The 82314-nt window shown below is 36.2% G+C and carries 66 protein-coding genes, 1 tRNA gene and 1 riboswitch (1 of these 68 cut by a window edge); of the genes, 34 read left to right on the plus strand and 33 right to left on the minus strand.

Features of this window, described 5'->3' with window-relative positions; genetic code table 11:
• On the plus strand, window positions 1-2162 hold the 3' portion of the coding sequence (locus OMO38_RS08390; protein ID WP_264749752.1) for an aminopeptidase. Its footprint begins 658 nt before the window's first position; 2162 of the gene's 2820 nt are visible here — the last part of the coding sequence; the start codon falls outside the window, past its left edge; it ends in the stop codon at window positions 2160-2162.
• A gap of 56 nt (window positions 2163-2218) precedes the next feature.
• Here OMO38_RS08390 and OMO38_RS08395 read toward each other — a convergent pair whose 3' ends face one another.
• Window positions 2219-3079 (minus strand): lamin tail domain-containing protein, encoded by an 861-nt coding sequence (locus tag OMO38_RS08395; RefSeq protein ID WP_264749753.1) that lies wholly within the window; start codon window positions 3077-3079, stop codon window positions 2219-2221.
• Between the two features lie 482 nt (window positions 3080-3561).
• On the opposite strand from OMO38_RS08395, the gene OMO38_RS08400 reads away from it, so the two are divergent.
• From OMO38_RS08400 to dusB, 6 genes are all read left to right on the plus strand, one after another.
• The gene (locus OMO38_RS08400; RefSeq protein ID WP_264749754.1) at window positions 3562-6759 is read left to right on the plus strand and encodes a hypothetical protein; all 3198 of its coding nucleotides are present in this window, start codon (window positions 3562-3564) and stop codon (window positions 6757-6759) included.
• 562 nt (window positions 6760-7321) lie between these two features.
• Window positions 7322-7410: riboswitch (TPP riboswitch) on the plus strand.
• Window positions 7411-7479: 69 nt separating this feature from the next.
• A complete protein-coding gene (locus OMO38_RS08405; RefSeq protein WP_264749755.1) occupies window positions 7480-8202 on the plus strand; it encodes a class I SAM-dependent methyltransferase in 723 nt (240 codons plus the stop codon).
• On the plus strand, window positions 8199-9248 hold the full coding sequence (locus tag OMO38_RS08410; protein ID WP_264749756.1) for an AIR synthase family protein: 1050 nt from the start codon (window positions 8199-8201) through the stop codon (window positions 9246-9248). Before OMO38_RS08405 ends, OMO38_RS08410 begins: the two co-directional genes overlap by 4 nt.
• Window positions 9248-9877, plus strand: a complete 630-nt coding sequence (locus OMO38_RS08415) for a thiamine phosphate synthase (protein WP_264749757.1) — start codon at window positions 9248-9250, stop codon at window positions 9875-9877. The genes OMO38_RS08410 and OMO38_RS08415 overlap by 1 nt, the downstream gene beginning before the upstream one ends.
• Window positions 9878-9880: 3 nt before the next feature.
• Window positions 9881-10147, plus strand: a complete 267-nt coding sequence (locus OMO38_RS08420; RefSeq protein WP_264749758.1) for a Trm112 family protein — start codon at window positions 9881-9883, stop codon at window positions 10145-10147.
• Window positions 10148-10207: 60 nt separating this feature from the next.
• On the plus strand, window positions 10208-11215 hold the full coding sequence (gene dusB, locus OMO38_RS08425; protein ID WP_264749759.1) for a tRNA dihydrouridine synthase DusB: 1008 nt from the start codon (window positions 10208-10210) through the stop codon (window positions 11213-11215).
• 213 nt (window positions 11216-11428) lie between these two features.
• Here dusB and OMO38_RS08430 read toward each other — a convergent pair whose 3' ends face one another.
• The 6 genes from OMO38_RS08430 to OMO38_RS08455 form a co-directional block, all read right to left on the minus strand.
• Window positions 11429-11743: a hypothetical protein gene (locus OMO38_RS08430; protein ID WP_264749760.1), complete on the minus strand. Its 315-nt coding sequence runs from the start codon at window positions 11741-11743 to the stop codon at window positions 11429-11431.
• A 207-nt stretch (window positions 11744-11950) separates the two neighbouring features.
• Window positions 11951-12697 carry a deoxyribose-phosphate aldolase gene (gene deoC, locus OMO38_RS08435; RefSeq protein WP_264749955.1) on the minus strand — a complete coding sequence of 249 codons (747 nt, stop codon included), beginning with the start codon at window positions 12695-12697 and terminating at the stop codon, window positions 11951-11953.
• Between the two features lie 2 nt (window positions 12698-12699).
• The gene (locus OMO38_RS08440; RefSeq protein ID WP_229983671.1) at window positions 12700-13170 is read right to left on the minus strand and encodes an Lrp/AsnC ligand binding domain-containing protein; all 471 of its coding nucleotides are present in this window, start codon (window positions 13168-13170) and stop codon (window positions 12700-12702) included.
• Window positions 13171-13198: 28 nt separating this feature from the next.
• The gene (locus OMO38_RS08445; protein ID WP_264749761.1) at window positions 13199-14131 is read right to left on the minus strand and encodes an endonuclease/exonuclease/phosphatase family protein; all 933 of its coding nucleotides are present in this window, start codon (window positions 14129-14131) and stop codon (window positions 13199-13201) included.
• A gap of 285 nt (window positions 14132-14416) precedes the next feature.
• Window positions 14417-15091, minus strand: a complete 675-nt coding sequence (gene trmD / locus OMO38_RS08450; protein WP_264749762.1) for a tRNA (guanosine(37)-N1)-methyltransferase TrmD — start codon at window positions 15089-15091, stop codon at window positions 14417-14419.
• Window positions 15088-16350 (minus strand): NAD(P)/FAD-dependent oxidoreductase, encoded by a 1263-nt coding sequence (locus OMO38_RS08455; protein WP_264749763.1) that lies wholly within the window; start codon window positions 16348-16350, stop codon window positions 15088-15090. The genes trmD and OMO38_RS08455 overlap by 4 nt, the downstream gene beginning before the upstream one ends.
• Window positions 16351-16414: 64 nt before the next feature.
• Between OMO38_RS08455 and OMO38_RS08460 the strand changes: the two genes are divergently transcribed.
• The gene (locus tag OMO38_RS08460; protein ID WP_264749764.1) at window positions 16415-17278 is read left to right on the plus strand and encodes a GH25 family lysozyme; all 864 of its coding nucleotides are present in this window, start codon (window positions 16415-16417) and stop codon (window positions 17276-17278) included.
• Here OMO38_RS08460 and OMO38_RS08465 read toward each other — a convergent pair whose 3' ends face one another.
• From OMO38_RS08465 to OMO38_RS08485, 5 genes are all read right to left on the minus strand, one after another.
• Window positions 17279-18922 (minus strand): alpha/beta fold hydrolase, encoded by a 1644-nt coding sequence (locus OMO38_RS08465; RefSeq protein WP_264749765.1) that lies wholly within the window; start codon window positions 18920-18922, stop codon window positions 17279-17281.
• Window positions 18923-19048: 126 nt separating this feature from the next.
• A complete protein-coding gene (locus OMO38_RS08470; RefSeq protein ID WP_264749766.1) occupies window positions 19049-20149 on the minus strand; it encodes a peptidogalycan biosysnthesis protein in 1101 nt (366 codons plus the stop codon).
• Between the two features lie 73 nt (window positions 20150-20222).
• Window positions 20223-20741, minus strand: coding sequence for a DUF1761 domain-containing protein (locus OMO38_RS08475; RefSeq protein WP_319804226.1), 519 nt, complete (start codon window positions 20739-20741; stop codon window positions 20223-20225).
• An 81-nt stretch (window positions 20742-20822) separates the two neighbouring features.
• Window positions 20823-21131 (minus strand): hypothetical protein, encoded by a 309-nt coding sequence (locus OMO38_RS08480; protein ID WP_264749767.1) that lies wholly within the window; start codon window positions 21129-21131, stop codon window positions 20823-20825.
• Window positions 21132-21189: 58 nt separating this feature from the next.
• Window positions 21190-21456 (minus strand): hypothetical protein, encoded by a 267-nt coding sequence (locus tag OMO38_RS08485; RefSeq protein ID WP_264749768.1) that lies wholly within the window; start codon window positions 21454-21456, stop codon window positions 21190-21192.
• Window positions 21457-21523: 67 nt separating this feature from the next.
• Here OMO38_RS08485 and OMO38_RS08490 point away from each other — a divergent pair, with 67 nt between their 5' ends.
• A complete protein-coding gene (locus OMO38_RS08490; RefSeq protein ID WP_264749769.1) occupies window positions 21524-23422 on the plus strand; it encodes an ABC-F family ATP-binding cassette domain-containing protein in 1899 nt (632 codons plus the stop codon).
• A gap of 70 nt (window positions 23423-23492) precedes the next feature.
• Here OMO38_RS08490 and OMO38_RS08495 read toward each other — a convergent pair whose 3' ends face one another.
• A complete protein-coding gene (locus OMO38_RS08495; protein ID WP_264749770.1) occupies window positions 23493-23651 on the minus strand; it encodes a hypothetical protein in 159 nt (52 codons plus the stop codon).
• A gap of 4 nt (window positions 23652-23655) precedes the next feature.
• Window positions 23656-24714, minus strand: a complete 1059-nt coding sequence (locus tag OMO38_RS08500) for a Gfo/Idh/MocA family oxidoreductase (RefSeq protein ID WP_264749771.1) — start codon at window positions 24712-24714, stop codon at window positions 23656-23658.
• Window positions 24715-24899: 185 nt separating this feature from the next.
• Here OMO38_RS08500 and OMO38_RS08505 point away from each other — a divergent pair, with 185 nt between their 5' ends.
• From OMO38_RS08505 to OMO38_RS08515, 3 genes are all read left to right on the plus strand, one after another.
• Window positions 24900-27176, plus strand: coding sequence for a TonB-dependent siderophore receptor (locus tag OMO38_RS08505; protein WP_264749772.1), 2277 nt, complete (start codon window positions 24900-24902; stop codon window positions 27174-27176).
• A 99-nt stretch (window positions 27177-27275) separates the two neighbouring features.
• Entirely contained in the window at window positions 27276-27791 is a 516-nt protein-coding gene (locus OMO38_RS08510; protein ID WP_264749773.1) for a hypothetical protein, read from the plus strand.
• 161 nt (window positions 27792-27952) lie between these two features.
• Window positions 27953-28543 carry a hypothetical protein gene (locus tag OMO38_RS08515; protein ID WP_264749774.1) on the plus strand — a complete coding sequence of 197 codons (591 nt, stop codon included), beginning with the start codon at window positions 27953-27955 and terminating at the stop codon, window positions 28541-28543.
• A gap of 105 nt (window positions 28544-28648) precedes the next feature.
• Here the strand turns inward: OMO38_RS08515 and OMO38_RS08520 are convergent, their stop codons facing one another.
• Window positions 28649-29284: a peroxiredoxin gene (locus OMO38_RS08520; protein WP_264749775.1), complete on the minus strand. Its 636-nt coding sequence runs from the start codon at window positions 29282-29284 to the stop codon at window positions 28649-28651.
• Window positions 29285-29381: 97 nt separating this feature from the next.
• Between OMO38_RS08520 and OMO38_RS08525 the strand changes: the two genes are divergently transcribed.
• Window positions 29382-30266 carry a mechanosensitive ion channel family protein gene (locus OMO38_RS08525; protein WP_264749776.1) on the plus strand — a complete coding sequence of 295 codons (885 nt, stop codon included), beginning with the start codon at window positions 29382-29384 and terminating at the stop codon, window positions 30264-30266.
• A 251-nt stretch (window positions 30267-30517) separates the two neighbouring features.
• On the opposite strand, the gene gap is transcribed toward OMO38_RS08525, so the two are convergent.
• The 5 genes from gap to OMO38_RS08550 form a co-directional block, all read right to left on the minus strand.
• Entirely contained in the window at window positions 30518-31528 is a 1011-nt protein-coding gene (gene gap / locus OMO38_RS08530; protein WP_264749777.1) for a type I glyceraldehyde-3-phosphate dehydrogenase, read from the minus strand.
• Between the two features lie 32 nt (window positions 31529-31560).
• Window positions 31561-32547, minus strand: a complete 987-nt coding sequence (gene pfkA / locus OMO38_RS08535; RefSeq protein WP_264749778.1) for a 6-phosphofructokinase — start codon at window positions 32545-32547, stop codon at window positions 31561-31563.
• A gap of 296 nt (window positions 32548-32843) precedes the next feature.
• Window positions 32844-33602, minus strand: a complete 759-nt coding sequence (locus tag OMO38_RS08540; RefSeq protein ID WP_264749779.1) for a TIGR03915 family putative DNA repair protein — start codon at window positions 33600-33602, stop codon at window positions 32844-32846.
• A gap of 205 nt (window positions 33603-33807) precedes the next feature.
• Complete coding sequence (locus tag OMO38_RS08545; RefSeq protein ID WP_264749780.1) at window positions 33808-34245, minus strand: hypothetical protein; 438 nt, start codon at window positions 34243-34245, stop codon at window positions 33808-33810.
• A 2-nt stretch (window positions 34246-34247) separates the two neighbouring features.
• Window positions 34248-35507 carry a putative DNA modification/repair radical SAM protein gene (locus OMO38_RS08550; RefSeq protein ID WP_264749781.1) on the minus strand — a complete coding sequence of 420 codons (1260 nt, stop codon included), beginning with the start codon at window positions 35505-35507 and terminating at the stop codon, window positions 34248-34250.
• A 338-nt stretch (window positions 35508-35845) separates the two neighbouring features.
• Between OMO38_RS08550 and OMO38_RS08555 the strand changes: the two genes are divergently transcribed.
• From OMO38_RS08555 to OMO38_RS08570, 4 genes are all read left to right on the plus strand, one after another.
• Window positions 35846-37174 carry a hydroxymethylglutaryl-CoA reductase, degradative gene (locus OMO38_RS08555; protein WP_264749782.1) on the plus strand — a complete coding sequence of 443 codons (1329 nt, stop codon included), beginning with the start codon at window positions 35846-35848 and terminating at the stop codon, window positions 37172-37174.
• Between the two features lie 169 nt (window positions 37175-37343).
• Entirely contained in the window at window positions 37344-38426 is a 1083-nt protein-coding gene (locus tag OMO38_RS08560) for a hypothetical protein (protein ID WP_264749783.1), read from the plus strand.
• 1 nt (window position 38427) lies between these two features.
• The gene (locus OMO38_RS08565; protein ID WP_264749784.1) at window positions 38428-38814 is read left to right on the plus strand and encodes a DUF423 domain-containing protein; all 387 of its coding nucleotides are present in this window, start codon (window positions 38428-38430) and stop codon (window positions 38812-38814) included.
• Between the two features lie 319 nt (window positions 38815-39133).
• A complete protein-coding gene (locus tag OMO38_RS08570) occupies window positions 39134-40411 on the plus strand; it encodes a chloride channel protein (RefSeq protein WP_264749785.1) in 1278 nt (425 codons plus the stop codon).
• Between the two features lie 249 nt (window positions 40412-40660).
• On the opposite strand, the gene OMO38_RS08575 is transcribed toward OMO38_RS08570, so the two are convergent.
• From OMO38_RS08575 to OMO38_RS08585, 3 genes are read right to left on the minus strand one after another with little or no spacing between them, the layout of a single operon-like run.
• Complete coding sequence (locus tag OMO38_RS08575; protein ID WP_264749786.1) at window positions 40661-42064, minus strand: TolC family protein; 1404 nt, start codon at window positions 42062-42064, stop codon at window positions 40661-40663.
• Window positions 42048-43361 carry an HlyD family secretion protein gene (locus OMO38_RS08580; RefSeq protein ID WP_264749787.1) on the minus strand — a complete coding sequence of 438 codons (1314 nt, stop codon included), beginning with the start codon at window positions 43359-43361 and terminating at the stop codon, window positions 42048-42050. Before OMO38_RS08580 ends, OMO38_RS08575 begins: the two co-directional genes overlap by 17 nt.
• Window positions 43362-43377: 16 nt before the next feature.
• Window positions 43378-45042 carry a peptidase domain-containing ABC transporter gene (locus OMO38_RS08585; protein WP_264749788.1) on the minus strand — a complete coding sequence of 555 codons (1665 nt, stop codon included), beginning with the start codon at window positions 45040-45042 and terminating at the stop codon, window positions 43378-43380.
• Window positions 45043-45418: 376 nt separating this feature from the next.
• Between OMO38_RS08585 and sucC the strand changes: the two genes are divergently transcribed.
• From sucC to recA, 5 genes are all read left to right on the plus strand, one after another.
• A complete protein-coding gene (gene sucC, locus OMO38_RS08590) occupies window positions 45419-46609 on the plus strand; it encodes an ADP-forming succinate--CoA ligase subunit beta (protein WP_264749789.1) in 1191 nt (396 codons plus the stop codon).
• A gap of 193 nt (window positions 46610-46802) precedes the next feature.
• Window positions 46803-47252 carry a hypothetical protein gene (locus OMO38_RS08595; protein WP_264749790.1) on the plus strand — a complete coding sequence of 150 codons (450 nt, stop codon included), beginning with the start codon at window positions 46803-46805 and terminating at the stop codon, window positions 47250-47252.
• Between the two features lie 18 nt (window positions 47253-47270).
• Window positions 47271-49451, plus strand: coding sequence for a reprolysin-like metallopeptidase (locus tag OMO38_RS08600; RefSeq protein WP_264749791.1), 2181 nt, complete (start codon window positions 47271-47273; stop codon window positions 49449-49451).
• 127 nt (window positions 49452-49578) lie between these two features.
• Window positions 49579-50778, plus strand: coding sequence for an oxygenase MpaB family protein (locus OMO38_RS08605; protein ID WP_264749792.1), 1200 nt, complete (start codon window positions 49579-49581; stop codon window positions 50776-50778).
• Between the two features lie 339 nt (window positions 50779-51117).
• The gene (recA, locus tag OMO38_RS08610) at window positions 51118-52125 is read left to right on the plus strand and encodes a recombinase RecA (protein WP_056034424.1); all 1008 of its coding nucleotides are present in this window, start codon (window positions 51118-51120) and stop codon (window positions 52123-52125) included.
• 69 nt (window positions 52126-52194) lie between these two features.
• On the opposite strand, the gene OMO38_RS08615 is transcribed toward recA, so the two are convergent.
• Window positions 52195-53616: a tetratricopeptide repeat protein gene (locus tag OMO38_RS08615; RefSeq protein ID WP_264749793.1), complete on the minus strand. Its 1422-nt coding sequence runs from the start codon at window positions 53614-53616 to the stop codon at window positions 52195-52197.
• A 916-nt stretch (window positions 53617-54532) separates the two neighbouring features.
• Here OMO38_RS08615 and htpG point away from each other — a divergent pair.
• A complete protein-coding gene (gene htpG, locus OMO38_RS08620) occupies window positions 54533-56425 on the plus strand; it encodes a molecular chaperone HtpG (protein WP_264749794.1) in 1893 nt (630 codons plus the stop codon).
• A 115-nt stretch (window positions 56426-56540) separates the two neighbouring features.
• Here htpG and OMO38_RS08625 read toward each other — a convergent pair whose 3' ends face one another.
• Entirely contained in the window at window positions 56541-57338 is a 798-nt protein-coding gene (locus OMO38_RS08625) for an alpha/beta hydrolase (RefSeq protein WP_264749795.1), read from the minus strand.
• A gap of 226 nt (window positions 57339-57564) precedes the next feature.
• Between OMO38_RS08625 and OMO38_RS08630 the strand changes: the two genes are divergently transcribed.
• From OMO38_RS08630 to OMO38_RS08645, 4 genes are read left to right on the plus strand one after another with little or no spacing between them, the layout of a single operon-like run.
• On the plus strand, window positions 57565-58644 hold the full coding sequence (locus OMO38_RS08630) for a hypothetical protein (RefSeq protein WP_264749796.1): 1080 nt from the start codon (window positions 57565-57567) through the stop codon (window positions 58642-58644).
• An 11-nt stretch (window positions 58645-58655) separates the two neighbouring features.
• Window positions 58656-59210, plus strand: a complete 555-nt coding sequence (locus OMO38_RS08635) for a LemA family protein (RefSeq protein WP_264749797.1) — start codon at window positions 58656-58658, stop codon at window positions 59208-59210.
• Between the two features lie 12 nt (window positions 59211-59222).
• Entirely contained in the window at window positions 59223-59585 is a 363-nt protein-coding gene (locus OMO38_RS08640; protein ID WP_264749798.1) for a hypothetical protein, read from the plus strand.
• A gap of 2 nt (window positions 59586-59587) precedes the next feature.
• Window positions 59588-60376, plus strand: coding sequence for a hypothetical protein (locus tag OMO38_RS08645; RefSeq protein WP_264749799.1), 789 nt, complete (start codon window positions 59588-59590; stop codon window positions 60374-60376).
• On the opposite strand, the gene OMO38_RS08650 is transcribed toward OMO38_RS08645, so the two are convergent.
• Window positions 60347-60643 (minus strand): MGMT family protein, encoded by a 297-nt coding sequence (locus tag OMO38_RS08650; RefSeq protein WP_264749800.1) that lies wholly within the window; start codon window positions 60641-60643, stop codon window positions 60347-60349. The two genes, OMO38_RS08645 and OMO38_RS08650, sit on opposite strands and share 30 nt — an antisense overlap.
• Before the next feature lie 389 nt (window positions 60644-61032).
• Here OMO38_RS08650 and OMO38_RS08655 point away from each other — a divergent pair, with 389 nt between their 5' ends.
• Together OMO38_RS08655 and OMO38_RS08660 are read left to right on the plus strand one after the other, a co-directional pair.
• Window positions 61033-61824: a glucose 1-dehydrogenase gene (locus OMO38_RS08655; protein WP_264749801.1), complete on the plus strand. Its 792-nt coding sequence runs from the start codon at window positions 61033-61035 to the stop codon at window positions 61822-61824.
• Window positions 61825-61998: 174 nt separating this feature from the next.
• The gene (locus OMO38_RS08660; RefSeq protein ID WP_164998542.1) at window positions 61999-62145 is read left to right on the plus strand and encodes a hypothetical protein; all 147 of its coding nucleotides are present in this window, start codon (window positions 61999-62001) and stop codon (window positions 62143-62145) included.
• A 259-nt stretch (window positions 62146-62404) separates the two neighbouring features.
• On the opposite strand, the gene OMO38_RS08665 is transcribed toward OMO38_RS08660, so the two are convergent.
• The 4 genes from OMO38_RS08665 to OMO38_RS08680 all read right to left on the minus strand — a co-directional run bounded on the left by OMO38_RS08665 (window position 62405) and on the right by OMO38_RS08680 (window position 65640).
• On the minus strand, window positions 62405-63376 hold the full coding sequence (locus OMO38_RS08665) for a deoxyhypusine synthase family protein (RefSeq protein ID WP_047444737.1): 972 nt from the start codon (window positions 63374-63376) through the stop codon (window positions 62405-62407).
• Between the two features lie 27 nt (window positions 63377-63403).
• Complete coding sequence (locus OMO38_RS08670; RefSeq protein ID WP_264749802.1) at window positions 63404-64072, minus strand: hypothetical protein; 669 nt, start codon at window positions 64070-64072, stop codon at window positions 63404-63406.
• Between the two features lie 46 nt (window positions 64073-64118).
• Window positions 64119-64511, minus strand: a complete 393-nt coding sequence (arfB, locus tag OMO38_RS08675; RefSeq protein ID WP_264749803.1) for an alternative ribosome rescue aminoacyl-tRNA hydrolase ArfB — start codon at window positions 64509-64511, stop codon at window positions 64119-64121.
• An 85-nt stretch (window positions 64512-64596) separates the two neighbouring features.
• On the minus strand, window positions 64597-65640 hold the full coding sequence (locus OMO38_RS08680; protein WP_264749804.1) for an AMP-binding protein: 1044 nt from the start codon (window positions 65638-65640) through the stop codon (window positions 64597-64599).
• 98 nt (window positions 65641-65738) lie between these two features.
• On the opposite strand from OMO38_RS08680, the gene OMO38_RS08685 reads away from it, so the two are divergent.
• The 4 genes from OMO38_RS08685 (at window position 65739) to OMO38_RS08700 (ending at window position 74914) form a co-directional block, all read left to right on the plus strand.
• Window positions 65739-65809 (plus strand) — tRNA-Gln (locus tag OMO38_RS08685).
• Between the two features lie 377 nt (window positions 65810-66186).
• Complete coding sequence (locus OMO38_RS08690) at window positions 66187-71226, plus strand: translocation/assembly module TamB domain-containing protein (RefSeq protein ID WP_454706812.1); 5040 nt, start codon at window positions 66187-66189, stop codon at window positions 71224-71226.
• Between the two features lie 95 nt (window positions 71227-71321).
• Window positions 71322-73670 (plus strand): translocation and assembly module lipoprotein TamL, encoded by a 2349-nt coding sequence (gene tamL / locus OMO38_RS08695; protein ID WP_264749806.1) that lies wholly within the window; start codon window positions 71322-71324, stop codon window positions 73668-73670.
• A gap of 311 nt (window positions 73671-73981) precedes the next feature.
• Complete coding sequence (locus OMO38_RS08700; protein WP_264749807.1) at window positions 73982-74914, plus strand: YihY/virulence factor BrkB family protein; 933 nt, start codon at window positions 73982-73984, stop codon at window positions 74912-74914.
• A 40-nt stretch (window positions 74915-74954) separates the two neighbouring features.
• Here OMO38_RS08700 and argS read toward each other — a convergent pair whose 3' ends face one another.
• The 3 genes from argS to OMO38_RS08715 form a co-directional block, all read right to left on the minus strand.
• Window positions 74955-76715 (minus strand): arginine--tRNA ligase, encoded by a 1761-nt coding sequence (gene argS / locus OMO38_RS08705; protein WP_264749808.1) that lies wholly within the window; start codon window positions 76713-76715, stop codon window positions 74955-74957.
• Between the two features lie 84 nt (window positions 76716-76799).
• Window positions 76800-78458 carry a SusD/RagB family nutrient-binding outer membrane lipoprotein gene (locus tag OMO38_RS08710; protein ID WP_264749809.1) on the minus strand — a complete coding sequence of 553 codons (1659 nt, stop codon included), beginning with the start codon at window positions 78456-78458 and terminating at the stop codon, window positions 76800-76802.
• Window positions 78459-78468: 10 nt separating this feature from the next.
• Entirely contained in the window at window positions 78469-81546 is a 3078-nt protein-coding gene (locus tag OMO38_RS08715) for a SusC/RagA family TonB-linked outer membrane protein (protein ID WP_264749810.1), read from the minus strand.
• 4 nt (window positions 81547-81550) lie between these two features.
• Here OMO38_RS08715 and OMO38_RS08720 point away from each other — a divergent pair, with 4 nt between their 5' ends.
• Window positions 81551-82135, plus strand: coding sequence for a ribonuclease HII (locus tag OMO38_RS08720; RefSeq protein WP_264749811.1), 585 nt, complete (start codon window positions 81551-81553; stop codon window positions 82133-82135).
• Window positions 82136-82314: the final 179 nt, after the last annotated feature.

An 82314-nucleotide genomic window follows, 5' to 3' on the forward strand; every position in this document is an offset into this window, starting at 1 on the left:
TAGATGCAGATCCGGAATTTGTTATTTCTCAAACTCAGTTTCCGACTATAAATGTTCATTCTGACGACATCAATACCGAGATAAAATTCGGCTATGCGATCAGTCCACAGGAAATTCAGAATTTAGAATTTTTTCTTCCACTTCATTTGAAGTTTATTAAAGATAAAATTGGTTTTGTTCCGGAAAGACTTTTTATTTCTGATAAATTCAGGGCTAAAGAAGATTTTTTCGGGAATAACGACATCAGTTTCTGGAAATTTAAGTTTAAAATTTTCACCGATGCAGAAAAAGTAGACCTCGATTATTTCGGAATCATTGCGAAGAAAATATTAGATGAAAGCATTATCACCGATAAACAGGATCATCACTGGTTCAAAAACGGACTGAAATCTTACCTCGAAATACAATACCTGAAAAAATTCTACGGAGAAACCAAACTTCTGGGAAATCTTCCTGAGACAAGCGTTTTGGGAATCAAACCTTTAAAATGGTTCCACGCATCGGATGTAAAATTGCTGGACCGTTACGGTTTGGCGTACCAATATATCATGTCCCAAAATCTTGATCAGAAAATCGATGAACCTTTCGGTGCGCTGAGCAATTTCAACGACATGGCGATCAGCAGTTTTGAAACGGGAAGTCTTTTCAGTTTTTCTGCCAATAAGATGGGTGAAGAGAATTTTAACAGTTTAATTAAAAAATATATTGCAGAAAACAGAGATCAGCAGGTTAATCCTGAAGAATTTCTAAAGCAGCTTTCAGAAAAGGAGCCAACAACAGATTATTTAGCTGAGTTTTTAAAACACAAAAACAGAGTCAATTTTAAACTCAAAAAATTTAAGGCTAAAGATGATTCTTTAGAGATCAGAATTGCTAAAAACACTGATGATTCTATTCCTGTAAAACTTGAAACTCAGACCAGAGATGGCGAGAGAAAATCTTACTGGATAGAAACTGAGAAAAACCAAAGGCTGCAAACCGTCAGTCTTCCCGGAGAAAATGTATACAAAATTACACTGAATGATGATTACATCTTCCCGGAAGCAAACTACCGAGACAACTTTTTGTACACTAAAGGTCTGTTTTCAAACTCAAAAAAGATTAAATTTAAGCTGATTAAAGACATTCCCAATCCGGAATTCAATGAGATTTATCTGAATCCGAGAATTCGTTTTACAAATACATATGATAAGTTTCTGATCGGGATGAACTTTAAAAACCAGTCGTTGTTTGATCAGAAGTTTTTATACTCCATCACTCCGTCATTCAGTACAGGTACAGGAAAACTTACAGGTTCGGGAGCTGTTGCCTACTCTTTTCTGCCAGCTGAAAGCATTATACAGAGCCTAACTTTTGGAGTTTCGGGATCTTATTTTCATTATGACTATGATTTGGCTTACAGAAAAGCGTCTTTATATTCAAATATAAGTTTCAGAAAAAACCCCAGAAGTACGGTAAGCAGAGGCGCAAGTTTTTCTTATAATTATTTCCAGAGAGATCTGAATCCGAGGATGATTGCCAACCGGGATTATGATAAATATAATCTTTGGGCTTTGGGCTACGGTTATTCCGACAACCAGATGATTCATGAAAAAAGCTTCAGCATCAGCACTCAGGCGATGCATGATTTTAATAAAATTACCGGAGAAGCTTTTTACAGATGGGAATTTGCACCAAGACAGAAATTAAGCCTGAGACTCTTTGCCGGATATTTCATGAGAAACGAAACCAGAAACAATACATTTGATTACGGAATCTCAAGAGTATCTGACTATTCTTTTTCTTACAACCTTCTTGGCCAGAGTGCAACGGGTGGTATTTTATCTCAGCAATTTATTTTGGCTGATGGTGGTTTTAAATCATTCATTCCTGGAACCGTTAACCAGTTTATTACTTCAGTAAACGTTGACACCAGCGTATGGAAAATTTTTCATGTATATGCCGATGCGGGAATATTTAAAAATAAAAACAATCCTACCCAGTTTATTTGGGATAGTGGAGTGAAAGTGCGTGTAATTCCTGATTTTCTTGAAATTTATTTCCCGGTACAGTCTTCCTTAGGATTTGAACCTGGCTTTAAAGATTATGGAAAAAGGATCAGATATACTTTAGTTCTTAATCTAAGCACAATCATCAACGCGGCAAGACGGGGCTGGTACTAAAAAGAAACAGCTGTCGGCTGACAACTGTTTCCATCTTACTAAAACTATAAACTAAATTAATTTTTTAATATTTTCTGAGACACCGGCTGATTGTTTACCGTTCCTGTAACGATGTAGTTGCCTTTTTGTAACTCAGAAATATTCAAAGCAGCCCCTTCTTTCACCGTAGCTGTTTTCACAACCTGACCAGAAAGACTGTAAATTTTCACATCTTTAACTTCAACTCCAAAAATTATTTCCTCATCACGGACGAACGAATTTTTGATAAAATTTGATTTTGCAGAATTATTATACAAGTCATTAACTGCAAGCGTTGCCGCCTGTGGTGTAGGTATTGTCGCCGTAAAGTCTACAAAATTATTGTTTGTATCTCCCGATGTTCTTGTAATTGAATTTAAGATCGTTGGAGACGGAGCCGGTGCTGAACCCTCATATTGATTTACAGTTCCATAACCTACAAAATCTAAAACATTGGCTGCTGTTGGCCCTGTAACCTGTGTAGTATTACTTGCAAGAGCAACTTTTCCTGAAGTGAGACCGATAGACAAACCTACGCCTACCAAAGGACTTGATCCGTCAAAATTGAGTACAAGAGCTACGATGAGATTCGGATTGACAAGATTGATTAGTCCCAGAAGACCATCGGAGCCTTCCTGTATTAAGTAAGTTTGCCCAGGGCTTAAAGTGATATTTGGCAATGTATGATATTGCGTAAATCCACCAGTTGCCCCGCCATATTGAATAGTTGCGCCATTCAGAGAGGCTGAAGAAGAGCCAATATTTTTTAATTCTATGAAATCGTTCGCCAGTGTTGCGCCTAAAAGTCCTCCACCAGTGTACACTTCATTAATCACAATCTGTGCATTAGCAAATGCAGTCATCGAAACCAGTCCGATAATAGTAAATATCCTTTTCATAACATAATATTTAATTGGTATGTTAAATAAATTAACAAATACGGTACCAAAATCATAACATAATGTTAATATTATTAAATTATTTTAAATGAATAAATTATGCCTGGCATAGAAAAATTTACTGCTTGACAAGTTTTAAAGACAAGTCCTTACCTGAAAAATTTCAAAAGACGAATCGACGATTACCATTGAGATTTAAAGAGTTTATTCTGCTATCTGGGAATCAGAGGAAAATTCTTAAAAAGAATTTTATTTGCAATTGCCGTTGTAATAGATTTCATCACAGCGATTATATGATTCTTTTGACGTTTACTAATCATCGTACGACAATTAAAATTCAGAAAACATTATGCTGTATACAATATTTCAGTTATATAATTGTTAATCATGTTAAAACCCTAACCGTTCACATTTTTTAGTTATTTTTACCAATTATTTTCACAATCTTGCGGAATTCGGTTCTGATTTTCTTTCTTTTAATAATGGGCATTTCACTGAATAATGCACAAATTTTCTCGTGGAAAAATCCCAATATTCCCCAGGACAGTATTAAAAAAGACAGTGTTCTTGCAGCCAGACTGGAACAGGACATTTTTGCAAAAGACACCATGGATTTTGTGAAGACAAGCAACAGGATAATCGTTGACGAAGCTGTTCTTGCAAAAAATGATAAAAAACGTTTTTTAGGCGAATTAAATTCTAAAGGATCCATCATTCGTGGGATTACTTTTGGTAATAATCAGGGACAGTCTGTACAGAGCTCCATGGACTTACAAATCTCAGGACGGCTTTCGAAGGACGTGACTGTTTTAGCCAGTATTTCAGACCATAATTTACCGATTCAGGCAGATGGATATACGCAGACGCTTGAAGAATTTGACAAGATTTATATGCAGCTCAATATTAAGGATAAATCTATTCTTAGAGCAGGACATCTCGACCTCGTTGACGATAAAAATTATTTTGCCAAATACCAAAGACGAAGTATGGGACTTCAGTTTCAGACCCAGTTTGGAACCGAAAACAAAACATTTGTTGACGTCTCATTAGGTGTCGCACGAAGTGAATTTCACAGAATTCGTTTTCAGGGTGTGGAAGGTAACCAGGGACCTTACCGTCTGACAGGGAAAAACGGCGAACAGTTTATCACATTGATTTCAGGATCAGAACAGGTTTTTATTGACGGGATCTTGATGAAACGTGGAGAAAATCAGGATTATGTGATTAATTACAATACAGGCGAAGTTACTTTTACCAGTTTCCGTCCTATTTTTCAACAGAATTTCATCACGATTTCATTTAATTACACCAACAGAAATTATTCACGATATTTATTTACTGGAAAACTGCAGCATCAGCGTGAAAAATTCAGAATCGGGCTGAACTGGTTTATGGAAAACGACAACAAGAATGCACCGTTAGCTTTAAATTTATCTAAAGAAGACGAGCAGATCTTAGCAGATGCCGGAAACGATCCTAACCAAATGTATGCCCCTTCTGGTGTGGTTGCAGAATATGATGTCAATAAAATACTGTACAGTCTTGTTCAGGATACTAACGGTAATCATTATCAGTTTTCAACTGATGCGACCCAGACGTTATACCAAGTCTCATTTACTTATTTCGGTGCAAATTTAGGTGACTACAAATTGACGCAGACAACCAACAACGGTCGTGTTTTCGAATATGTAGGTCCCAATGCAGGTGATTACAGAGCCGTAAGAAAACTGCCTTCTCCTCAGAAAGCTCAGGTTTACACCATGAATACTGAATATTTATTGAAGGATGGGAAAATTGGTGCAGATATTTCTTTAAGCAATTACGACCTTAATTTGTTTTCATCTAAAGATTCTGATCAGAATTTAGGATATGCCGCAAGAATTTTCGGGAACAAAACATTTACAAAAAACAACTGGAAAGGAACTCCAAGCTTTGAATATCAGTACATTGACAAGCAGTTCCACATTCTCGACCGTATCAACGATGTAGAATTCTCGAGAGATTTTAACTTAGCTCAGGAATTCAGCGGTAAAACTCAGAACAGATTTATCTTTAACTTTCTGAATAGATGGAACAACAAATCAGCTTTAAATTACCGTGTCAACTATCTTGACGAGCAGGATTCTTATAAAGGAATTAAAAATGATTTAGACTTCAGCTGGATTAAGGGAAAATTTCTAACCAAAGGGAGTCTATCATATCTGGATACCAATGCTACTCTGCAAAACACAAAATTCATACGTGGCGGAGCTTCTTCCGAATACACCGGTGAAAAAGGAAGCTGGGCACTCGGCGGAAGCATGGAGCATAACGAAAAGAAATTTAATGAAACTCAGCTGATGGATGTGACCAGTTTCAGCTGGAAAGAACTGTTCGTTCAAAAGAAAATCGGTGACAGTACGAGAACCAAACTTTTGGCTAAAATGTACATCAGAGATAATGACTCTGTGCGCGACAACCGACTGCAGAACATGAACAGGATTCTAGGTTTTATGGCAGAAAGTCAGTTGATTAAAACCGAAAAAACTACATTAAATGCTTTAATTCATTACCGAAAATTTTTCTACAAAAATGAAGATGTAGATATGAATCAGAATAAAGATTTTGTCGTTGGAAACATTCTTTACAATCAGCAGCTCTTTAAAAACGGGATGCGTCTTCAGGCATTCTATGAATTAGGAAACGGACAGGAAGCGCAACGTGAATTTCAATATATAAAAGTTACCGACGGCCAGGGAATTTACAAATGGACCGATTACAATGGTGACGGCATTCAGCAGCTGGATGAATTTGAAATTGCAGAATATTCAGATTTGGCTCAGTATATTAGGATCTACACAAATTCGGTCCGATACATTCCGTCCAACAAAAATAAGTTGCAGTTGTCATTATTCGTTAATCCGGCAATAGTTTTTAACTCTGAAAATAAATTTTTAAAACGCTGGAATTTTAATGTTTCATTAAATTCTCAAAACTCATATTTCAAAAGAGATAAAGTTTTGGTTCTAAATCCTTTTGAGAAAAGTGACGATCAGATTCTCAAGAATCAGAACATTTTAGCTTCCGTCCAATTTAATCCGACCGAAAAATCAGGCTGGAATGGAAACTACCGATTTATCGCCAACGACAACCTTATCAATGCGAATTTCAGTAACGAAGAGAGAAATCAGACCTCGCATTTCGTGAACCTTGGATATTGGTTTAATAAAGAATTCAGAGTCGACTGGGAAAACTCCGTTCACGACTTACAAAACTCTTCCCAGCTTTTTGCCACAAGAGATTACCGCTTGAATAATTTTGAGACGAAACCGAAAGCCACCTATAAATTTACTGACGCTATACAGGCTGAATTTTCGTCTGCATACCGTGAAAAGAAAAGAGTGGACGGAGAAGAACTCCTGAAGGCTTTTGACATTACCGGAACGCTTCAGTGGGAGCGCAAGAAAACTTCCATTCGTGGAAATTTCTCTTTCATCAATAATGATTTCACCGGAAACAATTTCAGCATCGTAGGAAACCAAATGCTTGACGGTTTAAAGCCAGGGAAAAACCAGGTTTGGAGCGTATTTGTACAGCAGGCAATTAATTCTTTCCTGCAGTTAAATCTAAATTACGAAGGCCGTAACTCGGGTGACCGTACGATTCATATTGGAAGTATGCAGGTGAAGGCGAGTTTTTAAATGATTAAGGTTATAAAAGAAAACAAGGTGAAATTTTCATTTCATGTGTTTTAAATTGAACCATTTCGTGGTTCTTTAAAATTCCGACAAACATATATCATCTTCTTATTGTCCATGGGTTTCACCCACGGCTATTGTTGTTGAACCACTTCGTGGTTCTTCAAAAATTAGATTGATGTACATTATCTTCTTATTGTCCATGGGTTTCACCCACGGCTATTTATATTGAACCACTTCGTGGTTCTGTGGAATTCTTACATAATTTCTTTGCTGCTTGTCTATGGGTTTCCACCTACAGATATTTATATTGAACCACTTCGTGGTTCTTCAAAAATTTGATTGACGTACATTATCTTCTTATTGTCCATGGGTTTCACCCACGGCTATTTATATTGAACCACTTCGTGGTTCTTCAAAATCTTTAATCTAACATCTATCACCCAAATTTTAAATTTGGGTCCTTTCACTTTTCACTTGGCTCTTTTTACTTTTTACCTTTTACTTTTTACTTTTTACTTTTTACTTTCCTCTTAAACCTCCTTTTCCCTATATTTGTTCAGTAATAAAATACACGGGGTGCCGAAAGGCTGAGATCATACCCGATGACCTGATTTGGATAATGCCAACGTAGGGATGTCTGCTTAAAATATTTTCATTTTATGCTTTAGTCGTTCGCATGCTTATCTGTGGTCTGAACTGAATAAATCAACATAAAATAAAATGGAAGTAACAAAGTATTCCGGAGAACTTATCCCCCAACAAGACAAAGACTGGCAAGGAAGACCCGAGTGGTTTTTCAACCGTGAACATACCGATACTTACGAATTGTGGTATGAAGGCCGGTACAAACGTGCCGAAATCTGGCAGAAAAAAGTCATGGAACAGCTCGTTTCCAAAGATCAGAGAGTAAAAACTTTATTAGAATTCGGTTGTGGCACTACCCGATTTACCCGCTGGTGGAAAAACATCGGGATTGAAGCAACGGGCGGAGATATTTCTCCTTTAATGTTGTCTCAGGCCGTTCATCTTTTTGAAGGCGATCTGGTGATGGCAGATTCTCATTTTATGCCTTTTAAAGATCACACTTTCGACTCACTGGCATTCATCACCACATTTGAATATTACAAAGATCCTGTAAAAGTTATTCGCGAGGCGGCACGTGTTGCCAGGTACGGAATTGCGATGGGAATGATGAACAGAAATTCGCCGAAAGTTGCAAGGAGGCGCGTGCAGCAGTTATTTGGGAAAAACCCTTTCTATGTAACCGCAACTTTTTACACACCAAAAATGCTGACCGAAATTATCGAAAGAGCTCTGGTCGGAAGAAAATATACGATCGAATGGACTTGTACAGGGCTTCCGAAATGGTTTCCAGTTCAACAATGGAATGTTCCCATCGGTGATTTCTTTGGACTTTACATTCAACTAAATGATGTGGAATGAGTGATACTTTAGGCAAAATAAATCATTCTCAATTTGAAGATTTTCTGAAGCAACGATGCGGTAAGGAACGTGATGAAGTGCTCGTAGGTCCCGAGTTTGGCGTCGATGTTTCCGTAGTAGATCTGCATGACGGAAAAGCAATGGCTATGACGAGTGATCCGCTGTCTTTAATTCCATCTTTGGGTTTGGAAGAATCGTCGTGGCTGTCGGTACATCTGATGGCTAATGATATGGCAACAACAGGTTTTGCACCGATGTTTGGGCAGGTTGTTTTAAATCTTCCTGCTCAGCTTTCAAAAAATGATTTTGAAATTTATTGGAATTACATTCATCAGTTCTGTAAAGATATTGGTGTAAGCATTACCGGCGGACATACTGGTTTCATCGAAGGACAGAATTCTACTATTGCAGGCGGTGGAACTTTTATAACCATTGCTCCGAAAGAAGAAATTCTGGTTTCAAAATATTCAAATGTTGGCGATGTAATTTTAGTGACTAAAACAAGTGCGCTTTCATCAACAGCCATTTTAGCGATGAGTTTCCCAGAAACGGTTAAAAATAAAATCGGGAAAGAGTTTTTCTATTCTGCCTCCGCTTCTTTTTATGAAACCTCATCTTTGAAAGACGCTTTGACCGCGGTGCAGACTGAAAACTCAGGCGTAACAGCCATGCACGATGTGACAGAAGGTGGAGTTTTGGGAGCGATTTACGAATTAGTAATCGCATCAGGAAACGGCGCTGAAATTTTTAATGAAAAACTTCCAGTTGGTGAAGTTCAAAATGCAGTGTGTAATCTATTTTCGTTAGATCCTAGATATTGTATCGGCGCCGGTTCGATGATTATCACCTGTAAAAAGGAGAAAGCTTCGGAAATTATATCGAGACTGGAAGCGAATCATATTCCCTGTACAGAAGTTGGAGTGGTGACCGAAAAAAATCTTGGAATTAGATTAATTGAAAACGAAAAAGCAAGTGACTTAATCTACTGCGAGGAAGATCCTTACTGGAATGCTTTTTTTAATGCTTACAAAAACGGGTGGAAATAATGAGAAAATTAACCATACAATCCCGAATTTATTTAATCATTGATCCCTCGATGGATCAGGAAATTCTCTTTTCTAAATTCAATCTAATTGTACAGGAAAAAATAGCAGCCATTCAGATCTGGGACCATTTTAAAGACAATCAGAATCTTGAAGAACTGCTTTTAAAAATTTATGCAAAAACTTCTTTACATAAAATTCCTTTACTCATTAATAACCGCTGGGAAATTCTAAAACAAATTCCGCTGGATGGAATTCACTTCGATGAAATTCCTGAAAACTTTAATCAAATCAAAAAAGAAATCAACCGTGATTTTATTACTGGAATTACCTGCAACAATGACCTTGCAACGATTGAATATGCTGAAGAACATCATTTCGATTATATTTCTTTCTGCTCGATGTTTCCATCTCAAACAGCAAACAGCTGTGAGCTGGTCAGTTTTGAAACTGTTCAGAAAGCGAAAAGTATTTTTAGCGGGAAAATTTTTCTTGCGGGAGGAATTGATTTAAATACAATTGAAAATTTAGACAAATTAGATTATGACGGAATCGCTGTGGTCTCAGGAATTATGAGTGCAGATAATCCGTCAGAAACTATTAAAGAGTATCAACAAAAAATTAAAAAGTAAAAAATGAGAATAAAAACCATTGAAAAATTATGCTGTCCCTTTGACAGATCAGATTTAGATTTAACCATTATTTCGCAGGATGAAACTGAAAATATTATGGAAGGCTTACTGATCTGCGACAACTGCAAAAGAGTCTACCCAATCATCAGTGGAATCCCGATTATGTCACCTGACGAATACCGTGAATTTAAGCTGGAACAGCCCGTTTTAGAACGCTGGGAAAAACATCTGGAAGGAAAAAAAGTCGAGAATTTCAGGCTGATTTCGTAACGATAACAGCAATAGATAATTTCAAAATGCTGAAAGTTTAGAATTTCGTAAATTTGCAGCATGATAAAAATAGGCAACATAGAACTGCCGGAATTTCCGCTTTTGCTTGCACCAATGGAAGATGTGAGCGATCCGCCGTACAGAAGACTGTGCAAATTGCATGGTGCAGATATGATGTATTCAGAATTTATCTCTTCTGAAGGCTTGATTCGTGATGCGATGAAGAGCAGAAAGAAGCTGGATATTTTCGATTATGAGAGACCTGTAGGAATCCAGATTTTTGGTGGCGACGAGGAAGCAATGGCGATGTCTGCAAGAATTGTAGAGACCGTAAACCCTGATTTGGTGGACATCAATTTTGGCTGTCCGGTAAAAAAAGTGGTTTGTAAAGGTGCCGGAGCCGGAGTTTTGAAAGATGTTGATATGATGGTGCGTCTGACGAAAGCTGTGGTAAGTTCAACAAGTCTTCCCGTTACGGTAAAAACCCGTTTGGGATGGGACAGCAATTCAATTAATATTGATGAGGTTGCAGAACGTCTTCAGGAAACTGGCATCAAAGCGCTGACTATTCATGCGAGAACGCGTGGGCAGATGTACAAAGGTGAAGCCGACTGGGAACACATCTCAAGAATTAAGCAAAACCCGAATATCGAAATTCCAATTTTTGGAAACGGTGACATCGATTCGCCTGAAAAAGCTTTGGAATATAAAAATAAATACGCCTGCGACGGAATTATGATTGGCCGTGCTGCTATCGGTTATCCTTGGATTTTTAATGAAATCAAACATTTCTTTGCAACCGGAGAACATTTGGATGCACCAACCATTTCAGACCGACTTTTAGCGGTTCGTCAACACGCAGAATGGAGTGCAGAATGGAAAGGTGAAAAATTGGGATTAATTGAAATGAGACAGCATTACAGCAATTATTTCAGAGGAATTCCACATTTTAAAGATTTCAGAAGAAAGTTTCTTGAAGTTTATTCTTTAGAGGAAATGGATGAAGTGATCAAGGAGACACAGGAGTTTTATGAGGAGTTTCAGGTGAATGCTGAGGCTAAGGTTTAGGTTAATTTTTAACCATTAGGGTCTGTTCAGAATTTTGTGATTGCTCAGACGAACTTCGCATTTAGGTACGAGAAATATATCTGTATTTCTCTCTTAATATAACTAAATATCAACGCTGCCAGCGTTTTGAACGCTGGCAGGGTTATGAGATAAAAGCAAACCTATCAAAAATTTGATGGGTTTGCTTTTTTTAATTATTACTGGAATAATTTTTTATTTCTTAATATCAGTTTTTACATCCTGATACGTTTTTTCTACAGCATTAGCTCCTTTCTTCGCTGTTTTTTCTGTCCACTGTGCGCCCTGTTTTACACCTTTTTTAGTGGCATCAGCACCTTTTTTGGCTGTTTCACCTGTCCATTTTGCTCCTTTCTGAACTCCTTTTTTGGTCGCCTGAGCTCCTTTCTTGGCGGTGTTTCCTACAGCCTTTGCGTCTTGTTTTACTGCTTCTTTTACCGTCTGTTTCTCCTGTGCACTGGCAGTAAATGAGATCATTAAAACAGCCAGTATTGAAATTACTTTTTTCATTGTATTTAAAAATTTAATTATTACTTTATCTTATTCAAAACAAATTATTCACATCCGTTTTCCGATCAAATCTGATTGCTTAGAAATTGTTTCAGATAATAGTAACACTAAAACCCTGCCAGCATTTAAAACGCTGGCAGAGTTGAATATAGGTAATTGAAATATAGTAAATAACAAACCCATCAGATGGTGATGGGTTTGTTTATTTTAGTATCCTTCTGAAGAAGATTCATCTTTAATTAAAGCTAAGGCAGAGGAAGTTCCTATCCTTTTGACACCGAGATTGATCATCTTTTCGGCATCTTCGGGAGTTCGCACACCACCTGCCGCTTTTACAGGAAGTTTCCCTGCATTGTCCAGCATAATTCTTACGCCTTCAAATGTGGCTCCATTTGGCTTTCCGTTTTCTGTTTCATAGAAACCTGTTGATGATTTAACGAAAATTTCAGATAAATCATTTTGAGAAAAATTCTCTTCTGCCCAATTGGAGATATTCTTGGTTAAATCAGCAATTTGCTCATCCGTTAAAGCCGCGATCTCAATGATCCATTTGGCAACCTTTCGGTTCTGAATACATAATTGAGTACAGGTTAGAAATTCTTCTTTTACATATTCTAAATTTCCTTTCAGATATTCTAAATAATTGATGACAAAATCTAGTTCATCTGCCCCATCTTCAATGGCTTTCTTAGCTTCAGCCAGTTTTTCATTTAAAGAATAAGTACCTTCATGAAAACCAATGACAGTTCCTAAAATCACATGAGAATCTCTTTCGTCGAGGTATTTTCTGATTTCTGCAACATAATCTGGCCGAATCATTACTGCAAAAATTCCATTCTCAATAGCTACCTGCGCAAGTTCTCTTACAGTAGCCAAAGTTTCTTCTTCGGAAATACCTGACTGTAAATGTGTTTTTAAATAAGTTGAATCTAAATACTGAGCAATATTCATTATAGTTATACTTTGAGTTGTCGGTTGATTCCTTGCTCCAAAGATATAAAAGTTTCGGTTCTTGTCACTCCTTTCATTTTCTGAAGTTTATTTAAAATCTCCATTAGATGATCGTTGTCTATGCATAAAACTTTTAGGAAGATGGTATAATTCCCAGTTGTATAATGTGCTTCCACCACTTCATTAACATCTTTCAGGGCTTTTACCACATCTGGATAGTGGCTTGGCTGATCAAGAAACATTCCGATATATGATACCACTTTGTATCCTATTTTTCTGGGATTTAGAAATGATATAGAATTCTCTATCACTCCTGCATGTTCAAGTTTTTTGATTCTTTGGTGTACAGCTGTAGTTGAGATGCCTACCTGTTTGGAGATATAGGCTAAAGAACTTTTGGCATTATCCATCAACATATAGATAATTTCTTTATCTAAAGGGTCTAAGTGATAGCTTGTACTGGTTGAGTTTTTCATCATTGATTATTACTTTTTATATTATCATTTATTTTTTCAATACTACAAAAACAGGAAAATGGTCACTGTAACCGCCCAGATATCGGGTTCCAGCATAAGTTCTGAAAGGTCTTTCGTTAAACATTTTATTTCGGCTCCTCAGTTTTTCAGGCTTAAAAATTTTGGCGTCATAAAACGATAGCGATTGGTTATTATCAAAAAAAGATCTGGAAAGCAGAATCTGGTCGAAAAGAAGACCCGATTTATAATGAAATGCTGAATAATTGTGAGTAGAATAAAGCTCCTGGAAAGGATTTTCTAAAATTTTCTGATGCGTATCATCAAAAAGAATTTTCACTAAATTTTCATCATCCGGATTTTCATTAAAGTCACCACACAAAATGACATTTTCCTTTTCTATATTGACGATCTGAAGAATCCTGTTTCTGATTTCGCCAAGAATATATTCACGCTTGGGCTGATTAATATCTTTTTCGCGTTTTGAAGGAAGATGCGCAACAAAAATATTGATGATCTCTTCCTTATATTTTACCTTTGAAAACAACACATCTCTGGTTGTATCATAATTTTCAGGATTTTTATCTAAAATTTCGAAAAAGAATGTAATTGCCTCAGAATCGATGATTTCGATTTTCGATTTATCGTAAAGCAAGGCAACATCCACCTTTCTTTCATCCATCGAATTGTAATGTACTATTCCGTATTGTGAATTGAAGGGACTCATCTCCACAAGATCTTCCAATACTTTCCTTCCGGAGATCTCAGAGAGACCAATCATGCATGGCAGAATGCCTGTTTCTTCTTTCATCAGCTGAAAGACGTGTGAAATTTTGAATAGCTTGTCTCTGTACTTTCTTTCGTCCCAGTTTCTTAAACCCGATTTTGTAGGATCTAGCCTATGGTTAGGCGGTGGGTCTGGCAAAAATAAATTTTCTACATTATAAAAAGCAAACAATTCCATCTACACGTTTTTCTATTGACACTCTGAAATTTTAAATTTTAATTTCAGAATGTAAATTTATTCTTTTTTTCAGTACCATACCACTAAACATAATTAAATTTTCACAGAAAAGGCGAAAAATTTAACATAATCGTAAGGTTGTCAATTTATTTCAGTGAAAATTTTAATGAAAATGAATTTATATTCATAAATACAAGCCATTCACACACTTTATTAGGATAATATTATTTTTTTGTAATCGATTACACGAAATTTTTTTTAACTGAAATATCCCGGAAAAAGAATTTATTCAAGCAAATCCGGTCTTTTCTCCTGAGTTATTCTTACGGCTTCTTCATGTCTCCACTCTTCAATTTTAGCAAAATTTCCACTCAAAAGAATTTTCGGAACATCTAAACCTTTGTAAGATTCCGGTCTGGTATAAATGGGAGGTGATAACAGATCATCCTGAAAACTATCCGTCAAAGCGCTCTGTTCATCATTCAAAACCCCTGGAACCAGGCGGATAATAGAATCTGCCAAAACACAGGCAGCCAGTTCACCACCAGTCAGTACAAAATCACCAATTGAGATTTCTTTAGTGATATGAAGATCGCGAACTCTCTGATCAATACCTTTATAATGACCGCAGAGGAAAATCAGATTATTCTTAATTGAAAGCGTGTTCGATATTTTTTGATTTAATGTTTCTCCGTCGGGAGTTAAATAGATGATTTCATCATAATCTCTCTGAGATTTCAGTTCAGAAATACATTTATCTAAAGGCTCAATCATCATTACCATTCCGGCGCCACCGCCGTAAGGCTCATCATCAATCTGTCTGTGTTTATTGATCGACCAGTCTCTCAACTGATGGAAATGCACTTCTACCAAACCTTTATCAACTGCTCTCTTCAAAATAGAAGTTCTGAACGGACTTTCCATCAATTCTGGAAGTACGCTTATTATATCAATTCTCATTGCTGCGTATTATTTTTCTTACTTGGCGAAATGATCAGACGTAGGGAAGAATCTTTGTTAAAATAACTCCACATCCAGTTAAAAAATATCGCCAATTTATTTCGAACGCTCAAAATAAGCATTAAATGTAAAAACATCCAAAAATACCAGGCTAAAAATCCCTGAAATTTAACAAAAGGCAAATCTACAACAGCTCTGTGCTTTCCGATTGTTGCTAATGAGCCTTGATCTTTATACTCATATTCTACCCAGTCGGCTGCATTTTTTCTGAGAAAGTTCTTCCCTAAATTTTTTGCCTGATTGATCGCTACATTGGCTACCTGTGGATGTCCCTGCGGATATTTAGGAGTTTCCATGTATGAAATATCACCTAATGCGTAGATATTTTCATACCCCTTAATTTTATTAAAACGGTCTACGATGTATCGGTTTCTGACCAGTTTTTCTGTAGGGAAACCATCGATCACATTTCCTACAACTCCGGCTGCCCAGATGACATTATTGGAAGGAATCTGTTTTCCGCTTTTCAGGATTACTCGGTCTCCGTCGTACTCAGTAACAACTTCACCGCTCATAAAATTAACACCAAGTTCTTTCAGATATTTTTCAGACTGCTGCTGTGCTTCAGTGCTCATCACTGCTAACGGCTTTTCTGTAGAACTTACCAGAATAATTTTAAGATTATTGAAATTCATGTATGGATAATCGCGGGGAAGAATATCTTTTTTCATTTCAGAAAAAGCTCCTGCCAGCTCCACTCCTGTCGGTCCGCTACCTACAATTACAATATTCCAGTTTCCGTCGTCGCTGCGGCTTTTTTCAAGAATTAATTTTTCAAAAGTCATCAGAACATGATTTCGGATTCCGATGGCTTCCTGAGTGTTTTTCATCCCAAAAGCTTTGCCCTCCATTTCCTTATTACCAAAGAAATTGGTTTTGCAGCCTGTGGCGATAATCAGTTTATCGTAAGTGAATTCGGCACCATCAGTTATCACTTTATTTTGAGAGGGAATAATCTCTTTTACCTCAGTCAGACGAAACTGCGTATTTCTGGATTCCTGAAAGATCTTACGGAAAGGAAATGAAATATTGGAAGGCTCTATCCTACCACATGCCACCTGATAAAACAGCGGCTGGAACATGTGATGATTCACCTTGTCGAGAACAATTACTTTTTTATTTTTATTATTTAATGTTTTCGCAAGCTGTAGCCCCGCAAAACCTCCTCCGATGATGATGATCTTTTCGCGTGTTTCCATAGTAACAAATTTACTTATTTTATTTAGTATTTTATGGCTTAAAAAGTTAGTTTTGCAAAACTTTATGAGCCCTAAAAAGTATACCAAAAAAACTGCCAAAAGAGTGCATAAAAACCGTCGGAAGAGCTATTTCTTCCGTCGTAAAATTCTTTTGTTCATCATGATTATTGCATTGTTCGGAACAGGATTATACCTCAAGCAGTCAATAAGTTACTATTATGCTCTTTACTTTAATAAATTCACTCACAAAAAGCTTCACAACAGCGAAAAAGAAAGTGTAAGAATACAGAAAATTCTCAGCGATAATCTTGATAAAACGTATGGTTTCGACATCTCTCATTACCAAAACCGCGAAGATATAAAATGGGACAGTTTGAGTATCGGCAACAAAACTATTCCGTTAGAGTTTGTGGTAATGCGGGCAACAATGGGGAATCGCAGTGCCGATAAACATTTTGATGAGTTTTGGCAACAGGCGCAGAAGCACAAGCTTATCCGTGGAGCTTATCACTTTTACAGAGCTGATGAAGATCCTGTGATTCAGGCAAACAATTTTCTTGAAAATGTAAAACTCGAAAGTGGTGACCTTCCGCCAATTTTAGATATTGAAAAAATCCCGAGAAGGAAATCAAATAAAAAACTTGTAGAAGATCTGAAAGTCTGGTGCAAAATTGTAGAAGAAACCTACGGTGAGAAACCCATTATCTACACCTATTATCACTACTACAAAGATTTTCTGAAAGGAGAGTTTGATGATTACCCGTTGTGGTTAGCCAATTATAATGACGTGCCTACTCCATCACCTGATGACCACTGGGATTTCTGGCAGTTCAGCGAAAACGGAATCGTTCATGGCATCAACACAAAAGTTGATTTGGATGTTTATAATGGCGGCGTCTGGTCTTTGAAGCGGTTGACTATAGACTGATTACTTCTTCAGAAATTCAATCAAATCTTTATTAAGCTCATCTGCATTTTCAAAAGGAATCATATGGGTGGCATCTTTGTAAATTTTCAGCTTTGCATTAGGAATTTGCGTTGCCAATATTTTAGAATGTTCAGGTTTGATCACATCTTTTTCTCCGGCGATTACCAAAACTTCAGACTCAATTTTGTTTAAATCTTTATTGGAAATATTCGGCTCCTTAAGCATCAATTGAAGCAGTCTCAATTCATTGAATTTTTCCGGTTTATTTTCAAACTGCATTGCTTTCAGACTTAATTTGAATTTACTTACCAATTCGTCATCTACCCCGTCTACAGAAGCGTTGGCTCCAATAGTGATTAATTTATTTAAATTTTCCGGATATTTCAGTGCAAACTCCAATCCGGTATTTCCACCGTCGCTCCAGCCCGCGATATTTACTTTTTTCAGTCCCAAATTATCCAACAAAGCTTTCATATCATCCGCGAAAATTTTATAATTAAATTCCTTCTGAGTCTTATCAATGCTTTTCCCCTGCGCTCTGGTGTCGACGACAATTACTTTAAAATACTTCGAAAGCTCAGGAATCTGCTGGTAAAAATCTCTGATACTGCCAGAATTGCCATGGAGTAAAAGTAAAGGCTCACCTTCTCCATAAATTTCATAATATAAATCGGCATCTTTCAGTTTTAAAACTTTACCTGAAGATTCGTTTTTCCCATAAACAGACTGTTCGGCTTCCATATGATATTTGCTTACATCGTAAAAAAGATCTGACAGATTATTATCCGTCCCGTTCTCGTCCTGAATTTCATTTTTCCCATTTTTATCGACTTTCACATCAATATTAATGGCCGGCGCTGCAATCTTCATTTTCTCCCAGTCACCATAGAATTTCCTCAGATAACCAGTTCTGAAAAGTGCAGCACTGATATTCAGCTTCCCCTCAAATTCCTTCAAAAACTGAATTCCGACAAAAAATCTACCCTGAACCCAAATATTTTTATCATTCACATCTAAAGTAAATGTATCATCTACAATTTTATCTTTTGTCAGCTCGACGGTTATTTCTTCATCAAGGATACTTTCTCCAGGCAGGCCGTTCTTCTCTTTATAAATTGTATAACGCATGATAACCGGGCGGTCTGCGGTGATGTTTGCGATATTCAGGTGAATATTTTTGATCTTTGATTTTTTACTGGCTTTAAATTCTAAAGCAGTTTCACCAAGGAAATCTTTGCTGAACATAGGATTTACTGAATACATAACACTTTTCGTTTTCGTATTCACTCCCCAGTTTTTATCAACTAATTTTTTAGGTGTAATCTTTACCTCCTGAATATTTTTGAATTTCTCTTTTAAAAAGATGTTTGTGTCACTCTTTTTCAGGAAGTTCTGAACGGATTCCGTGTATGACTCGTAACCTGCAACATCTATTTTCAGCTTCGCTGTCGGATTCACATTGGAAAGATCTATTGAAAATTTTCCTTTATCGTCACTGATGATTCCGATATTTTCTTTTTCAACACCCACTTTCACATAAGGAATTGGCGTGTTTTCTTCTCTGGACAGAACAGTTCCGGAAATTACCTGCGCATACGGGAAAAATGCAGTTAGTAACAGAATTAAAACATTGAGTTTTTTCATAATAAAAGTTTGATGCAAAAATCATTAATTGAATATGAAAACCTTCTTAATATCTTATTAAATTTAAAGCTGCTTTAGTTAAAAAATTAAAAAAAAATCACATCAAAGTGATCATTTTGACCGAAATCACTTAAATGGTTTTCTTTGAGTCCATTCTACAACAGGATTTAAAGAAGTGAAAATCTTTTCCATAAACAGATTGATCAGAGAATTATTATGCTTAATTAATCCAAAGATTTCAACCGGTTGTGCGCCGATCGTAGATTTTATTTCCAATGCCGTTCTTCCGAAAATAATTCGGTTAAATTTTTTGTCAATTCCAAATTCCACCATATCCAAAAGCATGTTCAGGTAGATTTGTTTTTCTTTTTGAAGTCCTTTGTCGTACCCTAAAAAATAGGTGTCAATATCTTTACCGTTCAGAATCAGCGTATAAAAACCAATCAGTTTTGCATTCAAATAATATCCGAAAACTTTGAAATTTTCTTTTAAAGATTCCTTCATGCTTTCAAAATGATTTTCGGTGAGAAAAAATGTATTGAAAGGTGCATTCTCTGCAACATTTTGATACAGCAGATTCATTTCTTTCTGATGGTTTTTAATCTGATCAAGATTCATCTCAGATTTTTCAATTCCCACAATTTTCTTCTTTGCAGTCTTGGCTCTGGTTCTGTATTTGGTAGAAAACGCATTCAGATAATCTTCAAAGGTGAGCCAGTTTTCTTTTAACCGTAACATCATATTCGGCTGTACTGAAAATCTGTAAAATGACTGATGATCTTTACCCTGAAAATATTTAACAAAACTTGCCTGGTAATCTTTGTAGATAATAAGTGACGTTTTACCTTCCTGCCTCTGCATATCCTGAACGGCTTCATCCAATAGCGGAATCACCTGACCGATTGTAATTTTTGAAGCATCAAAATAAAATCCGTTTTGACCTGTCAACATATTGTTCCCGAGAATCATTACGTTTTTGCTGAATTTTTTAGCCACAAAATTTTTCACATCACAAAACACTTCGTCTTTCTGGAAAGTTTTGTGCTCGATAAAATTCAGATATTGAAATAAAGCTCCGCCAATAAGTTCATCAGCTGAGAAGAATCCTACATAGAAGCAGTCCATATTTTCGGGAGATGAAGTTTCCAGAGTCTCAAAATATTCTTTAGACAGCATGATATTATGCTGACCAATCACAGCATTCCAGTCACTCGGGATTTCTGACAAAGATTTGAATTTTTTAAAAGTGTAAGACATAAAAAAGGCTACAAATGTAGCCTATATTTTAGATTTCAAATTTTTATTTTGGTGTCACAAGATTAAAGCCGTCGATAGCATACCAACCGCAGATAATTCCACCCATAATGGTGATCGTGATTACCCAGTAACCTGTATTGATAAAAATATATTTCCATGATTTTCTCTCGAACATTGCATTGATCGCAATTAACGGAAAAACAAAGAAAACACTGGTAATAAACGAATGCAGAGCACCGTGACCGAAAGATCTGAACGCAGTTCCGTAGTCATGCATAAACGCAGTATAGGATGGTTTTGCCAACTCAGGATCACCTCCCACCATTCCTACAGCTCCAAACTGATGAATGGTAACCATCTGTAAAAAGAATCCTATGAGAACTGATAAAATGATCGATACTATAAAAACCATTCCCATATTTGCACTTTTCATTTTCTCTTCCGTCAGGCCAGATTCTCTCATCCATGCTTTACCAAAAACTTTCGGATTATACCATACAAATCCTGTAACCAGCGGGATCAATGCAGCAAAAAGTATTGCCAAAAAATTAATTTGTATCATAGTTTGTGTCTTAAAAATTACAGCATAAATCTACATTAAAAAATTTTACAATGACGAAATTTGTGTAAAATTTAAACCATTTTACATTGAAGTAAAAATCTTCTTTAGATAATCAAAAATTTTAAAAATATCCTCGGGGAAAATAACGTAATAGATTATCATTTTGGGAATTACAGAAACTATAGAAAGTAAGATTGCAAAAACAGGCACTAAAGCGTACATAATCCCCGGAAATTTTCGCTTCCAGATGAACTTTTTAATCATCGTATTCCAGATGATTTTCATCCGTTCTTTATCATTCCATAAAATAGCGAAACACAGAATAAAATAAAATGCAAATCTGAAAGTAAAAGCACTTCCCATTGCATTATTCATAAAACTTACGTCCATCAAAACAATGTTTGCCGCTATGGGAATGAAAAAGATAACTCCCAGGATTGCAGTAGATTCAAACAGCAGCAATAGACCTGTTACGATCTGAAGAATGCCAACTGTTGTTTTGAAAGGTTCGTGATCGAAAAGATACCACATCACCTGACAACTGCAAATCTTTTAAAGGCTTACTCATTTCTGCAGCAGAAATTCCAAACTGACCACCGTCTGTAAGTTTACTGTAGCCGTAGTCAATAAACGTGTAAGCCAAAAGAAATCTGGACACTAAAATGAAATAATCCCAATATTTTTCTTTAGGAACCGCACGTAATTTTGCTATCATATTTTTCAGGTTTAAATTTTGTACTTTTGCCGCTCGATTCAATTTTAATCAAAAGCTTCACATTATAATGAATTACGTTTCTGTCGAAAACCTTACCAAATCGTATGGCATCAAAACTTTGTTTAAAAATGTCTCATTTCACATCAACGAAGGTGACAAAATAGCCATCGTTGCCAAAAACGGAAGCGGAAAATCAACTCTTCTGAAGATTTTAATGGGAAAAGAAATTGCAGACAGCGGAACTGTAGTGATCAATAAAGATATTCAGGTTGTTTTGTTTGACCAGGAAATCGATTTTGAATCTGATTTGACGATTGAAGAATTTATGATGACCTTAGATTCTGCACCCATTTTAGCTTTAAAAAAATACCATCACGCACTGCTTTCAGGTGATCCAGACGAGATGGAAACCGCACTCGCTGAAATGGAAATTCATAAAGCATGGGATCTTGAAAATGAGATGAGCCAAATTCTGTCTCAGCTAAAAATCACAGATCTTACCGCAAAAATGGGAATGCTTTCCGGTGGACAGATCAAACGTGTGGCACTGGCAAAACTTTTAACAGAAACAAGAGCCGAACACCGCCACACTCTTCTAATTATGGATGAACCTACCAACCATTTAGATGTGGAAATGGTAGAATGGCTTGAAAGTTACCTGAATAAAGCAAAAATCACCCTTCTTCTCGTAACGCACGACCGTTATTTCCTTGATGCGGTTTGTGGAATTATCTGGGAAATGGAAGATCAGAATCTCTACGTTCACCAAGGTGCCTACGCTACTTATCTTGAAAATAAGATGATTCGTGAGGACAATATGAACTCTACGATTGACAAAGCTCAGAACCTTTATAGAAAGGAGCTGGAATGGATGCGAAGACAGCCAAAAGCAAGAACCACCAAATCGAAATCGCGACAGGACGACTTCTACGAAACCGAAAAAGTGGCGAAAACCGATACCCGTAAAGAAAAATTGGAGCTTGACTTTGAAATGAAAAGATTAGGCAACAAAATTCTTGAGCTGAAAGATATTTCTAAAAGTTATGGTGATAAATTGTTGCTGAAAGATTTCAGTTATTCCTTCCAACGTGGTGAAAAAGTAGGAATTGTAGGAAAAAACGGTGCAGGAAAATCTACTTTACTAAATATTATCCAGGGGTTTGAACCGGAAGATTCGGGAGAGATTGAAACCGGTGAAACAATCAAGTTCGGATACTTTTCTCAGAAAGGGTTAAAATATAAAGAAGAAGAACGAGTTATTGATTTCATCAAAGATATTTCAGAGAATTTCCCGCTGGCCAACGGAAGAACGATTACCGCATCGCAGTTTTTAAGATTATTCTTATTTGATGACCAAACGCAGTATTCTCCTATTTCTAAACTTTCAGGAGGTGAAAAAAGAAGACTGCATTTGATGTATATTCTATACCAAAATCCAAACTTTTTGATTTTTGATGAGCCTACGAATGACCTTGACCTTCCTACGTTGACGGTTTTAGAAAATTTCCTTTTAAATTTCCAGGGAAGTTTGATTATTGTTTCTCACGACAGATATTTTATGGACAGAATTGTTGATCATATCCTGGCGTTTGAAGGTGAAGGAAAAATAAAAGATTTCATTGGAAATTTCTCAGAATACAGAGAAAATAAAAAGTTGGAAGACGGAAACCAAAAGAATGAAGATAAAAAGGCAAAAACTGTAGTGGAGAAAGTGGTTGAAAAACCTGTTGTCATCGAAACTCCAAAGATTCAGGCACCAAAAAAGAAATTATCTTTCAAGGAGCAGCGTGAACTGGAAACTATCGAAAAAGAAATTCCTGAGTTTGAGGAAAAAAGAGCAAACATTCTCGAGCAACTGTCTAATGAAGCAGAATATGAGAAAATTGCAAAACTTTCTGCTGAACTCGAAAGCCTTTCTGAAAAACTGGAAAACCACGAAATGAGATGGCTTGAACTTCAGGATTAGTCACACTCAAAAAATATAAAAAGAGCTGTTCAATTGTTGAGCAGCTCTTTTTTTGTCATTTGATAAATGATTATCTGTTTTTAATCATCGTAAAAATGCTGTATAACAGAAACGCAGTTCCTACCAACAGAAATCCGTACCGCAAATACATATTATCGTCGACCAGCGTTAAACCAATCCCAATAAACAGCAAGCCGATTACTGTAAAGCTTGAGCTTCTTTTTTTCATACTCTTAATTTAATTCAACAACTTTACCTTTTCTGGAACTTTCCAGAGCAGCTTCGATGATTTTCATATTTTGAACCACCTCATTTCCGAGTGACGGCAAAGCATATCCGAATACAATATGCTCATAGATCTGCTGGTAATAATTCATATAATTTCCAGGTTCGCTTGACGTCAAATTTCTTTTCGATTCTGAATTTTCATTAAAGTAGATGATAATTCCGTCAGATTCTTTTAAAGGCTGCATCCAGTTTTGTCCATAGGTTGGAATGGCTCCTATAGCTAATTCGTTTTCCTGATCATCTGTTCTTTCCTGCAGAAAACTTCCTTTATCACCGTGAATTTTATACGCAAAATGTTCTTCTTTGGTGAATACAGAAGATTTCAATCTTACTCTTAAATCATCTTTATAGTACAGAAGAATTTCAAAATAGTCATTGGCATATTCTTCCCCTTTCATCGAAAAAACATCTGCAAAAAGTTTCTCGGGAAATCCAAATAACTGCGTTGCCTGATCGACTAAATGCGAACCCAGATCATGAACTGAACCGGAACCATTTTGTTCAGGATTTTCTTTATGTTCTTTCCCGCTGGCTTCTGTACGGAATCGGTCAAAACGGATTTCTACTTCTTTAATCGTTCCCATCTTCCCTTCTGAAATTACCTTTTGAACCTGAAGATAATCACGGTCAAATCTTCTGTTCTGATAAACGCTTAGAAAAAGATTTTTGGTTTCGGCCAACCTTACCAGTTCCTCAGCTTCTGCGACATTTACGGTAAACGGTTTCTCTACGATCACATTTTTGCCGGCATTTAAAGCCATTTTGGTATATTCAAAATGAGTCTGCACAGGAGTATTTACCACTACCACATCAATATCAGCGTCCTGAAACATTTCCTCTACCGACCGGTAAATTGTCGCATCGGGATATTTTTCTTTCGATTCTTCTTTTGACCTTTCTACAATTGCGGACATAAAAAATCCCGGATGTTCTTTTAAAAACGGAGCGTGAAAAATCTTTCCACTCATTCCAAAGGCACAGAGACCCACTTTTACCAGTTGCATATTTTTTAATTTTAAACAAATATATTTATAAATAATGTTTTCGGAAATACATTTAATGATCAATAGAATCTGAATACTCTATCCGTATGATAAAAATCACTGATTTTATTTTTAATAATTCTAAATAGAAATAAGCATTTGGTTTACATTTGCCCCATCTAAATTCTATTCCAAAAATCTAAACCATGAAAAGAAGGATTATTTCCCTCGGTCTTATCGCTTTGGCATCATCTCTAAGCGCTCAGTTGAAAAATTCTGAAATTGATACCATCAAAATTCAAACCATAGAAGACGTCAATCTTCACAAGACTGGAAACCCAAACACAGCAAAACCGGCAACGACAAAATCTAATCTTACGGTAATGGAAAATCCACAGGCGATTTCTATTGTTACTCATGAGATTATTGAGCAGCAACAGGCAAAACAACTGAGTGATGTTCTTCAAAACGTAAACGGAGTATATCTAACTTCTTCCAGAGGAGGTTCGCAGGACAGCTTCGGAGGGCGTGGTTTTATTTTCGGAAACGATAATATCTTTAAAAACGGAGCCAGAGTGAACAGCGGAGTTTTCCCGGAAGTGAGCGGACTTGAAAGAGTGGAAGTTCTGAAAGGAGCAACTGCAATGCTGTACGGAAATGCTGCAGCCGGCGGCATCATCAATTTGGTTACCAAAAAACCTAAATTCAATTTTGGTGGTATGGTCGGCTTAAATGCAGGAAGCTGGAATTCTTATAAACCAACGGTTGACATTTATGGACCTGTTTCTAAAAACGTTGCCTTCAGAATAAATGGTGCGTATGAATATGCGGAAAGCTTCAGAGATGTTGTAAAGTCTACAAAATACTATTTCAATCCTTCATTTTTATTTAATTTAGGCGAAAAATCACAGTTGATTATTGAGGCTGATTACCTTAAAAATGACCTGACTCCAGACTTCGGAATTGGATCAATCACTGAGAGAGATCAAAGCTACAAACTGATTGACTGGCTGCCTAGAAATACTTTTTTTGGGACCGACTGGCAATATCAAAATGTACAGCAGGCATCAACCAACGTAACATTCAATCATCAGATCAATGACAAATGGACATTGAATGCTTCTGCATCTTATCAAAATTATACAAAAGATTATTTCTCAACAGAAAGAGTACAGTGGGCTTATGCCTCTCCCACAGCGACAAGCTTATCCTGGAATACTCCCTTAAATAAAACTTATAACGAACAGAACTATGGTTCTGCACAGGTCAACGTGAATGGAGATTTCAATACAGGAAAGATCAACCATAAAGTACTGATTGGTACCGATGCAGACTACGGACAATCCGATGCGAACGCTTACACTTTGATCCAGGCTCCAACAAACATCTTATATTTGGATGACCCGAGCTCTTGGGACAATGGAAGCTTAGCAATGCCTGATTCTAATTTGAATACGAAAACAAGAACAACAGCGAGACGAGTGGGTGTTTATGCTCAGGATTTTATAAGTTTAACCAAGGAATTCAAGGTACTTGCAGGACTCCGTTGGTCATATATTGAAAACATGCCAAGTTATTTAACCCGTTTTGCCACAAATGTAAAAACTGAAGTGGCAAATTCGGCGACATCAGACAATGCTTTTTCTCCAAAAGTAGGTTTCGTTTATATGCCTAATGATAGTTTTTCAGCATTTGCAACCTATACCAACTCATTTGCGACCAATGCAGGATATATTTCTGATGAAGTTAATAATTTAAATACTTCAGGAAATCTGCAGACCGTACAAGGAAGAGTTGCAATCTTGCCTAAACAGGGAATAAAACCTACCACTGTGGATCAGTACGAAGTTGGAGTGAAGAAAAACATCTGGAACAATGCCTTAGCAGTTAATGTTACGCTGTATCAGATTCTATATCATAACTTTTACCAGAATTTCTTCTATACCGATGCTTCAGGAACAGTGCAGACACCAGACACCAATTTAAAAGAGTTCGCAGGAAAAATGAGAAGCCGTGGTGCAGAGGTAGATATTACCGGAAATCCTACTGAAAACATTTCGATCATTGGCGGTTTTTCTTACAACAACTCTGTATATCTAGACACGCCGGAAAAAGGATTTGTAGAGAAACAAAGGTTGGTGCGCACGCCAGCTACAACGGCCAACGCATCTGTATTTTATAAATTCACCAACTATGTTCCTGGTCTGAAAGCCGGTATCGGAGTATATTATATCGGCGACAGAATTGCAGGTTGGAATGACTCGAAGTCTACAAATATCACCAGAAAAGAGGTTAGCAGAATGATGGATCTCAAAGATTACACCACTGTTTCATTATCTGTAGGATATGACTGGAAGAAATTCTCATTACAGGGGAAAGTAGGGAATTTATTTGATGTGGTCAACTATAATGTACACGAAAACTATTCGGTGAACCCTATTACCCCAAGAAACTACTATTTTACATTAATATACAGACTCTAAGATTTAGAATTTTATAATACGATAAATTTCTATAATCAAAGTGGAAGTTGCATTTTTGCAGCTTCCACTTTTGAAATTAAAAAAAATGACCCAATAGATATGGACAAAATTAAGGATACAAGAAGTTTCATGAGAATCACCCACCGGTATTTAGGATTTTTCATGGCGGGAATAATGGCGGTTTATGCCTTAAGCGGAATTCTTCTGATTTACAGAGATACAGATTTTCTAAAAAAGGAAAAGCTATATGATAAGATGATCGCCAAAAATCTCTCTGAAAAAAACCTGGAGAAGGAACTGAAAATTAAAAACTTTGAGGTCAAAAAAACAGAGAAAGATATTGTTTACTTTAAAGAAGGAACTTACAATTCAAACACCGGACAGGCAAAATATTCAAAGATGGAACTGCCGGTTGTTCTGGATAAGATGGCAAAACTTCACAAGGCAAAATCTGCAGACACTCTATCTCCACTTAATGCATTTTTTGGAATCTGTCTGTTTTTCTTTGTGATATCGAGCTTTTGGATGTTTAATACTAAAAGCAAGCCTTTCAAACGGGGAGTAAAATTTGCAATTGCAGGACTTATTGTATCTATTATTTTACTGTTTATTTAAATTATAGATTTCTGATAATTTTAGTTAAAATTTTAATATTTAATCTTAACGTATTTAGATGACATGCACACGTAAATATGCATTATGAGGCTTTGTGGCACATTTATTGAATTGAACTGCATATCAAAATAATTAACATTAACTTATTAAAATTATAAATTATGAAAAAGCTAATTTTTACAGGAATATTAGCTGTTGCAGGATTGACAGCTACAGCAAACGCACAAATTCAAGAAGGAAACTGGATGGTTGGTAGTAGCTTACTTTCTAGCAATTTTGGTTTGAATACAGGAGCGGGTTACGATATTAAACTACAGCCTAGAGCAGCATATTTTATTAAAGATAACGTTGCATTAGGAGGTTACGTTACTTTAGGATTTTCTAAGCCTGGAGCTGGAGCATCAACACAGTTTGATTACGGAGTTGGAGCTTTAGGACGTTACTTTGTTTCACCAGGTGAAAAAGGTATTGACAACGTATTAAACCACGGTAGATTCTTCTTAGAAGGTAACTTAGGTGTAGGAGGTTTCAATGTTGAAAACGGAATTTCTACAACAGGTCTTGATTTCGGTGTAGGTCCAGGTTATTCTTACTTCATCACTCCAAACATCGGTGTTGAAGGTTTAGTAAAATACAATGGAGTAACAGGATTCGGAAATGAAGGTTTGACTTCTAGAATCAGCTTCAACGTTGGTTTCAGTATTTACTTACCAACCTCTAAAGCAAAAGCAATTGCTAACGATGTGAAATAATTTGATATTTCATACAACATACAAAAGCGGCTCGGAAAAATTTCCGAGCCGCTTTTTCAAATTAAAACTAAACTATATATAATAAATAAAAAATCTAAGCCTCTGTTATTGGTTGGGTTGCGGAGTAAAACGCAGGTAAGGTTTGATCTCTGTAACTCCTTTAGGGAAAATATTCTTTGCCTCTTCAGTTGAGATAGAAGGCGGGATAATCACATCATCACCATCATACCAGTTCGCGGGCGTTGCAATTTTGTAAGAATCTACCAGCTGCAAAGAGTCTAAAACTCTAAGAATCTCATTGAAATTTCTTCCTGTAGATGCCGGATAAGTGATAATTAATCTTACCTTCTTCGCAGGATCAATAATCAGTAAAGAACGTACCGTTGCTGTAAGAGAAGCATTTGGATGAATAAAATCGTAGAGCTCTGAAACCTTTCTGTCTCTGTCTGCAATAATCGGGAACTGAACCTCTGTGTTTTGAGTTTCATTGATATCTTTAATCCAGTTTTTATGATCTTCTACTCCATCCACGCTTAGCGCAATTACCTTGGTGTCTCTTCTGTCGAAGTCAGATTTTAGTTTAGCAGTGTAACCCAATTCTGTAGTACAGACCGGAGTGTAATCTGCGGGATGAGAAAACAAAATCCCCCATGAATCCCCAAGATATTCATAAAAATCAATAGTTCCTGCAGTAGATTCTGCCTGAAAGTTGGGTGCGGTATCTCCTAGTTTTATTGACATAATATTCTTTCTTATTAGTCTACAAATTTAATAGACTTTTTGTAACTGGCAAAATTTTTGCTAAATAATTTATTTAAAATTCGAAAAAAAAGTTCTTATGGAATATGGCTTAACGTATGTAGATACCGTTTATAAAGTTTTACAAAATTGGTACATCGCCTTTGCAAAGCTTACTCCAAAGCTTATCGTAGGAGTTCTTGTCTTCACATTTTTCTTATTGACAAGTAAGTATCTCAGTAAACTTGCGGTAAAAATTATGCATAAGCTTTTTCCTAAAAGCAAAAATGAAGGCTCTGTAATCACAATCATTAATGTTTTCAGATTTATCATCATCCTGATGGGAACCTTTATCGCTCTTGAAATAATGGGCTTCAGTGGTTTCCTTTGGAAATTTATCGGAAGTTTGGGAGTTGCCGGGGTGATTGCCGGGGTTGCTTTAAAAGATTTGGTTTCAAGTATATTTTCTGGAATGCTGATTGGAATTGACAAAGCCTTTAAAGTCGGAGATTATATCACAATCGGAAATCATTCAGGAACAGTGCAGGATATTGGTTTTCTGACTACAAAGCTGATTACTGACGACGGGAAAAAGGCGTATATTCCAAATCAGGTAATTTTCAATGCACCTTTCTATAATATTACAGCTTCACCTCAGCGAAGAATCATTTTAGATTTTGAAATTCCGGCGGATGAAGATATTGTGAAGGCACAGGAGAGCATTAATCATGTAATTCTCAGTCAGGAATATATCGACAAACAGGATAAAGTAGACGTTATTTTTACTAGCTTAAAACAGGGAGTTTTTAATCTGCAGGTGAAATTCTGGATGAAAGTTGGAGAAAACTTGGGACATGTAAAAAGTGATATTTTAATGAAAATTAAAAGCAGTCTCGATGAGCAGGGCATTCCGTTAGTAACTCCGACGAGCATTAACATCACCAATACTCAGCCGATCGAGCCACCAAAAGAGAATATTGAATAGCGACATTTGTATTTAAATAACTGCAGAAGACTCAAACAAAGTTTAGCATTCCATTTATCTACCACGAATGCACGAATTTAAGTTTCCTGATTAGATTATTTTAAAATCATTCGTGCATTCGTGGCAAACAATATTTTCACAAATTCTGGCGAATGCAAAACTTTAATTTTAATGAGTCATTCCTACAGAATTCCAGCAAAAAAAAAACCTTCCATCTCTGGAAGGTTTCATTATGTATAGCTGACAGCTTATTATTTTGATAATGTAGAAGCGTGGATCAACATATCAACTAACTTGTTTGAGTAACCCATTTCGTTGTCATACCAAGAAACAAGTTTCACAAAGTTAGGAGAAAGCATAATTCCAGCGTCTTTATCGAAGATTGAAGTTCTCTTGTCTCCGATGAAATCCTGAGAAACTACAGCATCTTCAGTGTATCCAAGGATACCTTTCAATTCACCCTCAGAAGCAGCTTTGATTACAGCACAGATTTCTTCATAAGAAGCACCTTTCTCTAATCTAACTGTTAAATCTACTACAGAAACGTCAACTGTTGGTACTCTGAAAGACATACCTGTCAGTTTTCCGTTCAATGAAGGAATAACTTTTCCTACCGCTTTTGCAGCACCTGTAGAAGAAGGAATAATATTGTTTAATGCAGCTCTACCACCTCTCCAGTCTTTCATTGAAGGACCGTCAACCGTTTTCTGAGTAGCTGTTGTAGCGTGTACAGTAGTCATCAAACCTTCTACGATTCCGAAGTTATCGTGAATTACTTTAGCCAAAGGCGCTAAACAGTTTGTAGTACAAGAAGCGTTTGACAGGATTTTAACATCGTCAGTAAGCTCATTGTGGTTTACACCCATTACAAACATTGGAGTATCATCTTTAGAAGGAGCAGAAAGGATAACTTTTTTTGCACCAGCGTTGATGTGTGCAGCAGCACTTTCTTTATCTAAAAATAAACCGGTAGATTCTACAATGTAATCAGCACCGATCTCGTTCCACTTTAAGTTGTTTGGATCTCTTTCTGCAGTAACTCTGATTTTCTTTCCGTTTACTACAAGATCGTTTCCTTCTACAGAAACTTCTCCCGGGAAAATACCGTGTACAGAATCATACTTTAACATGTAAGCCATGTACTCTGCATTAATAAGGTCATTGATACCAACGACTTCGATGTTGTCTCTTTCAGTCATTGCTCTGAAAACAAGACGACCGATTCTACCAAACCCGTTAATACCTACTTTAATTGTTGACATAATTGTTTTGATTTATTTAATTATATAAAATATTAGATTGCTAAAATTTCTGAAATCAGTAATAAGTCTTTGTTGATCTCATTGTGTTTTTTTATAGCTTCTTCAATAGGCGTGTAAACAATCTCGTTAGATCTCATTCCTGCCATCACATTGTTTTCACCCGTCATCAGTCCGGTGACTGCACCAAAACCTAATCTGCTCGCTAAAACCCGATCTGCACAGCTCGGCGATCCACCACGCTGAATATGTCCCAGAATAGCTACACGGATATCGTACTCCGGAAATTCTTTCTTGGTTTTCTCAGAGAGTTCATAGATATTTGCCAGCTCCTCCCCTTCTGCAACGACTACGATGCTTGAAGATTTCCCTGTCTTTTCTGCCTTTCTGAAGTTAGAAAAAAGGTCTTCGATACTGTCTTTTTTCTCAGGAATCAAAATATCCAGTGCACCGGTTGCCAATCCGCTGTTCAGTGCGATGAAACCTGCATCACGACCCATCACCTCAACAAAGAATACTCTGTTGTGAGAAGTTGCCGTATCACGGATTTTATCAATCGCATCCATTGCGGTGTTCAAAGCCGTATCAAAACCAATGGTGTTATCTGTTCCGAAAATATCGTTATCAATAGTTCCCGGCACACCAATCACCCGAATGCCAAATTCTTCATTGAAAATTTTTGCTCCGGTAAAAGTTCCGTCACCTCCGATACACACCAAACCGTCAATTCCGTATTTAACGCAATTATCATAGGCTCTCTGGCGACCTTCTTTGGTTCTGAATTCTTTGGATCTGGCAGATTTTAGAATAGTTCCACCTTGGTTGATTATATTTTTTACAGAACGAGGTCCCATTTTCAGGAAATCATCATGAATAAGGCCATTGTAGCCTTCTCTCACTCCGTAACATTCGATGTTATAATAATTGGCAGTTCTTACAACCGCTCTTAATGCTGCGTTCATCCCCGGAGAGTCGCCTCCCGAAGTAAGAACTGCAATTTTTTTTACAGCACTTTCTTTCATTTAGTAAAAAATTTCAAACACAAATTTACAAAAACAAGTTCAGATAACGGCAGTATCTTGCCAATACTTTTCATCCTTTGGTATCCTGCTCTTTAAAAGAGCCAAGTAAAAAGTAAAAAGAGCCAAGTGGAGCGGGCAAGTACAAAAAAAGATGATGGAGGATTAAATTACTGACAAGATTGTGCAAATATGATTTCTTCGTAACTGAATTATTTCTTTTACATTTTTAAAAAAATCTGCGGGAATCTGCGGGAAATTCCACTCTTTAAAAAAATCTGCGGGAATCTGCGGGAAATTCATCTCTTCTCCGTCAGATATTTCCAGTATCTTCGCGGAACGTGCTGAAGGTGCAGTTTTAAATTTTTCCTTTCCACAATATTGGTTTTGAAAAAATACCGCTGCCACAGCTTTTGATACTGATTTTCTTCATCATGAAACTTTTCCTGATACTTTTTTAAATCAATTTTCTCATCCGGATAAAAGAAATCGCAGGTTTCCAGATCGTAAAGGAGTCCGTAGTTCCTCCGCAAATCGTAGATCATCCATTTCTGATCCTGATAACGGTCATTAAAATGTTTTCTGATCAAAGGAAGCACATTAAAATCAGGATCGATCTTGGCAAAAAAAACTTCATCCTGCATTTTTTCGAACCGAACGAAAGCCGTCATCCGATGGCGTTCGCGACTTACAGATTTACAGATTTTGGCTATTCTCAAAATATCCGGATCTGCGTAATTCTGCAGAATATTTTCTTTCGGATATTGAATAGACTGTTTTACTGCGGAAAGAATGATTTGCTCTAAATCAGGTTCTTCAGACAAAAAAACTTTTACAAGTTCATGCATCCCGGATTTCCCTATGTTTTCTTCTAATTTATTTAAAACTCTTTCTGATTTTGCTTCCTGAGTAATCACCTCATGAATTTCGGCAAAAATATTCTCCTGATGAAATCTTTCTCTGCTCACAATTTCTACATCTTTATACTTATATTCAAAAACCTCGAATATTGCAGTAAAAAGCCCGTCGAAACTTCCGTCGTAGAGTAAGGTGGTCATTTTTTTAATTTGAAAATAGAAATAATTTGATAATTATAATGACTTTGATGAGTCATTCTTCGGTTTGTCATGCTGAAAGCATCTAGGCAAAGTATAAGAAAAGCAAGTGAAATTCTACGTTAAGATCCTTTCAGGATGACAAACGTTGTGGTTATATTTAGAAATAAGCTTTGTTATTCGTGAAACAGAATCGTGTACTTGATGTTTAATTTAAATTTTTATAACAAATCATTTTTAATTCATCATCGTTCATTTCAATGTCAAACTGTCCAACTTTTTCAATGATTGATTTTATTTGATTTAAATCTTGCACGTCGTTTTCAGAAGTGACAATTTTTGGAAAAACTAAATATTCTATCTCTTTAAATGTCAACCATCCGCCATGAGAATTATGTCCTTCAAAGCCTGCTTCCCAAAAATCATATCCAAATAACGTGTCTTCAGACAAGTATAATTTTCCAACATCAGAGTTTTGCACTTTCTTAAAACCAATCAGCTTGATATAAGCTGCATTATCAATTAAGGCGTTAATCAATTTTACCCATTTTGAATTCGACATTAACTGTTGCGAAAATTTCGTAATAGATTTTTCGATTTCACGATCTGTTTGCAAATCGTCAATTAATGCCTTTTTAATTCTCATAATTAAAACAAAGTCAACTGTTGCGAAAACTGATCCTGAAATTTTGAAGTACTGCCTCCAATCAAAAGTTTTTTTAGATTTAAATCTGTCAAATGTCTCAGGAAGATATTTCCTGCATTAAAGTCAATAAAATATTTAGCTCGGTTTACCGCTGCACCTAGTTTCTGTAAATTTTCAATCGTCAACACCTGAAAACGTCTTGCTGATACAATTTTCTTTGCTGTTTTCACTCCAATTCCCGGAATTCTGAGAATCATCTGATAATCTGCAGACTGAAGATTGACCGGAAATTGATCCAAATGTCTTAAAGCCCAGCTTAATTTGGGATCAACTTCCAAATCCAGAAACGGCATGTGCGGATCTAAAATTTCATCAGCTTTAAAACCATAAAAACGCATCAGCCAATCTGACTGATATAAACGGTTTTCTCTCAGCATCGGAACTGCCGTTGTCAATGCCGGCAATCTGTTGTCCTCCAAAACGGGCACGTAACCGGAATAATAAACTCTTTTTAGACTATAATTTTTATAGAAATGATCTGCTACTTTAATGATCTGCAAATCATTTTCGTTGGATGCACCGACAATCATCTGAGTAGACTGACCAGCCGGAGCAAATTTCGGAACTTTTCTGAAAATCTTCTTCTCTTCTTTATATTGAGTAATACCGCCTTGAATATACTTCATAGGATTTAGCATATCCTGTCGGTTTTTCTCCGGAGCTAATAATTTCAAACCACTTTCTGTCGGGATTTCAATATTGATCGACAGTCGGTCTGCATACAACGCCGCTTCCTGCATCAGAATATCGCTTGCACCGGGAATTGATTTCAAATGAATATATCCGTTAAAATTTTCCTCAAGCCTAAGTTTTTTTGCTACCCGAACTAAGCGTTCCATTGTAGTATCGGCATTTTTGAAAATTCCTGAACTCAAGAATAAACCTTCAATATAATTCCTGCGGTAGAAATTAATAGTCAGATCCACTACTTCTTCTACTGTAAATGCGGCTCTTTTAATATCATTTGAACTTCGCGAAACACAGTAAGCACAATCGTAAATACAGTGATTGGTCAAAAGAACTTTAAGCAGAGAAACACATCGGCCATCTTCGGTATAGGTATGGCAAATTCCGCTTGCAGAGCTGTCTCCTAAAGCGCCTTTTTTATTTTTCCTCGAACCTCCGCTGGACGAACATGACACGTCATACTTCGCAGCATCAGCAAGGATTTCTAACTTTTCTTTTAGACGGTCAAAATTCATAATTCTTTTACTTTTATTAATTTTCGCAACACATAAGTCAGAATCGAATGTTTGAAAAATTTTTAGATTATGTTTCACATAATCTAAATCTTATAATGCGTTCTTTATTTTTATTCGATAGATTGACAAGACTTAAGTATTTAAAAACTTTAATGACTCTGTGGAATACTGCAGTTTTACTATTCAAAAGTAAATCCAAAATTGAGAAATATCACACTTTTTTAAACCAACTTATCCACAATAGGCAGAAACAAATTTACTATATTTACCATCATTAATTTATGCGTGAAATCGTAAACGGTCGTTTTCACATTTCTTTATCAAAAAATAACTTACCTATGAATCATCAACCGGTAGAAGGTTTTTCTAAACTGACCAAGCAGGGAAAAATTGACTGGCTTGTCAATGAATATCTCGAAGGAAACACAGATTACCAAAATATACTCAACCAATATTGGAACGAAAATGCCGATCTTCAGAAACTTCATGACGAGTTTTCTGAAAACACAATTTCCAATTTTTATATGCCTTACGGAATTGCTCCAAACTTCCTGATTGACGGAAAATTATTGGCTTTACCGATGGCAGTTGAAGAAAGTTCTGTAGTGGCAGCAGCTTCCAAGGCAGCAAAATTCTGGATTGATAAAGGTGGCTTTAGAACGACTATAATTAACACCAAAAAATTAGGTCATACACACTTCATTATTGACGTTGAGTCACATAAACTTCAGCATTTTTTTAATTTTAAATTAAAGAAAAAATTATTTGAAGCCACTGAGAGCATCACGGCAAACATGAGAAATCGTGGCGGCGGAATTTTAGAAATAAAACTCGTTGACAAAACTGCTGAAATGCCAAATTATTATCAGCTTAAAGCAAGTTTTGACACCGTAGATTCTATGGGTGCCAATTTCATCAACTCCTGTCTTGAACAGTTTGGTAAAACTCTAAAAGAAGAAATTTCTCTGGAAGAAGATTTCACTCAGGAAGAAAAAGATTCTTTGCAGGTAGTGATGAATATCCTTTCAAATTTCACTCCGGACTGTATCGTAAGAGCGGAAGTTTCCTGCAAAATTGAAGATCTGAAAGATGACAGCGGAATTTCCAACGAAGAATTTGCCAGAAAATTTAAGCAGGCCGTTACGATTGCCGAGATCGAACCTTTCCGTGCAACAACGCACAACAAAGGAATTATGAACGGTGTGGATGCCGTTGTTATTGCCACCGGAAACGATTTCAGAGCAACTGAAGCCTGTGCACACGCGTATGCCGCGAGAGATGGAAAATATTCTTCGCTGACACACTGCACCATCGACAACGGAGTGTTCAGATTTTGGATTGATCTTCCGATTTCTGTCGGCGTTGTAGGAGGTCTGACGAATCTTCATCCTTTGGTAAAATTTTCTCTGGCCTTACTTGGAAAACCATCCGCTCAGGAACTAATGAGTATTCTGGCGGTTTCAGGACTGGCTCAGAATTTTGGAGCGTTGAGATCTTTGGTAACCACAGGAATTCAGAAAGGTCACATGAAAATGCATTTGTTTAATATTTTAAATCAAATGGGAGCAACCGAAGCCGAGAAACAACATTTTGTAACCTATTTTAAAGATAAAACAGTGACGCATCACGAAGTAATTGATGAATTTAACAGATTAAGAGCGCAATAAAATGTTGCAAATCATCTTGCCTATAGTGTTTATTATCTTTGGGATATTTTTAAAAAATACCAGTAATACGGGATTTTCAGCGGTCACGCAGATTCTCTGTCTTTTTCATTGTTCTTGGAATTCTGACTTTAATCAGCGGAATTATTTTAATGTATCTCAAATCTAAACAATGAAAAAAATCTCTCTGTTTTTTATTTTGATCTCCGCCGTATGTTTTGCACAGCAACAAAATATTACGGTAAATGATTTGAAACCCAAAACTGAAAATTTTAATTTTCCAACAGTTTCAATTGATTCGAAACCTTTAGTTGCAAGAAAAATCAATACTTTTTTACAGGTAAACGAATTGGAATTCATTCCGGGATCAGGAGCAGACCCTTCCCATCTGGCACTCACAGCGACTAACTCGTACAGAAATTATGTCTATTTCTATGAATGGAAGAAGTTAGAAACGCCAAAAAATATTTTAAGTTTAAAAATTGATGGTGAAGCGACGGGAGCTTACCCTGAAGGTTTTACAGATTATAAAAACTTTGATCTTCGGACAGGGAACTATATTAATATTGAGGATTTATTTAATACTATTTCCATCAAATCAGTTGAGAAAACAGTCAATCAAAATGTTGCCGATAAAATTCAGAATTTTTTGAATGAATTAAAAGCAAATCAAGATGATGAACCGGAAAAAAAAGAACAGATCCGGATGTATGAAGAATGTCTGCAGTTTGTACAGGACGGAAGATTGAGCTATACAAAATTTTACTTTGGAAAAGAAGAACTCACTATTGTAAGAGAACGATGCTCAAATCATGCTTTGCTGGCACTGGATGACTTGGGAAGCTATGAAATAAAACTTCCCTATCAGGATATACAGCAATATCTCAGCGTATACGGTAAAAATCTTTTATCCAAATCTGAAAAGGCAGTAACTCAAAATTCAGTTCAAAATAAACTGTTTAAAGGAAAGATCGACGGAAAGTATCCGATTACGGTTTTGATAAATTCTATTAATGAAGATGACTCTTTTTCAGCATCTTATTGGTATGATAAAAATAAAAAACTGATCAACTGGAGAGGAGAATTCGTTCATGACCATTTTTCAATTACAGAGGACGATTATCACAGTGAAGAACTTAAACAATGGATACCGAGAGCCTTCGTAGAAGCAGATTTGAAGGGAAATAAAATCATTGGAACCTGGCAGGATTACAAAACAAAAAAATATTTAAATCTAGAATTAGAAGAATTATAAAATGAAAACAATTACTTTAGTCTTCGGTGCCGCTTTCGGAATGCTTTCCGTTATCTTAGGCGCTTTCGGAGCACACGCTTTAAAGAAAATATTATCTGTGGAAAGACTGGAAAGTTTTGAAACCGGAGTACGATATCAGATGTACGCCGCCTTCTTTTTACTGATTGCCGGCTATATCTTAAAATTTGACACCTCATCTCAAAAATGGATCTCTATTTTAATGATTGCAGGAACTATGCTGTTTTCTTTCAGTATTTACGGTCTGAGTTTACAGGATCATTTTGGTTTAAACCTAAAATTTTTAGGTCCGATTACTCCGCTTGGAGGATTGTTTATGATTTTAGCTTGGTTGATGCTTATTTTTTATTTTGTGAAAAATAGAATTTAACTACTTAATATCTTCGACAGGCTCAGGCTGAAACGTCTTAAGTAACAGTCATTGCCTGTTCAAAAATTATTGAAAAACAAATTTTTATTAAACTTCTTTACCCCAACCCTAAAGGGAGGAAAATTCTCCGAAAATTTCATCAAAATTACACCCTTTAGGGGAAGGGGAAACTAATTTTGATGAAATTTAAACAGGCTCTAAGTATTTGAATTGTCATGCTGAGCCTGTCGAAGCATTCTTAAGTTTGGCGAAATGCCTTTTCGCTAAAAACAAAACACACTTTCAACAAATGATGATCGTAATTTTAAACTAAATTAAAATGAAAATCAACAGACGCCGCCGCTTAATACGAACATTTAACCTTTTGGATCAGCCGATCAGGTTTAATCCGTTCGTATTCAGCCGTACTTTTTTTATGTGGGCAATTACCGGTCTGGTTGGTGGTATTATTGCCGGACTATATTGGATTGTCCTCGAGCATTTCACAGAATTTTTACATCAGTTTCAAGGTTGGATGGTGATTCCGACAATGGCAATCTCTGGCCTTCTGGCGGGTTTGGTCATTCATTTTATTGGTGATCCGGGAGAAATTCACTTAATCGTCAACAACATCAGATTTAATAAAGGAAAACTGGAGCCAAAAAATAATCCTTCCATGATTTTGTCGTCGCTTTTCTGTGTGGCATCAGGCGGAAGTTTGGGTCCGGAAGCACCTTTGGTTCAGGTGACGGGTTCTACGGGAACGTATTTAGGGAAGCTTTTCAGATTGAAAGGTGAAGAATTGCGTTCGTTGAGTATTGCGGGAATGGCTTCAGGCTTTACCGCACTTTTCGGTGCACCACTGGGCGGAAGTCTGTTTTCTCTTGAAATTCTTCATCACAAGCACGCGGTAGAATATTACAAAGCCATAATTCCTGCTTTGGTGGCGAGCTGTTTCAGTTACCTGATGTTTGCTTTGATTATTCATTTGGGAATTGGAGCAACATGGGATCTCAAAGCTTATCATTACACCGGAGTTTACGATTTCCTCTACGCTACCCTTTTTGGAATTGTAGGAACATTATTTGGCTGGATTTTTATTTTTGTGGTTAAATTTTTTAAAAAAGCTTTCGAATACCGAAAATTTCCAATCTACATAAAAACGCTTACAGGTGGAATTTTATTAGGAATTATCGCCTTCTATTTTCCTCTGACAAGATATTTTGGCCATCATGAAGTGAATGAACTGATCAACGGAAACTACAGTCTGAATTTTTTAATTATTATTTTAATCTTTAAAATTTTAGCGATTGCCATTACTGTAACTTCAGGCTGGAGAGGCGGTTTTATTATTCCGCTGTTTTTTGTGGGAACGACTTTAGGATTGATTATTCATCATCTATTCCCAACCGTTGACACCACTTTAGCGATTGTAAGCTGTATGGCGGCCATCAATGCCTGTGTGACAAGAACGCCGATGAGCACAACAATTATTTTGGGAACCTTAACCGGTTTTACCTATTTCGTCCCAATACTTTTTGCGAGTTTAACAGGATATTTTCTGGCTCCTAAAATTCCGTTTATTGGTTCGCAGTCTGAGAAATTAGCTGAAGAGTAAAAAACATTCGGCACAAAAAAAGTTCAGGTTTTGCCTGAACTTTCTTATTCTCCCGCAGATTTCGGAGATTGTGCAGATTTTTTTTATGATCTGCTCAATTTGCAAAATCTGCGTGAGATGGTAAGTTTACAATTAAAGTAAGATTGGTCAGGAAAAATCAATTAGAATTTTGAAGCAGACTTCTGAATGCTAACGTAGCTAGACTCAACTTAAAAAAAATCGCTCAACTTAGTGTTTAATAAGCAAAGTTTATAGCGTGAAATTTTCCTTCATCCACTTGAGTTTATTAAAGCTTTTTAAAAACTTTGTCCGGATAGAGATAAATTTTTCCTGAGCTTCAATCACTTTGTTTTCCCTTGAATTGATTAGGAAAAGTGAACTTTCACCATTGCTGTATCTCATTTCCTCGGCAGAAAGCAGTCGTCTGTAGTTCTGAAGATTATTTCTTGACAGATCGATTTGCGCGTGATAATTCAGAATTTCGTTTTTGTACGTCTCAATTTTCACATCAAGTTCTCTTATTTTCAGGTTCGTATCAATCTGGTTTTGGTTAAGTTTGATCTTCGCCATCTGATAATTGGCTCTTGCAGCTCGCTGAAAAACAGGAATCTCCAGTTTTAAACCATATTGAAAATTGTTATCAAATAGCGGCAGAAAATCTGGACTGTAATTTTCTTTATTGAAAAAATTATAGGTGAAATCAAGTTTTGGAAGGAAGCTTTGCCACTTCAGACGCCTTTCACTTTCGAGAATATTCTGCTTTTGGTCGTAGTACAAAATAGAGAAATGTGAATTGATTGGCCGGGAATCAACCTCGTTGATCAGAAACTCAAAATCAGAATATGCTAAATGTTCTTCAAGACGGTCTGAAGGATAAATCATTTCCGAAAGCTCATACAACTGCTGATTGTCTTTCCACAGATACAGCTGAAGTTGCTGTGTGCTTTTCACAAAACTTAAAAATGCATCTCTCTGCTGAAGTTCGAAACTTTGAAGTTGTGAAAGAGCTTCAATGGTATCAATCGCAGGTTTTTCACCATACTCAAATGTCTTTTTGGTGAAATCCAGTCGGTCTTTATTGATTTCTACGATCTCAGATTTCAATTTATAAATCTCATAATTCTGAACCCAATCCCAGTAGGTATTTTCCGCCTCCAAAAGAAGCTCGTTGGTAAGAACCGCCTGTTCCGCTTCGGTCATTCTCAGTCCAAATCTTGCCTGATCGAGCATTGCTCTTCTTTGATCGTACAAAAGATTTTTAGCTAAAGGAACCGTAATTCCGAATTGATAAAGTCCGCCTTTCGTATCGCTGTTGTTGAGTTTTTGTCCGTCAAGATAATTGTAGCTTCCATGGAGATCGATCCCATACCAGGTTGGAATGCCGAGTTCCAGATTTTTCTGCTCGTAGTATTTTGTTCCGTCGATATTTTTCTCTCCTAATTTCCCAGCTACAACAGGATCAAAATTACCTCTTGCTCTCGTAATTTCGGCTTCGGCCAATCGGTTTTGAAGTTGATATTTTAAGGCTAAAGGATGGTAATTTTTAACCACATTCATAAACTCCGAGGCTGAAATTTTCAATGAATCCTGTGCAAAACTGAAACTGAACAACAGCAGAAAAGCGAGAAGAAAAAATTTATTTTGTCTTTTCATCTTTGGCCGATTTTGCATTCGTTACTTCATAATAATCCGGCGGGAAGCCATTGATGTTTCGCCACAGCTCGTACCAGATCGGCACATTATTTAGGATGGCAATTCCCTGAACTCCGGTTCCCATCTTGATCTTCGGAGGCCATGGTTTTTCATTTTTATCTTCTACAATCAGAGCTTTGAACATTCCGTTTGCACTGATGTTACTTTCTACAGCAACCACCTTTCCTGCAAAAGTTCCGTAGCTTGAATCCGGCCAGCCGGAAAAAACGATTGCGGGAAATCCGTCAAAAATACTCATCACACGCTGTCCTTCTTTGACCAAAGGCAGATCAACGGGTTTAATATAAATTTCTACCGCATAATCTACATTCGTTGGAACGATAGTTCCTATGTTTTCTCCGTCTTTTAAAACTTCACCGATTCCGGCTTTATTCAGCTGAACGATCTGTCCATCCTGAGAAGCGATGATGAAGTATAATCCCTGTCTTGCAATGTAATTTGCTACCTGATTCTGTAGTTTGGCAATCTCTCCGTCACTTCCCTCGATCTGTCCCATACTCTGGAAACGTTCTCCCTCAATTTTACTCAGTTTTTCATTGTAATCTTGAGTCACTGAGTTTTGCTCAATCTGCGTGTTCAGAATTTCCTGCTGAGTTTGCGCTACTTTATTTTCATTTGCTGTTTTCTTGGCAATTGAGTTCTGATAAGAAATACTTCGCTGCTGAAACTGTGTTAAAGAAACCAAGCCTTCATCATACATTTTCTTCTGTCTTGCGTACTGATCTTCTGAAAGCTGAAGCTCATTTTTTGCTGCTTCCAATTCGGCCTGTTCACCGGCAAGTTTGTTGTTCAGCTGGATGATTTTAATTTTTACCTGATTTAATTTTAAATCTCTTGAGGCATTCAAAGCTTCCAATTGGTTTCTTGCAGTTCCCACTTTTGCTTCATAATAATCTCTGACTCCTTTTTTTGCTTCTACCTGCTCCTGAGTTCTCTGCACCAATAAAGGATCAAGATAATCGTCCTTAATTTCTGAAAGCTGTAAAAGCGTGTCGCCTTTTTTTACATAATCTCCATTTTTCACATTCCACTTAATAATTCTTCCGGGAATCGGCGAGTTCAGCTGTTGTGGTCTCTGAGATTGATAGAGTGAAGAAACATTTCCTTTCACTTTTATGTTTTGGGTCCATGGAAGAAAGAGTGTGACAATTCCTCCAACGAAAATAAACAGAAACCAGCGCTTTACTCTCGATTTTTTATGGATGTGATATATTTTATCGTATGACTGTATTTGCATTTTACTGAAAATTAAATTAGATAATTCTTATAGTTCCGTCTTCCAGATGAATGTGCTGATCTGCATTGTAGATCAGATTTTTGTCTGGAGAAACAATAACAATGGTCGTAGTTTTTTTGAGTTCAATTAAATATTCAATCAATTTTTCCTGAAAATGTTCAGACATTCCAGCTAGAGGATTTTCGAGTAAAATCAATCTTTTTTTACCTAAAAGAGAACGGAGCATAAGGATTTTCTTTTTTGAACTGAAGGTCAGCTCAGAATCGGTCTCACTGATTTGTGTAGCAAACCCCTGACTGAAAGCGCTGGAAATACTGTCCGCTCCTATCTTATCTGAAAGTTGAAGAATGCCTTCGGTATTGCTGTTCACATTTCCCAAAAGAATGTTTTCTAAAACGGTTCCCTGAATCACCTTCATGTTTTCAAGATACAATCCGATTTGATTTCTGAATTTTCTTTTGTCTAAATTTTTCAGTGGAATTTTATCAAAAAGAATGGTTCCCGAGCTTGGCTCATAAAACCCGGCCAACATATTAAGAAGAAGAGATTTTCCTGTTCCCATTTTTCCGGTAACCACGATGATACCGTTTTCTCTCAGTTTAAAATCAACATCAGAGAGAATCGCAGGAGTATCGTTAAAAGCAAAATCAACTCCTTTAAATTCGATTTCCATGCCTGTATCTTTCTGCGACAGCTCAATATCACCCTCGTTTTCTTCTTTCAATTCAGTAACCTTCGTCAGTTTAGCATAAGCTGCCACGATATCATAATAACTTTCCAAGCTTACAATCAGTTTTTCAACTGCAGCCATAATAGTCAGTACTACGATTTCTGCAGCAATAAATGCCCCGATATTCAATTGCTGATTGATCATTAAATATGTTCCGATGGTTAAAATCGCTAACGTAATAATGACCTTGAAAGCAATGATTGTTTTAAACTGAAACACCAAAATTTTAAAGTGCTGCGTTCTGTGATCAAGATATTCCATAACCCGAGAATCGGTTCCGTGAAGATTGTTTTCTTCATCAGAGTGCATTTTGAAAGTCTTCACAGAAGCGGCAATATCTTCAAGCCAGGCAGCAGTTTCGTATTTCTTATCACTCTCTTCAATACTTGATTTAATACCGCTTTCCATACTGTACGTGAAAATAAGCACCACTAAAATAACCACTAAGGCTGCAAACGCTAAAAACCATGTGTGATAAAAGGAAAGCAAAAGAATTCCAAAAAGAATCTGAATTAAAGCTGTAGGTATTTCCAGGAGAATTTTTGAGATTCCTTTCTGAAGATTCTGTACATCAAAGAAGCGGTTGACCAACTCGGGAAGGTAATATTTTCTCGTATCGGAGAGGTCTACTTTCGGAAGTTTATCAGCAAATGCCATGGAAAATTCCACAAATATTTTCTGCTGAATCTTTTCGATAATCTGTAAAACTTTCAGTCTGAAATGCCCCACCAGAAACGTTCCCAGAACAACAAAAAAGATAAGGATATAAATGGATGTCGCCATTGTTGCTCCCATCACAAAACTGATAATCGACTGTATCCCCAACGGAATACTTAAAGAGACCAATCCGTTGATGATTGCATAAAAGTAGATATTAGTAACATCTTTTTTTTCTTTGGTAATGTAGCGAAACAGTTTTTTGCTGTATCCGCTTGCGGTAATTAAAGCCATTGTATTACTATTCTAAGTTTAAATTTATAAATAGATGATGGTTTTTTGTGAAATTTGGTGGGTTAATTTTAATAAATGAGATATTAAAAACATTAAAATTCAGCATTTCATTTAAAATCGCAAAGATAATTCAGTCAGAGGTCGATTACAATTTTTAGAATTAGAATTATATTAAAATCTGATTAGAATACCGTAGGTTTTTAGATATTTTCATCATGTAAAAACTATTATACATACATTCGCAATGTCAAATTTTATAAAGATTGAAGTGAATGTGACTGAAATAGTTAAAAGTTCACTATTTTTCTTTTTAACCTTGCTCATTTTTATTAAATTTGTCAATCTTTAAAAATTAAAATATAATAATAAAAATAATATGAATCTTCACGAGTATCAATCAAAAGAGATTTTATCAAAGTACGGAGTAGCAATACAACGTGGTCACGTTGCAAACAACGTAGACGAAGCTGTAGCTGCTGCTGAAAAACTGACTGCTGAAACCGGAGCTCAGGCTTGGGTTGTAAAAGCACAAATTCACGCAGGTGGTCGTGGTAAAGGTGGCGGTGTAAAGTTTTCTCCGAACATGGATAAATTGAAAGAAAACGCTCAAAACATCATCGGAATGCAATTGATTACGCCTCAGACTTCTGCTGAAGGTAAATTGGTAAATTCTGTATTGGTAGCAGAGGATGTATATTATCCTGGAGAATCTGAAACTAAAGAATTTTATGTTTCTATTCTTTTAGACAGAGCCGAAGGTAAAAATACAATCGTATATTCTACTGAAGGTGGTATGGACATTGAGCACGTTGCTGAAGTAACGCCTCACTTGATCCACAACGAATTGATCGATCCTACTTTGGGTCTTCAGGGTTTCCAGGCGAGAAAAATTGCTTTCAACCTAGGTCTTGAAGGAAATGCGTTCAAAGAATTTACAAAATTCATCACTTCTCTATACAATGCGTATGTAGGAATTGATGCTTCTCTTTTCGAAATCAACCCGGTTTTGAAAACTTCTGATAACAGAATTATCGCTGTGGATGCTAAAGTAACTTTGGATGGTAACTCATTATTCCGTCACAAAGATTTGGCTGAATTGAGAGATACAAGAGAAGAAGATCCATTGGATGTTGAAGCTGGTGAAGCTGGTCTTAACTTCGTAAAACTTGACGGTAACGTTGCTTGTATGGTAAACGGAGCTGGTCTTGCAATGGCGACTATGGATATCATCAAATTATCTGGTGGTAACCCTGCAAACTTCCTGGACGTTGGAGGTACTGCAGATGCTGCAAGAGTACAGACTGCTTTCGAAATTATTCTGAGAGATAAGAACGTAAAAGCAATCCTGATCAACATCTTCGGAGGTATCGTAAGATGCGACAGAGTGGCTCAGGGTGTGGTTGATGCTTACCATGCTATGGGAAGCCTTCCGGTTCCATTGATCGTAAGATTACAGGGAACTAACGCTGTTGAAGCTAAAAGATTAATTGACGAGTCTGGTCTTCCGGTACACTCTGCAATTACTTTAGAAGAAGCTGCAAACAAAGTAAAAGAAGTTTTAGCTTAGTCTTAAAACTTTTAAATAAATCTAAACCGTTCCAATATCTGGAGCGGTTTTTTTGTGCTCAGAAAACAAAAATACTTATTCGAATTACAGTAAAGCCAGAGAAATAAAACCTTTTCTTAGCAGTAAATGATTTTTCAAATAAATATAATACAATGTTATAAAAATTTTTAACTTTACAATAATCAAGCTCAAAATGAAGATACATTACTATATTTACCTGTTTTTATTTCTTAATTGCCAATCCCAGACTGCAAACTACAACACTTTGTCTCAAAAGGCAGACATCCAGTTTGAAGATAATTATCACTATCAATATTCATTAACTGAAAAGAATTTTCTGGTTATTGACACTCAGGATAAAATGGATAACATCTATTCCGTTATTCATTCAAAAACAGGAGGCAGAAGGTTAGCGCCGATCCCGACAATCACAGATGAAGAAACTTATATTATTATCAAACCTGCCCTGAAAAATACCAATGATATTTCGGTGGAGAAGGTAACTTTAGAGAAAGAAACACTTTATGTAAAAGTAAAAGCTTTCAACAATCCTAATCTTCTACAAACCAGCCGCACCTCACCCAATATTCTTTTAAAACTTTTAAAAAAAGTATCCCCAAAAAAAATAATCACCCAATATTAATATTTAAAAATTAAGATCATGAAATCAAAATTACTTAGTCTTTCCTGCCTGCTCCTCGCTATTCTCGGCTTTGGGCAGCAAAATTACTGGACAAAACTCAATCGGAACATTACAAGTGAAGTAAGAACGAGATGGACGAATCCAAAAGTTTTTTCTTTATACCAGTTAGATTTAGAGAAAATAAAAAATGATTTAAAAAATGCTCCAAAACGTTTTTCAGGTAACGAAAACCTAATAATTAAATTTCCAGATTCAGATGGAAATGTAAGAAATTATATCGTTCAGGAAGCTTCTGTAATGGAACCTGAACTTCAGGCAAAATTCCCGGAAATCAGAACGTATACCGGTTGGGAAAAGGGTAAACCCGCCAACAGCATCCGTTTCAGTGTGACTCCGGAAACGGGGATCAGCGCCATGTATTTTGATGGTTGGGACGTAAGTTATTTAGACAGCTACACCAAAGATAATTCATCATTTATTCTGTACAAAAGAAAAGATTTACCGAAGAATGACAGACTTTTTGAATGCAATGTTGAAGATATATTAGATAAAAATACCAGTTTAAATACTGTTGCAAAGGCTCCGTTAGTATCCGATGGTTTTTTGAGAACCTACAGACTTGCCTTATCAGCAACAGGAGAATACACAACTTTTCATGGAGGGACCGTTCCGTTAGCGATGGCTGCCATGGTAACGACAATGAACAGAGTAAACGGAATTTATGAAAAAACAATTTCGGTCACCATGGTGATGGTTGCCAACAACAGCTCACTGATCTATGTAAATTCCGCCACAGATCCATTTACAAATGGAAATCCAAACTCGATGATCAGTCAGAATCAAACTAACACAACCTCAATAATCGGTTCAGCCAACTATGACATAGGACATGTTTTTGGAACCAACAGTGGCGGCCTGGCAGGTTTGGGCGTTGTCTGCAACACATCAAATAAAGCACGAGGAGTTACAGGCTCTGGCGCACCTATCGGCGATCCTTTTGATGTAGATTATGTGGCTCATGAAATTGGTCATCAGTTTGGCGCAAACCATACCTTCAGAGATTGTGGCGGTAATGAGAATAATGCAACCGCTTACGAACCCGGAAGTGGTTCGACAATCATGGCTTATGCAGGAATATGTGGTTCTACATTAAACGTACAGAATTTGAGCAGCCCGTACTTTCATGCAGCAAGTGTTGTTGAAATGAATGTTGTTATAAAAAGAGCAAACGACTGTTCTGTAAAAACATCAAATAACAACGGAGTTCCAACAGCTGACGCAGGATCTGATTACACTATTCCTAACGGTACTGCATTTGTTCTAACGGGAACCGGTACTGATCCAAATAATGACCCGCTCACGTATTTATGGGAGCAGTATGATAACACCACAAATACACAACCGCCCGCTGCAACCTCTACAGTTGGGCCGGCATACCGTTCTCAGCTTCCTTCTGTTTCTGCTTCACGATATTTTCCTGTGATGTCATCAGTATTGGTCAATAACCTGATTCCAAAATGGGAGGTGACACCAAGTGTTGCAAGAACACTCAACTTCTCGCTATTGGTCAACGATAATAAAGCTACAGGAAATCAGGCTGCCAATGATGCAATGATTGTTAATGTGACGAATGACGGACCATTCACGGTAACCTCTCAGCCAACCAACACATCGTACAATGCTGCGAACCCAATTACTGTAACCTGGAATGTTGCAGGAACAAATGCGGGAACAATCAACACACAAAACGTAACGATACTGCTTTCAAAAGATAACGGTTTAACCTTTAACACCGTTTTGGCAGCAAGTGTCCCGAACAATGGTTCTGCAATTGTTAATTTACCTAACGAAAATATTTCATCGGCAAGAATTATGGTGAAAGCACTGGGAAATATCTATTTCGCTCTCAATCCTTCTTTTTTCTCAGTAACAAGTTTCCTGGCTACATCTGAAACAGGAACAGCCAGTTTCTCAATCTTCCCTAATCCTGCAAAAGATGAGGTTAATCTAAGACTGAAAAATCAGTCGGACTCGGGAAAATATTCTATGTATGACATGTCTGGTAAATTGGTGAAAGCTGGAGATATTAAAGGCGATACAAAAATCAGAACTGATGAATTTGAAACAGGAAATTATGTAATCACGGTACAGTTACAGAATGGTGAAATTTATAATGAAAAATTAATTATTAAAAAATAACCGTCAATAAGCATCTTAATAAAAGTGGTCTGGAAAATTCCGGCCACTTTTATTTTTGACAAAAATCATAAATTTATGTATAAAGAAAAAAGAACTTTCGGCTCAAAACTTGTACTTTTATAAGCTCATGGAAAGGAAAATTTTACAACCAAGATTTAAAGATTCACAGCATTTTAAAGATTTTTGGACTAAAGGAAACGGTAAACACCTGATTGATTTTTCAGGTGCTGAAGTGGATTTTAAAGACTTCGACAAATTTTCAAAATATTTTTATCACGTTGATGAATTGGGGGACGAAGTTGTAAAAGAAGTGTACTTTACAAAAAAATACAGTGAAGCTTCCAGAGAGATTGAAAACTACATTCGAAATGGAGTTGCAGAGCATGAAGATGTTCCGGAAAGTGTACAAAAACTTTTCAGACAGACGCAGACCGTTCCGGATTGGCTTGATTATAATCTTCTTAAAAGCGGTGCAGAGCTCTGCATGCGCTGTAATCTTGATTCTCTGATTTCGCTTCGGGATTACTGCCTGATTGGCGGTTACGATTACGCTTACCTCAACAAACCGCTAATCGTCACTGAAGCATTAAAAAAAGGAGCTGTAAAAAGACTTTCAGAGACACTGGATTTCTGGGTCAACGTGACCAGATATGACGCTTTAGAAGTTCATAAAAAAGGCTATGAGTTTGCGATTAAAACACGGTTGATTCACTCTTACGCAAGACTTTCCATTAAAAAACATTACAGAAACTGGGATACCGAAAACTGGGGTGAGCCGATTAATTCTTGGGATATGATGGCGACCTACATTGGTTTTAGCCTTGTGTTTATGCACAGTCTGCACAAATTGGGAAACACCATCTCGAAAGAGGAAGAAAAAGGGCATTTCCACCTTTGGAAATACGTTGGTTATCTTTTGGGAATTCCGGAGGAACTTTTGCCAGACAATAAAAAACAGGCAACTGAATATTTCTATTTATGGACTTCCATACAGCCCTCTTCCGATAAAGATTCTGTCCTGCTTGCACATTCGCTGCTGAATGAATCATTGGAAAATCCTATCTTAAAATATAAATTCCAGAGAAGAAACTTGCGCTATTTACACATTTGCTGTACATGGTATCTGTTGGGCGATGATGTCTGCAAAAGACTTCAGATTCCGGATGTTCCGTTCAAAAAAGGATTTCCGGTTACGAAAAGAATGATCAATAAAATATACGATTCTACGGTGAGCCGTGAAGCAAGAATACAGAAAGGAAATAAAGATCAAACAAAAGTTTTGGCAGATTACTTGAGAGTTACCCAAAATTCAAATTTTCATCACTAAAACATTTCATAGTCATATTAGGAGCTTGATCCCGCTTGCACTACTCGCTTTTCTGTGGATTTGGCGGCGGCGTGCCGCCGCCAAATCCACAGAAAGAGCTCAAACAGGCCGTTTAATCGGGGCTAAATAATCACTCCATTTTTGTCCTTCAACCGAATCTCAACCTCCACACAAAGAATTCTTTTTTACAGAAAATCTTTCGTCAAACTACATTCGGTCAATCTCAACTTTAAACTGAAACTTTATCATTTTTTAACGCTAAAAACAATTCCCTGAAACAAATAATATTAGCTTTTGAACTTAAAATTATGTAATTTTGATAAATTATTTTAACGACATATGAGCAACATAGATGATAAGAAAAAAGCACTTGCATTGGTGCTTGACAAGCTAGATAAAACATACGGAAAAGGGACTGTAATGACGTTGGGAGACAGTGCAATTGACACTACCATCGAAGTTATTCCTTCCGGATCATTAGGATTAGACATCGCTTTGGGCGTTGGCGGATATCCAAGAGGAAGAATCATTGAGATCTACGGACCGGAATCTTCAGGTAAAACAACATTAACTTTACACGCAATCGCAGAAGCTCAGAAAGCTGGTGGAATTGCAGCATTTATCGATGCCGAGCACGCTTTCGACAGAGGTTACGCAGGGAAGTTGGGAATCGATCTTGAAAACCTGATTATTTCTCAGCCAGACAACGGTGAACAGGCGTTGGAAATTGCCGACAACCTGATCCGTTCTGGTGCAATTGACATTGTGGTTATTGACTCGGTAGCAGCATTGACTCCAAAAGCAGAGATTGAAGGTGAAATGGGAGATTCTAAAATGGGTCTTCACGCAAGATTGATGTCTCAGGCTTTGAGAAAATTAACGGCAACAATTTCAAGAACAAAATGTACCGTAATCTTCATCAACCAGTTGAGAGAAAAAATCGGTGTAATGTTCGGAAATCCTGAAACAACTACCGGTGGTAATGCATTGAAGTTTTACGCTTCGGTAAGAGTTGATATCAGAAAAGCAAGTGCGCCAATTAAAAATGGTGATGAAGCTGTTGGTAGCCGTGTAAAAGTGAAGATTGTGAAAAACAAAGTAGCTCCACCTTTCAAAATGGCAGAATTTGACATTATGTATGGTGAAGGAGTTTCTAAAACCGGTGAAATCTTAGATACGGCAGTAGATATGGGAATCGTGAAGAAAAGCGGTTCTTGGTTCAGCTACGGCGAAACTAAACTAGGACAGGGTCGTGACGGTGTTAGAGATTTATTGAAAGATAATCCTGAACTGGCAGAAGAACTTGAAAACAAAGTAAAAGAAGAAATCATCAACAAAAAGAATTAATTTTCTTTTGATTGAAATATAAAAGACAGCTGAGAGGCTGTCTTTTTTTTTGATAAGTAATCGAATAATTTAAACCAGATTCTTCAGCCAAAGCTCCATATTTTCCTCAGGCAAAATGCCGAGTTTCTTTCTTAGATTATACTTTCGGCTTCGTACGGTGTTGACAGATTTAAAGGTATAAGTTGCAATATCTTTCGAGTTAAAGCCTAAATAAAAATAAGCCAGAAGCGTGAGTTCTGAAACCCTGAATTTCGGATCGATTTTTAGAAGTTGCGCTATAAATTCGGGATAAACCTCTTTAAAACGTGTGAAAAATTCAACACTGTTGTCTTTGGCAAGCTGAATAACCTCTTCGAAAGACTCATTAATTTTCAGTTTAAGCTCCTGCGTCTGGATCTCATTTTTGGAAATGATTTCCAGCTTTTCTTCCCTGTTGGATTTTGATATTCTCCGTAGTATAAAATAACTCAATAAAAGTATAATGATGAGAACAATGATAATAAGATAGAGATACGTTTTCTCTTTTTTCACTACCTTATCCTTTTCCCTCAAAATCTGTTTTACAGGTGTTTCCTGAATTTTCTTATGCTCAAGAGACAGGCTGTCATTGATCTTCGAATATTTCTCTAAGCTCTTGCCTGCATTTTCATTATCTTTATTAGCTTTATAAACCTCATAGAGTAACTTGTTCGTATCTAAAATATCTTTTGGCTTTTTTAAGTACTCTGATATTTCGAGAGACTGTGTGTAATAAGAGATCGCCCTGTCATAATCCTTTTTCTCAAAATAATATCTTCCGTAATTCCTCAGTAAAATTGATTTTTGAAAAATAGGCAACTTCCCGGCATTGAACAGTTCCTCCCCTTTTTTGAGATAAAATTGAGCAGAATCCAGATTTTTACGATATACTGTAAAATATTTTGCAAGCCTGGAAGCAGAATACGTATCAGGGTTGATTTTGTAGCTATCATGAAGATCAATGTACAAATTATTGAACTGCTTGTTCTCCTCATAGATCGAGCTTCTGAGACCATACAGGTATTGTAGTAATGCAACTTTTGATTTTTCGTCTTTAATATTTTCACTTAAATCAATACTTTTCGTGTAATACTCAATTGCTTTCTGAGTGAAACCTAGAGCATAATAATTTCTACCGTATTCGCCAAGGATTTTAGCTTCGATTTCGGTATTATGGAAATCTTGATTTCCTTTCTCTGCCAGTTCGAGATATTCAATACTTTCTTTCGCCCTTGAAAGATTAGAAAGAACATTCGCCGTCTGAACGTATGCATGAAGCAGTTCCTGCCGATTGCCGCCGTCTTTATTATCCTCTATAAATTTCTTGTATAAAATAAGCGCATCCCCGAACTTACCATCTTTTCTGAGTTGGGAAATTTTACGGTTAAAATCTTCAACCTCTCTCTTCGAATATTGCGAAAAAAAGAATAGAGGAAGAAAAAGGAGAATTGCAAAGATATTTTTACACGTCATTGTTTTCATTTTTAATGCTTCTTGCTCAGCTGACAAGGAGCTTTTTCCCCGAAATAATTGTGTTGAAATATTGTGTTTGAATATTGGCTGCAAATATAAACTATGTCGAATAAGTTATAAATTATTTTGCTTATAACTGTGAAAAACTGACAAAAATCTACGTCAATAAACAATTTGAGAACAACAAAAATAGAACCACAGAAAAATGTATGGTTCACAAATATTCAAATTTAAACTGCGGTTTCGATCCGAATAATTTTACGTGTTTAGTCAAAAACAGATAATGACTGTTAAGTATTTAAAAAATAATCCTGAGATAAAAGTTTAACGTACAGAACGTGTATTTTTTGCCGAATGAAACTTTTAAAATCAAGCATTATTTGATTACAAACATTCTGATTTTCTTATCCTCTCTTAATAACAAAATTTGTTATCGAGAGATGCTCTTTAATTCATGACTGTAGATAATAGCTCTCTTTTTCTTCTTCTAAATAGAAAATAGATAGATAAAAAAAGACACCGAGCATCTTCCTGATTAAGGAGTGTATACTCGGTGTCTTAAAAAATCATTTGTGTTTGTTTGATGAGACAAAGTAAATACAAAATAAAGATACTATAAGAAAAAGCAATGTATTATCTATGTATTAGTTTTATTTAAAATACTATTAATCAATACAGTAAATTTAAATTATACTTAATTTCACAAATGCTTTTCGAGGTTATTGATTATTACCTGAACAATCAAAACATAGTATAAATTGACAATTGCAAAAAAGTGAATGATGAATTTAGGAACTTTTGTTCTAAAGTTTCCCTCAAGTAACAATACTGATTTTTAATAAAAGACAATTTGTCACTTTCCGCTCAATGGTATTTGTTTTGAGAATTGATAATCAAATTTAAAAATCAAAAAAAAATGACAAAAGGAAATATCAATGTTTCGGTGGAAAATATTTTTCCGTTGATTAAGAAATTTTTGTACAGCGATCACGAAATATTTTTAAGAGAATTAATTTCAAATGCAACTGATGCAACTTTGAAATTGAAGCATTTAACCAACATCGGTGAAGCACAGGTTGCCTACGGAAATCCGAAAATCGAGGTGAAAATCGATAAGGAAAACAAAAAACTTCACATTATCGACCAGGGATTGGGAATGACCGGCGAGGAAGTTGAAAAATACATCAACCAGGTAGCATTTTCCGGAGCTGAAGAGTTTTTAGATAAATACAAAGATTCCGCAAAAGATTCAGGAATTATCGGACACTTTGGTCTAGGTTTCTATTCGGCTTTCATGGTTGCGGAAAAGGTAGAAATCATCTCCAAATCGTATAAAGACGAGCCAGCAGTTCACTGGACATGCGACGGAAGTCCGGAATTTACTTTAGAAGAAACGACAGCAAAAACTGACAGAGGAACAGAGATCATTCTTCACATCGCCGAAGATTCTACAGAGTTTTTAGAAGAAAACAGAATCCGTGAGCTGTTGACGAAATACAACAAATTCATGCCAGTTCCTATTAAATTCGGAACAAAAACTGAGACACTTCCTTTACCTGAAGGCGCTGCCGAAGATGCCGTTGCCGAAACGGTTGAGGTTGATAATATCGTAAACAACCCAACTCCGGCTTGGACGAAATCTCCAAGTGAGTTGAAAGATGAAGATTACAAATCTTTCTACCACGAATTGTATCCGATGCAGTTTGAGGAGCCTTTATTTAATATTCATTTGAATGTTGATTATCCGTTCAATTTAACAGGAGTTTTGTACTTCCCGAAACTTGCGAATAATTTAAATATCGAAAAAGATAAAATCCAACTCTATCAAAATCAGGTTTTCGTAACCGATGAGGTAAAAGGAATTGTTCCTGACTTCTTGATGTTGTTGAGAGGTGTGATCGATTCTCCGGATATCCCGTTGAATGTTTCGCGCTCTTACCTACAGGCAGACGGTGCTGTGAAGAAAATTTCTTCTTACATCACTAAAAAAGTAGCCGACAAAATGGTTTCTCTGATCAATGAAAACCGCGAAGATTACGACAAAAAATGGAATGACATTAAAATTGTTATCGAGTACGGAATGATTTCCGAAGACAAATTTTTCGAGAAATCTGACAAATTTGCACTCTACCCGACTACCGACGGAAAATATTTCCTTTGGAATGAGTTAGAGGAAAAAATTAAACTTAATCAAACTGACAAAGACGGAAACTTAGTCATTCTTTACGCGACAAACGCCGATGAACAGCACTCTTACATCCAGTCTGCAAAAGATAAAGGTTATGAGGTTATTCTTTTAGATTCACCGATTGTTCCGCATTTGATTCAGAAACTGGAAACTTCAAAGGAGAAAATTTCCTTCGCAAGAGTTGATGCAGATCACGTGAATAATCTGATTAAAAAAGACGAACCTGCAATTTCTAAATTAAACGAAACTGAAAAGGAAACGCTGAAGAAGAATGTTGAAGAGTCTATTAATGACAAGAAATTTACGGTTCAGTTAGAAGATTTAGACAGCACTGACGCTCCTTTTACCATTACCCAGCCGGAATTCATGCGTCGTATGAAAGATATGCAGGCAACTGGCGGTGGCGGTATGTTCGGCATGGGAGGTTTCCCTGAAATGTATAACTTGGTCGTAAACTCCAACAGCGAATTTGCAACTAAAATTTTAGCAAATGAAAATGCTGACGAGAAAAGTTCTCAGATTAAATACGCTTTAGATTTGGCAAAACTATCTCAGAATTTACTGAAAGGAAAAGACCTGACTGATTTTATCCAGAGAAGTTATCAGCAATTGGGTAAATAATTTTTGATTGCAATTAAAACAAACTTTGTGTACTGACAAAATACACTAGGTTCTTATAAAAAGTATCGGCGGGGCCAAAGGCCCCGCCGATACTTTTTATAAATCTTCAGAAAATTTATTTAATTAAATCTTCTACAGCTTTCACAACCTCAGCCGGCTTTTCTGTTACAGCACTCAGGTGATCCGCAGTAAACTCTAAAAACTGTTTCGGTTCAGAAGCATTCTTATAAACTTCTTCGCCTTGAGAAAAAGGAACAGTTTTATCATTTTTGCTGTAGATAAAAAGTTTTGGAAGACCTTCTGTAAATTTTACATCTTCTTTGGCTGCGTACACAGATGACAACATTTTGGCTAATGCATCTTTAAACTGAGGAGCAAAAACAGCTGCGATGTCTGCAAAAGATGACATTCCTCCGTCGATCACCAATCCTGATATTTTGTCCTTATTTGTTCTGGCTAAATGTGCTGAGATTTGAGATCCTAGTGAAGCACCATAAACAATAATCTTTGTATTTTTCACATCATTTCTTTTGGTAATAAGATCAAAAAACTTTTGTCCGTCAGCTGCAACATTAACGTGAGTTGGTATACCGGTAGATTTTCCGTATCCTCTGAAATCGACCATGGCAACCTGAAAACCATTTTCAACCAAAGGTTTAACCATAAAAACATAGGAAGAAACATTTCCGCCTGCCCCATGAAAAAACAGAATCGTTGCTTTTGGTTTTTCAACTTTTGGCTTTAAGAAAATTGCCGTAATGGTATCTTTTTCGACAGGAATTGAAATATCTTCAAATTTTAAATCAATTGGCTTTAAATTTTTGCTGGGCTGATAAAATTTGTCATCGATCTGAGCCTGAAAAAATTGAACAAGAAGAAGAGATAAAAGAGTAATTATAGCTTTGGCTTTCATAATATTGTTTTTAATGATGAAGCAAATCTAATATTTATCGCTTATTTTCTAAAATATTAATCACTGAATGGTTATTTTTAAATACTCAACCGTTGATTTTAATGATCAGGCATCTTAAAGAAGCTTCGACAGCTACAAATCCTAATTTAATTTTTCACATTAAATAGAATTTTAGTTTTCTATTTAATTTCTAAAAATCTTACATTTGTATATACACCAACTACAAATGTTTGAAATCACCATTCAAATGCTGCCTTTTCTGATGGTTTTCAGTTTGGGGATTGCACTTTTTCATACCGTTATTCTGTCTGGTTTATTTGAATTAAAACTTAGGCCAAGCTGGATTCTTTTCTTAATTGATCCTTTGATTGTAGCTGCAGGATATTTTTTCGTTCCTCAACAATCTGGGTTGGTATTTATCGGCCTTTTCGTTTCGGTATTTGTTCTTGCCATTATTGCGATGATCACTAAAGGAATTCAGGGTGTTGCAGAGAATTTCAGAAAAGCACGGGAAGCTAAAAAGCCATTATGGAAAATTGTTTTAAGTGGCTTTGCCGTCGTAATTTTTTATCTCGCTTTCTTTTATTTTGGAATTTATTCCTTCTTCATCATTTTCTTTTTCATTATTGTCAGTTCCATTTTACCGAATAATAAAAACCGTTTCTTTTTCTATCAGAGAAATCTGCCGACTTCAAAAATTCAAAGTGTAGCAATGGGACTTGCCGAAATTTGTGGTAAAGCAAAGGCTATTAAGACTGTAGTTTCACCGTTTTCGTCTACCACTTGTGTCGGTTATATTTATACGGTTGATGAAATACGCGAATCACGAGACGACGACGGAAGAACGAGTAAATCTTACAGGGAAATTGAGAGAAAACAGGAACTTCACAGATTTCTTCTTCGGGATGAGACAGGAAGTATTGAGGTTGATCCTGAAAAACTCGACTGGATCAGCTTTTCTCCAGCCAAAGAAAGAGAGAGTGGAAATCAGCGCTACCGCGAATTTATTCTTGATGAGAAAACCGAAATCCTAATGATCGGTCAGGCTTTTTATGAAGAGGCAAAAACAATTTTCAGATATGACGAAAACAAAAAGCTCTATGGAATGGCACCCTTAGAATTTGTAAATTTTGCCAATAAATGGAGACCTTTAAAACTGCGGTCTGTCGCAACCCTATTGTGTATTGCTTTATTTTCGGCATTTATTATTGTAGCTCCGATCAAAATAAGCGGCACTAAACTCATTATCGAATCGGTCAACTGGAAAGAAAATTTCTCCAAAAATCCTTTTGTTTTTTTTAATTAAATTTAAATTTAATGCTGATCCCACTTCTTATTTTTATCATTGTCATTGTGGCGGTTTTTACTTTTTTAGTGAGAACCTACAATCAGATTGTCATTACGAGGAACAACGTAGATAAATCTTTTTCAAATATTGATGTAATCTTAAAACAGCGTGCAGACGAAGTTCCTAACTTGGTTGAAGTCGTAAAAGCTACTGCCCTGTACGAAAATACAACATTGAAAGAACTCGTTAAACTTCGTGCTCAATATTTTCAAACTGAAAAAACGAATGATAAAGTAAAAATAGCCGGAGAAATTGACAGAAAATTTCAGTCATTCTTAGTTTCAATAGAAAATTATCCCGAGTTAAAAGCAACCCAATCTTTTCTAAATCTTCAGAAAAGACTCACTGATCTTGAAAATATGATTTCCGACAGGCGAGAGTACTTCAATGAATCAGTTAACTTGTATAACACAGGAATTCAGGTTTTTCCGGATATGATATTTGCTTTAATGATGAATTACAAAAAAATGGAAGTGCTGAATTTTTCCGAAAAGGAGAAAGAATTTAAAAATATTGAACTTTAAAACAAAAATAGAATGGTTATAGATTTAGGCATTGTTGGTGATTTTGTCAACTCCAGAAAGTTTTGGGGAAGCATGGCGATAGGATTTCCTGTTTTTACTATTGGAATTCTTGTTGTTTACAGTATGGTGAAGAAGATTCCTTTTCTCAAAAATATAGTTCAGTACATCACGCTTACTTACGGGCTTTCAATCATTGTCTTTATGCCGATTGTCTTTTTTTCAGCGTTCTTAGAAACTGAAAAATTAAAGCTGGCGTTAATCTATTTTGTCATTTTGTTTTTTGTATCAATATTTACCCTGTTCAATCAAAAGGAAGTTATTAATTTTCTGAAAGACTTTTCCAACACAAGAGGTTTTACTACTAAAAAATCTTAGCTATGTACACGATCATTTTCACAACTGTCATTTTGGTTTTACTGTATTTTAAAAAAAGGAGAAAGAAACAAGAGATTTCAGTCAAGGTATTTATTCTACCTGCGATTATGATTCTTTTCGTTTCGTCGATATTTTTTTTCTTGGGCGGAAGAATAGTTTCTACTTTATACTCTTCTATTTTTGATAAAAAGTATGATGCTAAAGTAGTGAAGTACGATTACACAGATGGAGATTCAGATTCTGCTCCGGCAGCAATTGCTGTAGTAGAATTTAAAAATGATAAAAACCAGACGCTTCAAAAATCTATTGGCTACGGAACGAGTCATCCTGTAGAAATCGGAAAAACCATAAAAATATCTTATCATGAAGGAGACCGTAATGTAAAAAATCTGAGTTTTAGCGAAATGAAATTATTAATTGGAATTGTCTCAGTATTTTTTACAGTTTTCACAATTGCAATGATTGCTGTCATCATGCATGTGCTCGACAGAGATTTGTCTGTCATCTGGAAAATTGTGGGTGGTATCTTTATCTATTTGGTGATTCCTGGCGGGATGCTATTTTTTATTGTTGCACTGTCATGGGTAATGTGGGAATATCTTCAGGGACGAAAAGATGACACACCGATTTGGGCGCTTGGAGTATGCAGTTTATTTGTAACACTTCAGATTCCTGCATTACTGGGATATTTTAAAATGCTTTTTGAAAAAAAATCTATGACAGGTTCTCGGAGCAAATCAGTAAAAACCAAAATCAGATTATCAAAGTTCAGTAAGAGGATTCCAAAATAGTTTCTTGAAATTCTTTATTCTAAAATTTTCCACCTCTATTCCTTCCGCTTCCAGTCTTTGCTGAAATTCAGGAACCGACAAAGTTCCTGAGCTCGAAATCACCCGATGCGCTGGAACATCTTTCGGGCAACCACCCATTGCTTTACCCACATGACGGGAGTGATTCGGGAAACCTACTGCCTTTGCAATGGCGCCATAACTTGTCACTCTACCTTTGGGAACCAATTTGGTAATTTCCCAAACCTGCTGTTTGAAGATTTCGTTCATGAGATATTTTAAAAATTAAATTTACGAAAAATGTTTGTTCTTATATTTCTACACATAGATGAGTTCTAAACATAAATATTTTTTGAAATAATGACACTTTAGGATTTAACATTTACTCTTTTAAGGATCAACATGCAGATTCTGCTCACCCGAACATAGATTTAAAAATCGTTTTCTCCTTAAGAGCAATATTTTGCAGAGTAATTCAGTCATCTCTGTGGAGCTCTGTCGACGCGTAACCTGCTGGAGGAAGATTTTTTACATTCTGGTTTCATACTGTAGTTTAAACAAATTTCATAACCTAAAAATTTAACAAAATATTACCATAGGTTAATATCACACAGGCATCATTGTTGTAAATTGAAGCATAGAATATAACAACAAAATATATGTCAAATTTTAAAGGAAAAGCAGTGATCGTGACCGGTGCTGCAATGGGATTAGGATTGGCTGCTGCAGATGCCTTGGCAGCAAAAGGAGCTGATCTTACATTAGTGGATTTCAACGGCGAAGCTTTAGAAAAAGCAAAAGCTGATTTACTAGAGAAATATCCGGAAAGTAAGTTTTTGACTGTTACAGCCGATGTTTCTGTGGAAGAAAATGTGAAAAATTATGTTGATCAAACCGTTAAAGAATTCGGAAAGGTTGACGGACTGTACAACAACGCAGGGATTGAAGGAAAGCAGGCTCCGTTGATTGATTACGACATCGAAGTATTTAAAAAGGTAATCGACATCAATTTGTTGGGAGTGTACTACGGAATGAAGTATGTAATTCCTGAAATGCAGAAAAACGGAAGCGGAAGAATTGTTAATGTTGCTTCTGTAGGAGGAATCCGTGGAGTAATTAATCAAACTGCTTATGTTGCGACTAAGCACGCCGTAGCCGGAATGACCAAAAATGCAGCTTTGGAATACGGAAAGGATAACATTTTGACCAACGCCATTGCTCCGGGAGCAATTTTAACTCCGATGGTTGCTGAAGCATTCAATCAGGTGAATCCTGCAGATCCGAAAGCGGCAGAAAAAGAATATGCATCAAGAAATCCCACCAGAAGATTAGGTGATCCGAAAGATGTCGGAAATTTGGTCGCTTATCTTTTAAGTGATGAAAACGGTTATGTCTCAGGTCAGGTGATCGCTATTGATGGTGGCGAATCAAATATGTATGGTAATCCGTAGATTGCTGATGGCTAATGGCTAATGGCTCTGAACAGTACAAAAAATTGTCTTCATTCACTGAGGACATTTTTTTTATCTAACCACATCATCTACTTTCAGCATCCAATACCGAACTTCCACCTTTATCCAAAACTGCATAATTTTTGAATGATGTTGTTTCTAAATCTAAAAGTTATGAAAAAGTCCATTTTTAGAATTCTGAATAAAATCAATAAAGCCGTGCTGCCGAAATTGAGTGATAAGGATCCGACAAAGCTGACCAAAGTGCAGAAAGGAATTTTGGCGTACCGTTATTTTGTGCTGACCAATTCTCTGGATTGACCGATCTGCGTGAGGGATATGGAGGGCGCGGGCGAAGACCGCGGTGCAAAGCACCGGAACGAAGTGGAGCCTGTATAAGCCCGGCCCGAGCATTGGGTTTGCTCTGGAGAGGGACACGCCCTAACAAAAAACATAAATATGCAGAGTTTTTTTAACTGACAGAGAACACTTTTCTTGCATTTGCAACACAAAAAAACGTCCCAAAGAGTTGGAACGTTTTCTATAATTTCAAGCTTCAGACTTAGGTCTTCCCGCTTTATTAGTTTTCTAAAATATAAGAGAACATCAATGGTGCACAGATGGTTGCATCACTTTCAACGATAAATTTCGGTGTCGTAATATCCAGTTTTCCCCATGTAATTTTCTCGTTCGGAACTGCTCCGGAATAAGAACCGTAAGAAGTAGTTGAATCTGAAATCTGACAGAAATAAGACCAGAACGGAATATCATGCATTTCCATATCCTGATACAACATCGGAACCACACAAATCGGGAAATCTCCTGCGATACCTCCACCAATCTGGAAGAAACCAACACCCTTTCCTGCTGAGTTTTTCGTGTACCAATCTGCCAAATACGTCATGTATTCGATACCGGATTTCATCGTCGTAGCCGTCAGTTCACCTTTGATACAGTAAGATGCGAAAATATTACCCATGGTAGAATCTTCCCATCCCGGTACAACAATCGGCAGGTTTTTCTCAGCCGCAGCGATCATCCATGAATTTTCTCTAGGAATTTCGTAATACTGCTCCAAAACTCCTGACAGAATCATCTTATACATAAATTCATGCGGAAAATATCTCTCCCCTTTTGCTTCAGCGTCTTTCCAGATTTCTACGATGTGCTTCTGCAATCTTCTGAAAGCTTCTTCTTCAGGAATACAGGTGTCTGTCACTCTGTTTAAGCCTCTTTCCAAAAGATCCCACTCATCCTGAGCCGTCAAATCTCTGTAATGAGGAACTCTTTCGTAGTGAGAATGCGCCACCAAATTCATCAAATCTTCTTCAAGGTTTGCTCCTGTACAAGAGATAAAATCTACTTTATCCTGACGGATCATTTCAGCTAAAATCTTTCCCAATTCAGCCGTAGACATTGCTCCAGCCAAAGTGATCATCATTTTTCCGCCTTCTTTTAGGTGGGCAACATATCCTTTCGATGCGTCTACCAAAGCTGCTGCATTGAAGTGCAGGTAATATTTTTCTATGAACTCAGTAATTGGTTTGCTCATTATTTAATTTTTTTACAAAGATAAAATTTAAAACTGGAAAGTTGCAGATGCACTCAAAGAAAGTCTGGTTAATCCCTCTCTTTCTTCTTCACCGAAGTTCACCGTTGTCCCATTATATTTCATTTCACTTAAAGTTCCGCCAGTCAATCCAATCTTTGGTCCGATGAAGATATTGTTTGAAAATGCATACTGATAAGCAAAATTAATATCTGCTCCAAGATTAGATCCTTTCCCTGTTACATTTCCTGTTTTAGTCGTATAAGTAATAACACCTAAAGAAATATCATAGTAGAATTTGTGTAATGTATCTACCTTAAAGTTAGAAAACATATAAGACGCTCCCAGGAAGCTGATATTATCTTTCGTAGTTACTAAGCCTGAAACGATCTGACCATTCTGATTCTGCACAGCAATTCTTCCGTCGCTTGACGCAAAATAGCCTGAGTATTTCAAACCAATTGCACCGTTGCCTTTTAAAAGATAGTAAGTCCCTATGCTTACATCCATGCCATTTTTCAGACCTTTGATATAATTTTTTGTATCGTTATTGATTCCTGAGGGGATTTTTGCTAAACGCCACGCGTAACCTAATGAAGGAATGATTGCAACTCTGGACTGTGATGCTGGAATAGTTTCCTGCGCATTGAATAAAAAAGGGATTACAAATACTCCCGCGAATATAAGTTTCTTAAACATGATAACTAATTTTTCGCAAAAATACTGTTTTTCTAAATGTAGAGAATTAAAATTTAAAACGTCTGTTTTCCTTCTTATTTGAATGTTGTTTTTTCTGCTCAATTCTCTTCTCTACGGAAGATCTCGTTGGTTTTGTTTTTGCCCTGAATTTTGGTATAATTAAAGCCTTATCTACCAACTCCAGTATTTTATCAATCGCAATTTTCTTGTTTTGAAGCTGCGTTCTGCTTTCGGAAACTGTCAGAAATAAAAAACCTTCCAGATTAATTCTGTTTTTCAGCTTTTCTGAGATCAAATCTTTCTGTCTGTCATTGAAAAATTCAGAATCTGAAACTTTCCAGGTCACAGTGACAGCAGTTTCCACTTTGTTTACGTTCTGTCCGCCTGCTCCGCTGCTTCGGGAAGTTTTAAAATTCAGTTCTTTGCTAAAATCTTTCATAATGTGTATTTAATTCCTCTCCTCTGGAGGGCTGGATCAATTTTCGTCAGAAAATTGAGACGGGTTGCTAAATAATTTTCACCAATCAATCCTTTAACCGATTTATCTCAATCATTCTCTGCAACTCTATTCTATTTACCTTCCCATTCGGCGTCCTTGGGATTTCCTCAACAAAAATAATCTCTTTCGGTTTATGGAATTTTAGTTGATAGTTGATGGCCGAAAGTTTCTGGTTGACAGATTCAGATTCGATTCCTTCAATCACGACTATCAATTTCTGTCCCAAACTTTCATCTTTTAGTCCTAAAAAAACAACTTCGTTTGGAATTTCTTTCTTTACCAAAGCTTCCAGTTCTTCAGGGAAGATTTTTACGCCTCCTGAATTGATCACGTTATCTATTCTTCCAAGAAATCTAAACTGATGATTATTTTTAATCTCAACTAAATCATTAGTTTGCAGTATTTCACTATTTAATTTTGGTGCAGAAATTTTCATGCAGCCTCTTTCATCTGTAGAAATGGAAACATTTTCAAAAACAGTAAAATAATTAGCCTGATGAGGATAAATTTCTTTCAATGCAATATGAGAAAGGGTTTCCGACATCCCATAGGTCTCGTAAATTTTCGTAGAAGCATTTTTGTCTTGAAGCGTTTGATATATTTTGTCCTTTAAAGATTCCGAGACAGCTGCGCCACCAATAATTAAATTTCTGATGAATTGAAGTTTATCCAGAGAATTTTCAACCTGCAAAGGTGTCATCGCACAAAAGTCGATTTCGGTATCTAAATTTTTTAAAGGTTGTAATGACGGTTCAGAAATAATAAGGTTTAATTTTCTTTCGAAAGCCCGGACTACCATCATTTTTCCGGATATGTATTCTATGGGAAGACAAACTAAAGCGGTATCATTTTCTTTTAACTGTAAAAAATCACACGTCATTTTTGCAGAATTACGCATCTTCTCTTTCGCGATTTCAAATACTTTTGGAATTCCGGTCGAGCCTGAGGTCTGTACTTCCACCATTTCAGAAGAGGAAAGCCATTCTTTCAGAAAAAAAATCACTTTTTTTTCAAAATCAGTTTGGGGATGTAAATTATTAATTTCGAGATTATTGAAGTTGAGCAACATATTTCCGGCTTATAAAATGTTGTGTAAATTTAAAGAAAAATTAAAAAATGATTTGCGAATAAAGAAAAAAGCCTTAAATTTGCATCACTAAAACAAACAGACCCATGGTGTAACGGTAGCACTCTGGTTTTTGGTACCATCAGTTGGGGTTCGAATCCCTGTGGGTCTACAAACCATCCTTTTCTAAGGATGGTTTTTTTATTTCTAATTTTCAATTTATTACTCCTTAAATTTTATCTCTGCTAAATTTTTTACATTTTCACAGGAGCTTGTGGCAGATATCACACTAAATATCTCTGCCCAAAGCAAATCTCAGATACCACATTGATAATTATTTAACATAATTCACCCTGGTTGGCAAACATATTGCTCATAAAAATCAAACAAAGCTATTGTTAATAAGCCATAACAAACGAATTTACCATGGTAACACTTATTAAGCTTCAGGTTTTCAAGATATAAGACGTTATACAGAAAAATTAAACAGCGGTAAAAGCACAATTTTGCCAACCTTAAATATTGTATATTGGTCTAAATCAGAAAATTTTGAAACTGAAATTCAACAAAAGAAAAATCTTAAGAGGTATTGTTATTACAATTATGTCTATAATCGTATTGCTTATCCTTCTAATCCTAAGCTTACGGCTTCCTGCAGTACAGAATTACGTCAAAGATAAACTGATTGTTTATTTAGAGAAAAAAATCAAAACCAAAGTAAGCCTGGACAAAGTTTATATCGGCTTCCCAAACAGTTTGGTCATGGAAAATCTCTACCTGAAAGGGCAGAACATCGACACCCTTTTAGCTGTTAGAAAATTCGATGTAGGCCTAGATATGTGGCAACTGATCAAATCTAAAGCAGATATCACATCGGTTGATCTCGAGGGTGTCCGCGCGAATGTTGTGAGAGATCCCAAAGGAAAATTCAATTTTGATTATATTATTGATGCGTTTGCAACTTCTGATAAAGAACAGGAACAGAAGCCCTCGAAACCATTCATTATCTCATTAGATAAAATTAAATTAAAAGATATTGGGATCACGTTTAATGATCAGCAGTCCCGAAATGATATCAAGGTTTATTTTAATTCATTCGACACAAGAGTAAAAACATTTGATCTTCAGAATAACAATTATGCCGTTAACTACATCAATCTTGATGGTTTAAAATTAAAACTGAAACAGGATCTGGTAGAAGAAGTAGCCAAAAATGTTGAAGAAAAAGTAGATTCTCTGAACCAGAAAAAACCGATGAAACTGGGCTTGAACGGAATCAAACTGACCAATTTCGATATCGATTACGGCGATGATAATTCAAAGACTTTTGCTAAAGTTTTGTTTAAAGAATTAAGCACAAAAGTAAACAGCATCGACCTTGAGAATAATGATTACAATGTTGGAAATGTCTATCTGAGACAGGCAAACATCAACGCTAATTTATTCCTGCCAACAGAAAATGCCAATTCAAAGCAGGATACTCAACCTGAAACTTCTAAAGTTTCCGCGAAGGAAAAAGCGATGAAAGTAATTTTAGGAAAATTGCTTTTGGATGATGTGAAAGTGGCATACAACAACACCGCAGTCGCTCCTACCCGATCAGGAATGGACTTCAACCACTTAAATTTTGCTAAATTAAATCTTGACGTCCGCAATTTCAAAATGGAAAACAACGGTTTTGCAGGCTCTGTGAAATCAGCGGAAATTCAGGAAGCGCGAGGCCTAAATATTCAGAAATTCAATACCGATTTTGTCTATGATGAAAAACAGGCTTACCTGAAAAACCTTTATTTACAGACTCCGAAAACGATTTTAAGGGATGAAGTTGTTTTAAATTATAATTCAATTGAGCAGTTATCTTCCAATTTGGGAGCAGTACAGATTTCAGCAGATATCCGTGATTCTAAAATTGGTTTTTCTGATATCTTAAATTTGGTTCCGACGTTGAGAAATACAGCGCCATTCAATAAATATCCGAATGCAACTTTAAATGTCAACGCATTTATCAGAGGGACAGTGAACGATCTTGCGATTCAGAATCTGAAAGTTTCAGGTTTGGATCAGCTGAAAGTTTTGGCTTCCGGGAAAATCAAAAATGCGATGAATCCGGATCAGCTGTATTATGATCTGAATGTTGCAGAACTGTCTTCTTCATCAAAAACAATCTATAATTTAGTTCCAAAGAATACGATTCCAAATAATATCACTTTGCCATCTTTCTTCACGGTTCGTGGGACGGCGAAAGGAACGACTCAATTGGTGGATACTAATTTACGCCTGACTTCCACTTTAGGAAATGCAGCAATTATCGCGAAAGCAGATTTACGCAGAAAAAACCGAGAAACTTTTGATGTAAAGGCCAATCTACAAAGTTTGCAGATTGGGAAGCTGATTCAGAATAAAGATTTGGGAAGCATCACTGCGCAAATTAATGCCAAAGGACAAGGTTTTGATCCTAAAACGATGTCTGCGGTTCTGTCAGGCGATGTGAGATTGGCGACCTACAACGGCTACACCTATCAGAATATGAATCTGAAAGGAAAAATCAACCGTGGCGTTTATGATATTGATCTAAACTCAAAAGATCCTAATGCCAATTTACATCTTGCGGCTTCAGGAGTTTTCAATGACAATCCGTCGGTGAAAGTAAATGGAAATATCAACAAATTAGATTTAAACAAACTCGGATTCTATAGCTCACCGATGATTATTGCAGGAGCGATTGACGGTGATTTTAAAACTTTAGATCCTGATAATCTGAATGGATATTTAAATTTAAAAGATTTTGCGATTTCAGATACGAAGGAAGTTTATCCAATCCAGGAAGTGAATTTACTGGCTGTTTCTACCGCAGATTCTACGCAAATTAAATTTAGTTCTCAGATTGCTGATGTTGAACTGAACGGAAAATACAAACTGACGCAGATTTTTGGAGCATTAACGCAGACCATTAATCAGTATTATCAGTTTCAAAAACCGTCGGCTGCACAGAAAGTCGATGCCGGACAGTTTTTCACTTTTAATGCTAAAATTAAAAATGATGATCTGATCAGAAAGTTCGTTCCTGAATTGAAAAGTTTTGAAACCATCAACATCAACGGTAACTACAATGCCGATTCTCAGCAAATCCTTTTGGATGCGCAGATTCCGCAGGTTTTATATGGAACCAATACTTTAGAAAATACAAGCTTAAAAATCACCAACGAAAATCAGGCATTACAATATGATTTGAGTGTGGCATCATTGGCCAGCGAAAGTTTTGCTCTGAAAAAAATCAATATCAACGGTGATGTTGCTGAAAATGTGATCAATTATAACATTACAACGAAAGATGATAAAGATGAAACGCAGTTCCTGATTGCCGGAAATGCGAAATCGATGAATGACATCACTGAAATTTCCCTAAATCCAAACGGTTTAAAACTGAATTATATGGATTGGACGGTTGCTGAAAACAATAAAATTTCTATTTTCAGTCAGGGAATTGTGGCGGATAATTTTACCCTATCCAATTCGGGAGCAGAAATTTCTTTACAGTCTGAAAGCAGTTCTCCAAGCAGTCCGCTGAATGTTTCATTAAAAGATTTTAAGATCGAAACCATCACGGAAATCATTAAAAAAGATTCACTTTTAGCCAAAGGAACCATTAACGGAACCGCTCAGCTGAGAGATTTAACGAAAAATATGACCTTCACTTCTGATATTGATGTGACAGATCTGTTCGTCTTCGGAAGTCCGGTTGGAAATTTAGATATTAAAGTCAATAACCAGTCTGCAAACCTTTTGAATGCTGATATTGCGCTGTCCGGGAACAATAATGATGTGAAAATCTTAGGAAATTACAACACTTCTTCCAGCAGTTTTGATTTGAATTTAAATATGAATCAGCTTCAGATGAAAACACTGCAGGGCTTCACGGCAAACGCTATTACAAATACTGAAGGTTATCTTTCGGGAGATCTGAAAATTACCGGAACGACCACTGCACCGAAGATTTTGGGCGATGTAAAAATGAATAATGTTGGATTGATGATTGCCCAGACAGGAAGTGATTTCAGAGGAATCAACGATAAAATTGGATTTACCAACCGAGGCATTGAGTTTGACGACTTTAAGATCAAAGACAAAGACGGAAATTCATTAAATATCGATGGACAGGTTCTTACACAGACCTACAGAGATTTTGCTTTCAATCTTGATTTGGATGCGAAAGATTTCAAAGTGGTAAATTCAGAGAAATCCAATGATGCGATGATGTACGGAATTTTAGCGATTGATGCGGCTCTGAAAGTGAGAGGAAATTTAGACTTACCAAAAGTAGACGGAAGACTGGCGGTTTCAGAAACAACAGATTTTACATTTGTACTCCCTCAATCAAGCCCATCTTTACAGGAAAGAGACGGAATTGTAGAGTTTATAGATCAGGATCAGATCGCTTTAAACAAAACCATTACTGCAGATTCTGTAAAAGCTGAAAGTCCGATCAAAGGTTTGGATGTTAACGTTAATATTGAGCTGAGCAAAGAAGCAAAAATGTCGATCGTAATTGACAAAGCAGCAGGAGATTTTGTGAAACTTCAAGGTGAAGCTGATCTGACGGGTGGTATTGATCCATCAGGAAAGGTTACTTTGGTCGGCGTTTATCAGGTTGAGCAGGGAAGTTATGAAATGTCTGTAAGCGTTCTAAAGAGAAAATTTGATATCCAAAAAGGAAGCACTATTACCTGGACCGGCGAACCGACCACAGCCGATCTTGATATTACGGCAATTTATAAAACGCAGACCGCACCGATTGATTTGGTGGAACAACAGGTCGATCAGGCTAATCTGAACCAGTATAAACAGAGAATTCCATTCAATACCTTGCTGATTTTGAAAGGTGAATTGTTGAAGCCTGAAATTTCATTCGATATTACGACAGACGAGAAAAATAATGCTGTTTCTTCTGAAGTAACCCAAACCATCGATGGAAAACTGGCGCAATTAAGACAGGATCCGAATGAGATGAACAAGCAGGTTTTTGCCTTGCTTCTACTGAACAGATTTATCGGCGAAAATCCTTTCGAGAGCAACTCAGGTGTTTCTGCAGAGACGATGGCGAGACAGAGTGTGAGTAAAATTCTTTCTCAACAGCTGAATAATTTAGCCGGAGATCTAATCAAAGGAGTTGACCTGAATTTTGATCTGGAATCTACCGAAGACTACTCCACCGGAACACAGAATACCAGAACCGATCTGAATGTTGGTTTAAGCAAAAGATTATTGAACGACCGACTGAAAGTTTCTGTGGGAAGTAATTTTGGTGTGGAAGGTGAAGCAAGACCGGATGAAAACACAACGAATATCGCCGGAGATGTACAGATAGATTACGCCCTTTCAAGAGACGGAAGATATACTCTGCGAGCTTACCGTAAAAACGAATATCAGGTTGCGCTTCAAGGACAGATTGTGGAAACCGGACTTGGGTTTGTGATTACATTAGACTATGATAAATTCAGAGACATTTTCAGAAAATCGAGAAATAACCGTAACCGGGAAGGCGTGCAGAATAAAAGAAATAAAGACAAGGAGGTCGTAGAATTCAAATAATTTTTCACTGTTAAACTTGGAAAAACGTTTAAAAAACATTTTATCCAAAACAGAATTTTTTAAAAATTGACCTTTGAAAAGACAAGTATTAAAACATGAAAAACAAACTCAATATATACTGTAAATATTTTTTGGTTTCAGGAATGACTGCGACAATAGTTTCCTGCAGTAACACCAAATTTCTAAAAGACGGCCAGCTTTTATACACAGGAGCAGAAGTAAAGATAGAAAGTGATTCGCTGACCAAAAAAGAAAAATCTTCGCTAGAATCTGCTTTAGAAGAGAATCTTACTCCAAAACCGAACTCCTCTTTTTTAGGTTTAAGGCCAAAACTTTACGCTTACAATGCTACAAAAGAACCCAAAAAGGAAAAAGGTTTAAGATATTGGCTGAAGTATAAATTCGGAGAGGAACCGGTGTTATTGGGTGATGTTGACCGTGAATTTAATAAAGACATTATCGTTAATTATTCCGAGAACAAGGGCTATTTTAATGCTAAAGCGAAGTACGATACTGTTTCAAAAAATAAGAAAGCGCAGGTTATTTATACGTTGAATCCCGGCGGAAGATATTTAATCAGCAATGTAAAATTCCCGGCCGATTCAAGTCTGATCAATAGCGAAATTCAGATTTTAAAGGAGAAAACATTACTGAAAGCCGGAAATCCTTTTGACCTTGATGTTATAAAAGCGGAAAGACAGAGAATTGATGATGGTTTGAAGGACAAAGGTTTCTATTACTTTAATCCTGACAACATTATCGTTCAGGCCGACAGTACCGTCAGCAAAAATCATAAGGTAGAGATGATTGTCAAGTTAAAAGACAACACGCCAAAACTCGCGACCGAGCAGTTTACTATTGACAAAGTGGTGGTTTTCCCGAATTATAATCTCCGTGACGCGAAAAGAGGATTGTACAATATTCCGATGAGCGAAGATTCTTTAAAAGGATACGAATACAATGATATTTATGTCGTAGATCCTAAAAAGAAATTCAAACCGAGAATGTTTGACCGTGCACTTTATTTTGACAAGGGAGATATTTACAACCGAAAAGATCACAATTTATCGCTTAACCGACTGATCAGTTTGGGTGTTTTTAAATTTGTGAAAAATGAATTTGTGGTTTCAGATTCTTTAAATCATAAGTTTGATGCATATTATGTTTTAACACCGAGAGAACTTCAGTCATTACGTCTTGAAGCTTTGGGAAGAACCAATTCTGCCAATTACGCAGGTAGCGAACTGAATTTAAACTGGACTCAGAGAAATTTCTTCCGTGGAGCAGAACAGTTTAAGGCTTCCGTTTACGGTGCTTTTGATGTACAGATTGGTGGACCTGCAGAAGCTGAAAACATTTTCAGAGCCGGAGCCAACGCACAGCTTTCTATTCCGAGAATTGTGGCGCCATTTAGATTTAATTCTTCGAGTGCCTTTGTTCCGAGAACCAATATTAAACTGGGATATGAGTTTCAAAACCGAACGACTTTGTATTCTTTAAATACATTTAATGCAACTTTCGGTTATCAGTGGAAAGAAAATGTGAGAAAGGAGCATGAACTTAATGTGATTGATGTTTCACTGATTCGGCCAGCTGATGTTACTCCAAAATTCCTACTACAGTCTGCAGATAATCCGTATTTAAGGAGAATTACAGAACAGCAGTTAATTTTTGGCCCTACTTATTCTTATACCTATTCTACCACGATGCTTCCTCAGAAAAACACATTCTACTACAAAGGAATGCTTGATTTGGCCGGAAATATTACAGGTCTCGTAACGGGTGCCAACGTGAAAGAAGGAAAAGAAAAAAATATTTTTGGAGTTCCTTTCAGTCAGTATGCTAAGATAGAAAACGATGTTCGTTTCTATCATAAGTTTACGGAAAAGACCTCATTAGCTACACGATTCATTGCGGGAGTCGCTCTTCCGTATGGAAATTCAGAACATATTCCTTTTTCAAGACAATTCTTTGTGGGAGGAAGTAACAGTATAAGGGCTTTCAGAGCGAGAACATTAGGGCCCGGAAGTTATGATCCAAGGATCGGAGAATCTACCAGAGCCAACTTTGATCAGGCAGGTGACGTGAAATTAGAACTTAATGCAGAATACAGAGCTAATTTATATAAATTTTTAAATGTTGCGGCATTCGTGGACGCCGGAAATATCTGGTTAATCAATGATGAATTTAATGATGCGGGAGAGAACACAAGACCAGGTGGGAAATTCTCAAAGGATTTTCTCAGCGAAGTTGCAGTTGGAGCAGGAGTTGGTTTAAGATTAGACTTTTCAATTTTAATTTTAAGACTTGACTTGGCAATGCCATTGAGAGTTCCGTATTATGAAAAAGATGACCGATGGGTTTTGGACAGAGTGAAATTTGGCGATGGAAGCTGGAGAAGAGACAATTTAATTTTAAATATTGCAATTGGATATCCATTCTAAGATGCATTTGGCTGATGGCAATTGGCTTTTGGCTTTTAGCTATCAATTACACATATTTCAATCAATAATTTTTTTTCTCAATAGGAACGGGCTTTAGCCCGTTTTAGTTTTATACTAAGCATGGCTTTAGCCAAAACTTATATATGATAATATTTTAATTAAAAAATCAGGTAAATTATATGACTTTATATCCTGAAAATTACTTTAAGGAATAATCTTTGTGTTAAATCCTGCAACAGCAATATTCCTTTCATATTGAAGATGATATTGCTTAATCATTCAATCAAATCACTCAAATTAATATTCTTACCATGCTAAAAGAACTAAAATTTTTCTGGGAAACCGTCAAAGAAACATTTACAGAATGGAATAATTCTTCTGCCTCTAACGACTCTGCAAGTTTAGCATACTATGCTATTTTTTCAATTCCCGGCTTATTGATTATAATCATTTGGCTTGCAGGTTATTTCTTTGGTGAAGATGCAATTCGTGGGCAGATAAGTACTCAAATCAGTGGAATGATGGGTGCAGACGCAGCAAAAAGCGTGGAAGAAATGATTGCCGGAGCGCTCATTGATAAAGAAAATATCTTCATGAAAATTGTCGGTATCGGATCGTTGGTTTTTGGTGCAACAACATTATTTTTTCAGTTACAGAAATCATTAAATAACCTTTGGGATGTGGAAGCTGCGCCCAAGAAGGCCTTGGTAAAATTTTTATTGGACAGAGCCAACTCCTTAGGAATGATTCTTATTTTAGGTTTTTTGCTTGTGATAACTATGGTTCTTACTTTAGTAATCAGTATCTTAAATGACTTTATTGCCAGAACAATTGGTTTGGAAACGTATTATATTATTGAAATTATCAACTTCACAGTAGGCTTTGGAGTTACGACATTGTTGTTTGCACTGATGTATAAAGTTCTACCTGACGTAGAAATCAGCTGGAAATCAGTTTGGAAAGGAGCTATGTTGACTTCTGTTTTGTTTACTTTAGGGAAATTCTTACTGAGTCTATATTTCAGCGAATTTAAACCAACTTCAGCATTTGGTACCGCTGGAACCGTTATTTTGGTAATGCTTTGGATCAATTATTCCTGTCTTATGATTTTCTTCGGAGCTGAATTTACAAAAGTGTATACCTACAAAAAAGGTTACAGAATAGCTCCATCAAAACACGCCAAATGGAGCAGTGCAAAATTATATAAAGACAGCCAAGTCAAAAATGAAACTCCAGCTGTATAATCATAAAAAAGCCTCTCAGAAATTCTGAGAGGCTTTTATTTTACATTCTGTTAACGGTTTCTATGCCAAGAAGTGACAGAGATTTTTTTATGGTCAATGCTGTGAGATTGGATAAATTCAAACGGAACTGTTTTAAATTTTCATCCTCAAGCTTCACAATAATATTGCTCTGATAAAATGAATTATACATTTTCACCAAGTCGTAAAGATAATTTGCAACCAACGCCGGACTCAATAATTCAGCTGCCTTTTCAACAACAGATTTATAATTTGCCAATTGCATAATTAATTCTTTCTCATACTGATTTAAATCTACCTCAGTAACCGCTTTGTTCAGATAATTTGCTTTCATCAATAAAGAATGAATACGTGCATAAGTGTAAAGAATAAACGGTCCTGTATTTCCGTTAAAATCTATACTTTCTTCAGGATTGAAAAGCATTTTCTTTTTAGGGTCAACTTTCAGCATGAAATACTTCAGCGCTCCCATCCCGATATTTTCGTAATTGCTGCTCTTTTCTTCCTCTGTAAAATTCTCAAGTTTTCCGAGCTCTTCAGATTTCAATTTGGCAATATCAAACATGTCCTGCATCAGTTCATCCGCATCAACTACAGTTCCTTCACGCGATTTCATTTTACCGTTTGGAAGTTCTACCATTCCGTACGATAAATGGAATAACTGATCTGCCCATTCGTAACCGAGTTTCTTTAAAACTTTAAACAAAACCTGGAAATGATAATCCTGCTCGTTTCCTACCGTATAAATTAATTTCTGAAGATTATTTTCTTTAAAACGCTCAACCGCCGTACCCAAATCCTGAGTCATGTACACAGAAGTTCCGTCTGAACGAAGCAACAATTTCTGATCTAAACCTTCATCCGTCAGATCACACCAAACTGAACCATCTTCTTTCTGATACAGAACACCTCTATCCAAACCTTCCTGAATAAGATCTTTTCCTAAAATATAAGTATTGCTTTCGTACTGAACCTGATCGAAATCTACCCCCAGTCTTTTATAGGTTTCACCGAAACCTTTATAAACCCACGAGTTCATTTCGTTCCACAGATTTCTTACTTTTTCATCACCATTTTCCCAGTCGAGAAGCATTTGCTGAGCTTCTTTCATCAAAGGAGCATCTTTTTTAGCCTGTTCTTCGGAAACTCCCTGCTCAACTAAAGCTACAATCTCTTTTTTATATTCCTGATCAAATTTCACATAATAATTTCCTACGAACTTATCTCCTTTCACATGATCAGTTTCCGGAGTTTCGCCTTTACCAAATTTCTCCCAAGCCAACATCGATTTACAGATATGAATACCTCTGTCATTTATAATCTGACTTTTGATCACATCATAACCTGCTTCCTCTAGAATCTGAGCTACAGAAAATCCTAATAAATTATTTCTGATATGCCCTAAGTGAAGCGGCTTGTTGGTATTCGGTGAAGAATATTCAACCATTACAGTTTCATTTTTCTTTTCAATCTTTGAAAACTGTTCTGAAACTGTTTTAAACTGTTCAACAAAAAACTGATTTTTAACTTTTACATTTAAAAATCCTTTCACCACATTGAAGCTTTCCAGCAATTCAGTCTGCTCCGTTAATGCCTGACCCAACTCAACGCCAATACCTTCCGGACTTTTCTTCAGTTGCTTCACTAAAGGAAATGTAACGATGGTAAAATCACCTTCAAACTCAGTTTTATTCTCCTGAATTTCAAGTTTTATATCTTTTAACTGATAGACATTAAGAATTACCTCTGCCAGCTTTTGTTCTATGATATTTTTAATATTCATTATTTATCGTTTGAAGTACAAATATACGGAAATAAAAAAACCGCCCGAAGGCGGTTTTAGATATAATTAATCTAAGTTTTTAGATTAGTTTTGGTTCCAGAATGGAGTGTATTGGTTTTTAACAAAAGATTGAGCTTGTGTTACATTCGGAACATTATTAGCATTACCAGTGTATTCAGAAGACGGATAAATTAATCTATACGGTTTATTTGGATAGATTGCATTATCTGCTACAGGAATTGCAGGATAACCAGTTTTTAAGAAATTAATATACGTTTCAACTTGTCTCAAATTTGGAAGAGATGCAAATCTTTGGTACTGAATCGCTGCAATTTTATTTGGTGCACCTGCCCACCCAGCTGTTGTTGCATTTAATCCGTTAAGATAATTGGTAGCCTGATTTGTTGTTAACCCATAGAATAAAAATGAGTCATTTACTGCAGCTAAATAAAGTGTTTGGTTATTAAAAGTAAAGATTGAAGGATATAAAGTAGCTGCTTCTGCCAATAAAAGTTTATTTTCAGAACCTAAAGCTAAATAACCATCCATTCCTGCAGCAGCATCAGCTATAGCAGCTCCAGAACTAGTATCACCAAGCTGCGTCATACGATAAATATTATTGGTATTGTATGCAGTTGGAGATGTCGCATTGCTTCCAATAAACTTCCATCCAATGAAAGATGCAAGATTCCACTCATTACCTGACAACTTAGGTGCTCCTTGTTTAAGACCTAAAACACTACTAGCTGGCTGAACAGCATTACTTGAAGACATACGTCTAAACATCACTGCTCCTCTTGCATCAGCTGCAGCTGAACCATACGTTGTTCCATTTACTGAATTTGCATAATATTGAGCCGTTTTGTAAAGTCTCCATCCATTGATATTAACTGCACTTCCCTGGAAATTAACTGCTCCATAGTTACTAAACAAAGGATTTGGTGTAGATGAATTCTGATTACTATATCCAGGATTAATAATAACATCTCCCGTAAAGAAGTCTGCAGAATTCGCAGTAGCAAGTGTCTGAAGCTGAGCATCGACAAAACTTTTTACAGATGGATCCGTAACCTTAGATTGTCTCAACAGGATTTTAAGCTTAATGTTCTTTGCGAATAGCTTCCACTTATTCATATCTCCTTGGAAAATTGCATCTTCAGCAGGAGTAACAATATTATCACCGGTAATACCAGCAGCCTGTACAGCAGTAATATCTGCGATTGCTTTATTAATTTGTAATACTAGGTCTCTATAAATACTTGCATCATCATCGTATTTTGGAGACAAATTCTCCTGACCTTTGAATGCTTCAGAATATGGTACATCACCATAAAAATCTACAACATACTGCATTGTATAAGATTTCAAGATTCTTGCTATCGATGAATGCAATGGAAGAGATGTTCCATTATCAATTATTACCTGAAGATTATTCGCAGCATAATAACTATTTGTCCAAATACCTGTGTTAAATGTATTTGAAATATCCAGTGAGTACTCTCTTGTTAGAGGATTACCAAAATAAAAATTATTACCTGCCCACGTATTAGTCCAAATATTAGATAAGGAATTTATTTGACCTGCTTGGGCAGAAAAAACTAAATTTTCTGCAGCTGTTAAAGTCTGTCTAGGTGAAATAAGAGCAGGATCTACGTTATTCGGAGATATATTATCATCCATCTCTCGACATGACGACACGAATGCTGTAAGCGCAATCGATGAATATAAAAATATTTTTTTCATTTTTTTCTTATTAAAAATTAACATTTACACTAAAACCATAAGATTTTATTGACGGATATTGCCCTACTGTTGCATAACCTTGTGCATTTCCTGTAGTATATGCTGATTCCGGATCAACATAATTTTTGTTTGAATCAGAGTACTTAACAAAAGGATTTCTTGCATGTACACCTAAAGTTAAACTATTAATTCCTGAGTTACCCAAAACATCAGAAGAGAACGTATATGAAAGAGCTACTTCTCTTAATTTGAAATATGATGCTGAAACAACTTGATTAGCACCTACAGTTCCGAATTGTTGTTGATAGTAATACTCTACACCATCATATAAAGAATTTCCTGTACCTCCCGCAATCTGATAGAACACATTTGTATTATTAACATATTGTCCTCCAGAAAGGTATGAAGAGTTCGGCATAATAAATCCAGCCTCTCTATCAAAATTACCACTGTCAGGTAAAGTTCCGTTGAAAGCCATATTCTGAAGAATCTCTGTTGTAATCTTTCCACCGATTCTCCAATCTGCCGTTGCTGTCAGTTTAAATCCTTTATAATTAATACTTGTATTGAAACCCCACTGATATTTAGAATTTACTGTACCTAAATTTTGTAATGTAGAAGTAACTGATGGTCTACCAGTAGTAGCGTCAACAATAACTCTTCCTTGATCGTCACGAACGAAATCTGTTCCCATCAATTGAAGACCTTTCATACCTTTAATTGCATAGATCCCAACTAAAGTCGTACCTCCAATAGCAACTCTATCAGTATCTGGCGCTACGTCAAGTACCTCCATTTCATAAGTTGTAAAGTTGGCTCCAATATCCCATCTGAAATCCTGTGATTTCAAAGGAGTTACTGTAATATCCGCATCTATACCTCTATTTCTTAATTTACCTACATTTGTTAACAAACTACCGATACCTGACGCTGCTGAAGTTGTTCTGTTGGTAATCATATCTGTAGTATCATCTTGGTAAACAGCACCATTTAATAAAATTCTATTATTAAATAGTCCAAATGACAATCCTACTTCTTTTTTAGATACTTTCTCAGGTCTGATATTCTGATCTGTCTGTGATGTAGGAACTAAGAAGCTTAACCCTCCTGATGGAGTGAAAGGAAACCCTGCACCTAACCCAAAATAATTTCTAATACTGTAATTACCAACAGAAGAAGCATTTGCTGTACCACTGATATTTCCATATAGTTTTAAATAACTCAAAGTCTCTCCACCGAAATCAAATGCTTTTGTAGGAATAAAACTTACACCAACTGACGGGAAGAAATAACTTCTCTCACCTTCTGGCAAAACAGAATTCCATTCATTTCTAGCAGTAGCAGTCAAGAAAAGATAGTCTTTAAATCCTAAATCTAAATTAGCGAAAACAGCTTGAGAATTATAAGATCCTCTTGTATTATCCAAATTATAAGGATTAGTAGGGTTTGATAAATTCCAGATTTGATACAAATTAGGAATAATTAGACCAGTTCCTCCAGCTGAAGTTGTGTTGTAACTGAAATTTTGGAAGTTATGCCCCAAATTTAATTTCATATTTAAATCGTCTGTAAGATCATAGTTGAAATTAACTAATAAATCCCCATAATATTTAGATTGACTGGCACTAGACTGAGAATATGATGAATTGATAGCGGCAGCATCAGTAACTAAAGTACTTGTCCATCCATCATTCCACTGATTACTAAAACTTCCAACATATTGAAGATTTGATCTATATAATACATCAATATTTTTATTAATTTTATAACCAACTGTACCAATTAAATTTAATCTATCAGTAGTTGTGTTATATCTTTGATGCTTTATAGCCCAGTAAGGATTTTGGTAGAAAATATTCCATGCATAAGCATTATCGGTATAGTCTTTGTACTTAGTAATTGGAATATCAACTGAAGATTGTAATAAGTCTTCATACAAGTTACTATCAGTTGTATTTGTAGTTTGACGTGTATAGTTTACAATTGCATCAAAATTCCACTTACCAAATTTCGTACCTGCCTTTAGAAAAGCTGACAATCTTTTCACTTTATCATCTGGTACAACAAATTCTCTTTGCAAATGATCCAATGACATTAACAAATAACTATTTTCATCTCCAACATTAGCCGTTACACCATTTTGCATAACAGTTCCAATCTTAAAGAAATCCTTAACGTTATTTTTACCAAAAGGAGCATAAGTAGACTGAATCATTGCAGGATCATCTGGTGTTGCAGCATCATCATTTGCATTTACATCAATATGTCCATCACCATTGAAATCATAAAGTGGAATACCATAACCAACCGTTTGCCCCCCAAGAGGACCATTGAAGGCTGCTCCCCAAGAACCATTTTCAACATTGATTTTTCCACCATACCAACCTTGTCCATAATTTCTTTGTCTATCTGGTGTATTTAAAACAGATTCAAAATCCATAGACCCATTATAGGTCACTCTCATTCTTCCCTTTGAACCTTTTTTTGTATTAACCAAAACAACACCATTCACCCCGTCAGAACCGTAAAGAGCTGCTGCCTGAGATCCTTTTAGAATGTTCATTGATTCAATCAATTCAGGAGACAACTGCTGAAGAGCTGCCGCTGATGAAATTACATTGTCAATAACAACCAAAGCATTGTTATTACCAGTTAGAGATCTCATACCTCTAATCTGGATCTTTGGAGTACCGGTTACACTACTATTAGTATTGGTAATACTAACACCTGACACTTTACCCTGTAATGAAAATATTGCACTTGGATTGGATGCTGCAGTAATCTGATCACTACTTATCACTTGTACAGCAGCAGTCTGGGCATCTGCCTTTTTGGTGATACCTAAGGCACCAGTAATTACCACCTCGCCTATGTTTCCTTCTCTAATTGTATCATTTGGCACCTGTTGAGCATTTACAACTGCTACAGATGATGATAAAACTATCAGTAGAACACTCGCTGTTAATTTCTTCATATTTAAATTGATTATTTTTTTATTATTGCAAATATGTACAACTTTCTTAAAATAACCAAATGTTTTGTTAAAAATATTTAATATTGTAACGTTTTTAATATTGAAAGTACGCAATTTTATGGATTTAGTAAAAAAATGGTCTTTATTTTACACTGAAGCAGGGTGTGATGAGGTAGGTAGGGGCTGTTTAAGTGGGCCTGTGGTGGCAGCGGCAGTTATAATTGATGATAATTTTAACCAAAATTTAATAAATGATTCTAAAAAGTTAAATTTTAATACACGATTAGCTTTAGATAGTTATATAAAGGATAATGCGGTAGATTTTGCCATAGCAGAATTACCCCCATCATTTATTGATAAGCATAACATTCTTAATGCAAGTATTCATGCCATGCACTTAGCTTTAGATCAATTAAAAATTCGACCTGAATTTATCTTAGTTGATGGTAATCGCTTTCATCCTTACAATTATATACCACATGAATGCATCATCAAAGGAGATTCTAAAGTTTTATCAATTGCTGCTGCTTCAATATTAGCAAAGAACTACAGAGATCAGCTGATGATAGATTTCCATAAAGAATTTCCACAATATGGCTGGAACAGTAATTTTGGCTATGCTACAAAATTCCATCGTGAAGCACTCATCAAACATGGACCAACTAAATATCACAGACAATCTTTCAGACTTAAGTATGATTAAATCAATAATTTAGCAATTGATGAATAACTCTTAATACTAATGCTAATTTATATTCAATACAAATAGGAGAAATTTTGTTAAATTTTTAATTTTTCATTTACTTAAGAGTTTGTAAAACACCAAAATATTTGATTAGAACTAAAAAGACTGTTACACCGATAGTGGAACAGTCTTTTAGT

This window comes from Chryseobacterium kimseyorum (genome assembly GCF_025971945.1).
Classification (GTDB): Bacteria; Bacteroidota; Bacteroidia; order Flavobacteriales; family Weeksellaceae; genus Chryseobacterium; species Chryseobacterium kimseyorum.

What these genes read in the sequence shown, in the direction of transcription:
- OMO38_RS08395 (WP_264749753.1), bottom strand. Translation starts at nt 3,079, where the DNA reads ATGAAAAGGATATTTACTATTATCGGACTGGTTTCGATGACTGCATTT.
- OMO38_RS08400 (WP_264749754.1), top strand. Translation starts at nt 3,562, where the DNA reads ATGGGCATTTCACTGAATAATGCACAAATTTTCTCGTGGAAAAATCCC.
- OMO38_RS08405 (WP_264749755.1), top strand. Translation starts at nt 7,480, where the DNA reads ATGGAAGTAACAAAGTATTCCGGAGAACTTATCCCCCAACAAGACAAA.
- OMO38_RS08410 (WP_264749756.1), top strand. Translation starts at nt 8,199, where the DNA reads ATGAGTGATACTTTAGGCAAAATAAATCATTCTCAATTTGAAGATTTT.
- OMO38_RS08415 (WP_264749757.1), top strand. Translation starts at nt 9,248, where the DNA reads ATGAGAAAATTAACCATACAATCCCGAATTTATTTAATCATTGATCCC.
- OMO38_RS08420 (WP_264749758.1), top strand. Translation starts at nt 9,881, where the DNA reads ATGAGAATAAAAACCATTGAAAAATTATGCTGTCCCTTTGACAGATCA.
- dusB (WP_264749759.1), top strand. Translation starts at nt 10,208, where the DNA reads ATGATAAAAATAGGCAACATAGAACTGCCGGAATTTCCGCTTTTGCTT.
- OMO38_RS08430 (WP_264749760.1), bottom strand. Translation starts at nt 11,743, where the DNA reads ATGAAAAAAGTAATTTCAATACTGGCTGTTTTAATGATCTCATTTACT.
- OMO38_RS08440 (WP_229983671.1), bottom strand. Translation starts at nt 13,170, where the DNA reads ATGAAAAACTCAACCAGTACAAGCTATCACTTAGACCCTTTAGATAAA.
- OMO38_RS08445 (WP_264749761.1), bottom strand. Translation starts at nt 14,131, where the DNA reads ATGGAATTGTTTGCTTTTTATAATGTAGAAAATTTATTTTTGCCAGAC.
- trmD (WP_264749762.1), bottom strand. Translation starts at nt 15,091, where the DNA reads ATGAGAATTGATATAATAAGCGTACTTCCAGAATTGATGGAAAGTCCG.
- OMO38_RS08455 (WP_264749763.1), bottom strand. Translation starts at nt 16,350, where the DNA reads ATGGAAACACGCGAAAAGATCATCATCATCGGAGGAGGTTTTGCGGGG.
- OMO38_RS08460 (WP_264749764.1), top strand. Translation starts at nt 16,415, where the DNA reads ATGAGCCCTAAAAAGTATACCAAAAAAACTGCCAAAAGAGTGCATAAA.
- OMO38_RS08465 (WP_264749765.1), bottom strand. Translation starts at nt 18,922, where the DNA reads ATGAAAAAACTCAATGTTTTAATTCTGTTACTAACTGCATTTTTCCCG.
- OMO38_RS08475 (WP_319804226.1), bottom strand. Translation starts at nt 20,741, where the DNA reads ATGATACAAATTAATTTTTTGGCAATACTTTTTGCTGCATTGATCCCG.
- OMO38_RS08480 (WP_264749767.1), bottom strand. Translation starts at nt 21,131, where the DNA reads ATGGACGTAAGTTTTATGAATAATGCAATGGGAAGTGCTTTTACTTTC.
- OMO38_RS08485 (WP_264749768.1), bottom strand. Translation starts at nt 21,456, where the DNA reads ATGATAGCAAAATTACGTGCGGTTCCTAAAGAAAAATATTGGGATTAT.
- OMO38_RS08490 (WP_264749769.1), top strand. Translation starts at nt 21,524, where the DNA reads ATGAATTACGTTTCTGTCGAAAACCTTACCAAATCGTATGGCATCAAA.
- OMO38_RS08495 (WP_264749770.1), bottom strand. Translation starts at nt 23,651, where the DNA reads ATGAAAAAAAGAAGCTCAAGCTTTACAGTAATCGGCTTGCTGTTTATT.
- OMO38_RS08500 (WP_264749771.1), bottom strand. Translation starts at nt 24,714, where the DNA reads ATGCAACTGGTAAAAGTGGGTCTCTGTGCCTTTGGAATGAGTGGAAAG.
- OMO38_RS08505 (WP_264749772.1), top strand. Translation starts at nt 24,900, where the DNA reads ATGAAAAGAAGGATTATTTCCCTCGGTCTTATCGCTTTGGCATCATCT.
- OMO38_RS08510 (WP_264749773.1), top strand. Translation starts at nt 27,276, where the DNA reads ATGGACAAAATTAAGGATACAAGAAGTTTCATGAGAATCACCCACCGG.
- OMO38_RS08515 (WP_264749774.1), top strand. Translation starts at nt 27,953, where the DNA reads ATGAAAAAGCTAATTTTTACAGGAATATTAGCTGTTGCAGGATTGACA.
- OMO38_RS08520 (WP_264749775.1), bottom strand. Translation starts at nt 29,284, where the DNA reads ATGTCAATAAAACTAGGAGATACCGCACCCAACTTTCAGGCAGAATCT.
- OMO38_RS08525 (WP_264749776.1), top strand. Translation starts at nt 29,382, where the DNA reads ATGGAATATGGCTTAACGTATGTAGATACCGTTTATAAAGTTTTACAA.
- gap (WP_264749777.1), bottom strand. Translation starts at nt 31,528, where the DNA reads ATGTCAACAATTAAAGTAGGTATTAACGGGTTTGGTAGAATCGGTCGT.
- pfkA (WP_264749778.1), bottom strand. Translation starts at nt 32,547, where the DNA reads ATGAAAGAAAGTGCTGTAAAAAAAATTGCAGTTCTTACTTCGGGAGGC.
- OMO38_RS08540 (WP_264749779.1), bottom strand. Translation starts at nt 33,602, where the DNA reads ATGACCACCTTACTCTACGACGGAAGTTTCGACGGGCTTTTTACTGCA.
- OMO38_RS08545 (WP_264749780.1), bottom strand. Translation starts at nt 34,245, where the DNA reads ATGAGAATTAAAAAGGCATTAATTGACGATTTGCAAACAGATCGTGAA.
- OMO38_RS08550 (WP_264749781.1), bottom strand. Translation starts at nt 35,507, where the DNA reads ATGAATTTTGACCGTCTAAAAGAAAAGTTAGAAATCCTTGCTGATGCT.
- OMO38_RS08555 (WP_264749782.1), top strand. Translation starts at nt 35,846, where the DNA reads ATGAATCATCAACCGGTAGAAGGTTTTTCTAAACTGACCAAGCAGGGA.
- OMO38_RS08560 (WP_264749783.1), top strand. Translation starts at nt 37,344, where the DNA reads ATGAAAAAAATCTCTCTGTTTTTTATTTTGATCTCCGCCGTATGTTTT.
- OMO38_RS08565 (WP_264749784.1), top strand. Translation starts at nt 38,428, where the DNA reads ATGAAAACAATTACTTTAGTCTTCGGTGCCGCTTTCGGAATGCTTTCC.
- OMO38_RS08570 (WP_264749785.1), top strand. Translation starts at nt 39,134, where the DNA reads ATGAAAATCAACAGACGCCGCCGCTTAATACGAACATTTAACCTTTTG.
- OMO38_RS08575 (WP_264749786.1), bottom strand. Translation starts at nt 42,064, where the DNA reads ATGAAAAGACAAAATAAATTTTTTCTTCTCGCTTTTCTGCTGTTGTTC.
- OMO38_RS08580 (WP_264749787.1), bottom strand. Translation starts at nt 43,361, where the DNA reads ATGCAAATACAGTCATACGATAAAATATATCACATCCATAAAAAATCG.
- OMO38_RS08585 (WP_264749788.1), bottom strand. Translation starts at nt 45,042, where the DNA reads ATGGCTTTAATTACCGCAAGCGGATACAGCAAAAAACTGTTTCGCTAC.
- sucC (WP_264749789.1), top strand. Translation starts at nt 45,419, where the DNA reads ATGAATCTTCACGAGTATCAATCAAAAGAGATTTTATCAAAGTACGGA.
- OMO38_RS08595 (WP_264749790.1), top strand. Translation starts at nt 46,803, where the DNA reads ATGAAGATACATTACTATATTTACCTGTTTTTATTTCTTAATTGCCAA.
- OMO38_RS08600 (WP_264749791.1), top strand. Translation starts at nt 47,271, where the DNA reads ATGAAATCAAAATTACTTAGTCTTTCCTGCCTGCTCCTCGCTATTCTC.
- OMO38_RS08605 (WP_264749792.1), top strand. Translation starts at nt 49,579, where the DNA reads ATGGAAAGGAAAATTTTACAACCAAGATTTAAAGATTCACAGCATTTT.
- recA (WP_056034424.1), top strand. Translation starts at nt 51,118, where the DNA reads ATGAGCAACATAGATGATAAGAAAAAAGCACTTGCATTGGTGCTTGAC.
- OMO38_RS08615 (WP_264749793.1), bottom strand. Translation starts at nt 53,616, where the DNA reads ATGACGTGTAAAAATATCTTTGCAATTCTCCTTTTTCTTCCTCTATTC.
- htpG (WP_264749794.1), top strand. Translation starts at nt 54,533, where the DNA reads ATGACAAAAGGAAATATCAATGTTTCGGTGGAAAATATTTTTCCGTTG.
- OMO38_RS08625 (WP_264749795.1), bottom strand. Translation starts at nt 57,338, where the DNA reads ATGAAAGCCAAAGCTATAATTACTCTTTTATCTCTTCTTCTTGTTCAA.
- OMO38_RS08630 (WP_264749796.1), top strand. Translation starts at nt 57,565, where the DNA reads ATGTTTGAAATCACCATTCAAATGCTGCCTTTTCTGATGGTTTTCAGT.
- OMO38_RS08635 (WP_264749797.1), top strand. Translation starts at nt 58,656, where the DNA reads ATGCTGATCCCACTTCTTATTTTTATCATTGTCATTGTGGCGGTTTTT.
- OMO38_RS08640 (WP_264749798.1), top strand. Translation starts at nt 59,223, where the DNA reads ATGGTTATAGATTTAGGCATTGTTGGTGATTTTGTCAACTCCAGAAAG.
- OMO38_RS08645 (WP_264749799.1), top strand. Translation starts at nt 59,588, where the DNA reads ATGTACACGATCATTTTCACAACTGTCATTTTGGTTTTACTGTATTTT.
- OMO38_RS08650 (WP_264749800.1), bottom strand. Translation starts at nt 60,643, where the DNA reads ATGAACGAAATCTTCAAACAGCAGGTTTGGGAAATTACCAAATTGGTT.
- OMO38_RS08655 (WP_264749801.1), top strand. Translation starts at nt 61,033, where the DNA reads ATGTCAAATTTTAAAGGAAAAGCAGTGATCGTGACCGGTGCTGCAATG.
- OMO38_RS08660 (WP_164998542.1), top strand. Translation starts at nt 61,999, where the DNA reads ATGAAAAAGTCCATTTTTAGAATTCTGAATAAAATCAATAAAGCCGTG.
- OMO38_RS08665 (WP_047444737.1), bottom strand. Translation starts at nt 63,376, where the DNA reads ATGAGCAAACCAATTACTGAGTTCATAGAAAAATATTACCTGCACTTC.
- OMO38_RS08670 (WP_264749802.1), bottom strand. Translation starts at nt 64,072, where the DNA reads ATGTTTAAGAAACTTATATTCGCGGGAGTATTTGTAATCCCTTTTTTA.
- arfB (WP_264749803.1), bottom strand. Translation starts at nt 64,511, where the DNA reads ATGAAAGATTTTAGCAAAGAACTGAATTTTAAAACTTCCCGAAGCAGC.
- OMO38_RS08680 (WP_264749804.1), bottom strand. Translation starts at nt 65,640, where the DNA reads ATGTTGCTCAACTTCAATAATCTCGAAATTAATAATTTACATCCCCAA.
- tamL (WP_264749806.1), top strand. Translation starts at nt 71,322, where the DNA reads ATGAAAAACAAACTCAATATATACTGTAAATATTTTTTGGTTTCAGGA.
- OMO38_RS08700 (WP_264749807.1), top strand. Translation starts at nt 73,982, where the DNA reads ATGCTAAAAGAACTAAAATTTTTCTGGGAAACCGTCAAAGAAACATTT.
- argS (WP_264749808.1), bottom strand. Translation starts at nt 76,715, where the DNA reads ATGAATATTAAAAATATCATAGAACAAAAGCTGGCAGAGGTAATTCTT.
- OMO38_RS08710 (WP_264749809.1), bottom strand. Translation starts at nt 78,458, where the DNA reads ATGAAAAAAATATTTTTATATTCATCGATTGCGCTTACAGCATTCGTG.
- OMO38_RS08720 (WP_264749811.1), top strand. Translation starts at nt 81,551, where the DNA reads ATGGATTTAGTAAAAAAATGGTCTTTATTTTACACTGAAGCAGGGTGT.